At 36.5% G+C, this 115,343-nt stretch carries 103 protein-coding genes and 2 pseudogenes (1 of these 105 running past the window's edge); 77 read left to right on the plus strand and 28 right to left on the minus strand.

Going from position 1 to position 115,343, the window contains the following annotated elements:
- Positions 1-205: 205 nt before the first annotated feature.
- Entirely contained in the window at positions 206-1,075 is an 870-nt protein-coding gene (locus ACMZ42_RS10090; protein ID WP_415731367.1) for a cation diffusion facilitator family transporter, read from the minus strand.
- A 449-nt stretch (positions 1,076-1,524) separates the two neighbouring features.
- On the opposite strand from ACMZ42_RS10090, the gene ACMZ42_RS10095 reads away from it, so the two are divergent.
- Positions 1,525-2,277 (plus strand): GNAT family N-acetyltransferase, encoded by a 753-nt coding sequence (locus ACMZ42_RS10095; RefSeq protein WP_415731368.1) that lies wholly within the window; start codon positions 1,525-1,527, stop codon positions 2,275-2,277.
- A gap of 9 nt (positions 2,278-2,286) precedes the next feature.
- Here the strand turns inward: ACMZ42_RS10095 and ACMZ42_RS10100 are convergent, their stop codons facing one another.
- Entirely contained in the window at positions 2,287-2,448 is a 162-nt protein-coding gene (locus tag ACMZ42_RS10100) for a hypothetical protein (RefSeq protein ID WP_415731369.1), read from the minus strand.
- Between the two features lie 106 nt (positions 2,449-2,554).
- On the opposite strand from ACMZ42_RS10100, the gene ACMZ42_RS10105 reads away from it, so the two are divergent.
- The 3 genes from ACMZ42_RS10105 (at position 2,555) to ACMZ42_RS10115 (ending at position 4,902) form a co-directional block, all read left to right on the plus strand.
- The gene (locus ACMZ42_RS10105; protein WP_415731370.1) at positions 2,555-2,887 is read left to right on the plus strand and encodes a cupin domain-containing protein; all 333 of its coding nucleotides are present in this window, start codon (positions 2,555-2,557) and stop codon (positions 2,885-2,887) included.
- A 90-nt stretch (positions 2,888-2,977) separates the two neighbouring features.
- Positions 2,978-3,661 carry a VOC family protein gene (locus tag ACMZ42_RS10110; RefSeq protein ID WP_415731371.1) on the plus strand — a complete coding sequence of 228 codons (684 nt, stop codon included), beginning with the start codon at positions 2,978-2,980 and terminating at the stop codon, positions 3,659-3,661.
- 236 nt (positions 3,662-3,897) lie between these two features.
- Positions 3,898-4,902 carry a zinc-dependent alcohol dehydrogenase family protein gene (locus ACMZ42_RS10115; RefSeq protein WP_415731372.1) on the plus strand — a complete coding sequence of 335 codons (1,005 nt, stop codon included), beginning with the start codon at positions 3,898-3,900 and terminating at the stop codon, positions 4,900-4,902.
- A 70-nt stretch (positions 4,903-4,972) separates the two neighbouring features.
- Here the strand turns inward: ACMZ42_RS10115 and ACMZ42_RS10120 are convergent, their stop codons facing one another.
- Entirely contained in the window at positions 4,973-5,968 is a 996-nt protein-coding gene (locus tag ACMZ42_RS10120; protein ID WP_370079473.1) for a PLP-dependent cysteine synthase family protein, read from the minus strand.
- A gap of 438 nt (positions 5,969-6,406) precedes the next feature.
- On the opposite strand from ACMZ42_RS10120, the gene ACMZ42_RS10125 reads away from it, so the two are divergent.
- The 5 genes from ACMZ42_RS10125 (at position 6,407) to ACMZ42_RS10145 (ending at position 10,039) form a co-directional block, all read left to right on the plus strand.
- Complete coding sequence (locus ACMZ42_RS10125; protein ID WP_370079472.1) at positions 6,407-7,165, plus strand: formate/nitrite transporter family protein; 759 nt, start codon at positions 6,407-6,409, stop codon at positions 7,163-7,165.
- Between the two features lie 260 nt (positions 7,166-7,425).
- Entirely contained in the window at positions 7,426-7,695 is a 270-nt protein-coding gene (locus ACMZ42_RS10130; protein WP_370079471.1) for a hypothetical protein, read from the plus strand.
- A 171-nt stretch (positions 7,696-7,866) separates the two neighbouring features.
- Positions 7,867-8,292: a GatB/YqeY domain-containing protein gene (locus ACMZ42_RS10135; RefSeq protein WP_370079470.1), complete on the plus strand. Its 426-nt coding sequence runs from the start codon at positions 7,867-7,869 to the stop codon at positions 8,290-8,292.
- 148 nt (positions 8,293-8,440) lie between these two features.
- Complete coding sequence (locus tag ACMZ42_RS10140; RefSeq protein WP_370079469.1) at positions 8,441-9,031, plus strand: TetR/AcrR family transcriptional regulator; 591 nt, start codon at positions 8,441-8,443, stop codon at positions 9,029-9,031.
- 66 nt (positions 9,032-9,097) lie between these two features.
- Positions 9,098-10,039 (plus strand): SDR family NAD(P)-dependent oxidoreductase, encoded by a 942-nt coding sequence (locus ACMZ42_RS10145; RefSeq protein WP_370079468.1) that lies wholly within the window; start codon positions 9,098-9,100, stop codon positions 10,037-10,039.
- Positions 10,040-10,327: 288 nt separating this feature from the next.
- On the opposite strand, the gene ACMZ42_RS10150 is transcribed toward ACMZ42_RS10145, so the two are convergent.
- Positions 10,328-12,025, minus strand: coding sequence for a methyl-accepting chemotaxis protein (locus ACMZ42_RS10150; RefSeq protein ID WP_415731373.1), 1,698 nt, complete (start codon positions 12,023-12,025; stop codon positions 10,328-10,330).
- Entirely contained in the window at positions 12,003-13,652 is a 1,650-nt protein-coding gene (locus ACMZ42_RS10155; RefSeq protein ID WP_415731374.1) for a pyridoxal phosphate-dependent decarboxylase family protein, read from the minus strand. Before ACMZ42_RS10155 ends, ACMZ42_RS10150 begins: the two co-directional genes overlap by 23 nt.
- A gap of 562 nt (positions 13,653-14,214) precedes the next feature.
- Between ACMZ42_RS10155 and ACMZ42_RS10160 the strand changes: the two genes are divergently transcribed.
- The 3 genes from ACMZ42_RS10160 to chrA all read left to right on the plus strand — a co-directional run bounded on the left by ACMZ42_RS10160 (position 14,215) and on the right by chrA (position 18,338).
- On the plus strand, positions 14,215-15,405 hold the full coding sequence (locus ACMZ42_RS10160) for a DHH family phosphoesterase (protein ID WP_415731375.1): 1,191 nt from the start codon (positions 14,215-14,217) through the stop codon (positions 15,403-15,405).
- A gap of 825 nt (positions 15,406-16,230) precedes the next feature.
- Positions 16,231-17,073, plus strand: coding sequence for a DUF4179 domain-containing protein (locus ACMZ42_RS10165; RefSeq protein WP_370079464.1), 843 nt, complete (start codon positions 16,231-16,233; stop codon positions 17,071-17,073).
- A 104-nt stretch (positions 17,074-17,177) separates the two neighbouring features.
- On the plus strand, positions 17,178-18,338 hold the full coding sequence (gene chrA, locus ACMZ42_RS10170; RefSeq protein ID WP_415731376.1) for a chromate efflux transporter: 1,161 nt from the start codon (positions 17,178-17,180) through the stop codon (positions 18,336-18,338).
- Positions 18,339-18,695: 357 nt separating this feature from the next.
- Here the strand turns inward: chrA and rpoN are convergent, their stop codons facing one another.
- Positions 18,696-19,952 (minus strand): RNA polymerase factor sigma-54, encoded by a 1,257-nt coding sequence (gene rpoN / locus ACMZ42_RS10175; RefSeq protein WP_415731377.1) that lies wholly within the window; start codon positions 19,950-19,952, stop codon positions 18,696-18,698.
- 193 nt (positions 19,953-20,145) lie between these two features.
- Between rpoN and hemW the strand changes: the two genes are divergently transcribed.
- From hemW to deoC, 12 genes are all read left to right on the plus strand, one after another.
- Positions 20,146-21,291: a radical SAM family heme chaperone HemW gene (gene hemW, locus ACMZ42_RS10180; protein WP_415731473.1), complete on the plus strand. Its 1,146-nt coding sequence runs from the start codon at positions 20,146-20,148 to the stop codon at positions 21,289-21,291.
- Between the two features lie 89 nt (positions 21,292-21,380).
- Positions 21,381-22,409 (plus strand): heat-inducible transcriptional repressor HrcA, encoded by a 1,029-nt coding sequence (hrcA, locus tag ACMZ42_RS10185; protein WP_370079460.1) that lies wholly within the window; start codon positions 21,381-21,383, stop codon positions 22,407-22,409.
- Positions 22,410-22,411: 2 nt separating this feature from the next.
- Positions 22,412-22,993, plus strand: a complete 582-nt coding sequence (grpE, locus tag ACMZ42_RS10190; RefSeq protein WP_415731378.1) for a nucleotide exchange factor GrpE — start codon at positions 22,412-22,414, stop codon at positions 22,991-22,993.
- Between the two features lie 74 nt (positions 22,994-23,067).
- Positions 23,068-24,906, plus strand: a complete 1,839-nt coding sequence (gene dnaK / locus ACMZ42_RS10195) for a molecular chaperone DnaK (RefSeq protein WP_415731379.1) — start codon at positions 23,068-23,070, stop codon at positions 24,904-24,906.
- Positions 24,907-25,141: 235 nt separating this feature from the next.
- On the plus strand, positions 25,142-26,260 hold the full coding sequence (dnaJ, locus tag ACMZ42_RS10200; RefSeq protein ID WP_370079455.1) for a molecular chaperone DnaJ: 1,119 nt from the start codon (positions 25,142-25,144) through the stop codon (positions 26,258-26,260).
- A gap of 21 nt (positions 26,261-26,281) precedes the next feature.
- Complete coding sequence (gene prmA / locus ACMZ42_RS10205; RefSeq protein ID WP_370079453.1) at positions 26,282-27,223, plus strand: 50S ribosomal protein L11 methyltransferase; 942 nt, start codon at positions 26,282-26,284, stop codon at positions 27,221-27,223.
- An 82-nt stretch (positions 27,224-27,305) separates the two neighbouring features.
- Positions 27,306-28,043 carry a 16S rRNA (uracil(1498)-N(3))-methyltransferase gene (locus tag ACMZ42_RS10210; protein ID WP_370079451.1) on the plus strand — a complete coding sequence of 246 codons (738 nt, stop codon included), beginning with the start codon at positions 27,306-27,308 and terminating at the stop codon, positions 28,041-28,043.
- Between the two features lie 390 nt (positions 28,044-28,433).
- Positions 28,434-29,249, plus strand: coding sequence for a CsxC family protein (locus tag ACMZ42_RS10215; protein WP_415731380.1), 816 nt, complete (start codon positions 28,434-28,436; stop codon positions 29,247-29,249).
- 590 nt (positions 29,250-29,839) lie between these two features.
- Positions 29,840-31,141: a BC_2427 family protein gene (locus ACMZ42_RS10220; protein WP_415731382.1), complete on the plus strand. Its 1,302-nt coding sequence runs from the start codon at positions 29,840-29,842 to the stop codon at positions 31,139-31,141.
- 150 nt (positions 31,142-31,291) lie between these two features.
- Complete coding sequence (locus tag ACMZ42_RS10225) at positions 31,292-32,077, plus strand: CsxC family protein (RefSeq protein ID WP_415731384.1); 786 nt, start codon at positions 31,292-31,294, stop codon at positions 32,075-32,077.
- A 476-nt stretch (positions 32,078-32,553) separates the two neighbouring features.
- Positions 32,554-33,903 (plus strand): tRNA (N(6)-L-threonylcarbamoyladenosine(37)-C(2))-methylthiotransferase MtaB, encoded by a 1,350-nt coding sequence (gene mtaB / locus ACMZ42_RS10230; RefSeq protein ID WP_415731385.1) that lies wholly within the window; start codon positions 32,554-32,556, stop codon positions 33,901-33,903.
- Between the two features lie 183 nt (positions 33,904-34,086).
- Positions 34,087-34,758, plus strand: coding sequence for a deoxyribose-phosphate aldolase (gene deoC, locus ACMZ42_RS10235; RefSeq protein WP_370079439.1), 672 nt, complete (start codon positions 34,087-34,089; stop codon positions 34,756-34,758).
- 44 nt (positions 34,759-34,802) lie between these two features.
- Here deoC and ACMZ42_RS10240 read toward each other — a convergent pair.
- Positions 34,803-34,925, minus strand: a pseudogene (locus ACMZ42_RS10240) (DNA integration/recombination/inversion protein); the annotation flags it as partial.
- A gap of 726 nt (positions 34,926-35,651) precedes the next feature.
- On the opposite strand from ACMZ42_RS10240, the gene ACMZ42_RS10245 reads away from it, so the two are divergent.
- From ACMZ42_RS10245 to ACMZ42_RS10280, 8 genes are all read left to right on the plus strand, one after another.
- Complete coding sequence (locus ACMZ42_RS10245; protein ID WP_415731386.1) at positions 35,652-36,239, plus strand: TetR/AcrR family transcriptional regulator; 588 nt, start codon at positions 35,652-35,654, stop codon at positions 36,237-36,239.
- Between the two features lie 584 nt (positions 36,240-36,823).
- Positions 36,824-38,785, plus strand: a complete 1,962-nt coding sequence (locus tag ACMZ42_RS10250) for a serine hydrolase domain-containing protein (protein WP_415731387.1) — start codon at positions 36,824-36,826, stop codon at positions 38,783-38,785.
- 386 nt (positions 38,786-39,171) lie between these two features.
- Entirely contained in the window at positions 39,172-39,360 is a 189-nt protein-coding gene (locus ACMZ42_RS10255; protein ID WP_370079437.1) for a hypothetical protein, read from the plus strand.
- 83 nt (positions 39,361-39,443) lie between these two features.
- Entirely contained in the window at positions 39,444-39,638 is a 195-nt protein-coding gene (locus tag ACMZ42_RS10260; protein WP_415731388.1) for a hypothetical protein, read from the plus strand.
- Positions 39,639-40,529: 891 nt separating this feature from the next.
- Complete coding sequence (locus tag ACMZ42_RS10265; RefSeq protein WP_370079433.1) at positions 40,530-41,015, plus strand: DedA family protein; 486 nt, start codon at positions 40,530-40,532, stop codon at positions 41,013-41,015.
- Between the two features lie 195 nt (positions 41,016-41,210).
- Positions 41,211-41,438 (plus strand): spore coat associated protein CotJA, encoded by a 228-nt coding sequence (locus tag ACMZ42_RS10270; protein WP_370079431.1) that lies wholly within the window; start codon positions 41,211-41,213, stop codon positions 41,436-41,438.
- The gene (locus ACMZ42_RS10275; RefSeq protein WP_370079429.1) at positions 41,431-41,694 is read left to right on the plus strand and encodes a spore coat protein CotJB; all 264 of its coding nucleotides are present in this window, start codon (positions 41,431-41,433) and stop codon (positions 41,692-41,694) included. Before ACMZ42_RS10270 ends, ACMZ42_RS10275 begins: the two co-directional genes overlap by 8 nt.
- A gap of 118 nt (positions 41,695-41,812) precedes the next feature.
- Positions 41,813-42,382: a manganese catalase family protein gene (locus ACMZ42_RS10280; RefSeq protein WP_370079427.1), complete on the plus strand. Its 570-nt coding sequence runs from the start codon at positions 41,813-41,815 to the stop codon at positions 42,380-42,382.
- A 118-nt stretch (positions 42,383-42,500) separates the two neighbouring features.
- Here ACMZ42_RS10280 and ACMZ42_RS10285 read toward each other — a convergent pair whose 3' ends face one another.
- Complete coding sequence (locus tag ACMZ42_RS10285; RefSeq protein ID WP_370079425.1) at positions 42,501-43,157, minus strand: potassium channel family protein; 657 nt, start codon at positions 43,155-43,157, stop codon at positions 42,501-42,503.
- 25 nt (positions 43,158-43,182) lie between these two features.
- A complete protein-coding gene (locus ACMZ42_RS10290) occupies positions 43,183-44,520 on the minus strand; it encodes a TrkH family potassium uptake protein (RefSeq protein ID WP_415731389.1) in 1,338 nt (445 codons plus the stop codon).
- Between the two features lie 221 nt (positions 44,521-44,741).
- Here ACMZ42_RS10290 and rpsU point away from each other — a divergent pair, with 221 nt between their 5' ends.
- From rpsU to recO, 13 genes are all read left to right on the plus strand, one after another.
- Complete coding sequence (gene rpsU, locus ACMZ42_RS10295; RefSeq protein ID WP_004227078.1) at positions 44,742-44,915, plus strand: 30S ribosomal protein S21; 174 nt, start codon at positions 44,742-44,744, stop codon at positions 44,913-44,915.
- A gap of 310 nt (positions 44,916-45,225) precedes the next feature.
- Positions 45,226-46,554 (plus strand): NfeD family protein, encoded by a 1,329-nt coding sequence (locus ACMZ42_RS10300; protein ID WP_415731390.1) that lies wholly within the window; start codon positions 45,226-45,228, stop codon positions 46,552-46,554.
- Between the two features lie 3 nt (positions 46,555-46,557).
- On the plus strand, positions 46,558-47,562 hold the full coding sequence (floA, locus tag ACMZ42_RS10305) for a flotillin-like protein FloA (protein WP_415731391.1): 1,005 nt from the start codon (positions 46,558-46,560) through the stop codon (positions 47,560-47,562).
- A gap of 26 nt (positions 47,563-47,588) precedes the next feature.
- Complete coding sequence (locus tag ACMZ42_RS10310) at positions 47,589-48,077, plus strand: hypothetical protein (protein ID WP_415731392.1); 489 nt, start codon at positions 47,589-47,591, stop codon at positions 48,075-48,077.
- A 54-nt stretch (positions 48,078-48,131) separates the two neighbouring features.
- Positions 48,132-48,392, plus strand: a complete 261-nt coding sequence (locus ACMZ42_RS10315) for a hypothetical protein (RefSeq protein ID WP_370079415.1) — start codon at positions 48,132-48,134, stop codon at positions 48,390-48,392.
- Entirely contained in the window at positions 48,382-49,506 is a 1,125-nt protein-coding gene (locus ACMZ42_RS10320) for a sporulation protein YqfD (protein ID WP_415731393.1), read from the plus strand. The genes ACMZ42_RS10315 and ACMZ42_RS10320 overlap by 11 nt, the downstream gene beginning before the upstream one ends.
- A gap of 2 nt (positions 49,507-49,508) precedes the next feature.
- A complete protein-coding gene (locus ACMZ42_RS10325) occupies positions 49,509-50,465 on the plus strand; it encodes a PhoH family protein (protein ID WP_370079411.1) in 957 nt (318 codons plus the stop codon).
- Between the two features lie 348 nt (positions 50,466-50,813).
- On the plus strand, positions 50,814-52,934 hold the full coding sequence (locus ACMZ42_RS10330) for an HD family phosphohydrolase (RefSeq protein WP_415731394.1): 2,121 nt from the start codon (positions 50,814-50,816) through the stop codon (positions 52,932-52,934).
- 8 nt (positions 52,935-52,942) lie between these two features.
- Complete coding sequence (gene ybeY / locus ACMZ42_RS10335; protein ID WP_370079407.1) at positions 52,943-53,416, plus strand: rRNA maturation RNase YbeY; 474 nt, start codon at positions 52,943-52,945, stop codon at positions 53,414-53,416.
- Positions 53,417-53,767 carry a diacylglycerol kinase family protein gene (locus ACMZ42_RS10340; protein WP_370079405.1) on the plus strand — a complete coding sequence of 117 codons (351 nt, stop codon included), beginning with the start codon at positions 53,417-53,419 and terminating at the stop codon, positions 53,765-53,767.
- A gap of 291 nt (positions 53,768-54,058) precedes the next feature.
- On the plus strand, positions 54,059-54,472 hold the full coding sequence (locus tag ACMZ42_RS10345) for a cytidine deaminase (protein WP_142509859.1): 414 nt from the start codon (positions 54,059-54,061) through the stop codon (positions 54,470-54,472).
- Entirely contained in the window at positions 54,459-55,376 is a 918-nt protein-coding gene (gene era, locus ACMZ42_RS10350) for a GTPase Era (protein ID WP_370079403.1), read from the plus strand. The genes ACMZ42_RS10345 and era overlap by 14 nt, the downstream gene beginning before the upstream one ends.
- A gap of 541 nt (positions 55,377-55,917) precedes the next feature.
- A complete protein-coding gene (recO, locus tag ACMZ42_RS10355; protein ID WP_415731395.1) occupies positions 55,918-56,712 on the plus strand; it encodes a DNA repair protein RecO in 795 nt (264 codons plus the stop codon).
- A 24-nt stretch (positions 56,713-56,736) separates the two neighbouring features.
- Here the strand turns inward: recO and ACMZ42_RS10360 are convergent, their stop codons facing one another.
- Positions 56,737-58,158, minus strand: coding sequence for an S-layer homology domain-containing protein (locus tag ACMZ42_RS10360; RefSeq protein WP_415731396.1), 1,422 nt, complete (start codon positions 58,156-58,158; stop codon positions 56,737-56,739).
- A 1,126-nt stretch (positions 58,159-59,284) separates the two neighbouring features.
- On the opposite strand from ACMZ42_RS10360, the gene ACMZ42_RS10365 reads away from it, so the two are divergent.
- Positions 59,285-61,030 carry an HD-GYP domain-containing protein gene (locus ACMZ42_RS10365; protein ID WP_415731397.1) on the plus strand — a complete coding sequence of 582 codons (1,746 nt, stop codon included), beginning with the start codon at positions 59,285-59,287 and terminating at the stop codon, positions 61,028-61,030.
- Positions 61,031-61,082: 52 nt separating this feature from the next.
- Here the strand turns inward: ACMZ42_RS10365 and ACMZ42_RS10370 are convergent, their stop codons facing one another.
- Positions 61,083-62,468, minus strand: coding sequence for a glycine--tRNA ligase (locus ACMZ42_RS10370; RefSeq protein WP_370079395.1), 1,386 nt, complete (start codon positions 62,466-62,468; stop codon positions 61,083-61,085).
- 453 nt (positions 62,469-62,921) lie between these two features.
- Between ACMZ42_RS10370 and ACMZ42_RS10375 the strand changes: the two genes are divergently transcribed.
- The 12 genes from ACMZ42_RS10375 to ACMZ42_RS10430 all read left to right on the plus strand — a co-directional run bounded on the left by ACMZ42_RS10375 (position 62,922) and on the right by ACMZ42_RS10430 (position 74,186).
- Positions 62,922-63,554, plus strand: coding sequence for a helix-turn-helix transcriptional regulator (locus ACMZ42_RS10375; protein WP_370079393.1), 633 nt, complete (start codon positions 62,922-62,924; stop codon positions 63,552-63,554).
- A 19-nt stretch (positions 63,555-63,573) separates the two neighbouring features.
- Positions 63,574-64,386 (plus strand): pyruvate, water dikinase regulatory protein, encoded by an 813-nt coding sequence (locus tag ACMZ42_RS10380; protein WP_415731398.1) that lies wholly within the window; start codon positions 63,574-63,576, stop codon positions 64,384-64,386.
- Between the two features lie 204 nt (positions 64,387-64,590).
- On the plus strand, positions 64,591-66,423 hold the full coding sequence (gene dnaG / locus ACMZ42_RS10385; protein ID WP_370079389.1) for a DNA primase: 1,833 nt from the start codon (positions 64,591-64,593) through the stop codon (positions 66,421-66,423).
- Positions 66,424-66,455: 32 nt separating this feature from the next.
- A complete protein-coding gene (rpoD, locus tag ACMZ42_RS10390) occupies positions 66,456-67,583 on the plus strand; it encodes an RNA polymerase sigma factor RpoD (protein ID WP_049663796.1) in 1,128 nt (375 codons plus the stop codon).
- 303 nt (positions 67,584-67,886) lie between these two features.
- Complete coding sequence (locus tag ACMZ42_RS10395; RefSeq protein ID WP_415731399.1) at positions 67,887-68,450, plus strand: hypothetical protein; 564 nt, start codon at positions 67,887-67,889, stop codon at positions 68,448-68,450.
- Positions 68,451-69,040: 590 nt separating this feature from the next.
- Complete coding sequence (locus ACMZ42_RS10400) at positions 69,041-69,391, plus strand: c-type cytochrome (protein ID WP_415731400.1); 351 nt, start codon at positions 69,041-69,043, stop codon at positions 69,389-69,391.
- A gap of 182 nt (positions 69,392-69,573) precedes the next feature.
- Positions 69,574-70,266 (plus strand): tRNA (adenine(22)-N(1))-methyltransferase, encoded by a 693-nt coding sequence (locus tag ACMZ42_RS10405; RefSeq protein WP_370079383.1) that lies wholly within the window; start codon positions 69,574-69,576, stop codon positions 70,264-70,266.
- Position 70,267: 1 nt separating this feature from the next.
- The gene (locus tag ACMZ42_RS10410; protein ID WP_415731401.1) at positions 70,268-71,389 is read left to right on the plus strand and encodes a Nif3-like dinuclear metal center hexameric protein; all 1,122 of its coding nucleotides are present in this window, start codon (positions 70,268-70,270) and stop codon (positions 71,387-71,389) included.
- A gap of 15 nt (positions 71,390-71,404) precedes the next feature.
- Positions 71,405-71,629, plus strand: a complete 225-nt coding sequence (locus ACMZ42_RS10415) for a hypothetical protein (protein ID WP_370079379.1) — start codon at positions 71,405-71,407, stop codon at positions 71,627-71,629.
- Positions 71,630-72,506: 877 nt separating this feature from the next.
- On the plus strand, positions 72,507-72,833 hold the full coding sequence (locus ACMZ42_RS10420) for a hypothetical protein (protein WP_415731402.1): 327 nt from the start codon (positions 72,507-72,509) through the stop codon (positions 72,831-72,833).
- Positions 72,834-73,183: 350 nt separating this feature from the next.
- The gene (locus ACMZ42_RS10425) at positions 73,184-73,426 is read left to right on the plus strand and encodes a DUF2164 domain-containing protein (RefSeq protein ID WP_370079377.1); all 243 of its coding nucleotides are present in this window, start codon (positions 73,184-73,186) and stop codon (positions 73,424-73,426) included.
- A gap of 223 nt (positions 73,427-73,649) precedes the next feature.
- Entirely contained in the window at positions 73,650-74,186 is a 537-nt protein-coding gene (locus ACMZ42_RS10430) for an NADPH-dependent FMN reductase (RefSeq protein ID WP_415731403.1), read from the plus strand.
- 505 nt (positions 74,187-74,691) lie between these two features.
- Here ACMZ42_RS10430 and ACMZ42_RS10435 read toward each other — a convergent pair.
- Positions 74,692-75,060, minus strand: a complete 369-nt coding sequence (locus tag ACMZ42_RS10435) for a hypothetical protein (RefSeq protein WP_415731404.1) — start codon at positions 75,058-75,060, stop codon at positions 74,692-74,694.
- Between the two features lie 287 nt (positions 75,061-75,347).
- Here ACMZ42_RS10435 and ACMZ42_RS10440 point away from each other — a divergent pair.
- Positions 75,348-76,237, plus strand: a pseudogene (locus ACMZ42_RS10440) (PhzF family phenazine biosynthesis isomerase).
- Between the two features lie 69 nt (positions 76,238-76,306).
- On the opposite strand, the gene ACMZ42_RS10445 reads toward ACMZ42_RS10440, so the two are convergent.
- A complete protein-coding gene (locus ACMZ42_RS10445) occupies positions 76,307-76,486 on the minus strand; it encodes a hypothetical protein (protein WP_415731405.1) in 180 nt (59 codons plus the stop codon).
- 158 nt (positions 76,487-76,644) lie between these two features.
- Between ACMZ42_RS10445 and ACMZ42_RS10450 the strand changes: the two genes are divergently transcribed.
- A complete protein-coding gene (locus ACMZ42_RS10450) occupies positions 76,645-76,959 on the plus strand; it encodes a hypothetical protein (protein ID WP_415731406.1) in 315 nt (104 codons plus the stop codon).
- Positions 76,960-77,011: 52 nt separating this feature from the next.
- Here ACMZ42_RS10450 and ACMZ42_RS10455 read toward each other — a convergent pair whose 3' ends face one another.
- Positions 77,012-77,548, minus strand: coding sequence for a hypothetical protein (locus tag ACMZ42_RS10455; RefSeq protein ID WP_415731407.1), 537 nt, complete (start codon positions 77,546-77,548; stop codon positions 77,012-77,014).
- A gap of 359 nt (positions 77,549-77,907) precedes the next feature.
- Between ACMZ42_RS10455 and ACMZ42_RS10460 the strand changes: the two genes are divergently transcribed.
- Entirely contained in the window at positions 77,908-78,156 is a 249-nt protein-coding gene (locus tag ACMZ42_RS10460) for a LapA family protein (RefSeq protein ID WP_415731408.1), read from the plus strand.
- Between the two features lie 312 nt (positions 78,157-78,468).
- Here ACMZ42_RS10460 and ACMZ42_RS10465 read toward each other — a convergent pair whose 3' ends face one another.
- Entirely contained in the window at positions 78,469-79,734 is a 1,266-nt protein-coding gene (locus tag ACMZ42_RS10465; RefSeq protein ID WP_370081519.1) for a dicarboxylate/amino acid:cation symporter, read from the minus strand.
- A 289-nt stretch (positions 79,735-80,023) separates the two neighbouring features.
- Positions 80,024-81,073: a TRAP transporter substrate-binding protein gene (locus ACMZ42_RS10470; RefSeq protein WP_415731409.1), complete on the minus strand. Its 1,050-nt coding sequence runs from the start codon at positions 81,071-81,073 to the stop codon at positions 80,024-80,026.
- 151 nt (positions 81,074-81,224) lie between these two features.
- On the opposite strand from ACMZ42_RS10470, the gene ACMZ42_RS10475 reads away from it, so the two are divergent.
- Positions 81,225-82,766 carry an ATP-binding protein gene (locus ACMZ42_RS10475; RefSeq protein WP_370081622.1) on the plus strand — a complete coding sequence of 514 codons (1,542 nt, stop codon included), beginning with the start codon at positions 81,225-81,227 and terminating at the stop codon, positions 82,764-82,766.
- Positions 82,767-82,986: 220 nt separating this feature from the next.
- Positions 82,987-83,688, plus strand: coding sequence for a response regulator (locus ACMZ42_RS10480; RefSeq protein ID WP_370081523.1), 702 nt, complete (start codon positions 82,987-82,989; stop codon positions 83,686-83,688).
- Between the two features lie 194 nt (positions 83,689-83,882).
- Here the strand turns inward: ACMZ42_RS10480 and ACMZ42_RS10485 are convergent, their stop codons facing one another.
- On the minus strand, positions 83,883-84,851 hold the full coding sequence (locus tag ACMZ42_RS10485; protein ID WP_370081525.1) for a 4-hydroxy-3-methylbut-2-enyl diphosphate reductase: 969 nt from the start codon (positions 84,849-84,851) through the stop codon (positions 83,883-83,885).
- Between the two features lie 73 nt (positions 84,852-84,924).
- Entirely contained in the window at positions 84,925-85,464 is a 540-nt protein-coding gene (vrrA, locus tag ACMZ42_RS10490) for a VrrA/YqfQ family protein (RefSeq protein ID WP_415731410.1), read from the minus strand.
- Between the two features lie 371 nt (positions 85,465-85,835).
- On the opposite strand from vrrA, the gene ACMZ42_RS10495 reads away from it, so the two are divergent.
- A complete protein-coding gene (locus ACMZ42_RS10495) occupies positions 85,836-87,524 on the plus strand; it encodes a methyl-accepting chemotaxis protein (RefSeq protein ID WP_370081529.1) in 1,689 nt (562 codons plus the stop codon).
- Between the two features lie 406 nt (positions 87,525-87,930).
- Here the strand turns inward: ACMZ42_RS10495 and ACMZ42_RS10500 are convergent, their stop codons facing one another.
- From ACMZ42_RS10500 to ACMZ42_RS10520, 5 genes are all read right to left on the minus strand, one after another.
- Positions 87,931-88,110: a FeoB-associated Cys-rich membrane protein gene (locus ACMZ42_RS10500; RefSeq protein WP_370081531.1), complete on the minus strand. Its 180-nt coding sequence runs from the start codon at positions 88,108-88,110 to the stop codon at positions 87,931-87,933.
- 10 nt (positions 88,111-88,120) lie between these two features.
- Positions 88,121-90,100 (minus strand): ferrous iron transport protein B, encoded by a 1,980-nt coding sequence (gene feoB / locus ACMZ42_RS10505; RefSeq protein ID WP_415731411.1) that lies wholly within the window; start codon positions 90,098-90,100, stop codon positions 88,121-88,123.
- Complete coding sequence (locus ACMZ42_RS10510; RefSeq protein WP_049663835.1) at positions 90,097-90,324, minus strand: FeoA family protein; 228 nt, start codon at positions 90,322-90,324, stop codon at positions 90,097-90,099. The genes feoB and ACMZ42_RS10510 overlap by 4 nt, the downstream gene beginning before the upstream one ends.
- Before the next feature lie 131 nt (positions 90,325-90,455).
- Positions 90,456-91,160, minus strand: coding sequence for a response regulator transcription factor (locus ACMZ42_RS10515; protein WP_402869571.1), 705 nt, complete (start codon positions 91,158-91,160; stop codon positions 90,456-90,458).
- 157 nt (positions 91,161-91,317) lie between these two features.
- A complete protein-coding gene (locus tag ACMZ42_RS10520) occupies positions 91,318-94,035 on the minus strand; it encodes a DUF4118 domain-containing protein (RefSeq protein ID WP_415731412.1) in 2,718 nt (905 codons plus the stop codon).
- A 372-nt stretch (positions 94,036-94,407) separates the two neighbouring features.
- Between ACMZ42_RS10520 and kdpA the strand changes: the two genes are divergently transcribed.
- The 3 genes from kdpA to kdpC are packed head-to-tail and all read left to right on the plus strand — an operon-like array spanning position 94,408 to position 98,831.
- A complete protein-coding gene (gene kdpA / locus ACMZ42_RS10525) occupies positions 94,408-96,102 on the plus strand; it encodes a potassium-transporting ATPase subunit KdpA (protein WP_415731413.1) in 1,695 nt (564 codons plus the stop codon).
- Between the two features lie 16 nt (positions 96,103-96,118).
- Complete coding sequence (gene kdpB / locus ACMZ42_RS10530; RefSeq protein ID WP_415731415.1) at positions 96,119-98,182, plus strand: potassium-transporting ATPase subunit KdpB; 2,064 nt, start codon at positions 96,119-96,121, stop codon at positions 98,180-98,182.
- Between the two features lie 10 nt (positions 98,183-98,192).
- Positions 98,193-98,831, plus strand: coding sequence for a K(+)-transporting ATPase subunit C (gene kdpC, locus ACMZ42_RS10535; protein ID WP_370081543.1), 639 nt, complete (start codon positions 98,193-98,195; stop codon positions 98,829-98,831).
- Between the two features lie 349 nt (positions 98,832-99,180).
- Here kdpC and ACMZ42_RS10540 read toward each other — a convergent pair whose 3' ends face one another.
- Positions 99,181-100,236 (minus strand): 2,3-butanediol dehydrogenase, encoded by a 1,056-nt coding sequence (locus tag ACMZ42_RS10540; RefSeq protein ID WP_415731416.1) that lies wholly within the window; start codon positions 100,234-100,236, stop codon positions 99,181-99,183.
- 349 nt (positions 100,237-100,585) lie between these two features.
- Between ACMZ42_RS10540 and ACMZ42_RS10545 the strand changes: the two genes are divergently transcribed.
- Together ACMZ42_RS10545 and ACMZ42_RS10550 are read left to right on the plus strand one after the other, a co-directional pair.
- Complete coding sequence (locus ACMZ42_RS10545; protein ID WP_415731417.1) at positions 100,586-101,887, plus strand: DEAD/DEAH box helicase; 1,302 nt, start codon at positions 100,586-100,588, stop codon at positions 101,885-101,887.
- 12 nt (positions 101,888-101,899) lie between these two features.
- Positions 101,900-102,793, plus strand: coding sequence for a deoxyribonuclease IV (locus tag ACMZ42_RS10550; RefSeq protein WP_415731418.1), 894 nt, complete (start codon positions 101,900-101,902; stop codon positions 102,791-102,793).
- Positions 102,794-103,040: 247 nt separating this feature from the next.
- Here ACMZ42_RS10550 and ACMZ42_RS10555 read toward each other — a convergent pair whose 3' ends face one another.
- On the minus strand, positions 103,041-103,277 hold the full coding sequence (locus ACMZ42_RS10555; RefSeq protein ID WP_053484617.1) for a Nif11 family protein: 237 nt from the start codon (positions 103,275-103,277) through the stop codon (positions 103,041-103,043).
- Positions 103,278-103,510: 233 nt separating this feature from the next.
- On the opposite strand from ACMZ42_RS10555, the gene ACMZ42_RS10560 reads away from it, so the two are divergent.
- From ACMZ42_RS10560 to ACMZ42_RS10570, 3 genes are read left to right on the plus strand one after another with little or no spacing between them, the layout of a single operon-like run.
- Complete coding sequence (locus tag ACMZ42_RS10560) at positions 103,511-104,257, plus strand: metal ABC transporter ATP-binding protein (RefSeq protein ID WP_370081551.1); 747 nt, start codon at positions 103,511-103,513, stop codon at positions 104,255-104,257.
- Between the two features lie 14 nt (positions 104,258-104,271).
- Entirely contained in the window at positions 104,272-105,135 is an 864-nt protein-coding gene (locus ACMZ42_RS10565) for a metal ABC transporter permease (RefSeq protein WP_370081553.1), read from the plus strand.
- Positions 105,132-105,554, plus strand: coding sequence for a Fur family transcriptional regulator (locus ACMZ42_RS10570; protein ID WP_142509824.1), 423 nt, complete (start codon positions 105,132-105,134; stop codon positions 105,552-105,554). Before ACMZ42_RS10565 ends, ACMZ42_RS10570 begins: the two co-directional genes overlap by 4 nt.
- Before the next feature lie 281 nt (positions 105,555-105,835).
- On the opposite strand, the gene serC is transcribed toward ACMZ42_RS10570, so the two are convergent.
- On the minus strand, positions 105,836-106,924 hold the full coding sequence (serC, locus tag ACMZ42_RS10575; protein ID WP_415731419.1) for a 3-phosphoserine/phosphohydroxythreonine transaminase: 1,089 nt from the start codon (positions 106,922-106,924) through the stop codon (positions 105,836-105,838).
- A 681-nt stretch (positions 106,925-107,605) separates the two neighbouring features.
- Here serC and ACMZ42_RS10580 point away from each other — a divergent pair.
- Positions 107,606-108,145, plus strand: coding sequence for a hydrolase (locus ACMZ42_RS10580; protein ID WP_415731420.1), 540 nt, complete (start codon positions 107,606-107,608; stop codon positions 108,143-108,145).
- A 35-nt stretch (positions 108,146-108,180) separates the two neighbouring features.
- Here the strand turns inward: ACMZ42_RS10580 and ACMZ42_RS10585 are convergent, their stop codons facing one another.
- Positions 108,181-108,690 carry a PCYCGC motif-containing (lipo)protein gene (locus ACMZ42_RS10585; RefSeq protein WP_415731421.1) on the minus strand — a complete coding sequence of 170 codons (510 nt, stop codon included), beginning with the start codon at positions 108,688-108,690 and terminating at the stop codon, positions 108,181-108,183.
- A 79-nt stretch (positions 108,691-108,769) separates the two neighbouring features.
- Positions 108,770-111,082 carry a YhgE/Pip family protein gene (locus tag ACMZ42_RS10590; protein WP_415731422.1) on the minus strand — a complete coding sequence of 771 codons (2,313 nt, stop codon included), beginning with the start codon at positions 111,080-111,082 and terminating at the stop codon, positions 108,770-108,772.
- A gap of 192 nt (positions 111,083-111,274) precedes the next feature.
- Here ACMZ42_RS10590 and ACMZ42_RS10595 point away from each other — a divergent pair, with 192 nt between their 5' ends.
- The 4 genes from ACMZ42_RS10595 to ACMZ42_RS10610 all read left to right on the plus strand — a co-directional run.
- Positions 111,275-111,754, plus strand: coding sequence for a thioredoxin family protein (locus tag ACMZ42_RS10595; RefSeq protein WP_415731423.1), 480 nt, complete (start codon positions 111,275-111,277; stop codon positions 111,752-111,754).
- A gap of 149 nt (positions 111,755-111,903) precedes the next feature.
- Entirely contained in the window at positions 111,904-112,605 is a 702-nt protein-coding gene (locus ACMZ42_RS10600; protein WP_415731424.1) for a tetratricopeptide repeat protein, read from the plus strand.
- 300 nt (positions 112,606-112,905) lie between these two features.
- A complete protein-coding gene (locus ACMZ42_RS10605) occupies positions 112,906-115,086 on the plus strand; it encodes an EAL domain-containing protein (protein WP_415731425.1) in 2,181 nt (726 codons plus the stop codon).
- Positions 115,087-115,258: 172 nt separating this feature from the next.
- A protein-coding gene (locus ACMZ42_RS10610; RefSeq protein WP_370081569.1) for a hypothetical protein crosses the window boundary here: on the plus strand, positions 115,259-115,343 show its start. It continues 473 nt past the right edge of the window; only the first 85 of its 558 coding nucleotides appear in the window; it begins with the start codon at positions 115,259-115,261; its stop codon lies beyond the right edge, outside the window.

Raw genomic sequence — 115,343 nt, forward strand, 5'->3', positions numbered from 1 at the left:
GAAAGCGAGACAGACGAGACCCCGCACGAAGCGAAGCGTAGGAGGAGGCTCGGCGCTCGCCCGCGGAAAGCGAGCGGAATGCTTCGGAAAACAACGGTAGAGTCACAGTGCCAAATGAAAAAAGCGAGGTATTCAACGATTTAATCGTTGAATACCTCGCAATGTAAGAAGATATGGACTTTTTCAGTGCCCACGCATTTGCGAATCATTCATTTATTTTTTCATTCTCCGGTTCTAAGTGAATAAGAATATTGGCTTGAGGAAATAGGGTATTAATCTTTTCTTCAATACGATCACATAAATTATGAACGGTTTCAATGCTTTCATTTGATGCTACGACTAAATGGAAATCGATGTATTCTTCCGCCCCAGAACGTCTAGTTCGAAAATCGTGATACTCAATGTATTCATCTTTAAATGATTCAATAATTTGAATAATTTGTTCTTCCTCTTCCTTTGATAATCGGGCATCCATTAATGGAGGAAATGTTTCTTTCATTAGTTTGAAAGCTTCCATCATAATATAACATGCTAATATTATTCCGATGATTGGATCTAAAATGTACCAACCAGTTAAATGGACAATCAGTAAACTCAAGGCAACACCTAATGATGTATAGACATCTGTAAGTAGGTGTAGTGCATTTGATTTCATGGCAACGGAGTTGGTATTCTTTGCAGTCCTATAAACAATCCTTGAAACAAAAAAATTAATTAAGGCGCCTAATAACATGACCAGTATTCCTAGAACTGGGAGTTTGATTGGTGTAGGAGTGATAATTTTATGAATACATTCATAAATAATCCAAATTCCAGCAACAAAAATTAAAAGTGTTTCAATTGTCCCTGATATATTTTCAACCTTTCCATGTCCGTAGGGGTGCTCTTTATCCGCTGGTTTACTGGAAATTCGTACGGAGAGAAAGGCAATAAAAGAGGCGAGTAAGTCTAGAAGTGAATGGATTGCCTCCGATAAAATTGCAACTGATCCTGTGAACAATCCAACGATAATTTTTAATATGACCACAGTAGAATTACTTAAAACTGATAAAAATGCAATTTTTGATGAATTCACCTGAAATCACCTCCTGATAAATATAAACCTATGATACCAAGTAAACTTTGAGTGGGTCTATAGCAACGTTTTTTCCTAACTCCGATTAAATAACTAGTGTGAAAAAAAGTTGTATAAAGGAAAAAGACATAACCATCTTTTTTTATAAAAATCGTACAACCAAATGAGTGCACTAGCTAAGGTGTTTGGGTTAAAATCGTACGCTAATAAAGCGAGAGAAGAATAATGACTATATTATGTGTAGATGCGATAAGGTTTACTTAAGAAATTAAAGTGGTAAATTTATTTCTAAGGATTAAATATCAATATAGATTTTCAATTGTTCGCTTTTTTGTCGTGAAATCCAGATTATAGATAATAAAAAAGAAAAGGAATTGCTATCCATTTTCTACCTTCGATATAATAAAATAGTGGTACCAAATTGGGTTAGTAAAGAGGCGGTTAGTAAAGTGGATTATATTCAAATTACTAGAAACAATATTGAACAGGAGCATATATGTTGCGCTCTCGGTTCGAAGCAATACGAGGAAGCAGTAAAGGAAAAGAAAGAATGGCTGATGAACCGTATGGATGAGGGGCTAGTTTTTTATCGTTTAAACGACCGGGCAAAAGTGTTTATTGAATATTTGCCGGCAAATCAAGCTTGGGTTCCTATCGATGCACCGAATTATATGTATATTAATTGCCTATGGGTTTCAGGTAAATTCAAAAATCAAAACCATGCTAGACAACTGTTTGAAAAGTGTAAGGAAGATGCATTAGCGCAAGGGATGGATGGCATCGTACATATAATAGGGGAGAAAAAGCTTCCATTTTTAAGTGATAAGCGTTTTTTTGAACATTTGGGATTTGAAATTGTAGATCAAGTAGCACCTTATTTTCAGCTAGCTGTCTATAAATTTAACGATTGTGCCGACGATCCTTCCTTTAAACTGCAGGTGAAAAGTCCTTTATCTAATAATAATGGTATTGTGATATACTTCACTGCCCAATGTCCGTTTGCAGTAGGCGTTATAGATGATTTAAAAAAATTGGCAGAGAAAAGGGGCATTCCTTTTCATGCATATCAACTAAGGACGAAAGATGAAGCACAGAATGCACCTATCATATGGACTACCTTTGGACTGTTTTACAATGGTCATTTTATGACACATGAAATACTGAGTGCAAACAAGTTCGAAAAATTATTAAATACATTATGAAAAGGGGATTTATCTCCTTTTCATGAACATTAAAATTAGAGCAAATAAACAAATACCTACAATAGAACCTAGAGTAAACGACCAGGAAAAATAATCGAAAAAGATGTATGCAATTAATAATGCCAGCATATAGCCGAGAGCAGTGCCCAGCAATTGTTTTTTGATATTCAACGATCCCACTCCTTACTGCGTGATAGTTAATATACTTATTTATATTTTATAGAAATATTAGGTAAATATCCATAACAATCAAGATAAAAGGAAGGTGATATCAGTTTTGAAAATTAGCAAACAGAATGCAGAACATTATATATGGGGAGAACAATGTGATGGCTGGCATTTAGTGAAGAATAATAATCTCAGTATTATTCATGAGCGTATGCCTGCTAAAACAGTAGAGGTAAATCATTATCACCATCATGCACAACAATTTTTCTTTGTGCTATCTGGAACAGCAACAATCGATATCGACGGAGAACGAATTGTGTTACAAAAAAATGAAGGAATTGAAGTTCCACCCCTTAAACCGCACCAGATGCGTAATGATTCAGAGGAAGAGGTAGAGTTTTTGGTCATTTCACAACCAAATAGTAGAGGAGATCGTATCTAACTATAAAGTAATTTTCATTCTTTTGCATGAGGTATGTATTTATTTTAGTAAGTATAGTAAATGCTAACAATTGCAAAGGAGATGTTTTAGATGAAGATTACAAAGGTGAAACTATATGTGTATGATATACATAAAATGAAGGAGTTTTACTGCAATTATTTAGGATTTACATTAATAAAGAATGCAGATAATTTTTTTGATATAGCTGTTGGCGAAAGTATTATCACTTTTGAAAAAATACCGTATTCAGTTAAAAAGCAATATCATTTTGCGTTAAATATTCCATGCAATTTATTTAAACAAGCGAAAAGCTGGGTAAAAGAATATGCAGAATTATTATTTTCAGAGGGACAGGATGAAGTATATTTTGATACATTAAAGGCTCATTCTTGTTATTTTTATGATCCAGAAGGAAATATTATTGAGCTCATTTCAAGACAGGAAGTAAATCCAAAACAGGATGTAGAGTCTTTTTCACCCGAGCGTGTACTAAATATTGCCGAAATGAATTTAACGACGGATGCTATTTATTCAGTAGCCGATAGTTTAAAAGAATACGGTATAACGCCAATGAATCATAACGAAATTCGCTCAAATGCTCTCACGTTTATGGGGAATTATGAGGATGGAGCAAATTTACTTTTAGGACCAAGTGAACGTGTTTGGTATTTTTCTAACAAAAAAGCAATCGTTAGTCCTATTAAGATAGAAATCAATAGAAACCTACAACTATGTATGACCGAAGACGGTGAATTTACCATTTCACAGCTTTAAAAACACCATTCAGACTATTAAATCTCCTTTTAATTGTCATTGAATAAAAAAAGTAAAAGTGATTAAGGGAATATTTAATATTCGCGATAGCAAAGAAATTAAGCGGGAGAAAAACTGCTCATAAAATCTCGATTGGTGAAAATTAATAATCGGTGAGGATGAAGAAAGCCCTCTGAAGGTTTCATTTTGGAGTAGTTGTAAAAAATGTTATTAATCAATCATAAGGAGTTAATTTTTTGAAAGCAAAAAGCATTAAATTATATGAATTTGGAAGTCCACGAGAGGTTTTGAAATTTGAAAATAAAACGATTCAACCTCTTCAAGAACAGGAAATTCTTGTTCGAATGCTAGCACGACCTATTAACCCTTCTGATTTAATACCAATATGGGGGAGTTATGCTCATCGAATTTCTTTACCAACTATTCCTGGCTATGAAGGGGTCGGTATTGTAGAGGATGTAGGTCCGTATGTTTCTCAAAATCTTATTGGAAATCGTGTATTACCTTTACGAGGAGAAGGAACTTGGCAGGAGATTGTAAAAACAAACGCAGAATTTGCAGTACCTATTCCAGATTCTATAGATGATTTTACTGCAGCACAAATGTATATCAACCCAATGACAGCTTGGGTAACTTGTACTGACATATTACAATTGCAGTCAAATGATGTTTTATTAGTGAATGCCTGCGGGTCCGCAATTGGACACATATTTGCTCAGCTAGCAAAATTGTTAGGGTTTAAATTAATCGCGGTTACGAGAAATAATAGACATATTGACGATTTAATTCAGCTTGGCGCTTCCTATGTAATAGATACTTCAGTAGCACCGCTCTATGAGACAGTAATGGAACTAACAAATGGCAATGGGGCTGATGCCGCTATTGATTCTATTGGGGGGGCAGCAGGCAACGATCTTGCTTTCTGTCTGAAAGCTGGAGGGAATTTTTTAGCTATCGGTCTTTTATCAGGTGTACAAGTGAATTGGCAAAAAATCGTTAAAGAGGCGAATGTAAAGGCAAATATGTTCCATTTACGTCATTGGAACAAGCAAGTTTCGATAGAAAGATGGCGAGGTACATTTCATCACTTAATCAATCTAGTTAATAGTGGCAAGTTAAAAATGATGGCAATGGATTCTCATTATGATTTGTTAGACATTAAAAATGCGATAACGGCCGTTGAGTCGTCTAAAGCCTCAAAAGGAAAGATCTTTTTAACAAGTTATATGAACGAAGGGTAATTTATTTTATTTTACCCTTCGTTTTTTATAGGATGTCTAAGCGACCGCGTATCCTTCGATGCGCTTGTTTCTAAAATAAATCTGTAGATAAATATCGTAGACCAGTATCGGGTAGGATAACGACAATCCGTTTCCCTTTGTTCTCTGGACGTTTTGCAAGGGCTGTGGCTGCAAATAAAGCAGCACCTGATGAAGTGCCTACTAATAGACCATCTGACTTCGCAACAGCACGTGCCGCCTCATAAGCTTGTGCAGTTTCCACCTCAAGTACTTCATCAATTATTTCTAAATGAACATTCGATGGTACGCGAGCCTCGTCAGCATCAGAGAAGCGGTGAACACCTGTGATTTCAATAATATCTGGATTATCAACTGTTGCAATGGAATTAACAGCAGGCTCAACACCAATAATCTGAATATCTGGATTTTTAGATTTTAAATATGCACCAGCACCACTGATCGTACCACCTGTGCCAATTGCTGCTACAAAAATATCAATTTGTCCGTCTGTATCCTCCCAGACTTCAGGACCAGTTGTTAACTTATGAATATTTGGATTGGCATCATTATCAAGCTGATTTAAAAATACAACATTTTCTTCTTGTTCAACGACTGTTTCTCGAAATACTTTAATCGTTTCAACAAAGTCACCATCAGTTTCCTCAAAGGCAGCTACCATTTCTGGGACATCTGAAAAGGGTACAACCTCCGTTCCGTATGCCTTAACTACCTTTGTACGCTCTTCACTTACGCCATCCTGCATGTAAATTCGAAGCTTATAGCCTTTTGCTGCCGCAATTGCTGCTAGACCAATACCAGTATTGCCACTAGTTGTTTCAATTATTGTTTTATCCTTTGTCAATACACCACGTGCTTCAGCATCCTCAATCATCGCTTTAGCAACACGGTCTTTCACACTATTAGCAGGATTAAAATACTCCAGTTTTACAATAATTTCGGTTTCTAGCTGTTGCTCTTTTACATACTGATTTAATGCTAAAAGTGGTGTATGTCCGATTAATTCTGTAATAGATTGTTTAATCTTATTAGTTACAATTTGACCCATCCCAATCAACCCCTTTAATTTAACCTACTTAACAAACTTGTTTTGTAGGGATTGAGGGAATCATATCAATATATATCCATATAAGCAATAAAATCACTAATAGAAGTATTAAATGTAGCAATAGAAAAAAATAATTAATCGAATCTACAAAATAATTTTTTCTTGGTTTAGTAATGCGAGAAATACGGATTATTATTGACAATGCTTCTATGCAAAAGCGAGTAGCCCGAAACACAAATTGATGTCTTCTCAGAAAGTAAAAGTGCATGAATATATGTGAATTTGGAGGAATTTACTTTAAATTTGCTGATTAATAATATTTTGGAATAATATTTGCTAAAATGGAACCCTTGTATAAAAGTTGGTTAGAGTGGAAACTGAATGACTACTTGAGATCAACGTTAAAAATTAGCTTGATGTTGTTTGGGAGATGAAAGTATGAAAGAGACAATTTCTTCAGTTTGTATAACAGCTGAAACAAAAATTAACATGATGAAGCAAAAGCCTGCTAATTATTTATTGTTAGCTATTTTTGGCGGACTTTTTATCGGATTTGGAATTTTGCTCATCACTACTATTGGAGGCTTATTAAGTCCAGCTGGGGTACCGAGTATGAAGATCGTACAAGGATTAGCATTTGGTGTGGCACTTAGTATGGTCATGATGGCTGGGGCCAATTTATTTACCGGTGATAATCTAGTGCTAACGGTTAGTACACTATCAAAAAAATCATCACCATTAGAGATGTTGAGCATTTGGACGTTTAGTTACATAGGAAACTTCTTTGGTTCTCTTCTAGCAGCCGCATTATTTTTTTACTCAGGGCTAGCAGGTGGAGACATAGCAGCTTACATTGAAAAACTGGCTACAGCTAAGATGAGTGGTAGCTTCGTTGAACTTTTATGTCGAGGTATTTTATGTAATTTGCTTGTATGCTTGGCCGTATGGTGTACCTATAAATTAAAAACGGAGATTGGAAAATTAGTAATGATTTTCTGCTGTATTTTCCCGTTTGTTACAATTGGATTTGAGCATTGTATAGCAAATATGACATTGTTTTCACTTGCTCTTTTAGTACCTCATGGTGAACTCGTATCGTTTGCTGGAGCCATTTCAAATTTATTACCTGTAACACTAGGTAATATTATCGGTGGAGCCGTTATTGGTTTTGTATATTGGGTAAATGGTAGAGACTAATAAATTACATATTGCTATTGCAGTTAGTATCATTTCCTGGGTAATGGCAATTTGAAAGTGATTGTAAGGTCTCCTGCAATTAAATTAACGGATGAATACTTGACTTCATCTATTAATATTTTGACTTTGGAATAAATGATAGATAGAATGACAGGTAGAGTTGCTAATGTAACTCTACCTTTTTTATTTATGACAATGTGATTAATGCTGTGAAGTTAATAGATTATGGAATGAATATAAAAGAGGGGAGGAATTCAAAAATGGAACAAGAGGTAAACCAACATACGATTCTTCAAGCAATTTTAGAGCTTTCGAAGCAAATGCAAGACATGAAATCAGATCTTCAGCAACAGATTGAAGCGGCCGAAAAGAGATTAGATGTAAAAATTGAAGCAGTGGAAACAAGGTTAGAAAAAGTTGAACAAAATTTAAGTCGAAAAATTGATCTTGTAGATGCAAAATTTGAAATATTATCACTGGATTTATTAACGACAAAAGCTGAAGTATCTATGCTAAAACAGGTAAGATAGTAGCAAGTATATCTTGGCATAATTGCTTCCAGGATTGGCTCTGTGCTAGCACAATGAGTAACTTAAACCCACATTCAACTCACCACATAACTTCCTAAATTGGTTTACCGTATCCCTTAAGGTTACGGTATTTTTTTGTGTTATAATAAATGTCATGAAGGAGTGAAAACATTGTTAAAAACTGAGGTATTTGAACAATTAAAACAGGCAATGAGAGAAAAGAATGTATTAGCAAAAGGCGTATTATCAATTTTAAAATCCGCTCTAGATTTAGCTGAGAAGGAAAAGGGAGAAGCTTTATCATCTGAAGAGGAAATGGCTATTATAAATCGTGAAGTCAAGCAAACAAATCAGGCGTTAGAAGGTGCTCAAAATGCAGGGCGAGCTGATTTAATTGAAAAAGAAGAAGCGAAATTAGCACTTCTCAAATCATTTTTACCGAAGCAATTAACGGAAGAAGAAATTGCAGAAAAACTTGTGGCAGCTGGCATTGTAAAAGGGATGAACATGGGAGACGCTATGAAAATTGCAAAACCTTTGTTAACTGGTCAGGCTGAAGGCGCTGTTATTTCAAAAGTTGTAAAAGGTCTAATTTAAATTCGTTAGAAACAACCTCCTACTCTGAAGTAGTAAGAGGTTGTTTTTTAAGCTCCTGCATTTTTTGTTCCATGTTAGTGTCACTATTGCCAAAAAATGAAAACAACTATATACTATTAATTAACCACCGGTCAATAAGGAGGATAATATGTCGCCACGTAAGCCGTCAACAAAAGATTTGACGAAAGAAATGATTATAAATGAGGCTCATAAGCAATTTATCACGAAGGATTTTCACCAAGTATCAATGCGTAGTATTGCTAAAGAGCTTGGTTGTAGTCATGGGGCTATTTACTATCATTTTAAAAATAAAGCAGAAATATTTTATGCAATATTAAGTGACTATTTTTCTGAACTAAATAATACTCTAGATGAAAATATGAACGGTCCTGAAGATCATAACACTAAACTACTAAATGTTTTTGTAGGCTATATGGCGTTTGGTTTAAATCATCAAAGCCAGTATGAATTAATGTTTATCATGAGAGATCGTGAAATTGATGGGCTTTCGCAAGAGGCAGCGAACGTTAGTTATGAAAAATTTGCACAAGCTGTACAGTCCTTATCAATGACAGAACTGCTGATTTCAGATATACATTCTACATTCATTGCTCTTCATGGATTTGTTACACATTATCGTCATTATGTAAAAAATTATGAGGAAGCGAAAGAAGCAGTGGATATACATGCAAAATTTCTTATCAAAGCTTTAACACATAGTGAAAGTAGCTCTAGTTAAAAAATCTAGAGCTTTCATTTAATAGTTATTTGACCAGTGGTTAATTAATAGAGGAGGGAATTAATTTTGCAAACAGCATTAGTTATTGGAGCATCTGGTGGTATGGGATTTGCATTAGTAAATGAACTAGTAAGTCGCAATATACACGTGAAGGCATTTGCTAGAAATAAAGAAAAGTTAGTTGCACTTTTTCAGCATCACAAAAATGTAGAAATCATTTCGGGTGATGTATTTAATGAACAGGATTTGATGAGGGCCTCAAATGGTGTGGATATTATTTTTCATGCTATTAGTTTTCCGTATCAAGATTGGGAAAAACTCCATATGCGATGCGTAGACATGGTGATTAACATAGCAGAAAGGCGAGGAGCGAAGATTGCACTAGTAGATAATATTTATGCATATGGAAGACAATCAACAAACCCTGTAATAGAGCAAGCTAGAAAGGAACCGCAGACGAAAAAAGGGAAGATTCGTTTAACGATGGAAAATAAATTAATAAACAGTAATGTACCCTCGATAATTGTACATTTCCCGGATTTATACGGACCAAATGCAGAGAATACAATACTCTATGAAACGTTAAAAAATGTAGCACAAGATAAAAAAGCTAATTTTGTAGGGAATATGCAGGTGAAAAGGGAATTCCTTTATACAGTTGATGGTGCAAAGGCTATGGTTGAGCTTGCTTTACGTAACGACACATATAATCAGAATTGGAACGTGCCAGCCGTTCATCCAATTGCAGGGGAAGAACTAGTGAAAATTTTACGTGAAATTACAAGCTACAAAAAAGGTATTCGTACAGTTTCTAAAGGCATGATCCGATTAATTGGACTATTTAATCCTTCTATGAAAGAAGTAGTTGAAATATTGTATTTAACAGAAGAACCAGTCATTTTAAGTGGGGAAAAATACGAAAAGGAAATAGGCGCTTTACCACGTACTTCATATCGAGTAGGGCTAGAAGAAACGATTGCCTGGATGAACAAGAGAGCACTAAAATAAGAAAACTATTAACTTATTTCAGCAGACATCCACTGAAATAGAGGAACTCAATCTAAGAACACCACGTCCTGTGGCAATTTATCTGTGCGAAAGCGAAGCGACAGCAACAAGGTTTTATCTGTGCGAAAGCGAAGCGACAGCAACAAGGTTTTATCTGTGCGAAAGCGAAGCGACAGCAACAATTAGCCGAGGCATAATTGTTGAGTTAATGAAAAAAATCCGCTTAAACTTTTGTTGGTAGAAAACTTACCTACAAAAAGTATAGCGGATTTTTGTCATTAGTTATTTTTATAACTGGAATTTTTGTATGATATTACGAAGTTGCTGTGCCATCTCAGCTAAATTATTTGAAGACGCAGTAATTTCCTCAATACTAGCTGATTGTTCTTCAGAAGCAGCAGCCACATTTTGAATGTTTCCAGATGATTGAACGGCTATTACACCAACTGTCTCTACAGAAATGGCAATGCTGCTAACCCCATCGTTAATATTTGAAATGATATTATTGACATAACCCATTTCTTGAGTTAGTGAAGTAATATGCGAATATATTTCTTTAAAAGCTTCACCTGATTCATTAAAGGTAGTAGAGCTTTCTGCAAGATTACTACTACTAATTTCCATAGATTTTACAGCTTGCACAGACTCTTCTTTAATTGTTTCAATACGTGTTCGAATATTATTCGTCGCTGCTAAAGATTGGTCTGCAAGTTTACGCACTTCTTCAGCTACAACTGCAAAGCCTTTACCATGCTCACCAGCACGTGCTGCTTCAATAGATGCATTTAAAGCGAGTAAATTTGTTTGATCCGTAATCTCATTAATTAAGGTTACAATGTCGCCGATCTCATTTGAGTATGTGCTTAAACGTTTCACAACTTCCGAAGTCTCTTGAATAGCATTAGATGTTATGGCCATCTTTTCTGTAGCACTTTGAATCGTTGTATTGCCTTTTTCTGAAATAGAAGATGCACTAGATGCTTTAGCAGTGACATCATTAACGCTCGATACAACTTCTGACATTTTTGTGGAGATTGTCGTAATATGATTTTCTACTTCTTCAATAGAAGAAGTTTGTTTTTCTGATCCTGAAGCTACTTCTTGCATTGAAGATGTAATTTGTTGAATAGATGCACTTGTTTGCTCAGAGCCTGCCGATAACTCTTCAGACATAGCAGCTACTTGCTCAGCATTCTCAGCAATTTGCTGAATAAGAGAGCGTAAATCTGCTGTCATATTTTCAATGCCTGAAGAGAGCTGTGCAATTTCATTAGAACCCTTTATTTGAAGTGGTTCAACAGCTAAGTCTCCTTGTGCCACCTTACCAACATAGTTAGTCATATTTTTAATTGGTTTTATAATGCCTTTGCTAATGATATAAGCCACAATAATACCGAATATCAAAAACATCACAGTCATGATGATACAAATCCAAAGAGTCTCTGTTTGAAGTTTAGAAATGAAGGAAGCGTCCATATCTAAACCAAAAAGAATATCAGTATCTTTAAATGGTATAAAAATCGATTTATGAATACCGTATTCATCTTTATAAATATCACTAGATTGAATGGTTCCAGTATTTAGCGCTTCATTCATGTCTTTACTAAAAGCATAGTCCTCTTGATAATCGTCTTTATTACTTAATGCCACAATATGTTCTTTGCCATTTGCACGTGAAAGAACGTAAGCATTTTCAATTTCATACTCTTTAAGTGTTTCATTTAATTCATTTAATATTTCATCATATTTATCCTTATCGCCATCATCTGCAGCTTTGACGTCATTTTTGTCTATATCATCAAAAATTGTATGAGATATAACCTCTAATGATGACTCAAATTGTGTAATAACATTATTATCGATAATCCGATAAGATGTAACAAATAATACGATACTAAATATTACTGAAATAATAGCAATTGGAATAGTAAAACTCGCAATATATTTATAGAGTAAAGAGCTCTTAAATTTTTTGACTATACTCAACTTTAGCAGCCTCCAATACTTTTACCTTTTGTTGTAAGAAATGAACCATATCACTAATATGTTCTGTCTCTGTATAAGGAGAAATTGAGAAGAATTTTGCAGCAGCGACTGGAATTTGTTGTGTTGTATCGCTAGTATTGACAGTACAAACACGTGTCGTATCACCGAAAAATACTTCGTCGCGACCTTCTCCTATAATTTCAAATAATGAAGCGTTAAGACCATTAATATATTCAATCTGATCTTGCGTATAGCTACCTGATTGTTCAGATTTCCAATTAAAGCCTTCAGGATACAAACGGAAGGCTGTAACTGGTCCAATATTAGACGCATTGACTACTTGTAACATTGGAGTTTTCTCAGCTAACTGCGTACGGAACGCTAAGTTTACACGCACATAATTAGCTAATATTTGTTGGTAGCCTTCTTTACCAAACGCCTGTAATGCAGCATAAATAGCAATTGAACTACCCATACGAGAGCACTCTAGAGTATAGCCTGTATGATAAGAACCATAGCCTCGATTACCAACATAAGGTGTGTCGAAGTCCTCGATATCTAATAGCTGTAGATGTTTTCCTTCTTTTATTAAGAATAAGCTTGTTAAATAAGGTGTTTGACCAAGCTTTTGGAAGTCGAAGCAAAGACTATCTGCAATAGGTAGATATTGCATACGTTCTTTAATTTGTTCTAGTGCTTGTAAAACATTAGTCTCTAACTGAAGTGGATTTGCCTTAAAATCATAATCATTGAAGAATGCGTAAAAACCACCTAAAGCTGAATCAGCGTGAATATGTATAGGTTTTAAGGAATGTTTTTGTTCCAGGTCAGTTGTAACTTTTTTAATTGCTTGTACATCATCAATAGCAAATTGATCTGTAGCGCCTGTAGTAGCAACTACATACACTGGAATACCACCATTTTCGATAACCTCAGTCATACGCATACGTAAGTCTTCGATATCCATTGAATGGTCTTTGCCAGCTTTAATACGAATTAAATGTTTGCTACCGATGCCGACTGCTTCAATTGATTTTAATAAGCTGTAATGAGCATTTTCTGAAGCAAAGCAATATAAATTATTTGGTACGCCATCTTCTTTTGCGTTAGGGAATTGTTTAGCAATCGCAAGACGAAGCCCACTGAAAACAGCCCCTTGTCCACCCCACGTTGTGTAACCAAAGCTTTGAGTATAGTCGTAGCCAACTAACTTCGACATCATTGCTACTACCTTTACCTCACATTCTGCTGCAGCTGGTCCGTATACATCCCATAGATTGTTACCATTAAGCAGAGCATTCGTAAATTGACCTAATATACCGGGAATGCTAGCCATTGGTAAAACATTTGTTACAAAGTTACGTGTATGGTAAGGATGTCCTTGCATCAATTGCGTTAAATCATTCACAACCTGTTCAAGTCCGACACCTGAAGTTGGTACTCGATTTTCTTGCATTAACTCTTTATAGAAATTGTCAGAGCGCTCTTTCATTGGTCCAAGAGTTGTTGTTTGTGGGTTTTTTAAATCATCTAAAGATGAAACGATTTTCTCTAATAGGGATAAAAAATTCTCTCTTTGTTCGATATTACCATCTTCGCTTTGGAATAATTGCTGGATTTTTTTCATGTTCATCGTCCTTTTTAGTTCGTTTTTCCTCTATTTTCTTATTTAGCAAAAATAGGTCGTTTTACTAAAATTATAATAACATATTATAACAAAAAAATGAGTTTATATTTTATAGGATAATTAATTTCAGTCATTTCTAAATAATCTGATTTAATTTGAGGTGAAATATATGGGGAAATATTGTGATAGATTATGTTTGTAAACGTTGAATTTAAAGGATTTACGACCTCTTTTAATAATTTGTTGCAAAGCTAATGATGGGGAAGTGATATGAGGAGGTAAAAACATAAATACTATTCAGAAAATGATTTTAATTTATTTATAATTGGTGAACGTTTTAATGCTTTATGACTATCAACGGTGATATATGGTATTAATCTGCTTTTAGTCAAAGAATAATAATCTACATAAGTTTTTCATCTGTCTAGCTGATGGGGAGCATATCAAAATGTGAAAAGAGGTTCGTTGAAATTTTTAGTAAGTAAATTTTTTTCAATATAAACAGCCTTACAATACCGATAATTTTTTCAATGATAAACCATACTAATATTGAGGTGAAAAAATGTATAAATTGCTATCGCATAATGATTTAGATGGAGTAGGTTGCGGGATATTAGCCAAGCTTGCCTTTCAAGATCAAGTGAAGGTAAAGTACAATTCAATTTCAACGTTGGACCGCGAAATTGAGTTTTTTTTAGACAATAACGAACAAGATACATTTTTATTTATTACCGATTTATCTCCCAATGAGGAAAATGAAAGGAGATTAAATGATTATTATATCGCCACGGGTAATGTTCAATTACTTGATCATCATAAAACGGCTTTTCATTTGAACGATTATGAATGGGGTAAAGTATTAATAGAAGATGAAAAGGGCTATTTAACATCAGCAACGTCTTTATTTTATCAATATCTTGTTACACATGGATATTTAGAACAAAAGAATTCCATCACAGAATTTGTAGAGTTAGTCAGACAGTACGATACGTGGGAATGGGAAAAGAATGATAATCAACAAGCACGTAGACTCAATGCACTCTTTTTTTTAGTATCAATCGAAGAATTTGAAGAAAAAATGCTTGAACGTTTAAAGACTAGCGAACATTTTGACTTTGATGAATTTGAAAAGAAAATTTTAAAAATGGAAGAGGAGAAGATAGAACGGTACATCCGCCGGAAAAAAAGGGAGTTAGTGCAAACATCGATAGGAGAATATTTTACAGGTGTGGTTTATGCAGAATCGTATCATTCAGAGCTTGGTAATGAATTGGGAAAAGAAAATGTACACCTTGATTTTATAGCTATTTTAAATATGGGTGGCAAAAGAATTTCATTTCGTACGATTCATGATCATATAGATGTTTCGGCTATTGCAGCAGAATTCGGAGGGGGAGGGCATCAAAAAGCAGCTGGTTGCTCTTTAACTGATGAAGCTTATGAGCAGTATGTGGCACAAATATTTCATATAGCACCAATACCAGAGGATGCGAAACGAAATCGCTATAATTTAAGGTTCTCTTCTTTTGGGACAATGTATAAAAACCTTAAGGGAGAATTTTTCCTCCTATATTCAATAAGTGATTTTGATTGGATCATTGAAAAAAATAAAATCCCGTTAGATCAAATCTTTACAAGTTTTTATGAAGCAGAATGGTTTTTAAAAAGAAATTATCAAGCATGGTTAGTGAAAGATGAGTTATTTGTAGATTATTTAATGGAAGAAGCCAAAAAGGTTCGTCATCAAGAGTAAGGGATATATATTACTCCTTGTGAAAAGGTAAATAGTCAAGGGAATTTTGTGAATGTTGTGGTGTTGTAAATAAGGATGATTTCCGTTCCAAGCTACTCACTTTCGCTTAGATAAAACTCTTTTGCTAAAGTTGCGTTTTATCACTTAAATTAAACTGACATGTCAGAGAATACATGCTAAGTGAATTAGTTGATTGGATGGGCGACATAAAGAAAAGGATTCACGCACAGTTTTGTGTGTGAATCTTTTTTTGCTCTTTGGAAGGTAGATGTCGATAAAATTCAAAAGTTGGGTGATAAAACGTGAAAGTTAGGCGATAAAATTCAAAAGTTGGGCGATAAATCCTGAAAGTGTTCCGGTAAAACTAAAAAGTTGGATGACATTTTGTTAAAACGTACGTCATGTGAATCAGTTGATTGGAGTGGAGACTGGGTGACTCCTTGGGGATTAACAATAGAGGAGCGAAGGCTAAAACCATCACATAATGTGATAACGCCTTCGTGACATTGTGCTGTTGCCGCTGTCGCTTCGCTTTCGCGCAAAAAACATCTGATGGCCGGAGACTCTGCGGCGAAGCGAAGCGGCTCATCGGACGCCACCGGGAAAGTGCCCAGCCGGAACGGAAATCACCCCCCTCGTTTTGAAAAGCCATACTTTATATGACACCTTAATTTCATTCATACAATTGTTTCAACAACATCTAAAGATACATAGTGAAATCAGCCAAACCTTAACATTGTTAGAGGTTATATAATGTCCAATTGAAAACTACAATAAATAAAAAGCATTTGTGTAGACATACTTTCTTAAAATGAGGTGTACATGATGTCCAATGATATGCTTCTTGTCGAGAGTCAGCTTAAGGAAAATCGAGGGCGGAAAATATGGTTTATTGTATTATTGCTTTTATTGGTAGCTACTTGTGTAATTGTTTATTATTTTTTGTTTAAGAAGGATTTGAATTTTGAAGCCTACAAAACAGTGATCGATAAAACTACTGAAAATAGTCTCGGACGTTTAACGTTAAATGAAATAATAATTGATGATAACCAAATACTACTGAATGCTACCTTTAAGCCAGTAAAAGGCTTAAATTTCGACTACCAAATCTTTTTCTTTCCACAGGTTTTTGTGAATGGAAAAGAGTTCACGGTTAGAAATGGGGGACAGACTGTCCAACAATCTGATAAAACTTACACAATCTATAGTAGTGTGAAATTAAGTGAACTACCAGAGGATAAAATATTAAACTTAGATATTCGTTATAACGACTGGAACGGTGAAAAAAAGATTGACGAGCCGTGGGAATTTCAAGTGGAAGCTTCACAAGAGCATTTACAAGAAGATAGAAAGGTCTTCCCTGTTGAGAAAAAAGTAAAGCTTTTAGATGGTCAGGAAATAACAATAGAGGAGGTTGTTACTACACCAATATCAACAACGATATACTTTCATTCAGAGAAAAGCTTACTAAATGAAGCATTGCATTTTAAAATCCAATCAGTAACAGGGGAATCTTGGGCATTTAACGTAGCCTATCCTTTGAATGAAGAGTATACGAAGTGGGGTGTCCGCCTCGATGCATTATATTTAACGGGGAAGAGCTATGAGCTCATTCCGATAGCTGCAAATGGAAGTGAGCTTGGTTCTGCCATTAAAATTGGAGATTAAGAACGAAACCTGTTACCGTGAAAAAACTTTACAATATCTTAAACCAAAAGGACGATTACCCATTGTACTATGAATATATACGACATGGAAAGTAGTTGAAGATATTGCGAAGGTTATGGGAAATTTTTTTAGTTTCGCTTAAATTGGGTTGTACATCATTTGGAGGCCCTACTGCACATTTAGGGTATTTTCAAAATGAATATGTTCAGAAACGTAAATGGTTATCGGATCATGACTACAGTCAACTTGTTGCACTCAGTCAATTTTTACCTGGGCCAGCATCGAGCCAGGTAGGGATGGGTATTGGCTTATTAAGAGGCGGTTTATTTGGGAGTATTGTGTCATTTGTTGGTTTTACATTACCGTCAGTTTTTCTGCTTATGGCATTTGCGTATTTTTTTGCACATACACGGATGGATATGGGTTGGATTCATGGCTTAAAATTAGTGGCAGTTGCGATCATTGCGCAAGCTGTTTTTGAAATGTCAAAAAAATTGATTCCTAGTATTCACCATTTTATAATCGCTTTGTTGGCGCTTGTAGTAGTGCTTTTATGGGTCCATCCATTTGCTCAAGTAACTACTATTATTGTTGCTTCTTTTATAGGCTATCATTTTTTTAAGAAGACTAATCATAAAGATGAACCAAAAGAAACTGTTGTACCTATTTCAAAAACGACAGGTGTATGTTTTTTAGCGTTGTTTGTTATACTTCTTGTTGGTTTACCAATTGTTAGCCCACTTATACAATATGAATGGTTTACGATCATTGAAAAGTTCTATTTATCAGGTGCATTAGTGTTTGGTGGAGGTCATGTCGTATTACCTTTACTAGAGGCACAGTTTGTCCAAAGTGGATTAATGAGTTCTTCAGATTTTTTAGCAGGATACGGAATGACCCAGGCAGTCCCTGGTCCATTGTTTACGTTTGCTTCCTACATAGGTATGGTCATTGCTGGAGTACCTGGGACCATTATCGCTACGATAGCCATTTTTTTACCGGCATTTTTGCTAATAGTAGGGGCAATGCCTTTTTGGCTAGCTCTTAATCGTTTCGCTGGATTAAGAGGGGCGATGGCTGGTGCAAATGCAGCAGTTGTAGGAATATTAGCTGCAGCTTTTATTCATCCGATTGTTACACAGACAATTCAAAATGGTCTAGACATAGTAATTGCAGCCGTTTTTTTATGGTGCTTGATACGTTGGAAAATTCAACCTTATTTGCTTGTGTTAGTTGGTATTTGTGTAGGGATTGTATGTTATTAAGGACATATAAAAAATCAAAACCATTATTGCTTTGGTTTTGATTTTTTTGTGAAATGAATGGAATGCTTAGATAAACTCTTCTTTTCGAATGGCTAGTTTTTTCATATGATATTGCAGAGATTGGCGAGAAATATTTAATTGTTTAGAAGCGGACCGAAGCACTTGCTCATTATTTATTAAGTAGTAACGATATTTTAAGTATTAAATAAGACAAAATCTGGGTTATCCCTAATGAGAAAAAGTATGCTTGAAGATGTCTTTTAGCATACTTTTTTGTTACCAATATAATAGTCTCGAAGCTTATTATTCTCGCAATTAGAATTATTGCTAAAATATTGTAATGCAGGAAAATCGTTTTTATAATTCCTTACGTTTGCTTGCTGCTGGTATTCCTAACTCGTCTCGATATTTGCTAATAGTACGTCTAGCCAAATGGATTTGAAAAGAGCTGGCTAGGCTTTCAGCAATCTTTTGATCGGATAAAGGCTTTTGTTTATTTTCAAAGGTGATTATTTTTTTAATCATTTCTAAGATTGACGTTTGAGAATGCTCTGTTTGAGTGCTTTCAATTTTAGAAGAAAATAGATCCTTCCATAAATATGTTCCAACAGGTGTTAGTATTATTTTATTCCGAATTGCTCGACTTACTGTTGATTCGTGCATATCGATTTGTGTTGCGACATCCCTTAGTGATAAAGGTTTTAAATAAGGTAGCCCTTTGTAGAAAAATTGTTGTTGATGCTGTAGGACAACTGACATGATCCGAATAATTGTTTGACGGCGCCGCTGTAAACTATGGACGAGCCATTCATAATGCTTATAATGCTGTTTTACATATGGTTGTTCGGCTAAGGGCAGTATAGATGCGTAGCTATCATGAAGCCGAATAGATGGCATTGAGCGATCATTTAAACTGAATTGTAATGTGCTATCTTCGATCACAACAACAATATCTGGTGTGACATATTCTATATTATCTTCTGAGTTCAAAGTGCAAGGGATTGGTGTTAGTTGCTGTAGCTGATTAATTAGTGCTAATAACTGTTCCTTAGAAAGCTTAAGAGATTTCATCAATTCAGGAAATTTACGTTCAGCTAGTAGGAACAGCCCTTTTTGAATAAGTTGCTGTAAATCATAATTATTCTCTTCGATTTGCAGTAAAAGACATTCTTGCAGATTACGTGCACCAATTCCCGGCGGCCCGATTTGTTGTAAAAGCTGAATACCATAATAATGTTGTTCTTCTGCAACATTAGAAAGGTGGGCTGGAGAATAACCTTTGTTATCTAACTGTTCAATAAGAAACTGTACAATTTGTAAATCATCACCTGCAAAAGTGAGTGTAGCTAGTTGTAACAATTCCTCCCGGTAGTTTAGTTCTACAATTTTTGTATATAAATCATTCTCAGTTGTTCGAAAGGGAGAATAGAAATTTCCGTAAATACGTTCTTGAAATGATGGTGGTTGTAAGTCGATTAACGGATTCTCTAATTGCTGTTCATACAGAAATTGCTCAAGTTCAAGTGTTGTATATTGTAGTAATTCAATAGATTGCTGTAATTGAGGTGTCATCATCATTTTCTGTTGCTGTTGTTGTTTTAAAATTATGTCCATCATGATCACTCCGTTTCTTGCTTTTAATTAGCATAACATAAAGATGTGAATTTTCAGATAATAATTTGAGCAAATAATGTTAATGCAAAATAGTTTTGATTTAGTTATTTTACTAACTTGATTCATGGCGTTCCATGCCACTATTGTTTATAATGAGGAAATGGAAAAGACTAACGAGAAAGAAGGGATAGCTATGGCACGAGGTGTTTACATTCATATTCCTTTTTGTCACCAAATTTGTAACTATTGCGATTTCAATAAATTTTATTTTAAAAATCAACCAGTGGATGAATATATAGAAATACTTGGCAAGGAGATGGAACTTGCGACAAAAAAATATCCCGAGAGTTTTAAGCAAATCGAAACAATATTTCTTGGTGGCGGTACACCAACAGCACTATCATCTAAACAAATAGAGAGACTTCTTGAGCTTATTCGTACGTATATTCCGATGGACAATGTGACAGAATTTACATCAGAGGCTAATCCGGACGAGCTATCAGAAGCAAAAATGCAGGCATTATTTGATGGGGGTGTAAATCGCTTAAGTATGGGTGTACAATCCTTTGATCAAGAGTTGTTAAAGAACATTGGTCGTACACATAGCAATAATCACGTCTATGAAACAATTGCCATGGCGAAAAAGGTAGGTTTCAGAAATATTAGTCTGGATTTAATGTACGGTTTGCCGGGGCAGACGATGGCACAATGGAAAGATACCTTAGAAAAAGCGTTCGCTCTTGATATACCACATTATTCTGCCTATTCACTAATAGTGGAGCCAAAAACGATTTTTTATAATCAATACACAAAAGGTAAGCTCCATTTACCAACTGAAGATCTTGAAGCGGATATGTACGATGTGCTAATGAGCCAGATGGAGGCGCATGGACTTCGACAATACGAAATTAGCAATTTTGCTCTATCTGGTTTCAGTTCTAAACATAATAAAATATACTGGGAAAACGATGAATATGCAGGATTTGGTGCTGGTGCTCATGGGTATCTAGCTGGTGTGCGCTATTCAAATCATGGACCATTGAAAAAGTATATGGATGCAGTAAATGCAGGGGAACTACCAATTGTTTATGAACATGTTGTAACAGAGAATGAGAAACGCGAAGAGCAAATGTTTTTAGGTTTGCGTAAAACGGAAGGAATTCCACACTCTATATATGAAGAAAAATTTAAAGAATCGATGCAGAGGGATTACTCACAAGTCATTGAAAAGTTAGTTTCAGAAGGTCTTTTGGAACATGATACTAAAGGAATTCGTCTTACGCGAAAAGGTCGCTTTGTAGGTAATGAAGTATTTCAACAATTTTTACTAGAAGATTGAGCGATATCGTTGACATAAAATGTAGGATTTGATAACTTAATAATAGTATTAGCACTCCTCTTAGTTGAGTGCTAACAGAGGTGATGATCATGCTAACAAATCGGCAATTACAAATATTGCAAGCTATTGTAGATGACTTTATTATGTTTGCACAGCCGGTAGGTTCTCGCCAAATCTCCAAAAAGAAAGAGATTACATTTAGTCCAGCCACAATTCGAAATGAAATGGCGGATTTAGAGGAATTAGGCTTCTTAGAAAAAACGCACACTTCCTCTGGTCGAGTGCCTTCGGAAAAGGGTTATAGATTTTATGTAGATCATTTGTTGAACCCACAAGGCATTAATTCAAGGGATATTCAGCAAATCCAATCAATTTTTAATGATCGTTTGGTAGAAGTAGAGCATATTATCCGAAAGTCAGCCAATATTTTATCAGAGCTGACATCGTATACATCGATTCTTTTAGGACCAGATGTTCAAAGACATCGAGTAAAACGATTTTCAATTGTGCCACTCTCTAGCGATTCAGCAGTAGCGATTATCGTAACGGATAACGGGCATGTTGAAAATCGCATGTTTAGTTTACCGCCTAATTTTACCGCTTCTGATTTAGAGAAAATGGTTAATATCTTAAATGAACGTCTCGTTGGTGTTTCATTAGAGGATATTCATAAAAAACTCGAAGCTGAAGTGCTAACAGTATTACAACAGCATGTTCGATCAGCGGATGATTTTATCCACGGTCTCGTTACAGCGACGATGCATAATTCGGAAAGTAAAATTTTCTATGGTGGTAAAACAAATATGTTCAACCAACCGGAATTCCACGATTTAAATAAAGTCCGTATGATTTTGGACTTAATGGAAACGACTAGCCAAGTGCAGTCACTCTTCCATCCTAATGAATCGGGCATTCAAATTCGTATTGGTTCAGAAAATAAACAACTAGAAATGGAAAACTGTAGTGTCATTACGACCACTTATTCTATTGGTGAAGATCAGCAAGGGGCTATAGCAATTATTGGTCCAACACGTATGGATTATAAGCGTGTCGTTGCTTTACTAGACGTAATGCGCATGGATTTATCACAGGCCTTTACGAAGAATCGTAGTGATTGATAATGAGGAGGATTAAAGTGACTGAAACAACTGAAAACAAAGACCTTGTGCAGGATGTACAAGCTGAAAATGAAGTAGAAGAAACAGAAGTAGTAGAAGAACAAAAAGCTGAATTAACACTCGAAGAACAGTATGAAGCAAAGCTAGCTGAGTTACAAGCAAAGTTAGACGACGAGGAAAGTCGTCATCTACGCTTACGTGCTGACTTCGATAATATTCGCCGCCGCAATCAGCTTGATCGTGAGGCTGCTGAAAAGTATCGCGCTCAGAGCTTACTGTCTGATTTACTGCCAGTAATCGATAATTTCGAGCGTGCCTTACAAGTTGAAGCGACTTCTGAAGAAACTGCTTCCATCGTGAAAGGTATTGAAATGGTGTACCGTTCTCTTATAGAAGCTACTGAGAAGGAAGGCTTACAGATTATTAAAGCTGAAGGTGAGCAATTTGATCCTAATGTTCACCAAGCTGTCATGCAGGAGCAAGATAGTGAAAAAGAGACGGGTGTTGTCTTACGTGAGCTTCAAAAAGGCTATATGTTAAAGGATCGCGTATTACGCCCAACAATGGTATCTGTAAACGAATAGACTTAGTACTATTTAATTAATTACATTAGTTAGAAAACGCGTCATTTGCGTTTAAATAATAGGAGGAAATTTTTATGAGCAAAATTATCGGTATTGACTTAGGAACAACAAACTCTTGTGTTTCTGTACTTGAAGGCGGAGAACCAAAAGTAATTCCAAATCCAGAAGGAAACCGTACAACACCATCTGTTGTTGCGTTTAAAAATGGCGAACGTCAAGTTGGTGAAGTAGCAAAACGTCAATCAGTAACAAATCCTAACACAATTATTTCTATTAAATCTAAAATAGGTACATCTGAAAAAGTTAAAGTGGAAGATAAAGAATATACGCCACAAGAAGTTTCTGCAATGATTCTTCAATACTTAAAAGGCTATGCTGAAGACTACTTAGGTGAAAAAGTAACTAAAGCAGTAATTACTGTACCTGCTTACTTCAACGACGCTCAACGCCAAGCTACTAAAGATGCTGGTAAAATCGCAGGTTTAGAAGTAGAGCGTATTATCAACGAACCAACAGCTGCTGCACTTGCTTATGGTTTAGACAAACAAGACACAGACCAAAAAGTATTAGTATTTGACCTTGGTGGCGGTACATTTGACGTATCTATTCTTGAATTAGGTGACGGTGTATTTGAAGTATTAGCAACAGCTGGTGATAACAAACTAGGTGGGGACGATTTCGACGATGCTATCATCGAATATCTTGTTGCAGAATTCAAAAAAGAAAACGGCATTGACCTTTCTAAAGATAAAATGGCTATGCAACGTCTAAAAGATGCGGCTGAAAAAGCGAAAAAAGACTTATCAGGTGTAACATCTACTCAAATTTCTTTACCATTCATCACTGCTGGTGAAGCGGGTCCATTACACTTAGAAATTTCTTTAACTCGTGCAAAATTTGACGAAATTACATTACCATTAGTAAACCGTACAGTAGGTCCAGTACGTCAAGCATTATCTGATGCAGGTCTTTCAACATCTGAACTTGACCAAGTAATCTTAGTTGGTGGTTCTACTCGTATTCCAGCTGTACAAGAAGCTGTACGTAAAGAAACTAATAAAGAGCCACACCGCGGTGTAAACCCTGATGAAGTTGTAGCAATGGGTGCTGCTGTTCAAGGTGGCGTATTAACTGGTGATGTAAAAGACGTAGTTTTACTTGACGTAACTCCACTTTCATTAGGTATCGAAACAATGGGTGGCGTATTCACAAAATTAATCGACCGTAACACTACGATCCCAACATCTAAATCACAAGTATTCTCAACTGCAGCTGACAACCAACCAGCAGTAGATATTCACGTGCTACAAGGTGAACGCTCAATGGCAGCAGACAACAAAACATTAGGTCGCTTCCAATTATCAGATATCCCACCAGCACCACGTGGTGTACCACAAATCGAAGTAACATTCGATATTGACAAAAATGGTATCGTATCTGTTAAAGCGAAAGACCTTGGTACAAACAAAGAACAAACAATTGTTATCCAATCTGATTCTGGTCTGTCTGAGGAAGAAATCGAACGTATGGTAAAAGATGCAGAGGCAAATGCTGAAGCGGATACTAAACGTAAAGAAGAAGCAGATCTTCGCAACGAAGCTGACCAATTAGTGTTCCAAGTTGACAAAACAATTGCTGACTTAGGCGAGCAAATTACAGAAGACGAGAAAAAATCTGTTGAAGATGCTCGTGATGAACTGAAAAAAGCGCTTGAAGCTGGCGAATTAGAAGGCATTAAATCTGCTAAAGAAAAACTAGAAGGCGTATTACAGCCATTAGTTATGAAAGTATATGAACAAGCTGCAGCAGCTGCTCAAGCAGCTCAAGGTGGCGATGCTGGTGCAGATGTTGGCGCTGGTAAAAAAGATGATATCGTAGACGCTGATTTTGAAGAAGTAAAAGACGATAAATAATAGTAAGAACACAGTTAAGTGAAGAAGCCAAAGACCGCTTGCGGCTTTGGCTTTTCTCTTTATAGTTAGCTATAACCTACGCACATTTATTCGTCTAGGTGCATAGGTTAACTGCGAGAAATGTGAAGAAACATATGTGCAACATTTTTAATGAATATTTAATAATAAAAATAGAGGCAGTTTTTTTAACTGCGTGATACAATAGATTTTATGCAAAAAGAGCGGAGTGTGAATGATGGAGAAACGCGATTACTACGAGGTGCTTGGTTTAACGAAATCAGCTTCTAAAGATGAAATTAAAAAAGCATACCGTAAATTATCAAAACAATACCATCCTGACCTTAATAAAGAGCCAGGTGCAGATGAAAAATTCAAAGAAATCGCTGAAGCTTATGAAGTGTTAAGTGATGATCAGAAAAAAGCACGCTATGATCAATTTGGCCACGAGGATCCAAATGCAGGCTTTGGTGGTGGCTTCGGAGGCGGCGGCTTTGGCGGCTTCGAGGATATTTTCAGCTCATTCTTTGGTGGTGGCGGTCGCCGTCAGGACCCGAATGCACCGCGCAAGGGTGATGACCTTCAATATCGTATGAATATTACATTCGAAGAAGCGATTTTCGGGAAAGAAACAGAAATCGAAATTCCAAAAGATGAATTATGTGATACTTGCCACGGTTCAGGTGCAAAACCAGGTACTAACCCCGAAGTATGTTCAACATGTCAAGGTGCAGGTCAAGTAAATCAAGCTGTAGATACACCTTTTGGCCGTGTGATGAATCGTCGTACTTGTTCTACATGTCATGGCGCAGGTAAAATCATTAAAGAAAAATGTTCAACTTGTCGTGGTGAAGGAAAAGTTCAACAACGTAAGAAAATCAAAGTTAACATTCCAGCAGGTGTGGATGATGGTCAGCAAATTCGTGTGTCTGGTCAAGGTGAGCCAGGTATAAATGGAGGCCCAGCGGGGGATTTATATATTATGTTCCGCGTTCAAGGACATAATGAGTTTGAACGTGATGGCGATGATATTTATTACGAACTAAAACTGACATTCCCACAAGCAGCTCTTGGTGATGAAATTGAAGTTCCGACTGTTCATGGAAAAGTAAAACTACGTATTCCAGCGGGCACACAGTCAGGTGCGCAATTCCGTCTAAAAGACAAAGGTGTCAAAAATGTACATGGCTATGGTACAGGGAATCAATATGTAACAGTAAAAGTTGTAACGCCAGAAAAATTAACAGAAAAACAAAAACAATTACTACGTGAATTTGCGGAAATCAGTGGTGATATTCCTGAAGAGCAAGGAAGCTCGCTATTCGATAAAATTAAGAAAAAATTCCAAGGTGAATAATTAGAGGAGCTGAAGAGCTACGTGAAGTGGTCAGAATTATCCATTCATACAAAAAATGAAGCGGTAGAAGCAATTTCGAATATTTTGCATGAAGCAGGGGCAAGTGGTGTGGTTATTGAGGATTCTGCAGAATTTGCGAAGCCACGAGAGGATCAGTATGGTGAAATTTATGCGCTAAATGAAGCGGATTTTCCGAGAGATGGTGTTATTGTTAAGGCTTACTTATCGGAGTCTAGTTTTTTAAATGAAACAGTCGAAGAAATTAAGGCGGCTATAACAAATCTAACGAACTTCAACATCGATATTGGTGAAAATGTTGTATCGATTGTGGAAGTGAACGAGGAAGACTGGGCAACAGCATGGAAGCAATACTATCATCCTGTAAAAATTTCTGAACGCTTTACAATTGTGCCAACATGGGAAGAATATGTACCAGTATCAACAGATGAATTAATTATTGAATTAGATCCTGGTATGGCTTTCGGTACAGGAACACACCCTACAACTGTTATGTGCTTACAAGGGCTTGAGAAGGTCGTAAAAGAGGGCGATACAGTTATCGATATCGGGACGGGTTCAGGCGTTCTATCAATTGGTGCAGCCTTACTAGGAGCTAAGAGCGTACATGCACTTGATTTAGACGAAGTAGCTGTACGTTCAGCACAAGAAAATGCTGCATTAAACAAAGTAGATGATAAAGTATCTGTATTCCATGGAAATCTATTGGATACAGTTAAGGAACCAGCTGATGTCGTTGTGGCTAATATTTTAGCAGAAATTATTATGTCCTTTACTGACGATGCATTTTCAGTTGTTAAACCGGGTGGATTATATGTCACTTCAGGCATCATTGGCGCGAAACGTGATGATGTAAAAGTAGCACTAGAAGCTTCAGGATTTGTAATCGAAGAAGTATTACTAATGGAAGATTGGGTAGCGATCATTGCCCGTCGACCACAATAAATTGATTGAGGAAGCGCCAAATCGTGAGCCGAGTGCTGGCGATTTGGCGTTTTCTCTTCTTGCTATAAAGGAGTATGGTAACATGCAACGCTATTTTATTGAGACGACCATTGAGGAAGCACGTATTAGCGGAGAGGATGCGCGACATATTGAACGAGTAATGCGTATGAAAGAAGGCGACAAAATCGTTGTAGTTGCACAAAATACCGCCCATATATGTGAAATTGAAGCCTTCGAAGCAGATGAAGTATACGTTCAAACTACAGGTGAAATTATTCCTTCTCCGGAGTTACCTGTAAATGTAACAGTGGCATGTGGTTTGCCAAAGGGCGATAAATTAGAACTTATTACACAAAAGGCAACAGAGCTTGGAATGTTTGCCTTGTTGCCTTTTGAAGCGGAGCGTTCCATCGTTAAATGGGATAAAAAGAAGGGTGCCAAAAAGCAAGAGCGTCTACAAAAAATTGCTAAAGAAGCAGCTGAGCAATCCCATCGTACACATATCCCGGAAATTTATGAACCAATCTCTTTTAAACAGCTAGTAGAACAAGTTGGCAAATTCGACGCCGTTTTTATAGCAGATGAAGAGGATGCAAAAGCAGAACGACGCACAAGATTTTCGGAGAAGTTAAAAAATGTGTATGACAAGAAGTCGAAATCAATTCTTATTATCTTTGGTCCAGAAGGAGGCATTGCTAGAAAAGAAGCAGATGCCCTGCTTCAAGCCGGTGCCCAAACGATGTCATTAGGACCTCGAATTTTACGAGCAGAAACGGCACCACTCTATGCACTGTCTGCAATCTCTTATGAATTTGAATGAAATAAGATTTAGCCTTGTCAAAAGAGGCTTTTCACGCAATAGCTGTGCATGGGTAAACTGCAATATAATTACGTGTAAGTGCAGTCGTGGCAAGGTTTGAAGGAATAAGCGAAAATCACAATCAATGACTTAATCCTAACAAAAAGAGCTGATTCAAAAAAAATTGAATCGGCTCTTTTGCATTGTAGACCAAATAAACTCGTTAGAATAGGTTCGATTTTTAAAAGAAAAGCTTTAAAACACAAGTAAGATAAAACAATGCTCAACTAAAAAAATCTCATTTCGATTATAAGTAAAAAACTAGTATACAAGTCCATGTATAGTTTTCAGTGCTTCATATTCTAATATTGAGCGCTCCTTAATACTAAAAAATGAAAAGAGGGAATTTCTTTGAGTGATCAATCAGATATTCAAGTAAATCAAGTCGAACCTTGTCCAGTAACATCAACAGAACAAATACCATTAAATACTGCTACTACTCCAGTAGTCGCTACACCGTTAACGACTCCAACTATTAAAATTCCAGTTGTACTTGCAGAACCAACATTGCAAATTGCTGTGGAGGCAGATATTACGCTTACACCTGCAGCAACTGAAATCAAAAGAGTGAAAAAAAATGTATTCCTGAATCAAGTAAAACTAGTACCAGTTGCTTTTGCACGTATTGCTGGCACTGACTTTTTTAGGGTAACAAGAGCTAAATTATTTGTAGCGGGAAATATTCGCAAAAATATAGAATATGCTACAGCAGCATGTAACGCGGCACTCCAAGATAGAATTGCCGATGTTCCTTTTTCTGGTTTTACAGACCTTACTTTCCCACAAACACTTGGAGGTCCTACTCCGATTTTAGGGATTTCTGAGTTTGCAGAAGCGAACTTCCTTAATGAAACTACGCAAATGGATGCTCGATTGGATAAAGCATTCTTCCAAAATCTAGTTAAATACAATGAACAACCATTTGGCGAGTTAGTAGCTGCAAACTTCTTTGAACTTGATTTTTCACCGGTTATGGCAGCACCAGAAGGCACTTTCGACACATTACGTGAAAAAATCGTGCTAGAGCTTACTGTAAAAGTATTGCAAGTTCAACAAATTCGCCTTGGAGCTGGCACTAATGTTATAACTCCTATTCTTACAGGGCTTACTCCTCCAGTTAGTCCGGTTATTACTCCACCTACTCCTCCTTCTAATCCTAGTTGTTAATCTCAGTTTTTAGGGGAGTATAACAGAGAAAGGGAATTTCGAGGGCACTGAAAAAATCTAAAATTTGAGTTGGCAGTTGAAAGTTCGGTTAAATCGAACTTTCAACTGCTTTTTGTATTAAAAGAATGCTATTAAATAATTGAGTTGAAAACAAAATAGTGGATAGATAAAATTTTGGGTGCTATCGTCTCTCAAACACATGGGATCTTAATTGCTACCTGAGATTTGGAAAGTACTCTGTGACAAAAGTGAAAATAAAGCATAATATGGATTGTAATTATAAGTGCAACACTTAGATCAAAATAAAAGTAGCTCATAGTGATGTTGTTTGACAATATTCGAAAAAAGGGGCATTCATTAAAAGCTAAACACATCTATCATATATTCGAGCAAAAATAGAAAAAAAGTGTTTAGTTGTTATCAAATATTAGCCAATCCCTATTCATCATGGCAACGTAAGTAAATGAAAACGGGTTACTTCGTGAGTTTCGCCTGAAGAAAACGATTTTGAACATGTTTCTCTTATCGTAGGATTTTACGGATCAAATGTTGCACAATATTTATCAAAAACATTATTTGGGAGTGAACTAATGCAAACTCCGTGGATTAACTATAAAGTGATGAAAGAGATAAGTTCCGAACAAAAATATAATTGTCAAATTGAACCCAGCGAAATGGATCAAGCATCGCAACAAAATTCTCCTTATTCCGATTTTATAAATGATCTCCTTGATATAGAAAAAGAAAATGAAACCAGCCTTGCATCACATTTAAATTCCGATTGTGAACTACTCATTCCTTGTGAAACTAATGTAGGGGATGAAATGAATGATCCTCTTGATACAGCCGATGTAGATGAAACCAAGCCTGTGGAAGAACAAAACTCTGTAGCCCATTTAGATTCTCGTGAACGACTTATTCCTTGTGAAACTAATGTAGGGGATAAAATGAATGATCTCCTTAATATAGAAGCTGCAGAAGGAACCAAGCCTGTAGAGGAACAGGATTTTGCAACCCAACTAGACTCTAAACGTGAAATTTGCAGTCCTTCTGAATCCAATGTAGGGAAGAAAATAATATGTCTTATTGATACAGAAGAGATGGAGAATAACAATTTTACAGATCGTGTTAATGCATTTCCTGAGTCAGTACAATGGGAAGTATATTCTAAAACCAAAAAAAGCCCATTCTCTACTCACGTAGAAATTGATAATTTTCTTCATGCTCCTATCTGTGGTGAGGTTGTTAAAAATACATTTGATTTTCTTGATCCAGACAATCATCTTACTCCGCAATTTGAAACCAAATTATTTAGTACTACAACGGATTATCCTGAACAACCTGATTGTCGGTTGGTTCACTCAAAAATTAATCAAATTGTATTTTTAACGAAAACTGATACTTATGATAAAAATAATCAGAAGAGTAATCCGTCTAAATCAGTTGTAGTTCCCTTACATAACACACAATCAATTAATAAAGGAGAAACCAATCATCACTCTTACGGTTCCGATGACTTTATGCACATTAGAGCTCCAGTTGTAGTAGGGGAATATAAAATAGAAATAGGCCTTGAAGAGAATATCGTATTTGAAAAAGACATTGTGGAAGTTAAGGATATCTCGAATGAGGTAGTATTAACCAATTGTAGATTCGTTCCTACTCAGTTTTCTCAATCATTAGGTAATGGGACATGTTCAGCATTGAGGGGGAATTTATTTATTGAAGGTTATATTCATCAGAGTATTGAATATACAGCATCTCACACTGGGAATGCAGTACCTGCACAAAATGGGTCATTAATTCATTCAAATCAAATGTGTCAAAACATAGTATTAGAAATAATCATTCATTTGCTACAAGCACAGAAAATTCGAGTGCCAAAGTTCTAAAGGATATTTGAACTTATATCTCTGCTCAAAAAACACTTTTAAAAAAACTCTTTTTAAAAAAACTAGTGTATATGTCCATGTATGGATTAAATACCTACATATTCTAGCGATATGAGTACTCTCATAAAAAAAATGAAAAGAGGGAACATTTTGAGTGAACAATTAGATAGTCAAGTGAATCACGTTAGTAAAGCTGAACCTTGTCCGGTGGCATCAACTGAACAAATGCCATTAACTAGTGCTACTACCCCAGTAGTCGCTACACCGATTACGGCTCCAACTATTAAAGTTCCAGTGGTACTTTCAGAACCAACACTTCAAATCGTTGTGGAGTCGGATATTACGCTCACTCCTGCAGCAACTGAAATCAAAAGAGTGAAAAAAAATGTATTCTTAAATCAAGTTAAATTAGTACCGGTTGCTTTTACACGTGTTGACAACACTGACTTTTTTGCGGTAACAAGAGCTAAGTTATTTGTAGCGGGACATATTCGCAAAAATATAGAATATGCTTCATCAGCATGTAATGGGGCGCTTCGTGATAGAATTGCCGATGTTCCGTTTTCTGGTTTTACAGACCTTACTTTCCCACAAACACCTGGAGGCCCTACTCCAATCTTAGGAATTTCCGAGTTTGCCGAAGCGAACTTCCTTAATGAAAAAACGCAAATGGATGCTCGATTGGATAAGGCTTTCTTCCAAAATCTTGTTAAATACAATGAGCAACCATTTGGCGAGTTAGTAGCTGCAAACTTCTTTGAACTTGATTTCTCACCAAAAATGGCAGCACCAGAAGGCACTTTCAGCACATTACGTGAAAAAATTGTGCTGGAGCTTACTGTAAAAGTACTGCAAGTTCAACAAGTCCGCCTTGGAGCTGGCACTAATGTAATAACTCCTAATCTTTTCGGACTTACTCCTCCTACTAGTCTTTGATAAACTCTAGTTTTTAGAGGAGCAGAACAAATAAAAAAGGCAGTTTACTGCAAAAAAATGTAATCGAAAAATTAACCATGTAATATTAATTTGGCACTAATAAAAATCCTATATTTGAGTAGGCAGTTGAAAGTTAGATTGAATCTAATTTTCGACTGCCTTTTTACAATTTTATAACCAAAGGAATTGATTTCTTTTGAGGGTTTATTGGGAGGAGCTAGAGGGTTGTAAAAAGATGTGGGGAATAGCAGGTGTCTTAATTAAAATAGATGGATCAAGAAAGATAAAATGGCTGTTTTTGGTTTTAGTGGAACAGCCTATGAACAAGCAGGTACTCAATACTATGGTACCTGTTTTTTCGTTCAAAAAAATAAGCTTAGCCAAAAAGCTAGGCTCATTATCTTTATTTGTGCTATTATAAGACACGTTAATAATTTTATTTATTGTAGTGTACTCTTGAAAGGATGATATATATTATGAGTAACGAGCGACCGAAAATCGTGAGTTTCCATACTCTAGGTTGTAAAGTAAATCATTATGAAACAGAAGCAATTTGGCAACTATTTAAAGAAGAAGGCTATGAACGTACGGAATTTGATCGTCAAGCAGACGTTTATGTCATTAATACATGTACAGTAACAAATACAGGGGATAAAAAATCCCGTCAAGTTATCCGTCGAGCTATTCGTCAAAACCCAGACGCTGTCATTTGTGTAACGGGATGTTACGCTCAAACATCTCCAGCTGAAATTATGGCGATTCCTGGTGTTGACATTGTTGTAGGGACACAGGATCGTACAAAATTACTTGGCTACATAGACCAATATCTTACTGAACGCCAACCGATTAATGCTGTACGCAACATTATGAAAAATCGTGTTTATGAAGAATTAGATGTGCCTGCATTTACAGACCGTACACGCGCATCTTTAAAAATACAAGAAGGCTGTAATAACTTCTGTACGTTTTGTATTATTCCATGGGCACGTGGGTTAATGCGCTCTCGTGATCCTCAAGAAGTATTGAACCAAGCCCAACAACTAGTGGATGCGGGGTATCTTGAAATTGTTCTAACTGGTATTCATACAGGTGGCTATGGACAAGACTTAAAAGATTACAATTTAGCTCAGCTACTACGTGATTTAGAGGCAAATGTGAAAGGCTTAAAACGTCTTCGTATTTCTTCGATTGAGGCAAGTCAATTAACAGATGAAGTGATTGAAGTTTTACGTGAATCAAAAATCGTTGTTAATCACTTACACATTCCAATCCAATCTGGCTCTGATACAGTTTTAAAACGTATGCGTCGTAAGTATACAATGGAGTTCTTCGGTGAACGCTTAACTAAACTACATGAAGCGTTACCAGACTTAGCTGTCACTTCTGACGTAATCGTAGGTTTCCCAGGAGAAACTGAGGAAGAGTTCATGGAAACATATAACTTTATACGTGATCATAAGTTTTCTGAATTACACGTATTCCCGTTCTCTCCACGTACAGGTACACCAGCAGCGCGCATGGAGGACCAAATTGACGAAGACATTAAAAATGAACGTGTTCACCGATTAATCGCATTAAATGACCAATTAGCAAAGGAATATGCTTCTCGCTTTGAAGATCAAGTACTAGAAGTAATTCCTGAAGAATTCGTGCATGATGGAAGCGATGAAGAAGGGCTTTTAACGGGTTATACAGATAATTACTTAAAAGTAGTCTTTGAAGGTCCTGAAAGCCTAATCGGTCAGCTTGTGAAGGTGAAAATTACTCAAGCTGGGTATCCACATTCTAAAGGGCAATTTGTTCGTGTATTAGAAACTGTAAAATAAAATAGGTAACTATGAAAAGAAACACCGTTCGAACTTTGGACGGTGTTTTACTTTATTTTTGATTAATGATATCACTCTTATAGAAATCGCCTAACTATAAAAGAAATTAGACGGCAACGTTAAAAAATGTTATGATGCCAAAGAGGTACGTACAACTTGTTGATAGAGGAGAGTTTAATAAAAATGGAACAAAATTTCGCGCGTATGATTGATCACACATTATTAAAGGCTGAAGCAACAAAAGAGCAAATCGAAAAACTGTGTGCAGAGGCAAAACAATTTAACTTTGCTTCTGTTTGTGTAAATCCAACTTGGGTAAATTATAGCAGCGAGCTTTTACAAGGCTCAGAGGTCTTAGTTTGCACAGTAATTGGCTTCCCTTTAGGCGCTAACACGCCAGCTGTTAAAGCATTCGAGGCGAAAGATGCGATTGCTAACGGTGCTAAAGAGGTAGACATGGTTATAAATATCGGTGCTTTAAAGGATCAAAACTATGACCTTGTGCAAGCAGATATCGCTGCAGTTGTTGAAGCGGCTGAAGGCAATGCACTTGTAAAAGTAATTATTGAATCTTGCCTTTTAACTGACGAAGAAAAAGTAAAAGCATGTGAGCTAGCTGTGGCAGCGGGTGCTGATTATGTGAAAACATCAACTGGTTTTTCTACTGGGGGCGCAACAGCAGAAGATATTGCATTAATGCGTAAAACAGTTGGCCCAGATTTAGGTGTAAAAGCCTCTGGTGGTGTACGAAGCTTAGAGGATATGAAAAAGATGATTGAGGCTGGAGCAACTCGTATTGGAGCAAGCTCTGGTGTTGCTATTATGAACGGATTAATTGCAGATTCTAATTATTAATAGTAATGAAAATCCTTATATAGTAAGTGTTACGGGGCTGTTCGTTAGGAACTAGCCCCACTTTTAGCCCCAATTTCATTTAAAGTTTGACTAAATGCCGCTACGGATGCCTCTTCCATTTCTTTTAGAACATGACCATATATTTCATAAATCATTTTAGGAGTGTTATGTTAGATTGAATTTCGATATGCTCCCAACGTTGTATTTAAATTTGTTTTTGATAAAGCCTTTTGAAAATTGTGCATCCCCAATGACGACTAATCATTTAATTGGGTTGTATATTACGATTCAACAAAGACGAGTTAAATAGAAATGTTCAGTTTTTGTTGAGGATAATGTAGTGATCAATCAATTCCATTGTAAACAAACAAATGAACACGCATATACCAATGACAAAGCCCAGGTACTCAATTAATTTTGAGCCGGGGCTTTTTTTATGCGTATCGATTATATAATCGTTTAAAAACTAATATCTGGCTTAAAGTACTTACCACATCTGTAAAAGTTTTAAGACAAGTATTGAGACTTGAAAATACTACAATATGGGTAAGTTATTATAAATTTAGGTAATAAATCGTAGCATCTGTACCGGGAAAGGTGACTGTATCACCCGAATTAGCACTCACCTTTTGATCTGGATGAGCCAATATATCATCTGGACTAGCATTTCCAGTATCATGATCTTTTACATCCCCATAAAAAACGAATGTATTATTAGGTGCATAGAATTCCTAAGTATCCCAGTTATATAAGGCGCATATCTATTTTTTAAGAATTATGTTAATTATTATCAAATGAAATATATAAAGTTGACAGCCAATACAAGAGAGAGTAATATTTATTATGAATTAAAAAATAAATTAATTCATAATAAAGTAAGGGGGGTGTAATGGATGGCAAAAGGACCGAAAGGCTTTTCTGATGAAGAAAAAGTTGAGCTAAGAACAAAGCTTTGTGCTGAATGTGAGAGGAGTTGGGCATTACATGGATACAAGAAAACAAGTATTGGTGAATTAACAGCAAAAATAGGAATATCAACAGGTTCTTTTTATTTATTGTATTCGGCTAAAGAGGATTTGTTTTGCGACACTTTAGAGCGCGTGCAAAATAGATTAAAAAGCAAATTGCAAGAAATTATTAATAGTGAAAAGGGCAAAACTGGTTTTATTAGTGCCATGAAATGGCATTTTAAAGAATTTGATAAATCACCATTTCTATATGATCTGGGAACTCCAGATTTCTTGGCCTTTTTAAACAAATTACCTAAAGAGCGTATCGAAAAACTACACTTTGATAGCACAACTTTTTTCTACGATACCATTAATCTTGCAGGACTCAGACTGAAAGTTGAAAAAGAAAAAGCATATGCTGTAATAAGTTCGATGCTATTTATAGTGACAATGAAAGATAAACTTACTTATGACCGTTTTGAAGTATTTGAATTTCTATTAAATAGTACGATAGATACAATTTTTGAATAAAGAGAGAAAAATTAATGAAGGAAAAGAAGATGGCTGATAATTTTTTGAAGGAATTTTCCGGATTTTCAAAAAACATTAGCACCACTATTCATTATTTTAAATATTGCTGTCAGCATAATTTTGCTTGTGATTGGAGTTGTCTTACTTTAAAAAGTGGATAAAACAAGAAAGCAAGAATTTGCGGACAAATTTTAGGATCTATATCTAACTGGGTGTTTCTTTTTTCACATTTTGGAGCATTCCTGTTAGAAGGATTTTTGTGGGCTTAAAAAAAAGCCCTCTTGTATGATCATGAGTGTCAACGCCTAAATTGATCCACCATCACACAGGAGAACTCCATTAATGAATTCTAATACGAACCAAAAGATTAATCAAGGCTCTGAAAAAATCTCGTCATCGGTATCGATATTACCAAGTGTACATATTACGCATACGCGGTTGATGAAGAGGGGCTAATGATGGCACGAATAGAAATCCGTATTAGGCACTGCAAGCAGTGTAGTAACAGGTATACAAACAAAGTGATAAAACTTGTGTTTCTAAAAATATATTAAGATTACGTAATGGAAATAAGGAGACTTTAAATGAGAAAAACAAATAGGCTAGTTGCTTTTGTAACGACCGTAATTACAATTTTTAGTTGCTTTTTCTACCTTCCTATGTCAGCATTTGCAAGTGCTGAAGTAACCCCATCAGGTGTGGATATTTCAAAAATCGAAACAATAGTTGATGATATTATGGAAGGTGAAATAGGGGTTACCGTACCGGGAGCGGCAGTTACTATTGTTAAAGACGGAAAGCTAATTTTCAGCAAAGGGTATGGGGTAGCAAACATAGAGGAGGATATTCCTGTTAATCCCACATCTACTGTATTTGAAATTGGATCGGTCAGCAAACTTTTTACATGGACAGCAATAATGCAGTTAGTTGAAGAAGGAAAGATTGATCTGCATACAGATATACGAGAATATATCGGGTATGAGCGCCTTAATCTGGTTTATGATAAACCAATTACGATATTAGATTTAATGAACCATACCGCAGGATTTGAAGAAAATGCAAGCGAAATGCTTACTTTTGATAAAGAAAAAGTTATTCCTCTTGAAAAATGGGTGAGTGCAAAACATCAACCCAAGCAAATATATGAACCGGGAACGGTTATCGCATATTCGAACTTCGGTACAGACATTGCCGGATATATAGTGGAAGTTACCTCTGGGGAGCTATTTGAAGAATATGTAAAAAACCATATCTTTGATCCTTTGCATATGCAAAGAAGTACTGCCTATGCAAATTACTATCACCTGCCTGAGTTTGTAGAAAATAAAAGCAAGGGTTATGGCAGTGCGTCAGAAGGATTTGAGCTGCTACCAGAAAACTTTTTAAATGAGGCACCTGCTGGAGCGATTATCTCAACCGCAGAAGACATGGCAAAGTTTATGATTGCCCAAATGGATTATAAGGGTGCTTTAGATAACTCATTATTTAACTCGCCTCAAACGCTTAAAGAAATGCATACCGATTCCCTTTCTGTTTCTGCCGGTATGCCTTCTAATGACCATGGGTTTTGGATGCGTCAGGAAAATGGAGTTCGTTTGCTGGAACATGGAGGAAATACAACCAATTTTTCTGCATTTTTAAGTCTCGTCCCAGAAGAGAATTTCGGTGTTAGTGTGCTTACCAACGTAGCTGGAGAATCGGGTGGTGTACGGACTAAAATTGTAGATAAGCTTTCTAGCCAGTTTTCTCATCAAGCAACGGTTACTGTGCCAAATATCCACACCCAAAATCTTAGTGGAACTTATTATTCGGGCCGAATGATACATAGTAACTTCCTGTCTAGTTTTTATTTGCTTTCTGCTGATAGTATTGTGGTAAAGGACATGGGGAACGGGGAAATTGAAGTACGGCCTTCCATCGATCCGAATCGAGAAACACTTCACTTTGCAGAGGTCGCCCCCTTGGTTTTTGAACGAATGGATTCCAATCCATCTATATTGGAACGAAGCGGAGGGTCTCTCGCTTTTTTATCCTTTGAGTTAGATGAAAACGGTCAGGTTGATAAAGTTCGCACAGGAAATATTCGGGACTATTTAAAAATACCGCTATACAAAAACATCCAAATCAATCAGATTGCTTTTGTTTTTTGTACAATAATTTTTGTTATTGGCTCCATCGCTGCGCTCGTATCTGTCATTTTATTGATAAAACGTAAAAAGAAGGGTATCTCTCTTAATATACCGGCATATAAACAAACAAATCTATTACCGGTTATCGGTCTATTATGTATAGTTAACATGGTAGTGACTATAATGAGGTTTATGTCGGCTATGACCTCTCCAATTGGAGATTTTAGGATACACCTAATAATCAATGCTATTTTTTCTATTGGCATGGTAATTTTAACTATCCCTATTTTAAGATCATTTAGGGATAAGCAAGTTAGCCGAAAAAGAAAAATATGGAATGCTATATTGGTAGCAACTATCTGTATGTTTATTTTATTGATAATTCAGTACCGCTTTCTGTTGTTTTGGACTATATAAATAGTCACCAAATTTGCTACTGCTACTTTTAATGTCAGTATAAGAATCTACCAAACTCCACTCTGGGTAACGTTTAAATACCATATAGATTTTAATAAAAACAGGCAAAGTTATTCACTTTGCCTGTTTTTTTGAGTTTCTGTCAGAAGTGGTAGAAAAAATAATTGGAAGAAGAACAAAAACGTAAAGAAATGGAATCCCAGCAAAATGCGAATAAAGATGAATAATAAAATAAGCACTTGCTACGGCAGGTGTTTTTTTGTGGATGCCCAAATAAAAAATGGCTGTTAAAAAATTGTTTAATAATACAAAAATTAGCTAATTAATGTATAATTAAGTCGGTATATTTTGACTTAGTATCGTGTGAAAGAGAAAGTGGTGGAAAGATGAAAAATAAAAAAGGGATAGTTATTGCTAGCATTATATTATTATACTGTGTAATTGATGTTATCTATACGCTTTTAGTAGTTGGAAAAATCAATTGGTCTATATTATTTTTAGCAATATGTATGATTGGTTTAATAGAAGTTGCTATCTCCAATAATAAATTACTTAAAAAGAACTTGAATAAGTAAATATAAGGGCATATTCTAAAACTCAAATTTGCATTTTATACCTTACGTAATGGTGAAATTAACATAAGAAGGGAGGTATTCTATTGTATAAAGATGTTTCAAAGTTTCAATTGGTGCTATCCTTTTGGATGATTTTTGTCGGTTTTTCGCAAGCGTTTAACAACTGGGGAGAAAAGAGAGCTTTATCTTTATTCTTTTTGACTTCTAGTATTTTAGTTTTAATTCTTGCGATTAATGCTTTGATTGTTTATAGGAAACGGCAAATAACTAAAGACTGAAGAGTTGTTTCACCTATTCCTGTACATACGCTCGCCGTATTTTATTAGCCCACTACTTAATACATTATTTTGCATTATTAAAAAATACATATAGAAGGTGTAAAGCTTTGAAATAAAGGAATTACACCCCATTATCTATTGAGTTTGCATTAAACCAAAACTACAGATTCTAATTATTAATAGTAATGAAAAATACTTATAAGTAAGTTACGGGGCTGTTCGTTATGGACTAGCCCCATATACATTTAGAATTTAAAAACCCCTTTTACCCCCACAATTAAAATCCCCCTAATACTTGAGCAAGTTCATCAATTTCCTTAAGTGATTTATGACAAATATTTAATCAATCGATCTATTGTCATTGTTTCATTCACAATAACCCTCTTTTTAACTTAAAATAGATGATGTATTATTGAGAGTAATCGCAAAAATGTATAGGAAGGAATATGATAATTTTTATGGTTTTATAATCAAGCTTTTTATATGTAAAATTTATTATTGGACTAATAAATTTTTTCTTTATAAGAACATTGTATAGGTACGAACCGACTTCTTACATAACTTAATAACATCGATCACATAAAATATCGTAAAATTAACAGGTCAATCATTCGTTAACTATTATATTTTAATCTGAATGACCTCTCATTTTTTAAACTTCTTTCAACAAGTGTTTTGGTAGCGAAAGCGAAGACTCAGCTACAAAAGTCTCCCGCCTCTATAGGTGGTGAGATAATGCGGGATTAAGTTACTTTTCAGCGGGTGTACTAACATCTGCAATTGTGCCGAGGTATAATTGATTAATCATTCCGCTGTTCAATTAGCAAAAATGGGGTAATATATGATATTTGAAAAAAGTAACGAATTGTATTGAAAAAGGAGAAACTATCCGTGGAATTCATAAGCAGTTTTATAAGTCAATATGGATATCTTGCTATATTTTTACTTTTATCTTTAGGGATAATTGGTTTACCCGTTCCCGATGAAATCTTGATGACGTTTGTGGGATTTATGTGTCAAGAGGGGCATTTAAACTATCTATTGAGTATACTTTTAAGTTTTCTTGGCTCATCTACTGGTATGATCATTAGCTATTTAATTGGTAATAAATTAGGGAAACCTATAATATTAAAATATGGAAAATGGATTGGTCTCAATGATAAACGGTTCATTAAAGTTGAACGATGGTTTCATCGTTTTGGACCATGGACAATAATTATAGGATATTATGTTCCAGGTATTAGACATGTAACAAGTTACATGTCTGGAATAACCCAGATGAAGTTTAGGACTTATCTTGCTTTCGCTTGTTTTGGAGCTTTGACATGGGTAATTATTTTTATTTCTATAGGATATTTTCTTGGTGTAACTTTATAAAAATGCATAATAATATGTACAAAATACAGCTCGCGTTTTTCGAAATGCGAGCTACTTTTGTGTTCTTGGTACGCGAAGGATTACCAATCTTGTTTGGTAATGTGACTTCCTCCGGATTATAACACCACTCTGAATAAAAATTTCATCTACCTCATATACTCCACTGATGTAATTGAATACAGAAGGGAGGATACAATGTTCACTCAATATAAATATTGGAAGCCTTTTATTAGCCCATTCGATCCATGTCCACCTATAAGGGTTAAAAGTTTTTCTACACCGCCCCAATTGTATATGAGTTTTCAACCGCCTGGGCTACCACAATATCAAACCCCTCAAGAAGCTCTCAAATCAGGCACATTATGGCCTCAATTATTTAGCCCCTATCCAAATCCCCAAGAAGGAGGGATGAAGAATGAGTAAAGAAATGCCACCAGAATTTTATAAGCTACTTGAAGAAATACAAGCCATTGATTTTGTAATAGTGGAATTAAATCTTTATTTAGATACTCATCCTCACGATTATGATGCTATTCAGCAATTTAACGAAAACACTGAAATAAGCATGCGACTTAAGGTTGCATTTGAGCAAAAATTTGGTCCGCTTATGAATTTTGGGAGAAGTTATTCAAATTATCCTTTTAATTGGGTAGATACACCTTGGCCATGGCAAGTTTAACTTTATCAGCAAATATGTTTGGTAGCGAAAGCGGAGCGTCAGCTATAAATGTTTTGGTAGGGTTCCGGATGCAATTATGCCTGGCATAATTGATTATAAGTAACTAGGAGGAATTTTTTTGTGGTATTACGAAAAGAAGCTCCAGTATCCAGTAAGGGTGAGTACATGTAACCCAATGCTAGCTAAGTATTTAATTGAGCAGTATGGAGGTGCAGATGGAGAATTAGCAGCGGCACTTCGATATATGAATCAGCGCTATACTATTCCTGATAAAGTAGTGGGTTTGTTGACAGATATAGCTACAGAGGAATTTTCTCACTTGGAAATGATTGCCACGATGGTTTATAAACTTACGAAGGATGCCACTCCAGAGATGCTTAAAGAGGCAGGTCTTGGAGAACATTATGCCAATCATGACAGGGCATTATTTTATCAGAATGCAGCTGGAGCACCGTTTACGGCAACTTATATTCAGGCCAAAGGGGATCCGATTGCTGATTTGTATGAGGATATTGCAGCTGAAGAAAAGGCACGAGCGACATATCAATGGATTATTGATTTATCAGATGACACAGATTTGAATGATAGCCTAAAATTTTTACGCGAACGAGAAATCGTCCATTCTCTACGTTTCAGAGAGGCGGTAGAGATTTTAAAAGACGATATGGATAGCAAGAAAGTCTTTTAATTTTTTCAGCCATTGTTTTCTGTAGCGTCAGCGCAATTATGCCGAAGCAAAATTGATAAAATATAACAGGCTGTTTCAAGGGGAAGCCTTTTGACGCAGCCTCTTTTGATCCCTTTTTCTATTCAATATTTGAAAATACAGTGAGATCCTTTCTATGCCCAATCATAACTAATATATCTTTTTCCTTAATAGTCTCATCAGGAGAGGGTAAAATGGTAATATTACCGTCTCGAACTATGGCAATAACACTGACATTATATTTAGCTCGAATGTCTAAATCTCGTAGATTATGGCCAGCCATTTTTGAAGGAATCATAATTTCCTCTATACTGTATTCTTTTGACAATTCAATGTAATTTAGCATATTCGGTGAAAGTAGCTGATTGGCTACACGTTCCCCCATATCTCTCTCAGGGTAAATAACCCATTCAGCACCCACCTTATCTAAAACTTGTCCATGTCTTTTTCCGAGAGCCTTTGCAATTATTTTTTTGATACCTAGCTCCTTTAATAAGGAGACCGTTAAAATACTTGATTGCATATCAATACCTATAGCAACAATGACACAATCGAAATTTCTTATCCCAATGGAGTTAAGAGCTTTTTCTTCTGTCGTATCAGCAACTACTGCATGCGTAACATATTGTTCGGCATCTTCGACTCTTTCCTCGTTAATATCGATTCCTAAAACTTCATGTCCAGCTTCATACAACTTGCGTGCTACGCTTACTCCAAACCGTCCAAGACCTATAACAGCATATTGTTTGATAGACATTGTACTCATCGCTCCTTTATCATGGTTACCCGATCATTATATTTCCTTTTGGATGACGGAAAGCCTCTTTTTTTCGTCGATTTGTAATAGCAAAAGCAATTGTTAAAGGGCCTAATCTTCCGATAAACATAGTTAATATGATAAGAAGGCGGCCACCAGTTGATAGCTCGGGAGTTAGCCCCATTGAAAGTCCAGCTGTTCCAAATGCAGAAGTAGCCTCAAATAAATACATCATAAAACTATGACGTTGTTCAATAATACTTAAGACAATGGTAACAAGTACGACAATCATCATCCCACACATTGTGACTGTTAAAGCTTTTAAAATCGTTTCATGAATGATTCTACGTCTAAAAAGCACAACATCTTCTTGCCCTTTTAATTGAGACCACATCGTAGCAACTAAAACAGCGAAGGTCGTTATTTTAATACCTCCAGCAGTTGAACCAGAACCGCCTCCGATGAACATTAGCCAAATGATTAAAAATAAAGTTGAATGTGTTAAATCACCAATAGGAAGGGTATTAGAGCCAGCAGTTCTAGGTGTAACTGCTTGGTATAATGAACCAAGAATTTTGCCCCATTCAGATAGTTGCCCAAGGGTTTTACTATTACCGTATTCAAATAAGAAAATTAAAATCGTTGAGCCGACTGTTAAAATAAGCGTTGTTGTTAATACAATTTTTGTGTGCCCTGAAAGTCGTTTCGTTCCGCGGTATTCATATAGTTCATTTATAACAATAAACCCTAAGCCTCCAATCAAAATAAGTGCACAAATAGTAATTACGACGAAAGGATCGTCTACGTACTCTGTTAAGCTCTTATAGCCACCCATTAAATCAAATCCAGCATTATTAAAATTCGATATCGCATGGAAAAATCCGAAATAAAAGGCTTTACCTACAGGCATATCGAATGAAAAACGAATAGATAAAATGAAGCCACCTATAAATTCAATCAGTGCTGTAAATAACAGTATCCGTTTAACTAATTTAACTAGACCAGCAATTGTAACGTTATTAAATGCCTCCTTTAACAAAAGCCTTTCTTTTAAAGAAATCTTTTTTCCTAATAGCAAAAATAAAAACGTCGCGAACGTCATAAAGCCCAGCCCGCCAATTTGGATAAGAAAAAGAATAATTAATTCTCCAAATATCGAAAATGTATCACCGGTATCTACAACAACCAGTCCTGTTACACACGTAGCTGAGGTAGCAGTAAATAAAGCATTTAAAAATGAAAGACCTTTATCATCGACCGTTGCAATGGGGAGCATTAACAAAAATGTTCCGATTGAAATGATGACGACAAAGCCTAGCACAAGTATTTTTGGAGGATTTAATTTATTTTTAAATGTTTTCATTTTTATCTCCCCATTGAACCTTTAATTTAAAACTTTGTATGTTTATGGTGTCCAAAAGCAAGCTGAAAATTCTTAAGGTAAAAAAACCAAAAATTCATCAGATTAATTCGTACACTTTCTATTGACCATTTTTAGACAATACGTTATAATTCTTTAGTACACAGCAAATGGTTATTTGCCTATTTGTGTATTGACGTGTGTTCGGAGGGAGGGAAAGAGAGATGTCAAAAACTGTCGTTCGCAAAAACGAATCGCTTGAAGATGCTCTTCGCCGCTTCAAACGTACTGTATCAAAAAGTGGTACAATTCAAGAAGTTAGAAAGCGCGAGTTCTACGAAAAACCTAGCGTAAAACGTAAAAAGAAATCAGAAGCTGCACGTAAACGTAAGTGGTAATTTAATTTCCCATTAAAAATCCCTACGTTCATAACACGCAATTGTATGATTCACTGAGCAGACAAAGATATACCTGAAATTAATCGCGTGTCGGTTAATTTCAGGTATTTTACTTTAAGCTCTCAAATTACGTACATATTGAAGAAGCCGAATGTGATCCATGAGATTCATTCGGCTTTTATGTTATATACTGATTGTATAAACATAAATTAAAAATTCACGGTATAATAAAATTATTAGGATTTATGAAACTTTTTAGTTAGTCAGTCGTATATACAGGAGAGAAGCATGTTAGAAGGGAGGGAAAAAGATGCGGAGACGAAGAATCCTCAGTTATTTATTAGTTATTTGGATGACATTTTTGTTAGCGTTTCCATTAACATCTGCTTTTGCAAGTAGTAAGGTCTACCACATACCTATTCATGATGAAGTAGAGCGAGGACTTCACGCATTTTTAGAACGAGCTTTTAAAGAGGCGGAAGAAAACTATGCAGAGGCGATTATTTTAGACATTCATACGCCGGGCGGTTTCGTGAATTCAGCTGGTGATATTGCTATGCTAATGGATGCAACGGATATACGTAAAATTGCGTATATTAACAAAGATGCGCATTCAGCAGGTGCCTTTTTAGCCTTACATGCGGATGAAATCTATATGGTGCCAAGTGGAACGATCGGGGCGGCTGCAGTTATTGATTCAGCAGGAAATGCAGCAGACTTAAAGGCTCATAGTGCATGGGTTGCTCAAATGGAAGCAGCTGCAGAATCGAAAGGTCGCAATCCAATCTATGCACGAGCAATGGCTGATGTATCTGTTGATTTACCAAAATTTCGAGCGGAAGAAGGAAATTTATTAACTTTATCTGCCTCGGAGGCAAAAAAAGTTAAATATTCTAATGGGACGGTTTCGAATTTCCAAGATCTTTTAGAAAAAACGCAATTAAATGGTAGTGATATCGTTCCAATTGAACCTACTTTTGCTGAAAAACTTGCTCGTTTTATTACGAATCCGATTATAGTTCCGATTTTATTGTCGATTGCAAGTTTGGGACTTGTAGTTGAGCTATATTCGCCAGGTTTTGGTGTTCCAGGTATAATGGGATTGTCAGCACTTGGATTATTTTTCTTCGGTCATATGGTGGCAGGCTTGGCAGGTTATGAAGCATTACTTTTATTTATTGTAGGCTTAGCGCTTGTTGTAGCGGAATTTTTTGTCCCGGGAGGTATTGTTGGTATTTTCGGCGGTGTGCTAATATTACTAAGTCTAATACTGGCAGGTGCAAACATGATGCAAATGATTATAGCGATTTTCATTGCGCTTGTTGTAGCGATAATAGGAATGGTGATCCTGATGAAATTTTTTGGTAAAAAAATGCATGTTTTAAACAAGCTAGTCTTGATGGATGCGACAACAACGGAAGAGGGCTATGTATCTAACGTGAATCGCACAGAGCTGCTCGGAAAAGTAGGTACAACGGTTACACCACTTCGTCCGGCAGGTACAATGCTATTTGGTAGTGAACGCATTGACGTAGTATCGGAAGGTGGCTATGTTGATGCTGGGAAACATGTAGAAGTTATTAAAGTAGAGGGCTCACGTATTGTTGTGAGACGAACAGAAGAAGAGATGGAGGAATAGTAAATGGATTTTGATTTAGCTTTAATAGGTCCAATTGCAGGGCTAGTCTTATTATTCATTGTTGTCGTGGTATTCTTTACCTTTGTACCAGTGGCGCTGTGGATTTCTGCACTTGCTGCAGGTGTCCGAGTTAGTATATTTACATTAATCGGTATGCGTTTACGTCGTGTAATCCCATCACGAATTGTGAACCCATTAATTAAAGCACATAAAGCAGGTTTACCTGTGACGATTAATCAACTTGAAAGTCACTATTTAGCAGGTGGTAATGTAGACCGTGTTGTAAATGCGTTAATCGCGGCGCACCGTGCAAATATTGAATTATCATTTGAACGCTGTGCAGCTATTGACTTAGCGGGTCGTGATGTATTAGAAGCGGTACAAATGTCTGTTAATCCGAAAGTCATTGAAACACCATTTATTGCAGGTGTAGCGATGAACGGGATTGAAGTAAAAGCAAAGGCACGTATTACTGTGCGTGCTAACATCGAACGTTTAGTCGGTGGTGCGGGTGAAGAAACAGTTATTGCCCGTGTAGGTGAAGGGATCGTTTCTACAATTGGTAGCGCTACTAGTCATACGGATGTTCTTGAACATCCAGATATGATTTCTCAAACTGTATTAGCAAAAGGCTTAGATTCTGGAACAGCATTTGAAATCTTATCGATTGATATTGCGGACGTTGATATCGGCAAAAACATTGGTGCTGAATTACAAATTGAACAAGCACAAGCTGATAAAAACATTGCCCAAGCGAAAGCTGAAGAACGTCGTGCAATGGCTGTAGCGAACGAGCAAGAAATGATTGCACGCGTACAAGAGATGAAGGCAAAAGTAGTAGAAGCAGAAGCTGAAGTACCACAGGCAATGGCAGAAGCTTTACGTTCGGGTAATCTTGGTATTATGGACTATATGAATTACCACAACATTCAAGCAGATACAGCTATGAGAGACTCCATTTCTAAAGTAAGCTCAGATAAATCAGAAACAAATGGACCTAACGAATAAAAAACTGAAAGGAGCAGTACTAATAAATGGAACAATTAATTATATTTGTGATAATTGCCATAGTCAGCTCTATTTTCGGTAAAGCAAAAAAGAAAGAACAAAAACCAATGCCTCCTTTTAATAAGGATTCTCATGTTGATCCACCTATTATAGAAAAAGCAGAGATGTCTTCAGAGCAACGTCCTGCTTCTAAATCACAGAGCTTTGAAGATTTTGCACGTGAATTTTTAGGTGAATGGAAAAATGAGCAATCTAAAGTGGAAGAGCCGAAAAAATTTGTCGAAGAAACAGTGAGTAAGGAAGTTCCAAACTATGCAGCTCCACCGTTAATCCCGACTGAGAAAGTAAGTCGTACTACGAATAGAGAAAGTATCGGTCGTTTGGCAGCTGAGAAAAAAGTTGTGGGAGTAGCTGAATCTCAATCTGCTTTTCAATTGCCAAAATCAAAAAAATCATTAATGCAGGCTGTTGTAATGGCAGAAGTTTTAGGTCCTCCAAAAGCAAAAAGAAAATAACTAGCATGTCCTCCTTTTTCGATGCATATATTGCCGAAGAAGGAGGCATTTTTTATGAGAAAACTATTTCAATTAACGCCACTACTTGAATTATTACAATATGAAACATTAAAAATCATTGGCCCATATCGTTTTCTACATGCTGATGCTTCATCATGCTCTTTTATTTATGCAGACTATCATATTACTGTGCGTGGGAAATCGGTGGAAATTAATGCTCTTAAAGAAGAAATGCTTCATCTTTCTGTAGAGGATTTGCAGGAGCTTCATCTGAAAATGACAAAGGATATGGGTGTGAGCGATAATGTGGAATAATCGGCCAATTATCATACGTATAAAGCGCCATGAAAATGTTCATCCTTTTATTCAAGCATTGCATGCACAACATGTGCCATTAAAGCGGATTGTCTTTCGTGAGCAAGAGGTTGCTTTTGAAACAACGATGCATTATCTACCAAAGATACGCCGTGTACGTAGACGTTACCGACTTAAAATGGCTGTCTATTATTCAGATGAGCTTCAAGTTTTACGAGCGCAGCTTTGGACTTTGCTTGGCCTAGCGTTGATGATATTAATACCATTGCTATGTGCACAGGTTATTTGGCGTATTGATATTAAAGCGGCAACGCCAGAGTTAGAGGTACGTCTAGGAAAGACCTTTCAAGATACATTTCAACTAGAAACACCCATTTCTAAAAAAGACTTACCCTCAGATGCTGTCATTCGACAGAAGCTATTAGAAGGGCATCGAGATCTTTCTTGGGTGCATATTGAAAAGCATGGTGGACGTGTAACTTTACGACCTCAGGAATCCCCGAAACAAACTAAACAAACGAATGAGAAACTAGCGACGCATTTAGTGGCAACAAAAGGTGGCGTTATTACCCACTTTAATATTCAAAATGGTGAACGTAAAATTACAGTCAACGATACTGCTTACGAAGGTGATGTTCTCGTAAGTGGCGTAATTGAAAGTGGTGAAGATCAAGTCTTTGTTGGGGCAAAGGGAGAGGTCTACGCTGATTATTGGCTCGAATGTTCATTTAAAATTCCGAAAAAGCTAACGATGGAAACGCTACAACAGAAGCAGTGGCGTGTATTAGTGAAAGGCATTCATCAAGAAAAAGAAAAAGAAAAAGTTGACTATGTACAAAAGAAAGATTTACCAAGCTGGCTCGATCCGTATGTTTCAATTGTTGAAGAGCAGAACACTAAAAAAGTGCAAGTAGAGCTTGATGAATCCAAAATAGATTCATTGCTCATACCATTACTTCATGAAAAGGTAATACGTTCATTACCTGCTAAAACGGTTATAAAAAAAGAAAACCTTTTACAGGTAAAGTGGGGGGATGGTACAGTTGAAGGGAAAGTTCTATTTTTAGTCAATGAAAACATTGCCAGTCCAATACAAGGCCCACAAGGAGAATGATTATGTCAGAACATTTAACTGTATTACAAGTGGATAATCCAAACGAAGCGGTTATGCTACTCGGAATTTCCGATGCAAATATGAAGTTAATCGAAGAGGCACTACAAGTCCACATTATTACACGTGGTGAACAAATTCAGCTTGCTGGTGAAGAGGATGCAAAGGAACAAGCGACATTCCTTTTACATGCTCTTCTAAAGGTCATTCGTAAAGGAATTAATATTGATCAGCGTGATGTTGCAACTGCTATTGAAATGACACAAAAAGGAACGATTGAATATTTTGCAGAACTTTATGATGAAGAAATTGCACGCACGACGAAAGGAAAGCCTATTCGTGCAAAAACAATCGGTCAACGAGAATACATACAAGCAATCCGTCATAAAGACGTTGTTTTTGGTATCGGTCCAGCTGGTACTGGGAAAACGTATTTAGCGGTAGTCATGGCAACGCAGGCGCTAAAAAATGGGCACGTTAAGCGTATTATTTTAACACGCCCTGCAGTAGAGGCAGGAGAGTCTCTAGGCTTTCTTCCGGGGGATTTGAAGGAAAAGGTAGATCCTTATTTACGACCTCTTTATGACGCTTTAAACGATATTTACGGGACAGAACAAACTCAAAGACTTATTGAACGAGGAACAATTGAAATTGCACCTTTAGCGTATATGCGTGGCCGTACATTAGACGACGCCTTTGTTATTTTAGATGAAGCTCAAAATACGACACATCAGCAAATGAAGATGTTTTTAACGCGTCTAGGCTTTGGCTCAAAAATGGTCATTACAGGCGACAAAACACAAATGGACCTACCGAAAAATACGGAATCTGGGTTAATCGTAGCAGAACGCACACTAAAGTATGTAAAATCAATACATTTCCAAATTTTAGAACAAGGCGATGTAGTACGCCACCCAATCGTAGCAAAAATCATCAAAGCCTACGAAGAACAGCAACTTTAGAATTGCGCTATGCGCAATTCTAAAGTCTGCACCGAAAGTGGAGTGAAACGGAACGACAGGTGCAACGGTTTTAAAAAGTCTGCACCGAAAGCGTAGTGAAACGAAGCGACATGTGCAACGGTTTTAAAAAGTCTGCACCGAAAGCGAAGCGAAACGTAGCGACAGGTGCAACAGAGTTAGAGTAAATGCGACGGGTATAAAAATTAACAAACGTGAAAATACTTGGAAAATGGAAAAATTTGTGACAGCTATACAATTTGTATAGCTGTTTTTTTGCTTTCTTATACATTTTTCGGGAAAAATGTTTTTTGAATTGGTATGATAGTAGATAGATAGAGGAGGTGCCGGATGGAGAAACAATTAAAAAAATTTACAGAACTTATTGGCTTCCGCTACTTTTTAATTGTCGTTCTCATCTTAACAGGAGCCCTACAATTTACTTTTATGTATGGCAATGTTAAAGGTGTTACATATGATTTTAAACCATTACAACTAGCGCCTGAAACAGTACGATCTACTAAAACGATAGAAGATACTTATAAAACACAACAGGAACGAGAAAAAGCAGCGAATGCGGTTGAGCCAGTCTATCAATTTTCTGCGGATGTTGCTAAGCAGCGAGCTGCGATTGTAACGTCTTTATTTGACTATGTTCTCGACGTAAAGGCGGATGTTGAGAGTAGCAAAGAACCTATTCCGATTGCCGACCAAGTGGCGAAGCTGCGCAAAAAGTTTGAATCCATTGATTCAGAGCAAATGCCAATTATCTTTACTGATTCACAGCTAGAGGGTTTGTTAGTACAAAGTGAAGCAGATTTAAAAAGAACAAGTACGCAACTATCAAAATCCGTGCAGGAATATTTGCAAAAATCTATTCGATCAGAAAATGTGTTTGCGGGTCAAAATGATTTTGAGACAAAAATTCGTGGACAACGAGGATATCCAGATAAAATATTTAATACGGTAGTTTTAATTGGACGTACTAGTATTATCGAAAATGAGACGATAAATGAAGAACAAACGAAAATTCGAAAGGATCAAGCGAAGGAATCGGTTGAACCAACTCGAATTCTTCAAGGTCAAATCATCGTACAGGAAGGTCAAATTATTGATAATGAGGCGTTTCGTCAATTAGAACTTCTAGGTATGGTGAGTAATAAAGCATCGATGAAACCGATTGCAGGGCTGATTATTTTAATACTTTTGGAAATGACGTTCATGTTTGTTTTATTTGAACGTTTGGATACAGATGAGCACAAGAAACGTAATGCGTTGTTGGTGACAGTAATTGTTTATGGTTTATCCATCTTGCTGATGAAATTTATAAGCCTAGTTTCTAGTGGCTTCGATGTTACGGTTGCCTTCCTTTTCCCAACAGCTTTGGCAACAATGCTTGTAAGGCTATTAGTGGATGACCGTGCTGCGGTACTTATTACGGTTATGACAGCGGCATCTGCGGGTGTTATTTTTCAGGAGGGTTATTCATCTGTTATGCAGATGGAAATTACACTGTATATAATTTTTGGAGGCTTTGCGAGCTTATTCTTTTTGGGGAGTATGGAAAAGCGTTCGCATATTCTACATGCTGTAGGTGTTATCGGGCTAGTAAATATGTCGTTTATCGCATTTTATTTACTGATGACACAATCTACTTACGGTTTGTCAGAGTTGGTGTATTACTTTATAGCGGCATTGATATCGGCTCTATTATCAGGTGCTCTTACAATGGGTCTTTTACCATTCTTTGAATCAGCGTTTCGTTTATTGTCGTCGCTGCGTTTAATTGAATTATCGAACCCAAATCATCCGTTGCTGAAAAAATTACTAATGGAGGCTCCAGGAACATATCATCATAGTGTAATGGTGGCGAACTTAGCGGAGGCGGCATGTGAGGAAATTGGAGCGGATGGATTACTGGCTCGTGTAGGATGCTATTATCATGATATTGGCAAAACGAAGCGTCCTGCCTTTTTCATCGAGAATCAAATGTCTGGTATTAACCCACATGATTCATTGCCTCCAGAAAAAAGCGCGGAAATTATCATCGCACATACAACTGATGGAGCTGAAATGCTGAAACGTTATAAGATGCCACAGGAAATTATCGATATTGCCTTGCAGCATCACGGATCTAGTCTGTTAAAGTTCTTCTACTTTAAAGCGAAGGAAGAAGGAAAATGTTTAGATGATACAAAGTACAGATATCCAGGTCCGAAGCCACAAACGAAGGAAGCGGCAGTTATTAGTGTTGCAGATAGTGTTGAGGCAGCGGTTCGATCGATGAAAGAACCGAATGCAGAGAAAATTCAAAAGTTGGTACGAGCAATTATTGATGATCGAGTACAAGACAATCAATTTGATGAATGCGATATTTCGATAAAAGAGTTAAAATGTATAGAGCGAGTACTTTGTGAAACGTTGAATGGAATTTTCCACTCACGAATTGAATATCCAAAGGCAGATAAGTAGGAGGATCTATGATTTTAACAATTGATTTTACAGATGAAACAAATGAAGTAGCTGCTGAGCATATGGAGCTTGTTGAAAAGCTTTTACAGCATGCTGCGAAAGTAGAGAATATTGAGCCGGAAACAGAAGTGTCAGTGACGTTTGTTACAAATGAAGCGATTCAAGAAATAAACCGAGAATATCGTGACAAGGATCAGCCGACAGATGTTATCTCGTTTGCCCTTGAGGAGTTAGGTGAGGGAGAAATAGAAGTAACATTTGAAGGGATGCCCCGTGTGTTAGGAGATATTATTATTTCAACGGATCGTACAAAAGAACAAGCTGAGGAATATGGGCATACATTTGAACGAGAACTAGGCTTTTTAGCGGTTCACGGTTTCTTACATCTACTTGGCTATGATCATATGGTGCCAGAAGATGAAAAGGTGATGTTCGGTAAGCAGGATGAGATTTTACAATCTTTCGGCTTAGGACGAGAATAAATGAATGTTCGCAAATTCGTACGCTCTTTTGGGTATGCCTTTAAAGGTATTCTTACAGCCTGTGCTGAGCAAAATTTTATATCCCACTTGCTAAGTGCGGGAATAGTTTTGATTGCTGGCTATTTTACGGAGTTATCACGTATGGAATGGTATATTGTGTTGCTATTAATAGCACTAATGTTTGCACTTGAAATGATTAATACTGCAATTGAACGAGTAGTAGATTTAGCTTCACCTACTATCCATCCACTTGCTAAGCAGGCAAAAGATCTTGCAGCAGGCGCAGTACTTGTATTTGCGATATTCAGTGCTATAATCGGATTACTCATATTTATACCGAAATGGTTTTAAAAATATTACTCGGTCATGAAGTAGTAGCTATTGTGCTGGAGAATTATGATTATTAGGTTCGTCACCAAAAGTTAAGTGATGACATTTGTTAATCCATGCTATAAGTTGATTGTAGTGGAGGCTGGGCGACTCCTTGGGGATCAGCAATAGAGGAACGAAGGCTACCAACATCGTGTTGGCCGCAAGCGAAGCGGCTCATCGGACGCGCCCAGGAAAGCGCCCAGCCGGAACGGAATTCAACCCACGTTATGGTGATGAGCTATTTTTTATTTTATGTAGAGGAGAACATTAATGACAATTGATATGCATGCATTACTAGAAGAATCAAAAAAAGCGCGTGAAAAGGCTTATGTACCTTATTCAAAATTTAAAGTTGGCGCGGCGATTTTAACGAAAAATGGAGAGGTTATTCATGGCTGCAACATTGAAAATGCTGGCTATAGTATGACCAATTGTGCTGAACGTACAGCATTTTTCAAAGCCGTGTCAGAAGGTATTTATGATTTTGAGGCGATCGCTATTGTAGCTGATACGGATGGACCATGTGCGCCATGCGGAGCTTGTCGTCAAGTGATGATGGAATTTTGCAAACCATCTATGCCTGTATATTTAACAAACTTAAAAGGTGATGTCACGGTAACGTCTGTAGGCGAATTACTACCGTTTGCATTTACAACGGAGGATTTAGAGAATGCTGGAAAATAACAATGGCTATAAGTCAGGTTTTATCTCCATAATCGGGCGACCAAATGTAGGAAAATCAACATTTTTAAACCGTGTCATTGGTCAAAAAATTGCGATTATGAGTGATAAACCACAAACAACACGAAATAAAGTACAAGGTGTACTAACAACAAATGATAGCCAAATGATTTTTATAGATACACCAGGAATCCACAAGCCGAAACATAAGCTAGGGGATTTTATGCTAAAGGTTTCTAAAAATACTTTGCGTGAAGTGGATGTTATTATGTTCATGGTAAATGCAGAGCAGAAACTTGGAAAGGGTGACGAATTCATCCTTGAAATGCTGGCGGGTAATCCAACGCCTGTCTTCCTAGTGATTAATAAAATCGATCAAATTCATCCTGATGAATTAATAGGGATTATTGAAAGCTACAAAGAGCGTTATGACTTTGCGGAAATAGTTCCGATTTCAGCGTTACAAGGGAATAATGTAGAAAATTTATTAACTACATTAACGAAATATTTACCAGAGGGGCCACAATATTACCCAGCAGATCAAGTAACAGATCATCCTGAGCGTTTTATTATTTCAGAGTTAATTCGTGAAAAAGTGTTACATTTAACGCGTGAAGAAATACCTCATTCCATTGCTGTTGTTATTGATAAAATTCGCCGTGATGAAGAAAACGAAGATAAAATTCGTGTAGCAGCAACGATTATTGTGGAAAGGGATTCTCAAAAAGGGATCGTCATTGGTAAACGTGGAGCGCTACTAAAAGAAGTAGGGATACGTGCAAGAAAAGATATTGAAATGCTTCTTGGTTCAAAAGTGTATTTAGAGCTTTGGGTTAAGGTGCAAAAGGATTGGCGAAATAAATCAACACATTTACGTGACTTCGGTTTCCGTGATGATGAATATTAACTTATTTCAGCGGCTGTACTAACATCAGCTGAAATAGAGGAACTCAGTCTAAGAACGTCACGTCCCGTGGCAACGACTGAGTGACCAACATCATATTGGCCTAAAGCCTCTGGCAGATGTCACGGAATTATGCCGAGGCATAATTGATGAGATATGCTGTAAACACAAAACAACTTTACAACATTCCTATCTGTCGCTGTAGTTTTAAATGGAGCTGTCCAATAATTTATTGGACAGCTCTATTTTCACTTCTATTTGGACACCCGCTGATAGAAGTGAAAGCCTCCGGCGGATGTCACGGAATCGGAAAGGAGTTAATAAAGGGGTTAGCCTAAAATCATCGCATCCATGCGATAACGGCTAACTGACCTGCATCGGTAAAAACGCCACGTCCTGTGGCATTACCGAAATGACCGACATCGTGTCGGCCCTCACGCAGGCCAAAGCACAAAGCCGATTCCGGACGCATTGTTTATCTGCGCGACAGCGGCAATTATGCCGAGGCATAATTGATTGCAAAGGTTGAAAAGGAGGGGAATCGATGCTTCATAAATGGGAAGGAATTGTCCTAAAGGTGCGTGCCTATGGAGAATCAAATAAAATTGTAACATTACTAACAAGAGAAGCAGGAAAGGTTGCAACGATGGCTCGTGGAGCGAAGAAGCCTTCCAGTAGGTTAGCATCTGTGACACAGCCATTTACGTATGGCATGTTTATGGTACAGCATCATACCGGTATGGGGACATTGCAACAAGGAGAGCATCTAAATTCAATGCGTCATATTCGTGAGGATATAATGGCAACGGCCTATGCAAGTTATATAATGGAACTTGTTGAGCGTGTAGTAGAAGAGGGAAAACCTGAGCCACTTGCATTTGATGTGCTCCTTCAAGCATTACAAGCAATTGAGGAAGGTTACGACCCGGAGGCTATTACATTGTTCGTTGAATGGAAAATGCTGCCCTATACTGGCGTACAGCCTATTTTACATGCTTGTGCTGCTTGTGGTGCAGTAGACGGAGAATTTGCATTTTCTTTTGTCCAGGGAGGTTTTTTGTGTCATCGTTGTTATCATCATGATCCTTATATCATTCGATTAACACCGACTCAGCTTAAGCTTATCCGAATGTTCTATACTGTACCGATTGACCAGATTGGGAAATTAGAATTAAAAAAGGAAACAAAATATTTTATTAAAAAAATAATTACAACAATTTACGAGGAACAAACAGGAATTCGTTTTAAGACTAAAAAATTTATTGAACAGCTTGAAAGAACGCCTGAATTTCAGTTGAGAACGAGTACTGATCAAGAAAAAACGCCAGAAGATCATTAATATTGATCTTCTGGCATTTTTACATTAATAATCTTCTGAATCATCCATGAAATCGAAAGAAGTAGCCCATTTATTAGCGATTTTTAGAAATTCAATATATAGGTAAGCAGTTTCACCATTTTTACCTGTAATATGTAAAATAGATGTACCTTCTGTTAATGGTGTAACATTTACTGTCTTATCCTTTATTGAAGCTTTCACAGCTGCTGGCTCAGAATTAAATTTTTCTAAGGCAACATGTGTTGGCTCGAACGATAGATCGCTACTTGAAAACGTTAACTCATCTGTAACTTGATACAAATCAATACTACGCACGAAATCATATGTATCGACAATAGCAGCCATCGTTTGTTGTTGAGTACCATTAGTGAAAGTAATCATATATTGCCCATTTTTAAAGATAGAAAGTGTAGCTGAATTATTCGTTGATTTAAAATTATATAATTCAGGAGATAAGGCTTGACCATCTGCAGTTTGAATACTTACATTAGTAGGAACAAATTTTAAATTACTTTCCTTTAAGTTGAGTGGTAAGTTATCTGCATAATCCTCTTCTTTTACTTTTTGAAGTGTTGTTTGTAGCTTCCCGTTTACATTCTTCACATTTACTAAGTAAAAGACATCCAAAAATTCTTCAGTATCTTCTTTAAAGCCCGTAATAACTAATTTTCCCGTGCCTTCTTTTAGCGGTTTAATTGTAATGGACTCTGTCATATAATCTTCTTCATCTTCAACCCATGTAAAGATATCCTCTGCAGGCTTAATGCCGCCATAAGAAGCATAGATATAGTCTTGCTTAAATTGACTAGCAAAAACTGTGACGTTGCCTTGAGCTTTTTCAGCACGTACAACAAAAAGTGCTAATTGGGAGCGCTTTACATTAGTTTGTGGTCCAAAGGTAGTAGGGGTTGTACCTTTTGTGATGGTGTTGGCAAAAAGCGTTTTTATATATGGTTCGTATTCACTACCTTCATTGACATCATAGAAAGGAATGTTAATGCCGTTTGTAATTGGTAATTTAAAACCTTTCACAATCATTTTTGACATTTGTCCACGTGTAATATTTTTAGTTGGGTTGAAATAGCCATTGGTTCCGCTAATAATACCTGCATTTGCTAAAGCAGCAATCGCACCATAATTTGCATCGCCAGGTTTTATATCCTTAAAATTAGGATTTTTCACATGAACCGTATCAAGCTTTAAAATACCAGCTAAAATTTTTGCAGCTTGTGTACGAGTAATTGAATTCTCAGGTTTAAATGTGCCATCAGGGTAGCCTGATATAATACCGCGTTGAGCTAAGTTAATAATAGCTTGACCTTCCTCACTTGACACATTTTTTACATCAGAGAATCCCGATGCAGCATGTGCTGGGGGTGCAATGACAATAGCGCTTGTTGCTAGTGCTGATGCCATAGCGATGTGATAAAAACGATTGCTCTTCAAATAAATTTCCTCCAAAGTACATAAAAAAATTTTATAGCTAGGACCTACCTATTACAACGGGCTGAATGTAATAGGTTGGAATCTCCATGAATTGTTAAATTATTGTTATTTAACATTTAGGATTAACTACAATACTTTATTTATATCAAAATGACGAAGATGAGAATAGAGGGAATTTTATGATGTTAAAAATTAACATGGATAAAATACTTGTTCATCAACATGAATGAATAGTATTTCTGACTCGACTGGTGTGCTTTTAAGGCCGAACAATGAGCTGTTTAGGGATAGGGGATTTGTCTCTGATCTATCGTACCAATCAGTATTAACAAATGTCATCTCCGACTTTTGGTGGTGAGATAAAAGTTGAGTGAAATATATATAAATGATTAATTTTCAATATGCCCTAATGTGAAAATGAGTAGTTATTTTCCTAAATGGTAATATTTATCTGTTAGTGTTGGATTTTTGTTAATAGTATTAGGAGAAATTGAGTAATCCTTTATGATTTACAGAAATATTATTTAATGAGATAAATTTAACTATAAAATATAAATATACGCTTTTAAGTCCTTTGTATAGGACTTTATATCTTTTTTTTATTAAAAATTAATAGTTGTTGTTAAAGGGATTCTTTGGATATAAATTACTAATTTTATAATAGTTTTTAACGTAAATATAGTAGTAACTATCCATGTAAATTCCATAAACTAGTTGAAAAGGTGTTTTAATCTATGATATTGTAAATGATATAGTTGAATTTTAACTTCTTTCAGCGTGGGTCCAAACGTCTGTACCTGTCGTTACGCTTTTGGTACAAAAGACATCCGCTGAAATAGAGTAACTCAGTCTAAAAAGGCCGCGTCCTGTGGCAACAACTGAGTGACTAATATCGTGTTGTAGCTGCCGCTACGTTGACACTACGCTTTCGCACAGACAAAACACGTTGCTGCCGCTACGTTGACACTACGCTTTCGCACAGACAAAACACGTTGCTGTCGCTACGTTGGCACTACGCTTTCGCGCAAAAATTATTTGTTGCCCTAAAGCCTCCGGACGCAATTATGCCGAGGCATAATTGATGAACAACGCAGTCTTATCGAAGAAGGAGGGAGTCACATAATGCTTGGACATTGCGTATGTGGCAGAAAATATGCTAAGAAAAGTGACGTTAAGTATTGATGAAGTTGAAGCCAATGATATTTTAGCTGAAGATATTTTTTCTGATTATCGTTTATTAGCTAAAAAAGATCTAGTTTTAACGGAGCGGATTATTGTCTTACTTAAACTTAGAAAAGTAGACGAACTATCTGTATATTTACCAACTGATTCAGTCCGAATTGTTCATGATTTGAGTGTTCAGCGTACAAGGGATTACGAGGATGTATTTGCACCTCTGATGGATAAAAAGGATGAGGTAGATGAGTATAAAGATACGGTAAAAAATCTTTTTATGACTACATTAGAGAATGTTGTGCATGAATTGCGCTATGGTCAAATTTTAAAAAGCACCCAAGATACTGCTTATGTACGAGGTATTTTTGAACAAATTTTTGAAAAAAAACATCGCTATGAATTACTCATGAGATTAAAAGAATGGGATGAGTATTCTTTTGTTCATTCATTTGATGTTTTCGTTTTAGGTACAATTTTTGCGCGTTATTTAGGTTTAACCGATATTGAAACGCTAGCAAGGGGCTATTTGTTCCACGATATTGGGAAGGTATTTATCCCGCAAGACATATTAAATTTAAAACGAAAATTATCAGAAGATGAGTTTGACATTGTTAAAACTCATACGACTAAAGGTTATGAGTTGCTCATAGAAAATGGGGAAGACGATATTGCCTATTTAGCACGTGATCATCATGAACGTTTTGCCGGTAAAGGTTATCCAAATCAGCTTTGTGAGGATGATATGTGTGAGGGGGTTCAATTACTGCAAATTATAGATGTTTATTCCGCTATGACATCAAAGCGTGTATATCATTCGGGATATGCTGCAACAGATGCATTAGCTGTTTTATATCGTGATCGACATTTATATAACGAGAAATTTATGCATAAATTTGTAGAGTGCCTAGGGATTTATCCTGTCAACTCAGTCGTTCAATTATCGGATAATCGAAGTGCACAAGTAGAACTTGTCTATGATTTATTCCCAACGTTACCTAAAGTTAAATTGCTGGATGAACAAAAGTCAATGATTTTACCTTTAAATTATAGTGTGAAAATTGCGAAAATGATTGATTACCGTGCTAACAGCTTTGAAGAAATTTTTAACTTATTTATAGAACAATTAATTCGCTGTGACGAAAATAGCTTAAGAGTCTATTTTAATAAATTAATAGATCATTTACATCCTAAAGAAATTATTTTAAAAATATTTTTACCTGCCTTTCGAATTCTACGTTTATTAACAAGAGAAATTCAAACGGACATGACAAAATACAGGAATTCTATTAATATATTAAAGAAACTATTAGAAGATCAATTACATGTATTGTATATGGATTATCAGCATGAGAAAACAACTATATTAGTTGTGGAAACTTCACTTCGTGAAAATTTCTTCATAAAACTTGTGCAAAGTATTTTGTATATTGATAAAATTGTGCCGTTTTTTATTAATCCAGATGATGAACGGCGCATTACGCAATTAATGGAACATTGTAACGTAAATATAGCTTACTTTATTGGAGATGAGCTTACAGTCGATAAGAGAGTTCGCCCAATGGGAGAAGGAACATTCCTTTTTTATTCGCTTGTAGATATTGAAGAATTACTTATTAGCTTAGTAGGTATGGAAATGAAAAGGTTTTCATTTGAGGAGAAGATGCAAGAGCGTTTGTTTGCATTGTTAAAAACATAAAATAAGAGGGAGTCGCTTAAAATGCGACTCCCTCTTTATATACTGATGAATTTTAGAATTGAAGATGTTTTTCGATGTATGCTTTAACATCTGTAATTGGCATACGAACTTGAGACATTGAATCGCGATGACGCACTGTAACTTGACCATCTTCTTTTGAGTCGAAGTCATACGTGATACAGAATGGTGTACCAATTTCATCTTGACGACGGTAACGTTTACCAATTGATTGTGACTCGTCAAAATCAACTGGGAATGATTTACGAAGCTCTGCCCAAACATCAGTAGCTTCATCCGAAAGCTTTTTAGAAAGTGGTAGGACTGCAGCTTTAAATGGTGCTAGAGCAGGGTGGAAGCGTAAAACTGTACGCTTATCATCGCCTTCAAGCTCTTCCTCGTCATAAGCATCGCAAAGGAATGCTAATGTTACACGGTCTGCACCTAAAGAAGGCTCGATACAATATGGAACATAACGTTCGTTTGATACTGGGTCAATGTAAGTGAAATCTTCACCAGAATGCTCCATATGCTGTTTTAAATCGAAATCCGTGCGATCTGCTACGCCCCATAGTTCGCCCCAACCGAATGGGAATTTAAATTCAATATCAGTTGTAGCATTTGAGTAGTGAGACAATTCGTCGTCCTCGTGATCACGAAGACGCATAGAATCTTCTTTCATGCCTAAATTTAACAACCAATTTTTACAAAACTCTTTCCAGTATGCGTGCCATTCAAGGTCCTCGCCAGGCTTACAGAAAAATTCAAGTTCCATTTGTTCAAATTCACGCGTACGGAAAGTGAAGTTACCTGGTGTAATTTCGTTACGGAATGATTTACCGATTTGTGCAATACCGAATGGTGTACGTTTACGCATTGAACGTTGTACGTTTTTAAAGTTCACAAAAATACCTTGTGCTGTTTCTGGGCGTAAATAAATTTCATTAGTAGAAGATTCTGTTACACCTTGGAATGTTTTAAACATTAAATTAAATTGACGAATATCTGTGAAATCAGCTTTACCACAATCCGGGCACACTACGTCATACTTAATCATCGTTTCTTTCATTTGATCAAATGTCATACCATCGACAATGATTTCATCGCCTTTTGCTAGCGCAGCGTCCTCGATGATTTTGTCAGCACGATGGCGCGCTTTACATGCCTTACAATCAATCATTGGGTCATTAAAGTTGCCAACGTGACCAGAAGCAACCCAAGCTTTTGGGTTCATTAAAATTGCAGCATCTATCCCAACATTGTGCTCTGATTCTTGGACAAACTTTTGCCACCATGCTTTTTTAACATTGTTTTTTAATTCAACACCTAATGGACCATAATCCCAAGTGTTTGCTAAGCCTCCGTAGATTTCAGAACCAGGGAAGACAAAGCCGCGATGCTTCGCTAAAGATACGATTGTTTCCATTGATTTGTTTGCCATAAAAATAGCCTCCTTCATAGTTTTCACAGAGTGAACATTAATTTTGTTTAAGCGAATTTATACAATTCGCTAGAGATATTTTTTAATTTAGGTAGGACTAAATTAAAAAATAGCACCCGTCTCCGGGCACAATGAATGCCCAGGGACGAGTGCTAAAACCCGCGGTTCCACCCTGATTGTTTTAAACGCGTTGTTTAAAACCTCTTTTCAAAAAGTTAGCTCAAGGAGTGCCTTTTCTCTGTTGCTATGTAGACTTTCACCATCTTCTACTCGCTTTAAAGTGGAACAGATACTTTTTTTCCCATCATCGCCTATATAACGCAAATCGCTCGAAAATACATTTAGAGCAAGCGTATGTGTCAATATTGTAGCATGTAGTTCTTTTCTTCGCAATAATTATTAAAATAGTATATAATAATTGAGCATAAGTATAACACTATTAGATTTGAGGCGGTGAGTCCAATCGAACTCAATAAACGTCAGGAAAACATTTTACAAATTGTGAAAGAAAACGGCCCAATCACAGGCGAACATATTGCAGAACATCTCAATCTGACAAGAGCAACTTTAAGACCAGATTTAGCAATACTCACAATGGCGGGCTTTTTAGATGCTAGACCTCGTGTTGGCTATTTCTATTCAGGTAAAAAAGCATCCGTTACATTGACGGATAGTATTAACAATTTAAAGGTGAAAGATTTTCATTCAGGACCAGTTGTTGTACCGGAAACAATGACTGTTTATGATGCGATTTGCTTCATGTTTTCAGAGGATGTTGGAACACTCTTTGTCGTAGATAAAAATGAATTTTTGACAGGGGTACTTTCTCGTAAAGATTTACTACGTACAAGTATTGGCACGCAGGATTTAAACAAAATTCCTGTACATATAATTATGACACGTATGCCAAATATTTCGTACTGTGAGAGATCAGATTCTTTAGTTGTTGCTGCGAATAAACTAATTGAACGGGAAGTTGATTCGCTACCAGTAGTAGAGCCACAAGAAGGTGGTTTGAAAATCGTTGGTCGTCTTACAAAAACGACGATTACACGAGCTTTCTTATCACTTGTACAGAATGTCTAAATATTTGAAGGAGAGCAGCATGAAAAGACTACGGGTTTTTGTTGTATCTGATTCAGTCGGTGAAACTGGTGATCAAGTAGCGAAAGCGGTTATTAGCCAGTTTCGACCTAGTTTGGAAAACACGGTTATTCGCCGTTTTCCTCATATACAATCAGAGGAGCTCATTCGGAAAATTGTATGCCTTGCAGCGAAACAGAATGCATTTATTGTGTATACGCTTGTTCGCCAGGAGATGCGATCGTTATTACATGAACTGTGTGAGCAAGAAAATGTCTATGCTGTCGACATCTTAGGGCCTGCTTTAAAAACAATGACAACATTTGTGGAAGAATTCCCATTAGAAGCACCAGGAATTGTGCACCAGCTAGATGATGATTATTTTAAAAAAATAGAGGCTATCGAATTTGCGGTAAAATATGATGATGGTAGAGATCCACGTGGTCTATTACAGGCTGATATTGTGTTAGTCGGTGTTTCACGTACCTCTAAAACACCGTTATCACAATATTTAGCACATAAACGCTATAAGGTGGCGAACGTACCTTTAGTACCAGAAGTGGAGCCACCAGAAGAACTATTACAAATAGATCCGAAAAAATGTATTGGTTTAATTATTTCTCCTGATAAATTAAACTCAATTAGAAAAGAGCGATTAAAGTCTCTTGGATTGAATGATGATGCTATCTATGCGCAGCATAATCGAATATTAGAAGAAATCCAGCATTTTGAAAAAATTGTCGCTAAAATCGGTTGTAAGGTTATTGATGTGACAAACAAAGCTGTTGAAGAAACAGCGAACGTCATTATTGAGCATATCTCGAACTGTAAATAAGAAACGAATGATGATAAACCACCTCATGTAAGAGGCGGTTTTTTTGAGTCGGTTTTGAAAATAGTATAGATAAAAACTAATTTTTGTTTTATAATAATAAAATTGTGGTAAAAATATTTATTAAGAGAAAAATCCTGTTTTTTTGTCGAGAAATAAAGGATTTTTAAATCGGATAGCGAATTGTGTTTTAGAACGTAATTAAAGATGGTGATGAATGTGGCAGGGAAGATTCCTGAAGAAGTGATTGAACAGATTCGCTCACAATCGGAGATTGTTGATGTCATAAGCGAATACATGCAGCTTACAAAGCGTGGGCGCAATTGGTTTGGGCTCTGTCCATTTCATGGAGAACAAACGCCATCTTTTTCTGTGTCATCAGACAAACAAATTTTTCATTGCTTTGGTTGTGGTGCAGGCGGTAATGCTATTACTTTTGTTATGGATATAGAAGGTATTTCTTTTCCTGACGCTGTCGTGAAACTTGGTGAACGTGTTGGCATACAGTTAGATATTGGGCCAAGTTTACCTGAAGTAACGAAAAAGGTATCTAAAGCGGAAGAAAGGATGAAAGAAGCTCACGCTTTTGCAGCAGATTTTTTTCATCATTTACTGTTAAATACTGAAGATGGTGAAGAACCTTTAAATTATTTGCTAGAAAGAGGATTTACAAGGGAACTTATAGAATCTAATAGCATTGGATGGTCTCTTCCAAGCTTTGATGCATTAACGATATTGCTTGAAAGAAAAGGTTATAACTTACAAGAAATCGCGGAAAGTGGTTTAGTAATCAAGCGTGAAGGGGAAGAACGCTATTTTGATCGTTTTAGAGGGCGTATTATGTTTCCCATTCGTGATGAGAACGGGAAGATTATAGCGTTCTCAGGACGAATCCTTGCATCAACTGGTGAAGAGGCAAAATATTTAAATAGTCCAGAATCACCAATTTTTCAAAAGAGTGAAGTGCTATATAACCTAGATAAAGCACGAACCTCGATTAGAAAAAATCGTCAAGTAGTATTGATGGAAGGATTTATGGATGTTTTAGCAGCAACTTCTGTGGGTGTAACGAATGCTGTAGCAACAATGGGCACTTCGCTTACGAATCAGCATATCACAAAGCTAAAGCGCTTAGTAGAGCAGATTACGATTTGCTATGACGGTGATAATGCTGGGTTTGATGCGGCGAAAAGAGCGGCACAGTTACTTCAAACGGAACGTATGAAAGTCAATATTGCGGTGTTACCAGATAAGCTAGATCCCGATGAATACATTCAAAGTTTAGGTGGACAAGCATTTAAAGAACAAATTTTGGAAAACCCTCATGCGTATATTGCTTTTATGATGATGCATGCTAGACGAAATAAGAACTTTCAGTTTGAAAATGATACGCTTCAATATATTCAAGAAGTTCTTGAGCAACTGGTAGGTAGATCATCACCAGTTGAACGAGATTTGTATATAAGACAGCTATCGAATGAAACAAACATCTCGGAAGAAGCGATTTATGCTCAATTCCGAAAGCTAGAGGCAAGTCAGGTTCGTTCTGCAAAAGTAGAAATGCCTGTTCAAACGCCTTCGATGCCGGTCACTCAGCAACATAAGCCTATGGACGCAGCTGAACGTGCCGAACGTTTATTACTGGCTCATATGCTTCATAATATAGATGTAGTGGACAGGGTATTACGTAGTGAGCAAAAAGATCCATTTGTACGAGATGCCTATATGGCAGTTTTTGTTCGCTTAGTAGGATTTTATGAGGAATATGGTCATCCTGATTATCAGCGTTTTGTTGAGATATTAGATGACTCTGAATTACGCAAGATTGTAATGGAAGCGGCTTTAGCGGAACGAGATCCCGACCAAGCAGATGCAGAGGTCGCAGACTCAATTCGTCAGTTGCAAAAATATAGAATTGAGCAAGAAATTCAACAAAAGATGCATGAGTCAAAGGAAGCGGAGAAGATGCATGAGTATGCACGTGCACTTGAAATCGCCCAACAGATTATTCATTTAAGAAAATCGTTATCGGCGATTTAACCCGATTCGGTTGTTTAGAAGGAGGAAGGTTTATGGCGGACAAGTCAGAACGTTCAAAAGAGGTAGAAGTAGAAATTACATTAGATGAAGCAAAAAAAATACTACAAGAAAAAGCAAAAACAGAAGGTGAAATTTCTATGAAAGAAATTTCAGAGAAACTAGCGCCTTATGAATTGGAGAACGAAGAGATTTTCCACTTTGCTGAGGACCTTGAAAAGGCTAAAGACATTCAAATCATTGGGAAAGAAGAGTTTGAAGAAGAAAGCTTAATGAAAGAAGAAGCAAACGAAGAGACTTTCGATTTAAATGATTTGAGTGTACCACCAGGTGTTAAAATAAATGACCCTGTACGTATGTATTTAAAAGAAATTGGTCGAGTTGATTTACTTTCTGCCGAGCAAGAAATTGCATTAGCTGAGCGTATTGAGCAAGGTGACGAAGAAGCACGTAAACGCCTAGCTGAAGCGAACTTACGTCTTGTTGTATCGATTGCAAAGCGATATGTTGGCCGTGGAATGCTATTCCTTGATTTAATTCAAGAGGGGAATATGGGGCTTATCAAGGCTGTTGAGAAATTTGACTACCGTAAAGGTTTTAAATTCTCCACTTATGCAACATGGTGGATTCGCCAAGCGATTACACGTGCAATTGCGGACCAAGCACGTACAATTCGTATTCCAGTGCATATGGTAGAAACAATTAATAAATTAATTCGTGTACAACGCCAATTATTACAAGACTTAGGTCGTGAGCCTTCACCAGAAGAAATTGGCGAAGAAATGGATTTAACACCTGAAAAAGTACGTGAAATTTTAAAAATTGCACAAGAACCAGTATCTCTTGAAACACCAATTGGAGAAGAAGATGATTCACATTTAGGAGACTTTATTGAGGATTCTGAAGCTCAATCTCCATCTGACCATGCAGCTTATGAATTGTTAAAAGAGCAATTAGAGGATGTGTTAGATACATTAACTGACCGTGAAGAAAATGTCCTTCGCTTACGTTTCGGTTTAGATGATGGTCGCACACGTACATTAGAAGAGGTAGGGAAAGTATTTGGTGTAACGCGTGAACGTATTCGCCAAATTGAAGCTAAGGCTCTTAGAAAGTTACGTCACCCTTCTCGCAGCAAACGTTTAAAAGACTTCTTAGAATAAAGATAAAAAGTTGGGCTATCTAATTAGTAATGACTAATTGGATAGCCCTTTTTTAGGCTACTATTATATTTGCATGAAATAGGAGAATACCTGTGAATGTGAAGTAAATAGCCGCGCAAAATTTTCATAATTTTTCCCTAGAACATACTAAACATAATAGATATTTTTTCGATAAATGTTATAGCGAGTAATTAGAATGAAACAGTCTTATTATTTTTGCTACTTTATACAGATGTGTTATTAAAGGTATTAAGATAAAATTGTAATAATAACCATTATTAAGCAATGTTTGGAGTATAAACTATGACAAATCCTCGAAAAAAAATAATCTTGAATGAGATTTTGTTTTGGAAGCAGAATAAGCTATTACCAGAACATTACTGTGATTTTTTAGCGGCTCTATATGCAGAGGGGGCAGATGTAGAGGAGTTAGAACCAGTACATCATAAACAGGCTATATTGCCTTCAGAAAAGAGAAGGCTATTATTTATTATTGCAGGTATATGTATTGCCATGATTACACTGTTGTCTATTTATTTTACAATAGCATCCTTAATGATAATTTTAACGGTTGTTGTTGGAATAGCTGCTGTGATATTATTTCTGACAGCATTTAGAATGGCACGTAAAAATGATTTATTAGCCCCTGTTTTCCATTTGTTGGGTGCTGTTTTATTGTTTAGTATGTCTATTCGAATTTACACTACATATTTTAATGGGAATAATATTGCTTTGTTTTGCTTGATTGCAGCAAACTGCGGGGTTTGGCTTTGGTCAGGTTTAAAAATGAAGCTACTTTATTTCACGGTCTCAGGTGTCCTAGGTTTACTGGCACTGATTAGCTATTATACCATAAACTTATTATAAGAACTCATTTTGTAAAATAGTTTCGCTGACAATGACAAGAATCTGTTTGCTTTCAAATAGCTAACAGATTCTTTTTTTATCAAAATGTGATCTCGAAATTTATCCCATGTAAATTGCTGACGAATAAAAAAAACAATAATCTGAGTATTGTGTTGCTGATATTGGAAAATATAGAATATTAATGGGGTTCATTACCGAAAGTTGTGGATGACTTTTATTTTAATGTATGCAATATATAAGTTGATTGGAGTGAAGGCATGAGCCATGATAATAGGACTTATTGCTATGGCTTATTCTATTAGCAATATCAATAAGTTATTTTGATTTTCTTGGTATATGATGCGTAAAGAGAGGAAAGATAACAACATGTAAGGAAGAAAATATAATTGCTAAAAAGGTAATAGATAGTCCAAATATTGGTGATTTCAAGACATATTTTATCCAATAGATACAGAAATGTCGAAATTGTTACAAACAAAGGAAAACTTAGCGAATAGGCTTTTCGTTTCATGGTTAATGAAGTACAATATTAGATGTTGACTGATTCTATATTATCATAGAAGTAGATTTACAATGAGGAGGGGAAACATATGAAAAACAATCCAGTCGTTCCTTACATCTTAATTTTAGCATTTGGTATTGGTCTTATTTTCTTTATGTCTTTAATGGGCGCAGAGAACAAAAAGGAAATCGCTGCAGAAAAAGAAGGTGGAGGCGAAAAAACAGAAGCTACTGATGACGGCTCAGCTTTAGTACAATCTTGTATTAGTTGTCATGGTGATGACCTAAGTGGTGGTTTTGGTCCAAGCTTACATGGGAAAGATGAAGCTCGTATCGTAGATGTTTTAACAAACGGAATCCCAGGAACTCCAATGACGCCTGGTATGAAAAACGAAGCGGAAGCGAAAGAAATCGCTAAGTACATTTCAACTCTAAAATAGTCTAAAAAATGTAGCTGTACTGAAAGCGTTTAATCGTAATCAGTACAGCTACAATTTATTTATCTTCATTTCAGTTAATGAAAAATGGAGTTGCTCAAAATTTGAGTCAACTCCATTTGTTTTTTTTCACGACATCATACATACTAAGAGTGGACACTATTTAAGACAGGCGGTAAAAAAAAATGAATGCAAAAAATTTATCAAAGCGATTAGAAACAGTAGCAAAATATGTACCCTCTGGTGCGGTTGTAGCTGATATTGGCAGCGACCATGCATATTTGCCATGCTACTTAATTCATAAAGGTATTGCTTCTTATGCAATAGCAGGGGAAGTTGTGAAAGGACCATTTGAATCAGCAGTTGGACAAGTACAAAAGGAAGGCTTAACAGAAAAAATTACAGTACGACTTGCGAATGGTTTAGCGGCCGTTGAAGAAGCCGACCATGTAGATACAGTTACTATTGCTGGGATGGGTGGACCTCTAATTGTCTCCATTTTGGAGAAGCATCCTGAAAAATTGCAAGGGGTAACAAGGCTTATTTTGCAACCAAATATTCATGCTAAAGTGATTCGCGAATGGGCATTAGCAAATAATTGGGCAATTCAGGACGAAGAGATTTTAGAGGAAGACGAAAAAATTTATGAAATTCTCGTTTTGCAAAGAAGCACAATGACGTTAACGGAACCGGAAATTTTATTTGGGCCGAAATTAATGCAACGAAAATCACCATCATTTATAAAAAAATGGTCACGTGAAAAAGAAAATTGGCAGCGTGTATTAAAGTCCATTGAAGGGGCAGATCAAACACCTGAAATTGAAGAAAAACGTGCAGAGTTAGAAGCTCTACTCAATTTAGTGGAAGGGGTTCTATGAGATGAAAACAGTTAACGGTCAGGAAATTATACAATTGTTCGAATCATGGTCGCCTAAAAAACTAGCCTGTATGGAAAATGACCCAATTGGTCTTGCAATCGGTACATTAAATAAACCTGTAAGTAAAGTATTAGTCACATTAGATGTTAATGAAGCAGTAGCAGATGAGGCTATTGCCCAAGGATGCGAGCTAATAATAGCGCATCATCCACCGATTTTTAGACGTCTTTCAAATATTCGTACGGACAATCCTGCCGGGCGTTTATATGAAAAACTTATAAAAAATGATATTGCCGTTTATGCAGCACACACGAATCTAGATGTGGCTGAAGGCGGTGTTAACGATTTACTAGCAGATGCTCTACAGCTTGAAAACCGTTCTATTTTAGAAGAAACATATGCGGAAAATATGTTGAAGCTTGCAGTTTTTATACCGACTGCAAATGCCAATGATTTACGTGAGGCATTAGCAAAGGCAGGAGCAGGTCGTATTGGAGATTATGAAGCGTGTAGCTATACTACCTTAGGAGAAGGGCGATTCCGTGCACTAGAGGGTGCAGCTCCACATGTAGGTTCTATTGGAGAATTACATGTTGAAGAAGAAGTGAAGGTAGAAGTTGTATTTCCGGAATCTATAAAAAATCGTGTATTAAAGGCAATGTTAAACGCACATCCATATGAAGAACCTGCTTATGATATCATTCGCTTAGATCAGCAAACGAATGTAATGGGCTTAGGACGAGTTGGTTATTTACCACAAGAAATGACTCTTCATGAATTTACGCAATTCGTCAAACAGCAGCTAGACGTACCCGCTGTCCGCGTTGTTGGTGATTTACAGTCGAAGGTGAAAAAAGTTGCGCTTGTCGGTGGCGACGGCAATAAATATATCTATTCTGCAAAACGTGCTGGGGCAGATGTATTTTTAACAGGAGATATGTATTTCCATACTGCCCAGGACGCTCAAGCAATTGGTCTACAAATCGTAGATCCAGGACATCATGTGGAGAAAGTGATGATTGCAGGAGTAGCTAAAAAGATGGCAAGAATGTGTGAGGATAAAAAGTACTCTGTTGAATTTGTCCAATCTACTATTCATACAGAACCGTTTTTATTCGTGTAAGAGAGGGGAATATCTATGGCGAATGAAAAACCTGTCGGCAATAAGGCCGGCAAGTTATGGATGATGATTGGTTTGCTGATTGCTGTGTTTGGGGTAGGTATGACATTGATGACGAATACGATGAATGCCAAAAAAATTGATACTATGACCGAGCAATGTGAAAAAGATGGTGGAGAAGCCATCGTCTCAAAGGAAAAAAGTTTTCTATCAACAAACTATTCATTTAAATGTAACCAGTAATAATAACAAGACTGAATTATAGAATTAGATATAATTCAGTCTTTTCATGTTGTTGAAAAACTATTGTGTCAAAGAAATTAAGGTCTAATAAATAAAGTATGGCTCTTCGACAAAACGAGGGGCTGATTTCCGTTCCGGCTGGGCGCTTTGTTGCTGCCGCTTCGCTTTCGCACAGATAAAACATTTGCCGCTGACGCTTCGCTTTCGCGCAGAGCAGAGCTTCCTGGGGGCGTCCGATGAGCCGCTTCGCTTCGCAGCAGGGTCTCGGGCCAACACGATGTTGGTCACGAAGGCGTTATCACAGGATGTGATGCTTTTAGCCTTCGTTCCTCTATCGCTGATCCCCAAGGAGTCGCACAGCCTCCACTCCAATCAGCCACTTCACATAACATATATTTTTTAGCGTGGCACTCTAATTTATAGTTATAAAAAAATGAGTGAAATTTATAAAAGTTCTACGCTATCGTTGGGGTAGTAAATGTCCAATACGACTTGACCTTGAGCAAAACTAAATCTAAGCAAACGGCTATATGCATATCCGTTTCTAATACCTGGGATGTGAACTTTTTTCTCCCTATAAAGATTAATGTCAATAATATTCCCTTTGACCACATTAACACTCCTCTTTTTTTATCTCTAGCCACCATTTCCGCTTTTAAACAACCATTTATTCCGAAGATCCAAATTACATAGTTGGTACTTCCATTATCAAAGAACGCCCCCGGAACTAGAGTTTTTACATAACCAGATTCAAATAAGATATACACCACAATTAAAAGTACTATCCATAGCACATTATTATATAAATTCTGGGGAAAATAAAAAAACATCCTTTTTTCAGAAGAAATGTTATTATTTCTAAAAAGGAGGTATGACTTTGAAGTATTCCTTTTATTTTTGTTGTTTTTTGTTAATTTTCTTGATAATAGGATGCAATTCTTCAACTTCTTGGGCATTTCAATTCGTAAATTACAATAATACACATTACATTGTGACTGAAGAAGTTTTAGAAAATAACCAACTTGGTGAAAAGTTAGGCGAAGTAAAATACCACCTCAACAAAGAGCAAGATAGTAAAGAATTGTCTTCAAATGTATATCCAGTTGGAACAAAAATTTATGCTATTAATAACATGGATATTTCGAAAGCGATTGCCGTAGTTAATGAAGATGGAGAAATAATAAAACTTGTAGTGGAGGAATAAGTTGTATATTTTGGTATGTAAACACTGAATTAGTTATAAGGTCTGTTGCTTGAATTCCACTGGTGTTAAATAGCCTAGTTCTGTGGATTTGAAAGTTATGGAACCAATGAACGTATTCATCAAGTTAAAGAGCGAGCTGTTCAAGAGAAGAGAAATGAGCTCTGTAAGTGAATTCCGTGTTAAATACCTTAAACATCGCTTCAGCCACAGCGTTGTTATAAGGACATCCTTTCATGCTCAGTGATCGTTGGATACCGAATGTTTCAAGACTCTCTGAAAATGTTACCAAACTCTTTCCCTTAGAGTGTATGATAGATGAGTATAAATGGCAATGAGAGGAGAGTTATGAATTGTTTATTCGATTAACAAAAGAACAACAAGAAACAATAATAGCTGATATTCAACGATTTTTCTATAATAATCGTGATGAGGATATTACAGAATTTGAAGCAGAAAGAGTATTAGACTTTATAAAGGAAAATATTGCTCCACATATTTATAATGCGGCTATCTCGGATGCAAAATATGTTGTAGAAAGACAATATGCATCGATTGAGGATGAACTTGCAGCATTAGAAAGACCATTAAAATAAAATAATTTAATCCGAATTAAATAACTGGAAATTTTTATAAATATATGGTATTTTTATCTTGAATTAAAGATAATTTAATTCGAAGTAAAAAACAATGGTTTCATTAGCCATCAATGTATTGAATAAAGAAATGGATTCCTGTACAACATGGCTAAGAGAACCGTTTTTAGTTTTAAATGAATTATTCGGTCACAATTTGAGGGATGAATAAAGGAGGAACAACATGTTGAAAATAGGGGTAATTTTAGGGAGTACGCGTGAAGGTCGTTTAAGTCCACAAGTGGGCGAATGGGTAAAGGAAGTTGCTGGAAGACGTGGTGATGCGGAATATGAAATTATTGATATTGCAGATTATAAACTACCACTTCTAGGTGAGCCAGGTGGAGATGCTTCAGGAGCAGCTACATGGTCACAAAAAGTTGCTGCATGTGATGGTTTTGTATTTATCGTTGCAGAGTATAACCATTCCATTACTGGGGCATTAAAAAATGCATTAGACTACTTACGTGTGGAATGGAATAATAAAGCGGCAGGTATTGTTTCTTACGGTTCTGTTGGCGGTGCAAGAGCTGCTGAACATTTACGTGGAATTCTTGGTGAATTATTAGTTGCAGATGTTCGCGTCCATCCTGCTTTATCATTATTTACAGATTTCGAAAACGGCACGGTATTTAAACCAAAGGAAGTGCAAGCAGATTCAGTAAATCAAATGCTAGATCAACTTATCCCTTGGGCAACAGCTTTAAAAACAATTCGATAATTACCTTTAGCAGTATGCATAGTAATAAATGCATATTGCTTTTTTATGCGCAGCACGAGCGCAATCTATAGGTGATTAAACCTGGGTTATGAAGACATAAGTAGTGGTGAGCCAATCGAAAGGGTGTGCATAGTGACGTGGAATATTGAATCATTACTTGATCGAATGATTTGGTTATTTTACACTAGCAGACACGAAACCAATCTTGATATCGCTAACAGATTGGTTAGGAGAATATTTAGTATGTACTTATGGAAGGTTTGGAAGAAACCTAGGACAAGAATAAGAAAGCTTATTCGATAAGGTATCCCTTATTAAGCCTATGAATGGGAAAATGCTTGCAAAGGGTATTAGAGAATACGAAAAGCCTAAATTAAGTAAAGCCCTTAACAACACCTACTGGAATCATCAAGGGCTCAAAAGTCTACAAGCTTGAAATAAAACCGCCGTATACGGAACCGTACTACAAGTAGTCGGGGGTGAGTCACCCCGGACTACTAGATACTTAGTAATTAGATATTACACCCATACCAGAACAGCTAGTTCCTGAGAAACAAGTTAGCTCTAAAGTATATTTAGCATTTTTAGTCATTGGAACTTGATAATTAGTAGAAGCTCCTGCAGCTAAACCTATAACCGGACCAATGTTCACGCCATCTTTCTTAAGAACATAACCAATACCAACTTTACCTGTATTTACAACACTAATACTACCTTGTCCGTTCGCTGTTATAGCTCTAGTTTGGTTTGATGAAAGACCATCAATATTTACTACAGCATTTTCGAAAGTGGCTGCATGCGCAGTATTACCACCTAAACCAAATACTCCTAATGACAAAGTAGCTGCTAAAACCAAATGTCCTAATTTTTTCATAACTATCACCTCCTATGTATTTAATAGCTATATTACATCAATATGGTTATAAAGTAAATATATTACTTGTAAAAATTATCTATTTATGAAAAAAAAGGTTTTTGTGCTGCGAGGATTTTATTTACTAAGCTATTATGTAGCCATAAAACCTAGATATAAAGAATAAAGTGGAATATAGTAAATTAAATTGAGTAAATGGTAGTATAAAGGTGAAAAAGCAAGTCGCTAGTTGAAATTAGCCTTTATGTACCTGGCTTCCAGACTTTATAAAAGGAAGGGAAAAGAAAATGAAAATGGTTACTGTCCATCATTATGATGCGTTTAGCACGATACCTAATATGGGGAACCCAGCAGGTGTCGTCGTAGAGGGAGATCAGTATAGTGAAATAGAAATGCAGGCTATTGCTAAGCAAGTAGGCTTTAATGAAACAGCCTTTGCGTTAAATCGGATAAAGCAGATTTACGTATACGTTATTTCACGCCAGGGCATGAGATGAATTTATGTGGACATGCAACAATGGCAACGATATATGCACTGAAAACACAAGGTTTACTAGAAGATAAGTCAAAACTAACTATTGAAACGAAAGCAGGAATTCTCCCAATTGAGATAAAAGAACAAAAAGGGAAAATTCATATCACTATGCAACATGCAGCACCTCAATTTAAAGCCTTTAACGGTTCAAAAACTAAGCTTGCACAATCTATTGGACTAACAGAAGAAGCAATACATCCTGAATTACCGATAGTCTATGGAAGTACAGGAATTTGGACATTGCTAGTACCTATAAAAAATTTATCATACTTTGAAAAAATGACTCCGCAAACTGCAGATTTTCCGGATGTCCTTGAAGAAATGCCAAAAGCATCCGTGCATCCTTTTTGCTTAGAGGCATTTGATAAGTATGCAGATATGCACGCACGACATTTTTCATCACCTTATTCTGGAACAATTGAAGATATAACTACAGGTACTGCCTCTGGTGTTATGGGAGTATATTTTGCAGAGTATATTGATCGACAAGCACAATTGCCGAAGACACTAATCATTGAACAAGGTCAGGAGCTTGGGAAGGATGGAAGTGTGCATGTTCATGTGAAAAGTGATGATGGCAAATTGTCTATCTCGATTTCAGGAACCGCTGTACATGTGAAGGAGCTAAAGGTGCAAATATAAAAAAGAGGGCTGCTTTAAGTAAATTCATTACTTTAGAAGCGGCTCCTTTTTGAAATGCGATCCATTCCATTAATGTTTTATTTCTTCAATGACCTTTTCTTTTAAATCTGCATCCATTGAGGAAAGCTTAACGTTATTTGTAAGACGTTCTTTTAATTCTCGATCTGTCATAATACCGCGTTCCTCTAAAATTTGAACAAGTAGATCTAACGTCATTAAATTTTTAATTTCTGCTGCTTTTGTATCCATGTTATAAACCTCCGAAAGTATAGTATTTCTACCTCTTTAGTGTACTCCTTTTTTAGAAGGGCTGCGTAAAATGGTCAAAACAAAGCGAAAATATTTCGCGTCCCGGAATATATTGAATGATTCTAGCAGTAGTGGAATACATATAATAGCTGGTTTTTATGAGAAATCAGCGACAAGTAGGTTTAAATGCAAAAAAATTAATTTATAATTTCTATATCAAAAAAACTCCTAACAATAGGAGTTTATTTTTTATTATCTATTTAAACTGGTATGTATTTATGTTGATTAGGAGCTTACTTTCCGTTGATAGAACTTTGTTTTCCGCTGCTAAAGCTGTCCGCTTCGCCGCTAAAACTGCTTATTCCGCCGCTAAAGCTGTCCGCTTCGCCGCTAAAACTGCTTATTCCGCCGCTAAAGCCGTCCACTTCGCCGCTAAAATTACTTTTTCCGCCGCTAAAGCCGAACACCCCTAGGAAAGCGCCAAGTCGGAACGGAAATCAAGCCCACTCTATGGTGATAAGCCTCCTAATTACTCATTGAGAATAAAGCCTGATACAATGCTGCTAGCAAAGCAACAAAGAGCGTATCGTCAGAGTTAAAAAGTTTAAAAGATATACCAGTACGCACAAGTTCAGTTTCTACATTACTAGCGCTAGCTATTTTTTCATCATTACAATATAAATAGGCGGTTGAAGTAAAATCCTTTTCAAAGCGAAAAGCTAGTCCATCCATTGTAAAAGAGTAGGAGGATTCAAGTAATTGAACCGTCTTTCGTTGTATCGGTAAAATGGATCCATCTGGCATAATAAGCTGATGGCTAACACCCTTTGTTAATAGTGTAGATTGCACTTGAAAAAGTGGTGCCCCTAAAGTAGTGCGTGATTCATAGCGATGCGGTAATGACTGTTGTGCAGCAACTAGCATAACAGCATTGATTATTTTTCCAACGGATGAACGTTCAACCTTTTGTAGCACGCAAACCGTCTCATTTTGTTCATTCACAATAGGGATATTTGAAAAGCTTTCGAAAGCTTTTGGGTAGGTAAGGGTAAATGTAGTCATAAAAAGCCTCCAATCTACTTACTATACGGAGAAGCTTAACCTCAGGTTTCACCTTCAACAAAAATTTTAACTTCTTTCAGCAAATGTTTTGTGTAGCGAAAGCAAAGCGGCAGCTACAAATGTTTTGTGTAGCGAAAGCAAAGCGGCAGCTACAAATGTTTTGTGTAGCGAAAGCAAAGCGGCAGCTACAAATGTTTCTGTACCGAAAGCGTAGCGACAGGTACAGAAGTCTCCCACAACTATAGGTGGTGAGCTGAATAGCAAGGGTATACCCTTGCTGCGAAATAGTGATTGTCCTAAGCTAATTCTGATTCTATAATAGTGAATGTAATAGTTTATTAACAATAATGAGGTGGCTTATGAAAAAGCAATGGAACTTAATATTAACACTAATTGTGGTCTTAATTATCGCAGTTTTTTCAGTTATCAATGTTGACATGGTAACGGTTAATTATTTATTTGGAAAAGCTGAGTGGCCATTGATCCTCGTCATTATTGGATCAGTCCTATTGGGAGCCCTATTAACTGGATTAATTAGTATGATGAAAATTTATCAACTTCAAAGAGCTTTGAAAAAGGCTGGTGGTGAAATAGATCAACATTCTTAAAAGTTGATCTATTTCAATCAGAACGGAGCCCTTTATTATTTTTAATTTAGTACCGTCCTCAAAATCAGGAAGGGTTATGCAGGCAGAAGCACAAAGCCGATTCCGGACGCATTGTTTATCTGTAGCGACAGCGGCAAATGTTTTCTGCGCGACAGCGGTAATTAAGCCGAGGCATAATTGATTCAATAGGCGATAAAGTTCGATTGATTTTTTATGCAAGCAACAAATGGAAGTACATTTGGATATGAAGTTTAATAATGAAAAAGGCTGGCCGATAATGTGAATTTCTTCACTACCGGACAGCCTTTCATTTTATTGTTGAGTTGTGACTTCTCCTGCAAGAGCACGTTTTTCCTGCTCTGGATCGAATTCTTTTTCCATTTTTGAAACGACAACTGTTGCTACACCGTTACCAATTAAGTTTGTAACGGCGCGGGCTTCTGACATAAAGCGATCGACCCCGATTAAAAGTGCAATCCCTTCTACTGGAATCATAGGGAATGCTGCTAATGTTGCTGCGAGTGTAATAAAGCCAGAGCCTGTTACACCGGCTGCACCTTTAGATGTTAGCATTAAAATAGCAAGTAATGTAATTTGATGCCAAACATCTAAATCAACTCCATAAGCTTGTGCGATAAAAATAGCTGCCATAGATAAGTAAATGGACGTACCATCTAAGTTAAAGGAGTACCCTGTTGGAATGACAAGACCAACGACTTGTTTAGAGCAACCATAGTTTTCTAATTTGCGCATCATCGAAGGAAGGGCAGATTCTGATGATGATGTTCCAATAACGATAAAAATTTCATCTTTAATATATTTAATAAACTTAAAGATACTGAATCCGAAGTAACGTGTAATAAGACCAATGATGAATACGATAAAGATAAACATTGTAATATAAACGGAAAGCATTAAAAACCCTAAGTTTCCTAGTGATTTAAGACCGAAGTTTCCGATTGTGTAGCTCATAGCGCCGAATGCACCAATCGGGGAAACTTTCATGACCATATTAACAATTTTAAAGAATATATCTGCTACTTGTTCAAAAAATTTAATAACTGGTTTAGCTGGTTCACCAATAGCTGCAGCAGCTATGCCGAATAAAACAGCTGAGAATAAAACAGGTAATAACTCTCCATTTGCAAGTGCTCCGACAACATTATCAGGTATAATTTGCATAATAAATGCACCAATACCATGCTCTGTAGCGGCTGCTGCCTCTGTATATTGGGATACATCTGCACCGTTTGCAGCTGCTGTATTAAAGCCTTTACCAGGTTTTACAATATTGACTACGATTAAGCCGATTGCTAGTGCGAAAGTAGAGACAATTTCAAAATAGATTAATGCCTTCCCGCCAATTTTACCAACTTTTTTTACATCGCCCATACTACCAATTCCAATAACAACTGTTAAGAAAATGATAGGAGCTATTAACATCTTAATTAATTTAATAAAAATATCTGCTAATATTTTCAACTTCGCTCCGAATTCTGGGAACGTAGCACCTACAATAATACCTAGCACAATGGCAATCAGTACTTGTACAGTTAAGTTTTTAAAATTTATACGCATGAAGTTCTCCCCTAACACTGTTTATGAATATTATGTGAACGCTTTCATGAGGTTATCTTAGCTGAAATTTTCCGACAATAGTTTTTATGACCGTAAAGTTTCTATTGTTCATTTTGTTCATTTTTTCGTTGGGAAATCAATAAAACTAGTGATATCAAGGGTTCGTGGCTGTTTTATAGTAGTTTTGTAATTTTGGAATCTATTATAATACACAAGAAAAAAATCCCCACTCTAGTGAGGATTTTATCATTAATGAACAAAAGTATTGTTCCCGCAGTGATGAAATACTTTAAGGAGAAACAATTTTTTCAATTTCCGATAAAACATCGTTTTCTTGTACATTGTTTCTATAAAAATCATAAACAGGCGCTAGTTTTTCCTTAAAGCGTTGGCGTTCCTTATTACTCATCGTATAGATTTCAAAGTTATCTTGCTGCTTAAGTTTTTGCAAATTTTCTTCGTTCATTTCTACAGCTTGTTCAAATTGCCAATCTGTTGTTTCTTTCATAGCCTCCATAATCTGTTTTTGGATTTCCGGAGGTAGAGATTTCCAAAACTTGTCGTTTATTAAAACGGCGTAGCCTAAAATGCCATGCTTAGTTAATGTCATATGTTTCTGCACTTTATAGAAACCTTTAGAATAAATATTTGACGCTGTGTTTTCTTGAGCATCGATGGCATTCGATTCTAAATCAGTAAAAACCTCGCTGAATGGAGTTGGGATTGGTGTAGCCCCAACAGCCTCGAATTGCTTTTCAAGGGTTTTACTTGGCATTGTACGAACACGTAAGCCTTTTAAATCTTCAAAAGTATGAATAGGGTGATCGACAGAGGTTAAATGTTTAAAGCCATTATGCCAAAAGCCTAGTCCTTTTATATGAAAAGGCTTAAGCTCATTTAACAATTGTTCACCAATCGAACCTGTAAGTACCTCATGCACTTCATCATCCGTATTAAAAAGGTAAGGTAAATCAAGAACCTGCCAATTTGGTATATAGGATGTCATCTTTGAGAAAGTAGGGATAATCATTTCTACTTGTCCATTTTGCAATGCCTGAAACTCGTTTTCATCATTAAACAAGGAGGAGTTTGGGTAGACGTGTACCTTCACTTTGCCATTTGTTTTTTCCTCTACAAGCTCGGCGAATTTACTTGCCGCCTGTCCTTTTGGCGTATTCTCAGCAACAACATGACTTAAATGAATCGTAATTTGCGTATTCAAACCTTTTTGCTCATGGTCATAGGGAAGAGGCTTTGCGAATAGTAAGCCTTGTTGAACACCAAACGCTATCGTTAACAATAAAACAGTTGCTATTGTTCCAATAATAAATTTTTTCATCTATTACACCTAATTTATTCGTATTTTCTGATGTTTTTGTTATTCTAACATATGGAGTAAGTTAAAATATAGTAAGAGGGAGGCGTACATCTTGAAATTTCAAAAAATATCGATGAAGAGAAAAATTATGTCTCTGACTTTTTTTATTCTCATGCTCTCCTTTAGTATAGGTGGAACATTTTTGCTAGGGTTCGTCATGACTGTGCAAAAGGATAAGCTTGGAGATCAGGCTTTACTTGTGGCAAAAACAGTATCACAGCTTCCCGAGCTGAAAACTTACATATCAAATAATAATTTTAACGAGGCTACCAAACACATAAATCCTGTAGTGGAGGAAATACGTGATATAAATGGCGCACAGTATATTGTTGTACTGGATATGCAAAGGCGCAAGTACTCACATCCAAATACAGAGGAGATTGGGCAAATCTCGGAGTCAGGAGATCTAAACGCTGCGTTTTCTGAGCATTATTATACATCCATCGCACATGGTGAACATGGAGATATGGTACGAGCATTCGTCCCAATCATGAGTAAAGAAGGTAAACAAATAGGCGTAGTAGTAGTAGGCTATAGTGTTTTAACTGTGGCAGAGTTGCTACAATCTATTCAAACAGAATTAATGATTACTATTTTATTATCTCTTTTCTTTAGTGCATGGGGGGCTCATACATTAGGGCTTCATATGAAAAAGCAAATGTTTGGGCTAGAGCCCCACGAAATTGCTAAAATGTATGTAGAACGAACGGAAACATTTAACGCGATGCATGAAGGGATTATTGCCATTGATAATGATTTGACAATCACAATATTTAATGAAAAAGCATGTGACATATTGGGGGTTCACAAAAAACCTTCAACATTAATAGGGAAGAAAATTTTTGACGTTTTACCTGATACACGATTACCGGAAATATTGGAGCTAGATCAGCCCATTTTTAATCGTGAGCTTTATATTAATGATAACAATATTATGAGTAATCGTATTCCTATACAAGTTAATGGAAAAACGGTTGGAGCTGTGGCCATGTTTAAGGATCGTACAGAAGTGAAAAAGCTTGCAGAGGAATTAACGGGTGTTAAGGCATTTGTACAAGCATTACGCGTACAAACACATGAGCATAAAAATAAATTGCACACAATTGCTGGTCTTTTACAACTTGGACATCATGAACAAGCACTTTCTTACTTAACACAAGTAAAAGAAGAACACGATGAAATTACAAACTTTCTAAATGAACGGATTAAAAATGAAAATATTTCTGGGCTATTGCTTAGTAAAATCTCCTATGCAAAAGAACAGGGAATTCTACTGGAGATTGACAGAGAAAGCCGTTTGACAACATTTCCTAACAATTTAGATCATCATGATTTCGTTATTTTATTTGGTAACTTAATTGAAAATGCTTTTGATGCATTAAGGGATGTACAAATTGAAGAAAAAATAATCCATGTTTCTGTTGATGAAGATGAGGATGTTCTGGCAATATTAGTAACGGATAATGGTAAAGGCATGACAAATGAAGTCAAGGCACATATTTTTGATAATGGCTATTCGACAAAAGAGAAAAAAGGTCGAGGCATTGGACTTTTTTTAATAAAAGAAATTGTACAAAAAGGAAAGGGAGAAATCGAAGTCATAAGTGAACCGAATAAAGGGACAAGCTTTTTAATAACTTTTTACCATACTTAATAGGCCCATCATCAAATGCTGGGCGACTCTTTGGGGTTCATTTGACATCCCTAAGAAAGCGCTTGGTTGTCATGAAAATCAATCCTATGAGTAATGCAATATGAATAGTTGAAATAGAAGCGAGAAATTCTATGGGAACAGTGTGGCGCTCTCGTAGATATCTTCCTTAAGTGAAAATTTGCACATATAGAGATAGAACAGAGTGTATGGAGGACTAACAGTGACACAAACAAAGGTTTTATTAATAGAGGACGATCCAATGGTGCGAGAGGTTAATCGCCAATTTATTGAAAAGATAGCTGGATTTGAAGTAATTGGACAAGCCTCAAATGGAGTTGAAGGGATTGCTCAAATTCAAAAACTGAAACCAGATTTAGTATTTATGGATATTTTTATGCCAGAGCAGGATGGAGTGACAAGTTTACGGAAAATTCGTGAACTCAAGTTACCGGTAGATGTCATTACGGTAACCGCTGCTAATGATATGGAAACTGTAAAACAGGTCCTGCATCTTGGCGTCTTTGATTATATTATGAAACCTTTTTCATTTGAACGAGTGCAAGGAACGCTTGAAAATTATTTGCGCTTCAAAAAGCAAATGCAAACAGAGCGTGAATTAACACAAGGAGAGCTTGATCAGTTATTCCATTATCATGGAGGGGATAATGAGGTTCAGCAATCCAATGTCTTACGGTCAGAAAAAAGTTTACCTAAAGGTTTTAATCGTGCAACACTAGAGAAAGTTGTGCACTATTTGCAATCTGTAGAAGGAGCATCAGCAGAGGAAGTAGCCAGTGGTGTAGGTATTGCGCGCGTAACAGCAAGAAGATACTTAGATTATTTAGAGAAGCAAGAGGAAATTACGATGGATGTGCATTATGGTGGCATTGGTCGTCCAGTCAATTATTATTTTAGTAAATAATGAGAAATCCTGATTGTCAAAATAGACAATCAGGATTTTTTACTACTATAGATTTTTAAGTTGTGGATAACCAAAGTCATAGTTATGGTCTAAGCTAAAGCGCTACATCCTCGAGGTCGCTTCGATCCCTCGGGCAAAAGTGGTGGAGCGTTTACTTTTGCTTCGGGCTCTTCAAAGCTTTAGCGCATTTGTTCTTAGTAAGGCATAATTTTATCAACAGGCTTTGGCGTTTTAATTTTAGGTAAAATTTTATCTAATGTAACTGTACGCTCAATGATATGTGTTGATTCATCATTTTCATCGAAATGATCAAGGAATGAAATAACCTCTTTTACAATTGGTGTTGGCGTAGAAGCACCTGCTGTAACAGCGACAGAATTAATTCCTTTTAACCATTCAACTTTAAGCTCAGAAACGTCTGCAATTCGATAAGATGGCGTCCCTGCTATTTCAACAGAAACCTGCGTTAAACGATTCGAGTTATTGGATTTTGGGTCACCAACAACAATAAGTAAATCTGCCTCCCCAGCTTGCTGTGCAACTGCCTCTTGGCGGACCTGGGTTGCCAAACAAATCTCCTTATGCACTTCAATATGTGGGAATTTCTCTTTTAAACTATCCATTAAATGAGCGACATCCCATTGACTCATCGTCGTTTGATTTGTTACTAGTAATTTATCATTCGTTAAATTTAATGCATCAATATCCGTGGATGATTGCACTAAATGTACATGATCTGGTGCAACCCCAATTGCTCCCTCTGGCTCGGGATGGCCTTTTTTACCGATATATATAATATCATAGCCATTTGCTGATTTTTCACGAATTAAATCGTGCGTAACTGTTACGTCAGGACATGTAGCATCAATGGATACTAAGCCTTTTCGCTTCGCAATTTCACGAATTTCAGGTGAAACACCATGTGCTGTGAAAATAACAGTGCCAGTTTCAACTTGTTCAATAATTTCTAAACGATTCTCGCCATCTAATGTGATGATGCCATCTGCTTCAAAGGCATCCGTGACATGTTTATTATGCACAATCATACCTAAAATGTAGATAGGTCTTGGTAATGTTTTATCGAGTGCGGCGTTTCGAGCGATGACCATCGCATCAACAACACCGTAGCAATAGCCACGTGGATTAACTTTTAATACTTGCATGGTTGTGACTCCTTTCAAGCTTACCTACCTACATTATAACGGACAGGGACGGCGAATACAAAGAAACCTTCATCTACATAGGCGGCTGGAATATACGGGGCTTAGATGGAAGTGGTTCAGCAGGAGTAAATGATCCATTTTGTCGAGACGCTTTTCGACTTTTAGTTGAACCTGCTCCTGCACTAGCCGCTGCTCCAGCTGCTACTGCTCCAGCCCCTGCGGCAGCTCCTGCAGCAGGAAGACCTTGAAATCCTTTATACAATTTTAAAAGTGACGGAATATTTTTTACCATTGGCATTGCTTGCTGAATGTAAGGTGTATATGTTTTCGCTGAGTTAAATAAGCTATTCGCTTGCTGCAAAAATGAACCGATTTTTGAAGGTTCCTGCATTGGCATTTGTCCTCCAAATGCTCCTATTCCACTAGACATAGGAAAGCCACCGGGAATTCGTGGTTGATTCGGGAAGCCTCCAGGCGGGAAAAAGGACTGCGGTGACATTTGTGGAGGTGTTGGCATTTGCATCGGCATTTGCATCGGCATTTGTTGCATTGGCATTTGCATGGGCATTCTCATGCCACCAGGATACATCGGGAACTGTGGTCTAAATACCATAACGATCTCCTTTCGATAGTGATTTGACATTGATGACATACCTGATTATAAATATGATATGCAGAAGGGTAAGTTAGCGTTCGACACGCACAAAATAAATAACTAGGGCGATTATAAATGTATCTCACTATATCAGTAAGGTTTACTTATTATAGATGTAGACAGTAAGTGGTAAAAAATTCTTAAAAACTACACAGTTTTTCTCTATTCCGGTCGATAAGAAAGGTATAATGTTTTGTTGGTAAATCATCAAGTTAGAAAAAGATGATTTTAAAGTTAGTTCTGTGAAATATGTTACATTAATGTAAATAAATTGTTAAAATATTTTTTACTAGACTAAAATAGCAGAGGTTAAAAATAGGAGGTATTTTGTGTCAATTAAAGTAAGAAGTATAGTGTCGTTTGGCCTAATCGTAGTATTAGTTTTAGTTATGGGAATTTTTCAGCAACAAAATGCTAAATCCCAACTGGAGCAAGTACATTTGATGAAAGAAAAAACACTTCAAACGACGTTATTAGCAGATGAGATGAAGTTAGCAGTTGTACAGGTTCAGCAGTATTTGACTGATATTAGTGCCACAAGAGCACTCGATAATTTAGATGATGGATTTGAGCAAGCAGAAAAATATAGTAAAATCTTTAATAAAGATTTGGAACAAGTGAAAAAAATGCATCAGGAAGACCAGGAAAGATTAGATGCGATTAAAGTAGCGTTTGATGAGTATTATAGTACTGGTCAGAAAATGGCTCATAGTTATATTCAAGGCGGGCCTGAGCAAGGGAATAAACTGATGCTTGAATTTGATACTACTTCAGTTGAGATTAATGACAAAGTAGATTTGTTTCAACAAGAAAACATTACAGACATGCAAAATTCTTTAGCACATGTTGAAAAGCTTATTGATGATAATAAACAATGGTTCTTATGGATGTTCTGTATTATTTTAATGATTTGTGTAGTAGTTGGAATTATATTTGTACGTTCCATCGTTGTTCCTGTAAATAAGCTAACTTCTGCAGCAAGGGTAATTGCTAAAGGAGATTTATGTCAAAAGGATATCGAAGTTAGAACGAAGGATGAAATTAAAGATTTGGCTGATTCTTTTAATTTGATGAAGTCTAATTTACATTCACTAATACATAGCATGACGGCAAATGTTGAGCATACATCATCAGCTGCTGAAGAACTAGCAGCAAGTACAGAAGAAATTTCAAATTCCTCTCATGATATTGCAAACCTTGTAGAGAGAATGGCGATTAGTGATAATCAAGCAGCTGTTACAGGTCGTGAAAGTTCGATAGCAATGGATGAAACCGCTCAAGGTGTTCAACGTATTGCTGAAGCTACTCAAATGCTTCATTCTAAAGCAGTAGACACACAATCTATTGCAAATGATGGTGAAAAAACGTTGTATATTGCAGAAAACCAAATGTCAATTATCCAACAATCTTCAAATACAACAAATGAACGTATTAAGAAGCTAAGCACGCAATCAGCTGAAATCGTTCATATTACGAAAGTAATTACTGACATTACTGAGCAAACAAATCTTTTAGCTTTAAATGCTGCGATTGAGGCCGCTCGTGCGGGAGAGCATGGTAAAGGCTTCGCAGTCGTGGCAGATGAAGTGCGCAAATTAGCTGAGGAATCCAAAGCTTCTGCCAATCAAATAGTGGATGTAATAGCACTTATTCAGCAAGAAACGAAAGAAGTAGAAAAGGCCGTAAATGTAACAGTATTGAATGTAGATGAAGGTGTCACATTTATTCAGAATGCCCAAAATGCCTTCGATGGAATTTTAAAAGCGATTGGTGAAATGACATCTCAAATCGAGGATGTATCTGCTTCTACGCAACAAATTTCTGCAAGTACTGAAGAAGTGGCAGCATCGGTCAATGAAATGTCCTCTTCTTCCAAGCATGCTGCACAGCAATCTGAAACAATAGCATCGACAATAGAAGAGCAAGTTGCGACCATTCAAGAAATAAATACTGTTGCTAAGGCATTAAGTGAAGAAGCGGTGACTGTGAAGGAAGAAATCAATAAATTTAAAATTTAAGAGGCTTATCAGCAAAGCGAGTGGTTGATTTCCGTTTCGACTGGGCGCTTTGTTGTTGCTGTCGCTACGCTTTCGCACAGATAAAACAATTGCTGACGCTACGCTTTCGCACAGAGCAAAGGCTTCCTGGGGGCGTCCGATGAGCCGCTTCGCTGCGCTGCAGGGTCTCGGGCCAACACGATGTTGGTCACGAAGGCGTTATCACAGGACGTGATGGTTTTAGCCTTCGTTCCTCTGAATCGCTAATCCCCAAGGAGTCGCCCAATCTCCACTCCAATCAACTTATCCAATGGTATACGTTTTAGCAAAATGTCATTTCAAAATTCCTACCCTCCATGTATAAAAGTGCAAAAAAAAAGCGAGATAATTTCCAACGAATTAACAGTTTGGAAATACCTCGCTCTATTTATTTAGTAGTAAAATCTTTCAGTTGAGAAGGGGGAACGCAAGTGTTAGAAGAACAACTTTTCTGTAATGAGCATGATGCGCATTTGCCCTTCTTCTGCTTCTTAATGCTCTTATATAAAGTAATACCAGCATAGCCAAAAATAATACAACCGATTAAGATATTAATCAATAAACTCATTCTTTACACCTCACATGAATAAATTCCCAATGCCATAAATCATAAGTGCAATAAGATAAGCTACAACAAATGGATAAATGGTTGCAAATAAAGTCCATTTCACAGACTGTGTTTCCCTTTTTATTGCGCCTACTGTGGCTAAACAAGGCATATAAAGTAAAACAAAGGCCAAGAATGTATAAGCACTTAAAGCAGTAAAATGAGTTGTCATTGTAGAGGATAAGACACCTTCACTTACGCTATAAATAATCGCCATTGTCGAAACAATTACTTCTTTTGCCAGGAATCCAGCAATAAGGGATGCACCGGCTTGCCATGTTCCAAAGCCTAGTGGGATAAACAACACACCAAAAGCGCCACCGATCATTGCTAAAAAGCTGTCATCCATATTGACATTAGCGCCATGTGGTCCTAAATAAGAAAGAAGCCAAATAATAACGGAGCCGGCAAAGATAATAGTACCAGCTTTGCGGAAAAATCCTTTTCCTTTTTCCCAAGTAGAACGCCAAAGTGTTTTAAGCTGTGGTACATGATAGGCTGGTAATTCAACAATAAAAACTGAAGTTTCATTTTTCAAAATCGTCATTGATAATATTTTTGTCACAATAAGCGCTACCACTATACCCATTACATATAGGGAGAATACCACTAACGATTGATGTTGAGTAAAGAATGCTGCACCGAACAAAGCATATACAGGTAACCTTGCTGAGCAGCTCATAAACGGCGCAACAAGAATTGTTAATAATCGTTCTTTCGGCTGTTCAATTGTTCTCGCCGCCATTACACCTGGAACATTACATCCAAAGCTTACAATCATCGGAATAAACGCTTTGCCGTTTAAACCGAAAAATTCCATAAGGCGATCCATGACAACGGCAATTCTCGCCATATAACCTGAATCTTCTAATAGTGAAATAAAGAAAAATAGTACAAAGATTTGTGGAATGAAAACTAAAACACCGCCAACACCCGCAATGATCCCATCACATATTAAATGAACAATAAAAGGAGCTGCACCAATAGCTTCTAAGCCCTGAGTAACAGCATCTGTAAGAGGGCCTCCTACAATGCCATCCAGGAAATCAGAAAGTGGGGTTCCGATCCATGCAAACGTTGCTTGAAACATTAAAAACATAAGCGCTAAGAAAATCGGAACACCCAAAATTGGATGTGTTAGAATTTTATCAACTTTCTCTGACCATTGTGTTTCACTTTTCTCTTGTATAATTACTTTGCTGTTGATGTTATAAATATATAAATCACGTTTTTTAGCAATAGCTTTATTTAATGGTTCACCAATTTGCTTTTCTAAAGCATCGCGCATTGCATCTAGCTTTTCAAAGTATTCCTTTTCTTTCAAATAAGCGTCAACGGCTTCATTTCCTATTAAAAATTGAATCGTACACCATCTTCTTTGTTCTTCAGGAACATGCTGTAACAATGCTTCAATTTTTGAGATGCCTTCTTCAATTAAGTCATCATAGGTTAATGTAAAACGTTGTTGAGTACGATCTGAGGCTTGAATAGCAGTATAAATACCTTCGACACCTTTACCAGTACGAGCGCTTATTGGAATAACAGGTACTCCTAAAGAACTCTGTAATTTTTCGACATCAATTGAAATGCCTTTCTTTTTCGCTACGTCAATCATATTTAAACAGATGAAAACAGGCTTTCTAAGTTCAAGTATATCTACTGTTAATTGCATATTTCGTTCGAAATTAGAAGCATCGATAATATTTAAAATTCCATCTACCTGATCTTCAAGTAAAAATGAAGTAACAACACTTTCATCTCTTGAAATCGGATTAAGCGTATATACACCAGGTAAATCAATTATTTCTTTTTGTAGTTTTTTTACTTGTCCTACTTTTTTTTCAACGGTTACACCACTCCAATTGCCAACGTATTCATATGAATTTGTCAACGTATTGAACAATGATGTTTTACCGATATTAGGGTTTCCTATTAAAGCTAATCTACTCATACTTGTTCGACCTTTATATCCATTAAATCTTTTTTTCTAAGCCCGATTTTTTGTCCTTGACATTCCAATATACAAGCTCCAGAAAACCATCCTTTTTGGACCATACAAACTTGACAGCCTTCTTTTATACCAAAAGCATTTAATCGTTTACATAAAAGAGAGTCAATTTGCTGTAGATCTTTCACTTTAACTTTTTCCCCCAATTGAACCGCGTGAAGGTTCATAAGATCTACCTACTTTCTTGTGAGTGATAATCATTATCAAAAAAATCTTATCATTTTTTATCTAGTGTATCAATATTAAGTTTGCTGTAGAAAGTAATATTGGAATAGCAAAGTTAAAGTAAGATTAAACATTATTCTTCATCGTGACAACGAAGCATTCTGTAACCAACGCGGACATGTGTCTGGATGAACTTTGGGTTAGCTGGATTATCCTCTATTTTCTTTCGAAGAGTAGCCATAAAAACTCTTAGACTTGGGACATCCGATTGAAGTGCATTATGCCAAACTTCCTTTAAAATAAAATTATGCGTTAAAACTTTGCCGACATGCTTTGATAAAATAACCAAGAGCTTATATTCAATAGGCGTCAAATGTACTTCTTTGTCATTTACAAACACTGTATTTGCCAAGTAGTTTATTTGTAAATGACCATTTACAAAGACAGAGGGTTCACTTTCTAGCTGATGCTCAAATGACATTCTTCTCAAAGCTACTCGAATTCGGGCTAATAGCTCTTCAACACTGAAAGGCTTTGTAACATAATCGTCTGCACCGGCATCTAAAGCATTGATTTTATCGTGCTCTTCGCCGCGTGCACTAACTACGATAATAGGTGTTTGAGTCCAGCTTCTAATTTTCGTTATAAGCTCTACCCCGTCTATGTCGGGTAGTCCTAAATCCAAAATAATCACGTCTGGATTCATAGCAAGAGCCTTTTGTAAAGCACTATGACCATCTCGTGCAATGTCAAATTCATACTGCTGAGTAGCTAATGTCATTTTAATTAAATTGCCAATGGCTATATCATCTTCTACTACTAGAATTCGTTTATTCATCGAATTTCATTACTCCTTTTTAGCTCATCACCATAAACGTGTGGTTGATTTCATTGTCGACTTGAGCTTTCCTGGGAGCGCCCGCTTCGGATCTTCCCTGTGGCACTGATCCCAAGAAGTCATCTGGCTTCTACTCCAATCAACTTATACGAACGTTTTAATAAATGTTATCTCTAACATTTGATAAAGGGCTTTTTTTTAGTGAAAAATTAAAAATCGTTCCTTTTGGTTTATTATCCGAAACTGTTATTTCACTACCATGTAATTTTAAAATAGTTTGACATAGAGCCAAGCCTAATCCTAAGCCTCTTCGGCTATCGCTACGCTGTACTTTTCCGGTAGTAAATGGCTCAAAAAGGCTGGTTTTTATAGCATCATCAATGCCAGGTCCATCATCAGAAATACTAAAGTGTACGAAACGTTCAGATTCTTTGATATTTATAGTAATAACACTGCCTGACGGTGTATAGGTCAATGCATTATCAATAATATTAATTAGAACTTGAATAATCAGTCGCGCATCCATTACAGCAAATAAAAATTCCGGTTCAATATGATAGGATATTTCATGTGTATTGTTTAGGCGAACGACATGTGTTAGTGCCTCCTGAATAATATCTTCTACAAGTTCCAATTGCATTTCTATAGCAAATTGTCCATCTTCTAACTTAGACACAGCAAGTAAGTTTTCAACCATTTGTACAAGCCATTTTGAATTTTTATAAATATCCTCATATATTTTGCTTTTTTCATCCTCTCGAATTAAAGGTGCATTAGATAGTAATATATCTGCATTACCGGAAATAGCAGTTAGTGGTGTTCTTAAATCATGAGAAACGGCGCGCAAAAGGTTTGCTCGCATTTGTTCCATTTCAGCTTCTCTAGCTACTTCTGCATTGAGTTTTTGTAAATACCATTTATCAAGTGCGAATGAAAAATCATTAATAATGGCATGCAAAATATTACGCTCAAATGCAGGTAAGGGTGATTGCTTTGACAGGGCAATACCGATAACACCTTTAACACTCCCATTTGAAATAACCGGTAAACAGTAGGCATTCACTTCAGGAAATATATCAGTGGAAACGCCTGCTACATGCTTATTATTGATAACCCAGCTTACTACACCATGCTCATTCGGATTCTCAAATTGGGAAGCTATCTTCTTATTTTCAATACTAGATATGCTCTCGGTACGGAAAAAAATAGAGTTCACAATTAAGTTATTTTCTATCTCAAAAAATTGTACTGGCTTTTCTACTAATTTAACGATTTGTGACATGCCTTCAGTAATAATTTCTTCTATAGACTTAGCATGTTGAAGTCTTCGATTTGTATCAAGGAGCACCTCCATTCGATAAGATTTACGAACAGCGACAATGGTTTGCTCCTTTATTTTTTTCGTTAAGCTACTTGTAATCACTCCTGAAAGGAACATGATCACAAAGGTTATCGGATAGTCGCGATGATAGGCGTTAAATGAAAATCGTGGTTCTGTAAACAAATAATTAAAAAGCAGTACCGCCATAATGGAGCTAATAATGCTCATCATCCATCCTGATGACCAAATGGCAAGTATTAAGACACCTAAAATGTAGATAGTGATAATGTTCGAGTCGCTGACACCAATTGTGTAAAAATATAGCCCAACAACTGATACTATGCCAAATACTACAGCCATTTTTAATAAGTCAAGCCATTCAAATGACAGCTTATTTTTTACAGTAGGGAAGTAGAACTGTTCGTTTTCCTGATCTGGCACTATATGTATGGCTAAATTCGGCACAAATTCATTGAGTCGATCACTAATTTTGGTGTTTGGTCGCCACCATTTTTTTCTCATGCTAGTTCTACCGATGACTAATTTAGTGACACCACTAATTTGTGCATAGTTGGCAAGGGCAACAGCTACATCATCTTCCTGAACAATTACGACATGGCCGCCAAGCTGTTCAACAAGCTTTATATGTTGCTGAAGTCGTTCAGAATTTGCGTTACTCCTGTCATGCTCCTGTACGTTTTGAACGTAAAGAGCCGTAAATTTCCCGTGTAATGCCTGTGCTAGTCGCGCAGTAGTTCGAATAACCTTGGCATTCGTAGGAGAGCTACTAATACCAACAAGTAAATGCTCTTCGATTTGTACATGATGATTTATAGATTCGTCGCTATTTACCTGCTTATAGTTAATCGTATCTGCAGCTCTTCGTAGTGCAATTTCTCGAAGTGATACTAGGTTTTGTTTACGAAAAAAAGATTGCAATGCTTTTTCGGCTTGTTGTTTTACATAAATTTTGCCTTCTTGTAGGCGTTGGATTAACTCATCTGGTTCAATATCGACAATTTTTATTTGTGCAGCTTGATCAATTAAATAATCTGGAATACGCTCTCGTACTTTTATTCCGGTTATTTCTTCTACTATATCGTGTAGGCTTTCAATATGTTGAATATTTACGGTTGTATAGACATGAATGCCCTTTGCAAGTAATTCCTCTACATCTCCAAAACGTTTCTTGTGACGCATCGTTGGAACATTGCTATGTGCCAATTCATCAATAATGACAATTTCCGGTTTGCGCTTTAGTACTTCATCAATATCTAATTCCTGAAAAGGTTTCCCTTTATAAATTATTTTTTTCGTAGGAATTTGCTCAAGTCCCTCGAGTAAAGCTAACGTATCTGGACGAGGATGTGGTTCTACATAGCCAACTACCACATCTTTACCAAGTTTTCGTGCTTGATGTGCTGCATCTAGCATTGCATAAGTTTTACCTACTCCAGCAGCATAACCAAGAAAGATCTTTAGCTTCCCTACAAATTGTTCTTCCTGTTGAAGCCTCGCTAAAAACGTCTCTGGAGTTGGACGTGTATTTTCCATCCTCTTTCACCTCATTTGTATTATAGCGTTATCTTCCATTAAGAAAGTATTAAGATTTTCCCTCTTTATAGTTTCTTAATAGGAAAAGCGATTTCCTAACACTACATTAATTTGAAAGTCAGTATGATGAGAGCATCCAAATAAAGGAGGGTGCTCGATTGATGGACTTTTATATGATTGGCTTACTCATCATAAGCTTTGCAAGTCTATATGCATTAACCGCTTGGTGCTTCAAGTTAGTCGATGAAAAGTAAGGGGGAATAAAAAATGTGGATTGTTATGGGGATTGTACTTGTATTCCTTTTCGGTTATCTAGGGCATGCATTACTTTATCCTGAAAACTATTAATAGGCTTGTAGGAGGTATTGCGGTATGTGGCAAATCGCCATCGTATTAATTATTTCTTTACCAATCGTTATTCTAACTGGTCACTATTTATTTCGGGTGACAATGCAACAAAAAACATGGCTTGATCCAATAATGGACAGATTTGATGCCGTTATATATAAATTATGTGGCATTAAGCAAGTAGATATGACGGGAAAACAGTATGTACTTTCATTAATTTTGTCGAACGCCTTTATGGTGTTTACTGGATACGTTCTTTTACGAATTCAAGCTATGTTGTTTTTAAACCCAAATGAGATTGACAATATGGAAGCAACACTTTCATTTAATACCATAATTTCATTTATGACGAATACAAATCTTCAGCACTATAGTAGCGAATCAGGACTAAGTTATTTATCACAAATGCTAATCATTATCTTTATGATGTTTACATCTGCAGCTACTGGTTATGCGGCTTGTATGGCGTTCTGCCGTCGTCTTGTTGCTAAAACCGACACTATTGGTAATTTCTTTGTGGATTTTGTGCGTGTTATCACACGTGTGTTAATGCCTATATCTATTGTTGTGGCCATTATTTTAGTATCTCAAGGTACACCACAAACCTTGAGTGCGAATAAAACTGTACAATCAATAGAAGGTAAATTACAAGATATTGCACTTGGACCTGTAGCTTCTCTTGAATCTATCAAGCATGTAGGAACAAATGGTGGTGGCTTTAATGGGGCGAATTCAACAACACCTTTTGAGAATCCAACGGTCATTTCTAATATTGTGGAAATGCTATCTATGATGCTATTACCAGGTGCTTGTGTAGTTGCCTTTAGTTTAATGGTTGCATATGGAAAAAGAAAAACGATCTTTGGAAAGCAAGGGCTAGCCATTTTTGTGGCAATGAGTGCGCTATTCCTAGTCGGATTGGTAACTGTGTATGTTGCGGAGAGAGCGGGTAATCCGATCATTAATGAGCTCGGAGTTGCACAGGAGCTTGGCAGTATGGAAGGAAAAGAGATTCGCTTTGGGGTGGCACAATCAGCGTTATTTACGACAGTGACCACTGCTTTTACAACGGGGTCTGTCAACAATATGCATGATACATTAACGCCGCTTGGTGGTCTTGTACCGATGTTTAATATGATGCTAAATGTTGTCTTTGGAGGCAAGGGAGTCGGCCTAATGAACATGATGATGTATGTGTTACTAACAATTTTTATCGCCTGTTTGATGATTGGTCGAACACCTCAGTTTTTAGGCAAGAAAATTGAGGAGAAGGAAATGAAGCTAATTGCTCTTTGTATTTTAATCCATCCTGCTATTATTCTATTATTTTCAGCACTTGCAGTTGCAACAACAGCAGGTGTAGCAGGCATAACGAATCCAGGGGCACATGGTTTATCTCAAGTACTATATGAATTTGCGTCTGCCTCAGCAAATAATGGCTCAGGTTTTGAAGGATTAGTTGACAACTCAACATTTTGGAATGTAACGACAGGGCTCGCCATGTTCTTCGGACGTTATTTGACGATCATTATTCAACTCGCAATAGCGTCTCTATTAGCGAAAAAAATGTTTCACAGTGACTCGGTAGGAACATTGAGAACAGATAATACTATTTTCACATTTTTACTTGTTGCTATCGTTTTAATGATTGGTGCTCTTACATTTTTACCAGCATTAGCACTCGGGCCAATTACAGAACATTTACAACTTTATTCATAAATAAGGAGAGACACCTATGGAAACAGCAAGAAAAGGTTTGCTTACGGGCAATATGCTAAAAAGCTCGATTATAGACGCTTTAAAGAAATTTAGTCCACTATATATGCTGAAAAATCCAGTTATGTTTGTAGTAGAAGTTGGGTTTATGTTTGTGCTGTTATTAACCCTCTTTCCGAATATGTTTGGTAGCGGAGGAGGAGAACATGATCGATTGTATAATGCGATCGTCGCGGTCATTCTTTTTGTAACCATTCTATTTGCAAACTTTGCTGAGTCGATTGCTGAAGGCCGAGGAAAGGCACAAGTTCAAACGTTAAAAAATACTAAAACAGTTACACAGGCTCGTGTCTTACTTAGTGATGGTTCTGAAATACTTAAACAGGCACATGAATTAAAAAAGGGTGATATTGTTTTAGTTCAGGCAGGAGAGGTTATTCCAAATGATGGAGAAGTTATTGAGGGAATTGCTACTGTGGATGAATCGGCGATAACAGGTGAGTCTGCCCCTGTTGTAAAAGAGCGGGGTGGAGACTTTTCATCAGTTACAGGTGGTACGACGGTTACGAGTGATTGGCTGATGATCGAAATTACTTCGATGCCTGGGGAATCATTTTTAGACAAAATGATCACGCTCATTGAAGGAGCCAGTCGTAAAAAAACGCCAAATGAGATAGCACTCAATACACTTTTAGTAAGCTTAACGATTATTTTCTTATTAGTTGTTGTGACGCTCTATCCAATGACAACTTATTTAAATGTACCGATTTCTATCGCAACGTTAATTGCTCTTACAGTTTGTTTAATTCCTACAACCATTGGTGGATTATTGTCGGCAATCGGTATTGCAGGAATGGATAGAGTTACTCAGTTTAATGTTATTGCGATGTCTGGAAGAGCAGTAGAGGCATGTGGAGATGTAGATACATTAATTTTAGATAAAACTGGAACTATCACTTATGGAAATCGCATGGCAGCTGAATTTCTCCCAGTAAAAGGTGTGGACAGTAAAGATTTAATGCAAGCTGCATGGCTTAGTTCTTTAACAGATGATACACCTGAAGGAAAGTCTATTTTGTCACTTGCTTGTGAATTAGGAGTGAATACTAAGGATGAAGAAAACATTATCAGATCAAGTGAACATATTCCCTTTACCGCACAGACTCGTATGAGTGGTTTGGATATGAAGGATGGCACAAAAATTCGAAAAGGAGCCTATGATACGATAAAAAAAGAGAGCTTAAAAACAGATCATAGCATTCCTACAAATTTGGAACAGCTGATTCAACAAGTATCTTCTGTTGGCGGAACACCACTAGTAGTAGCGTTAAACGATAAAATTTTAGGTGTCATTTACTTAAAGGATGTCGTAAAGGCCGGACTCAAGGAACGCTTTGATCAGCTTCGAGCAATGGGTATTAAAACGATCATGTGTACAGGAGATAATCCATTAACCGCAGCAGCTATTGCAAAGGAAGCAGGGGTGGACAGTTTTATTGCAGAAAGTAAGCCAGAAGACAAAATTCAAGTTATTAAAGATGAGCAGGCACAAGGGAAAGTAGTAGCTATGACTGGTGACGGGACGAACGATGCCCCTGCATTAGCACAAGCTAACGTAGGTCTTGCCATGAATTCAGGAACAAATGCAGCAAAGGAAGCTGCGAACATGGTCGATTTAGATTCAAATCCTACTAAAATTATTGAAGTTGTAGAAATAGGGAAGCAGTTGCTCATGACTCGAGGTGCGTTAACAACGTTCAGTATTGCAAATGATATCGCAAAGTATTTTGCAATTATTCCAGCTATGCTTATGGTCGCAGTACCAGAGATGGGGACATTAAACATTATGCATCTCAATTCTCCATCAAGTGCGATAATTTCTGCTTTAATTTTTAACGCAGTGATTATACCACTATTAATACCTATTGCAATGAGGGGTGTTAAGTATAAGCCGATGAGTGCTGAAAAATTATTAAATAAAAACTTACTTGTTTATGGCGTAGGCGGTATTATCGCTCCTTTTATCGGCATTAAGTTGATTGATTTACTAGTTGGACCACTATTCCATACGTTTGGGTTATAGGAGGAAGGACATGCGAAAACTTTTTGAGAATTCAAAGCAAGCATTTTTAATCACAATGACAATGTTCGTTTTATGTGGTTTTATATACCCATTTGCAGTAACTGCATTAGCTCAAGGGTTATTTCATCATAAAGCAAATGGTAGTTTAATAGAAGCAGATGGTGAAGCTGTTGGTTCAGAATTAATCGGTCAAGCTTTTACTGCACCGGAATATTTTTGGGGGCGTGTCTCCTCTGTTAATTATAATGTCTATACGAAAGAGGATACGATACCAGACGAAAATGGCCAGGTGAACTATAGTGGTGTTAGCTCTGGAACGTTTAACTATGCACCATCCAATCCAGAATTAAAGAAACGGATAGAAGCAGATATCGAGAAGTTTTTACTAGCAAACCCATCCGTAAAACGACAAGACATACCCGCTGATTTAATGACCGCTTCAGGCTCAGGTTTGGATCCGCATATTAGTGTGAAGGCTGCAGAATTACAAGTCGATCGAATTGCCCAAGCAAGTGGGCTTGCGAAGGATGAGATTGAAAAAATTATAGCAGCAAATACGGAAAAACGGACGTTGGGAACTTTTGGAGAAAATAAGGTAAACTACCTAATGGCCAATCTAGATATTATAAAAAAAATGGATGAGAAATAGGTTCATCACCAAAAGTTAGGGATGACATTTGTTAATAAGTTTACCATGTATATAAGTTGATTGGAGTGGAGGCTGGGCGACTCCTCGGGGATCAGCGTCACAGATGAGACCCTGCAGCGAAGCGAAGCGGCTCATCGGACGCCCCAGGAAGCTCTGCTCTGTGCGAAAGCGAAGCGTCAGCAATTGTTTTATCTGTGCGAAAGCGTAGCGACAGCAACAACAAAGCGCCCAGTCGGAACGGAAATCAACCCTACGTTATGATGATGAGCAATAGAGGGATAAAAATTTAACAAATAAAAACAGGTAGAGAAAAGCTTCTTAGTTTTCTCTACCTGTCGCTATAAATAAATTAAGCTTGTGAATTTACAAGGATTTTAATATGATTTTTTTCTTTCATTAGTGCCTCGAAGCCTTCTGTTACGACTTCATCAAGAGTAATTCGTTTCGTTACAAGTTTTTCAGCAGGGAAGTAACCTTGTTTCATTAATTCCATAACGGCTGGGAAAATATCGCGATAAGCAATAATCCCTTTTACAGAACGCTCTGTCAGTACGATATTGTTTGGCAGAATAGAAGCTTCAGTTTCCCAAATAGAAACGATAATTGTTTCTCCTTCAAATGTTGTAGAATCAATAGCTTGCTGTAATACTACAGGAACACCTGTTACTTCAAATGCAACATCTACGCCACCATTTGTTAATTCATGTAGACGAGCTACTGCATCCTCATCTTTAGGATTAATAACGGCCGTAGCGCCAAGTTCTAATGCTTTAGCAGCACGCTCTGCGGAAAGCTCTACCGCATAAATTTCGGCTGCTCCAGCTGCACGTAATGCCTCGATTACAAGAAGACCGATTGGCCCAGTACCAAAGACAGCTGCTGTATCGCCAGCTTTTAGTTTGCTTTGACGAACTGCATGTAATGCTACTGCCGCTGGTTCAACAAGTGCACCTTGTTCATAGGAAAGCCCCTTAGGCATTTTATGTACCATTTTTTCATCTACCATTGTATATTCAGAGAAACCTCCGCCACCGCCAGAAAGACCGTGGAATCCTAGGTGCTTACAAATATTATATTTCCCTTTTTTACAAGCAGCACATTCGCCACATGCAAGAATAGGTTCTACAACGACAGGATCTCCAACTTGTACCTTTGTAACGCCTTCGCCAACTTCTACTACTTCACCAGAGAACTCATGTCCCATAACAATTGGCGCAATATCTTTACTGACATAGTGAGGTTGTTCCACAGGAATGAATATTGGGCCAGCTGCGTATTCATGTAAATCACTACCACAAATCCCTGTCCAATGTACTTTAATTTTTACCTTTCCAGGTGAAATTACTGGTTCTTCAATGTTCTCTACACGGATATCTTTTGCTTTATACCATCTTGCTGCTTTCATAATAAGTCAACCTCCTCTAGTATCTTACATTTTTATCGTAACATATGGTAATTCTTCAAAGCATTAGTTAACAATAAATTGACATAAAAAATACTAATTCTTGGATTTTTCCAATAGCATTATAGTGCTATCCGCTTGTCGACAAAATAATAAATATAAAGTGTATCAAAAAACAAAGGTTAGCGCTTTTTTTATTGCATATTCACAGTATTTCGAGTAACTTTGATAAGGGCTTCGCTACAGCTATGATAAAAATATACAATTATGTTCATGCTTTAGATAATAGGACGTTAATATACCTAAAAGTTGAATCATGATACAATGAGAAAGATGTTAGGAGGAACGAATTATGTCAAAATATACTGATTATAATTTTCAGCCATTTTTGCAGGACGCAATTGCAAAACTTGGCTTTACAGAACCAACGCCGATTCAAAAGGAAATCATTCCGCTACTATTAAAAGGAAAGAGTGCAATCGGACAAGCGCATACAGGGACGGGAAAAACACATAGTTTTTTAATTCCTATTGTGCAACGAATTAATGCTGACAAGCAGGAAGTACAAGCTGTTATTACGTCACCTACACGTGAGCTTGCACAACAAATTTTTGATGCATTAAATCAATTAATTGAAGGAACAACTATTCAAGCGAAACTATTTATTGGAGGTACGGACAAGCAACGCTCCATTGATAAGTTAAAAACGCAACCACAAATTGTTGTCGGAACGCCAGGACGTATTCGTGATCTCGTTTCAGCGCAAGCGTTATTTGTGCATACGGCACCAATTTTAGTTGTCGATGAGGCAGATTTAGCCTTCGATATGGGCTTTATAGAGGAAATCGATGGTTTTGCTTCCCAAATGCCAGAAAACCTTGAAATGTTTGTATTCTCAGCAACAATTCCAGAAAAGCTTCAGCCTTTCTTAAAAAAATATATGGAAGCACCTGTTCATGTCCATATGAACGATAAACGCCCTGTCGCAGAAGGACTTGACTTTGTGCTTGTACCAGTGCGTTCTAAATCACGTAACAAACGTTTGTTGGAAGTTATTGAAGGAATCAATCCATTTTTAGCTGTAATTTTCACCAACACACGTAAAACAGCAGAGCACGTTGCTGGCTACTTAAATGAAAACGGGATTCGCTGTGGTCAAATACATGGTGACTTAAGTCCACGTGATCGTAAGAAGATGATGAAGCAAATTCGAGAATTGGACTATCAATATATCGTTGCAACAGATCTTGCGGCACGTGGTATCGATATTCAAGGAATTTCACATGTCATTAACTACGAAATTCCAGAGGACTTAGAATTCTTTATTCATCGTGTGGGACGTACAGCGCGTGCAGGGAATAAAGGAACTGCTATCACGTTGTTTGAGCCATCAGATGAGGATGCAGTAGTACGTGTTGAGAAAATGGGTATTCCATTTGTTCAAAAAGATGTAAAAGATGGCGAATGGACTGAACTAAAAGATCGCCATGCACGTAAAAATCGTGTGAAGCATGAAAATGAAATCGATGCGAAAGCAAAAGCATTAGTGCGTAAGCCGAAAAAAGTAAAACCAGGATACAAGCGTAATATGAAATGGGAAATGGAAAAAGTTAAAAAACGTGAACGTCGTTTAAAAGCTCGCGGTAAAAAATAAGGAGGCATTTAAATGCTACTTGGATCACATGTTTCAATGAGTGGAAAAGAAATGCTGCTCGGATCAAGTAAAGAGGCTCTCTCATATGGGGCAAATACCTTTATGATTTATACAGGAGCTCCGCAAAATACTCGTCGTAAAGCAATTGCTGATCTTAATATTATGAATGGTTTACTACACATGAAAGAGCATGGCATGACAAATATTGTTGTCCATGCTCCATACATTATTAATATTGCGAACACAGAAAAACCTGAAACTTTCCGTCTAGGTGTAGATTTTTTACAAACTGAAATCGAACGAACAGCAGCGTTGGAAGCAACACAAATTGTATTGCATCCAGGTGCCCATGTCGGTGCGGGAGCAGACGCAGGTATTGCCAAGATTATTGAAGGTTTAAATGAAGTACTGTCACAGGATTACCCTGTACAAATCGCATTAGAGACAATGGCGGGAAAGGGAACTGAATGTGGTCGTTCCTTTGAAGAACTTGCTAAAATTATAGATGGCGTAACACATAATGAGCGTCTTTCAGTATGCTTTGATACATGTCATACGCATGACGCTGGTTATAATATTGTAGAAGATTTTGATGGCGTCTTAAATGAGTTTGATAAATTAATAGGTGTTGATCGTATCAAAGTCCTGCATATCAATGATTCAAAAAATGTTCGTGGTGCAGGAAAAGACCGTCACGAAAATATTGGCTTTGGTCATATTGGCTTTGATGCATTAAAAAATATTGTGCATCATCCACAATTAATGGAGGTTCCTAAAATCTTAGAAACACCATTTGTTGCTTTAAATAGTGATGCCAAATCAAAATCGGCTCCTTATAAACATGAAATTGAAATGCTTCGTAATGAAGAGTTTAAACCAGAGTTAATCGATGCTCTAAGAGGATAGAATAAAAAGCCCGAAATCAGCGGTATAGTTGCTGATTTTCGGGCTTTTTTTATTTTCATGGTGATGAGATGAATGCTGATGCGATCCTTTATTTCAATGGGTGTCTAAACACATACTAAAATAGAGGAACTCAGTCTAAGAACGCCACGTCCTGTGGCAATTTATCTGTGCGAAAGCGAAGCGACAGCGGCAATGTTTACTGTAGCGAAAGCACAGCGTCAGCTACAATTACGCCTGGAGAAATTGATTATTTCGTAAACAATGCAATTAGTTGTCTGGAACGCTTTCTACCTAAAACAGCTTCTACCTCTACAAGAATATCTTTTGGAATACCTAAAAAGAGCCACGTAAATGAGAATTGCTCCAAATAAGGCCGGAGTTTTCTTACTTCAGAAGTAGTAATTTCAAATCCTTCAGCACGTGCAATCGCAACAACTTCCTTATCACTACTTTGTGTTAATTGCTGTAAAAATTGAATACTCAAAGCTAATCCTCCTTTTAAAGTTGTTTAGTTTCTTGAAACAAAAATCATTCTTGTGAACGTCGTGCTAGCTATGAAAAAGCTTCACATTAATGTATTAGAATCAATGTCTATACCAACTCGAAATCGAAAACAGTAGAATAGCAATCTTATTTTCTTTACAAAAACTGTACTTTCATATATACTTACAACTTGTTAAATCGTAATGATTATGAATTAGAAAGAAGAGAACATACATGAAAAAATCATTAATTGACATTGAAAATGTGTCTTTTCAATATGACTATACGCAAGTATTAAAAAATATCTCTTTCCGTGTAGAAGAGGGAGATTTTTTAGCACTTCTTGGTCCGAATGGTTCAGGGAAATCTACATTATTAAAAATTATTTTAGGATTACTAAAACCAATGTCTGGAGAAATAAAGCTATTTGGTGAACCAAGTTCAACTTTTAAGCATCGTGAATGGATAGGGTATGTGTCACAAAAATCTAATGCCTTCAATTCGGGTTTTCCAGCAACTGTCCAAGAAGTAGTGAAAAGTGGATTATCGAAAAAATTAGGATTATTTAAAAGACCTGGACGAGATGCAAAGGAAAAAGTATTGGAAGCATTAAAAGCTGTTGGGATGGAAGCATTTATCAATCGTAATATTGGTGAGCTATCTGGTGGGCAACAGCAACGTGTCTTTATTGCAAGAGCATTAGTTAGTGAACCGAGGCTACTAATATTGGATGAACCAACTGTCGGCATTGATCATGAGAATGTGCAGTCATTTTATGATATGCTGGCGAAATTAAATCGGGAACAGGGAATTACAATGATTCTTGTTACACACGATGTTGATACAGTGTCGAATCGTATCAGTCATGTAGCATGTTTAAATCAAACTATACATTTCCACGGTTACAAAAATGAATTTGATACAATTTCTCATGATGCGCTTGATGCTTGGTATGGCCATTCAGTGAGAAAGATTCACTAGAAGGAGAAGGTATAATGATTGAAGCAATTTTTAACTATGAATTTTTACAAAATGCCTTTTTCTCTGGGCTATTAATTGGCATATTGGCACCGCTATTAGGTGTTTTTATTGTCGTTCGCAGGCTTTCGCTTATTGCTGATGCCTTGTCACATGTGACACTCGCGGGAATAGCGGGAAGCTTATATATCAGTCAATCTGTTACAGCTTTAGCAATGCTAAATCCGATTTACTTAGGCATATTGGCATCTGTCAGCGGTTCGGTTTTAATTGAGCGTCTTAGACGTTTATATAAGCACTATGAAGAGCTTGCTATTCCAATTATTATGTCAGGTGGGATAGGTATTAGTGCTATATTTATCTCGCTTGCGAGTGGCTTTAGCACGGATTTAATGAGCTATTTATTTGGTTCAGTGTCAGCTGTATCACGTCAGGATTTATGGGTAGTGGTAGGAATTGCTGCCGTTGTCATTATCTTTTTATTTATATTTTTTAAGGAACTTTTTGTTTTATCTTTCGACGAGGAATATGCTAAAGCTAGCGGTCTGCCTGCACGTTGGATTCATCTCTTATTTATGATCGTTACAGCGCTTGTTATTGCTGCAAGTATGCGCATCGTCGGTATTTTACTTGTATCATCACTTATGACGTTACCTGTGGCTGCTGCAATGCGACTTGCAAAGGGCTTTAAGCAAACAATCATTTATGCAATTGTCTTTGGCGAAACGGCTGTGTTAATCGGTTTAGTCAGTGCTTTTTATTTAGATTTAGCACCCGGTGGTACAATTGTCGTTACTTCTATCTTAATTTTGTTACTTGTAATACTAGTGAAGAAAATAGTTTTTAAAATGGCTACAAAACGGGAGGAGGTAGCGCAGTGAATGTTTCAAGAGCGTGGGAAATTTTAAAAGAAAACGGCTTTAAAAAAACAGATAAACGGGAGTTAATATTAGATATGTTTGCAGCAACAGATAAATATTTAACTGCTCGAGATTTATTAGATGTTTTGAAAAAAGATTTTCCAGGTATGAGTTTTGATACGATTTATCGCAACCTTTCAACGTTTGTGAAGCTAGGAATACTGGAGGAAACTGAGTTATCTGGGGAACGAAATTTCCGTATGCATTGTGAATCTGAACATCATCACCATCATTTTATTTGTATGGATTGCGGCAATGTTAAGGAGCTAAATCTCTGCCCTATGGAAATGCTTGGAGAAAAGCTGCCAGACTATGAAATTGAAAATCATAAATTTGAGATCTATGGTAAATGTCCAGAGTGTAAGCATGAAACTTTGTAAAATCTGACATGACAATATTTGAAGAAAGGGGTAGTTCCAAGTGAGGTTTCATTTGGAACCACCCCTTTTTTGTACAAAGGTCTTTCCCGACTATTATTGCGCATCGCTCTAATAATCTATGATTTTTGAGTGAAAGGAGATTGGTAATATGTCCGCTAGGCATTTAAAAAGATGTATTTTCTTTAATATTGAATAGAAGGTATTTGCTGCTATACGGGTATATGGCTTCTTTCTGTAAATAGTAAAAAGACGAATGATTTATCATTCGTCTTTTTATTATATTATTGATGTTTTTGTTGGAATTCTACCATGAAGTCACGTAATGCTTCACAAGCCTCTAATGGTACAGCATTGTAAGTAGAAGCACGGCAGCCGCCTACAGAACGGTGTCCATTAAGTCCAACAAATCCTGCTGCTTTTGCTTCTGCAAGGAATTGTTTTTCAAGCTCTTCATCAGCAACACGGAAAGTGATGTTCATTAAAGAACGGCTTTCAGGTGTTGCATGACCAGTATAGAATCCATTGCTATTGTCAATAGCATCATAAATTACTTTTGCTTTTAATTCATTATGCTTGGCAATTTCAGCAACGCCACCTTTTGATTCTACCCATTTTAATACTTCACCTAACATATAGATACCAAAAGTTGGTGGTGTATTGTATAAAGAGTTGCTGTCAGCGTGCGTTGAGTATTTTAGCATCGTAGGAATATTTTTATTCGCTTTCTCTAACAAATCTTTGCGAATAATGACTACTGTTACACCAGATGGACCAAGATTTTTTTGAGCACCTGCATAAATAAGACCAAATTTACTTATATCAACTGGCTTAGAAAGAATATCACTAGACATATCCGCAATTAATTGTACATTACCTGTTTCAGGGAATTCCTTCCATTGTGTACCGTAAATCGTATTGTTTGAAGTGATATGCAAATAGGCATCCTCTTCATTGAATTGAATGTCTGCTAAAGTTGGGATATTGCGGTATTTATTTTCTTTTGTGCTAGCAGCTTCTACGGGCGTACCAAATAATTTAGCCTCTTTGAAAGCTTTTTCAGACCATGATCCTGATAATACGTAGCTTGCTTTTTGATCTGCTTGTAGGAAGTTCATCGGTATCATAGTAAATTGAAGACTAGCTCCACCTTGTAGGAAAAGGATTTCATAGTTTTCTGGGATAGCATAAAGCTTTTTCAATAAAGCAATTGCTTCATTATGTACTTCGTCGAAAATGGCACTACGGTGGCTCATTTCCATAATTGACATGCCTGAGTCACGGAAGTTTACTAATTGTTGTTGGGCTTTTTCTAATACTTCTAGTGGTAGGGCAGAAGGGCCTGCGTTAAAATTGTATGCTCGTTGTGTCAAAGTGGTACACTCCTTGTTTGTTTTATAAGGTTAAACCTTAATCATAGGGTTTTTAGTCCCTACTAATTTGAATCTATCGGGCTTTTACAATCAGTTCATAGTCATCTAGCAACTTTATATATATAGGTATTAGATTAAGCGGAATACTGACCGTTAAAAGCACTTTACTGGATTATAACTTAATTTTCAAGAGAAAAAATAAAATTCTCACTATTCGAGCAGAATAATGACAGGCTCGCAACAAAATATACACAATTGAGTTAAAATTCATAATAGCGTTTTGGCTTTAAATACGAACAAACTGAAAATGGATGTGTATATATGAGTTGATGTTTCGTGATTTACACGTTGCTAAAACGGTAGAATTATAAAATGTTCGTGTTTGTTTAAATGAAATCTCTTTTGCTAAATAAGTACTCGTTTGCACATTCCACTCCAGAAGGACGCTTTCCGTAGGTGTAGTCTAGGGATAGTTAGGTAGAGAGATAGGAACAAAAAAAGCAGCCAACATTGACTGATTTCTAGCACTGATTCAGTTTTAAATATGGTTTATATTAAAAATAATATTGGTTTACATAAAAACTAATCAAATTTCGGGCGGGGAATTATTCTAACCTACAACATAAACCAAGTAACTTTCGGTATAATGAATTGTGAATACGGATAGAAGGGGTGTTTTAAATGTTTACAATAGAAGAAGCGTGTTTAGTTGTCGTCGATGTCCAAGGGAAGTTAGCGACAATTGTTGACGAAAGTGAAGCGGTGATTGAAAATGTGGCCAAGCTGGTACAAGCTATGCAAGCTTTGGAGGTACCTATTTTATGGCTCGAACAAAATCCTAGCCGTTTAGGTGGGACAGCATTAGATATTGCTCAGCATATTCAAGGTCAACAACCTATAGCTAAAATGGCTTTTAGTGCATGCCAGGAGCAAGAGTTTGTCGATGCAATGAAGGCAAGTGGTCGTTCTCAATTTATTGTGACAGGTATCGAAACACATATTTGTGTCTACCAAACAGCTCGACAGCTAAAAGAACAAGGGTTTGAGGTTGAAGTTGTTGCAGATGCCGTGTCCTCTCGTACAAAGGCCAACAAAGAGATTGGGCTTGAGAAGATGAAGGCACTTGGAATTTTACCAACAAGCGTGGAAATGATTTTATACGAGTTACTACAACGTGCAGATCATCCACATTTTAAAACGGTGTTACGACTCGTTAAATAACAAAAAAACTCATCAGAACGATGAGTTTTTTGTTATTATGCAGGCATATCAGTCGGTGTTGGTTTTGCATAGCCTTCTTTATATGTGTTATCAATTGTTTGGCGAATTTCTTTCAGGCTCATACCATCTTTATGCATTTTTGCAGACTGTACAGCAATTTCTAGGCAAACGAGACAACGAGTACCGTGATCATCCCAAACAATTGTGCCATCCTTACGTTTTTCCTCAATAAAGCAGTTTAAATTGCTTTTATGTCCGGCTGATTCGCCACATCCACAATAACATGGCATCCATTCTAAAATTTCTGTAGACTGACCAGCAATTTGATACACTAAACGAATATCTTCTGATTTATTATCTAAAAACGATGGTAAAACATCAGCAGAAGCAGTTTCCTCCTGAATATCTCCAGAAGCATGTCCATGTTCTTCATGTGAAGCTTCTTTTTGCGCGGCATTCTGATTTTTTTCAACAGCCTGCTGATCTTCACCACAAGCACTTAACACTAATAACGACAAAGTAAAAATAGATAGTAGTTTTTTCAACGAAAGCGCCTCCTACATGTTTACAATACTTCCATTATAACATTGTTCGTCGAAACATTTACAAGGAGGCAAGTGAAAATCAATGAAATATATCTAATCCGCGTGTTTTGTTCATTAAAAGTTCCATTTTCTCACTCAGTAATTTTTTCATGAAGAAACCAAATAGAATGAAAATGAGCCAGAAGAAAGATAAAAAGGCAAGATCAATCCAGACCTTTGACCAAATAATACCACCAACTGCCTCTCGCATCATTCCAATCGCATAAGTGAACGGAAGAAATGGATTTATCATTTGGAAAAACTTTGGTAGTAATTCTACAGGATATGTGCCACCGGAACCGGCAATTTGCAACACTAACATAACAATGGCTAACGCTTTTCCAACATTTCCGAATACGGATACTAGCGTATAGACAACCGTAATGAACACTAAACTAATAAATAGCCCAAATGGAATAAAGAAGTAAGGAGCACTAATTGACCCATCTAAAATAACAATATCTCCTATTGTAATAATGAGCGTTTGAATAAATGAAAAAGTTGCAAATGTTAATAAACGTCCAAAGTATATTTGGCGAATACTATATTGATTATTGTCGTGAATATCTACAGATAAAAGAGAAATTAATAATAAACAACCAACCCAAATGGAAAGCACAGTGTAAAAAGGTGTCATAGCTGTTCCATAATTAGCAATTGGAAACATTCTATGTTCCTCAAGCTTAATAGGCTCCTCAAAGAAATCTCGCTCGGCGTTAACGTCGTTTTTCAATAATTGAACGATTTCAGAAATATCAGCTTCGCTTTCTAATTTTCTTAGTTTGTCTGCAAGATCTTTAATTTTTGTACTTAAAGCAGGAAAATCTGATTGTACTGTACCAATTGTCTTATTAGCTGTTGCTAACATATTTTTAGCATTTGTTAAACGATCTGTAGCCTGAGGCAGTACACTTTTTACTTTTGTTAGCATGGTTGATGCATTTGTTAACGTATTTTTTGCAGAAGTCAAGGTCGTATGAATTTGTGGTTCTAGATGATCGTTATAATTAGTAAGAAATTGATGAAGATTGTTAGAAGCATTTTGTGCAACATTTTGAACATCGGCAAGATCTTTTTTGATTGTTTCGACATCAATATTATTTAATTGCTGTACTTTATTTGAGGCGTCCGTTAATAAAGTATTCAGCTGATTTAATGCTGTTAAAGAGCTTAAAGAATAATCAGTAAAACTAGGATTTGCCTGTAAATCTCCACGGATAGCTTCAAGCTGTTCAATAATTTTATTATTTGTTAGCAAAGTCTTAACATCTTCAGAATTGTTTTGCTGTAGGGCCGTCAGGATGTTTTGCACCTTGTTTTCAAGCTGTTTACGAGTCGAAGCATCAGCTTGTGTTAATTTTTGAAGTGCTTCGAGTGTTTGGATGCTAGAGTTTACTTTATCACGGGATGCATCCAGTTGATTTTTAATCGTATCCTTTATTTGTGCAATGGTAGCTGAATCCACATTAGCATTTTGTATTTTCCCTATTATATCTGTAAATCGTTGGGCAATATTTTGTACAGTTTCTAGATCTTTTTTTATGATAGGGGACAACTGGTTGAACAATGTATCAGCTTCATTAATCAATTTTAAGCCTGAGTTGATAGTTGTTAGACCATCATTTGTTAATTTTTCAACCTCAGGAACTTGGGTAATCGTGTGGTTCAGTAAAGTCTCAGCTTCTTTTCCGCCTTTAGCAGTTTTTGCTAAAAACGTTCCGATATCAGGAAGGTTATGTTCGATTGTAAAAATGTAATTTTCGAATTTCTTAAAATCTGGAATTTCCTTTTCCATCTCCACACCGACCGTATTAAAAATAGAAAAAAGTGTTCCGCTGACAGTTGAGATAAACTCACTAGAAACCTGTTGCGTCAGTCCACTTGCACCTTTACTTGTAATTTTAGGTGCGATTGGATTTATTTTTTCATTTACATAATAATCGATATGCGCTTTAGTAGGCACATTTGATAATATGGAGGTCAGTTTTTGAGAAAAATCACTGGGGACAACAATAACCGCAAAATAGTTTCCATTTTTTAAATGATCAATGGCTTGTTCATGAGAAGTAAATTCCCAAGTAAAGTTTTGATTGGTACTTAAATTGTCTACTACCTCGTTACCGACATTAATATCTTCTCCTCTAACATTCGCTCCTGTGTCTTCATTGACAATAGCAATTTTCATGTTGGCTGTATGTGCATAGGGATCCATAGATGCATAAATATTGAGCCACGCATAAAGAGAAGGTAAAAAAATGAGTCCACCAATAATGACAGCAACTACCCAGTTTGTTAAGATATTATGGATATCACTTTTATAAATTTGAAAAATATTTCGGATAGTGTGTTTCATATTAACCACTCCATATTCGTATTGAGCATTCTATATGTATGTTCCCAAATTTGGGCCAGATTATGTTTGAATTATGGAAAAACTTATTTCCGAAGACTTATTAGTTTACTAGGTTTTAAAAACACTTTATAATCAATCGCGGATACACTAAAACTAGGATTTTTTGGTGTAAAAAAGGAGGAACACATTCCCATGAAAAAACTACTAATTATTGGCTCAGTAATTGTTTTGTTATTTGCAGTAATTATTGTGCTAACAAAAGTCTCGAACAATAGCAAATTAGAAAACGCAGAGAAACTTTATGGCGACAAAGAACTAAAACAAGAAACAATTGATCAATTGGATGATAAAAATTACCAAAATATTATGTTGCCTGACGAGCTTGAAAAAAAAATAAAAGCTGGTGAAGATGTAAATGCTTATTTCTTCAGTCCAACTTGTATGCACTGTAAAGCTTTTACACCTGAGTTAATGCCTATTGCCAAGGAGCTTGGTGTTGATATTGCCCAAATAAATGTTTATGAATACGGAGAATTAGGGGATAAATATAACATTGAATACACACCAACATTCATTCACTTTGAAGGTGGTAAAGAGGTTAAACGTTTTGTAGGTGCCTTATCAGAAGAAGATTTACGCACATTTTTAAATAAAGAAGTATTAAAAAAATAAGTAAAGCAGAGACTGGATCAAAAGTTATTTTTGAACAGTCTTTTTTTAACTTCTAGTTAGAGCCTCCGGACGCAATTATGCCGAGGCATAATTGAATTTTGTAGTGTATACTAAATATACTGAAGAGTTGTACATTGGAGGAATATTGAATGACAATGGATGATTATTTTTATAATGGTGAGCTAATGAAGTGTTATGAGGCGGCTAAACAAGTTACAGATGAAAATGAGAAAGTGTTAGCTGATAAATATATTAAATTATTAGAAGAGTACGATTTTGCTAGCTATCCAAAGCCTGCACTGGTTGTTGAAACTCAACATGCAGAACGAGCGGATGAAAGTTATCCTGAATCGGATACCGTAGTCGAAATTCGTGCGATAAAAGATGAAACAGAGTTTTCAAAGCGTATTAAAGAACTTGAGGATGTAGCAACAACAGGTACTTCAAATGAAAAGGCACAATCATATTTTACACAAGGTGAACTGTTTTTGTTTGCACATCATTACAATGAGAGTGTCCATTGTTTTAGACAAGCAGTAAAAGAAAACCCTAACAAGGCGTTATATTGGGGCATCACAGGTCAAACGATGCATCGCTTTGGGTGGTTGCCATTTGATGCACTTGGCTACTTAGAGCAAGCTATTAACTTGGATCCAAAAAATGCGCGTTGGAAATGGAATAAAGCACTTGTTCTTATTCAATTAGCGAAAGATTTGCAAATGGCACCGTTTATGGCAAATGCTGCGATTACATTAGAAGAGGCAATAGCTGATTGTGGCGAACATCAGCGTTCCTTAAAAGATGCGATCCAAAATACGATAGATAATATGGATAGCTATGTATTTTCATAAAAATTATTAGATGTCTCAATAAGTTGAGGCATCTTTTTTATTTTCATTCAGCACATGTTTTTTGTAGTGATACTTTTTATCTCGAAAAAGCCTGATAAGTGAAGATTAATATTCAGTGTAGGATGAAGAACCCCTCCTACTGATTGAAGCTTCACTTTATTTTAATATTTAGTCCTAAATTTTTATTTTTATTTAGTTGAAAAGTTGGTTTTTAGTGATAGTTTTATAGTATAATTATCCTAAATGCATCAATAAAACAGTATATGGAAGGAGATTATTTAGAGATTAAGAAGGGGTGTTATGATGTGGAAATTTAATGAAGATTTTTCATTTGTGAAGCAGGGCATTCAATTTATCCTATTATCACTGGTGTTATTAATCGTAATTGATTTGGGTAGTGATAAATTTTATTGGATATTTGGAGAGAACAATTATGTAACGCTTCATTTAATGATGGAAATGCTTATTACTGTAGTGACAATGTCTATTTCGATTCAGGCATGGTTAATTACGCCTTATATTTTATCGAATAAAGTCCTCTATGCTGGGTCATTATTTTTAACGATTAGCTTATTAGAAATGGCTCACGCACTTTCCTATAAAGGAATGCCATTTTTTATTACTGAAAGTACGCCGTATGCATCAACATGGTTTTACATGTTTTGTCGATTACTATTATCGATTGGTTTTCTCATTATTTTTTTTATAAAGGAAAAGGAAATAAAATCGATTTATCGTTGGTTTATTTATAGCTTACCGTTTGTAATAATCACGGGTTGTTTTGTCGTTATCTATGCCCCAACGCCTATATTGCCACCACTTTTGATAGAAAGTGAAGGTCCCACTGTTTTAAAAAATACTTTGCAATATATAGCTGTAGCTTTCCATTTGGTGATTATGGCTCTATTACTTCTAAAGTTTAAAAAAGCACCTAAAATTATATTTTTATTATTATGTAGTTCGATTTATTTAATAATGAGTGATTTTCTTTATACCATGTATCAAGATGTTTCTGATATTAAAAACTTCATAGGACATATGTTTGAGTTAGGTGCATCTTATCTTTTATTTAGAGCTATTTATTTTTCATCTATCGAAAAACCTTTTCAGCAGTTAGTTGATACACAAGAGCATTTAGAAAAATCTCGTGAAAAGATGCATCATATGGCTTACCATAATGAGATTACGAATTTACCAAATGAACGTTTTTTAATGGAATCATTAAAGAGAGAGTTATACATATCTAAATCCCAAAAGGCAATTCTTGCTATCGGTATAGAAAGAATTGCTGCTATTAAAGCGTCTTTAGGTAGTACATATGCAGACCAAATGATAAGTCTAATCGCGCAAAGATTGAAAAATGTTTTACCAGAAAAGTATTTACTATGCTTACTAAGAGAAGATTATTTTGTCGTTTATATTGATCAGGTGAATGATACCCATCAATTGACGCAGCTAAGTCAAAAGCTCCAACTTGTCATGGAAGAATCATTTCAAGTACAACATTTTTCTCTCAATAGTCAATTAAATATTGGTATTGCTTTATTTCCAACTGATTCTTATAGGGAAGAGGAACTTATTAGATTTGCATTTTATGCCATGCACGAAGCACAGAAAACGCCAACACGCATTAGGTTCTATGAGTCTTCAATATCTAATGAAACGACAGAACGACTTTTATTAGAAACTGATTTACATGATGCATTAGCGAAGCAAGAGCTTTTTTTAGAATATCAACCACAACTAGATTTACATACGGGTCAAATTAAGTCAGTAGAGGCTTTAGTTAGATGGCAGCATCCAAAAAAGGGGTGGATTTCGCCGGGAGTCTTCATTCCAATTGCTGAGGAATCGGGATTAATTATACCTATAGGACAATGGGTACTAGAAACAGCATGTAAACAAGTAAAGAGTTGGGAAGCAGCTGGATTGCCACCGATTAAAGTGGCAGTTAATCTGTCATTAGGTCAACTTTTTCAGCAAAATTTAGTTGAAATAATTCACGATGTTCTTGAGGAAACGCAATTAGAGCCAAAATATTTACAGCTAGAGATAACAGAAAGTATGACCATCAATATTGATCATATGACGACGATTTTACACAAATTGAAGGCGCTTGGGATTACGATCGCTGTAGATGATTTTGGAACGGGCTATTCGTCATTATCTTATTTGAAGGATTTTCCTATAGATTGTTTAAAAATCGATCGGTCTTTCGTTCAGAAAATACAATCGGACTCTACAGATAAGGCACTAGTTGACATGATTCTCTCTATGGCAAAGCATCTACAGTTAAAGGTAGTTGCAGAAGGAATAGAAGAGATAGAACAGCTATCATATCTAATAGACAGCAAATGTGATACTGTACAGGGCTTCTTATTCAGCAAACCTGTACCTCCGCATATTTTACAGGAGAACTATCAATCGCTTCACAATGATGCAAAGTCTATTTTAGATTCAATTACTACATCTGAAGTATAAAGTGTTCATGCAACATCCTTGTTTCATCTTATAACAAGGATGTTTTTTTGTTTGCTATGTAAAACTATGAAAGCCTACATTGTAGACCTAAACGTCAACCGTTTCTTTCTTTTCTACAATCATGGTATGATAGTGGGGAAATGATTTGTAGATATAAAGGACGGGTTTTTTGATGGCACAAGAAGTCGCAAATAAATTTATTGAAAATGTATGTAATCATTTAGTGCGCAATATGAATATTACGAAGATTGAGGAGC

The sequence above is a fragment of the Lysinibacillus sp. NPDC056185 genome (assembly GCF_047737915.1).
Classification (GTDB): domain Bacteria; phylum Bacillota; class Bacilli; order Bacillales_A; family Planococcaceae; genus Lysinibacillus.

Excerpts from the sequence above, each read along its gene's own strand:
- ACMZ42_RS10395 (WP_415731399.1), top strand. The coding sequence starts at position 67,887 with ATGACAAATCCTCGAAAAAAAATAATCTTGAATGAGATTTTGTTTTGG.
- ACMZ42_RS10290 (WP_415731389.1), bottom strand. The coding sequence starts at position 44,520 with ATGAAAACATTTAAAAATAAATTAAATCCTCCAAAAATACTTGTGCTA.
- ACMZ42_RS10515 (WP_402869571.1), bottom strand. The coding sequence starts at position 91,160 with ATGAATAAACGAATTCTAGTAGTAGAAGATGATATAGCCATTGGCAAT.
- dnaJ (WP_370079455.1), top strand. The coding sequence starts at position 25,142 with ATGGAGAAACGCGATTACTACGAGGTGCTTGGTTTAACGAAATCAGCT.
- ACMZ42_RS10405 (WP_370079383.1), top strand. The coding sequence starts at position 69,574 with ATGAATGCAAAAAATTTATCAAAGCGATTAGAAACAGTAGCAAAATAT.
- ACMZ42_RS10435 (WP_415731404.1), bottom strand. The coding sequence starts at position 75,060 with ATGAAAAAATTAGGACATTTGGTTTTAGCAGCTACTTTGTCATTAGGA.
- ACMZ42_RS10275 (WP_370079429.1), top strand. The coding sequence starts at position 41,431 with ATGAGTAAAGAAATGCCACCAGAATTTTATAAGCTACTTGAAGAAATA.
- feoB (WP_415731411.1), bottom strand. The coding sequence starts at position 90,100 with ATGAGTAGATTAGCTTTAATAGGAAACCCTAATATCGGTAAAACATCA.
- ACMZ42_RS10400 (WP_415731400.1), top strand. The coding sequence starts at position 69,041 with ATGAAAAACAATCCAGTCGTTCCTTACATCTTAATTTTAGCATTTGGT.
- ACMZ42_RS10520 (WP_415731412.1), bottom strand. The coding sequence starts at position 94,035 with ATGGAAAATACACGTCCAACTCCAGAGACGTTTTTAGCGAGGCTTCAA.
- rpoN (WP_415731377.1), bottom strand. The coding sequence starts at position 19,952 with ATGGACATAATTTTAAAACAACAACAGCAACAGAAAATGATGATGACA.
- mtaB (WP_415731385.1), top strand. The coding sequence starts at position 32,554 with ATGAGTAACGAGCGACCGAAAATCGTGAGTTTCCATACTCTAGGTTGT.
- ACMZ42_RS10155 (WP_415731374.1), bottom strand. The coding sequence starts at position 13,652 with ATGAAAAAAATCCAGCAATTATTCCAAAGCGAAGATGGTAATATCGAA.
- ACMZ42_RS10315 (WP_370079415.1), top strand. The coding sequence starts at position 48,132 with ATGAGAAAACTATTTCAATTAACGCCACTACTTGAATTATTACAATAT.
- ACMZ42_RS10580 (WP_415731420.1), top strand. The coding sequence starts at position 107,606 with ATGTTTACAATAGAAGAAGCGTGTTTAGTTGTCGTCGATGTCCAAGGG.
- ACMZ42_RS10250 (WP_415731387.1), top strand. The coding sequence starts at position 36,824 with ATGAGAAAAACAAATAGGCTAGTTGCTTTTGTAACGACCGTAATTACA.
- vrrA (WP_415731410.1), bottom strand. The coding sequence starts at position 85,464 with ATGGTATTTAGACCACAGTTCCCGATGTATCCTGGTGGCATGAGAATG.
- kdpA (WP_415731413.1), top strand. The coding sequence starts at position 94,408 with ATGTGGCAAATCGCCATCGTATTAATTATTTCTTTACCAATCGTTATT.
- ACMZ42_RS10130 (WP_370079471.1), top strand. The coding sequence starts at position 7,426 with ATGGAACAAGAGGTAAACCAACATACGATTCTTCAAGCAATTTTAGAG.
- ACMZ42_RS10595 (WP_415731423.1), top strand. The coding sequence starts at position 111,275 with ATGAAAAAACTACTAATTATTGGCTCAGTAATTGTTTTGTTATTTGCA.
- ACMZ42_RS10210 (WP_370079451.1), top strand. The coding sequence starts at position 27,306 with ATGCAACGCTATTTTATTGAGACGACCATTGAGGAAGCACGTATTAGC.
- kdpB (WP_415731415.1), top strand. The coding sequence starts at position 96,119 with ATGGAAACAGCAAGAAAAGGTTTGCTTACGGGCAATATGCTAAAAAGC.
- dnaG (WP_370079389.1), top strand. The coding sequence starts at position 64,591 with ATGGTGATGAATGTGGCAGGGAAGATTCCTGAAGAAGTGATTGAACAG.
- kdpC (WP_370081543.1), top strand. The coding sequence starts at position 98,193 with ATGCGAAAACTTTTTGAGAATTCAAAGCAAGCATTTTTAATCACAATG.
- ACMZ42_RS10410 (WP_415731401.1), top strand. The coding sequence starts at position 70,268 with ATGAAAACAGTTAACGGTCAGGAAATTATACAATTGTTCGAATCATGG.
- era (WP_370079403.1), top strand. The coding sequence starts at position 54,459 with ATGCTGGAAAATAACAATGGCTATAAGTCAGGTTTTATCTCCATAATC.
- ACMZ42_RS10325 (WP_370079411.1), top strand. The coding sequence starts at position 49,509 with ATGTCAGAACATTTAACTGTATTACAAGTGGATAATCCAAACGAAGCG.
- ACMZ42_RS10165 (WP_370079464.1), top strand. The coding sequence starts at position 16,231 with ATGTCCAATGATATGCTTCTTGTCGAGAGTCAGCTTAAGGAAAATCGA.
- hrcA (WP_370079460.1), top strand. The coding sequence starts at position 21,381 with ATGCTAACAAATCGGCAATTACAAATATTGCAAGCTATTGTAGATGAC.
- ACMZ42_RS10160 (WP_415731375.1), top strand. The coding sequence starts at position 14,215 with ATGTATAAATTGCTATCGCATAATGATTTAGATGGAGTAGGTTGCGGG.
- ACMZ42_RS10545 (WP_415731417.1), top strand. The coding sequence starts at position 100,586 with ATGTCAAAATATACTGATTATAATTTTCAGCCATTTTTGCAGGACGCA.
- ACMZ42_RS10380 (WP_415731398.1), top strand. The coding sequence starts at position 63,574 with ATGAAAAGACTACGGGTTTTTGTTGTATCTGATTCAGTCGGTGAAACT.
- ACMZ42_RS10110 (WP_415731371.1), top strand. The coding sequence starts at position 2,978 with ATGAAGATTACAAAGGTGAAACTATATGTGTATGATATACATAAAATG.
- ACMZ42_RS10450 (WP_415731406.1), top strand. The coding sequence starts at position 76,645 with ATGAGAAATCAGCGACAAGTAGGTTTAAATGCAAAAAAATTAATTTAT.
- ACMZ42_RS10340 (WP_370079405.1), top strand. The coding sequence starts at position 53,417 with ATGAATGTTCGCAAATTCGTACGCTCTTTTGGGTATGCCTTTAAAGGT.
- ACMZ42_RS10370 (WP_370079395.1), bottom strand. The coding sequence starts at position 62,468 with ATGGCAAACAAATCAATGGAAACAATCGTATCTTTAGCGAAGCATCGC.
- ACMZ42_RS10245 (WP_415731386.1), top strand. The coding sequence starts at position 35,652 with ATGGCAAAAGGACCGAAAGGCTTTTCTGATGAAGAAAAAGTTGAGCTA.
- ACMZ42_RS10500 (WP_370081531.1), bottom strand. The coding sequence starts at position 88,110 with ATGAGTTTATTGATTAATATCTTAATCGGTTGTATTATTTTTGGCTAT.
- ACMZ42_RS10455 (WP_415731407.1), bottom strand. The coding sequence starts at position 77,548 with ATGACTACATTTACCCTTACCTACCCAAAAGCTTTCGAAAGCTTTTCA.
- dnaK (WP_415731379.1), top strand. The coding sequence starts at position 23,068 with ATGAGCAAAATTATCGGTATTGACTTAGGAACAACAAACTCTTGTGTT.
- ACMZ42_RS10300 (WP_415731390.1), top strand. The coding sequence starts at position 45,226 with ATGCGGAGACGAAGAATCCTCAGTTATTTATTAGTTATTTGGATGACA.
- ACMZ42_RS10330 (WP_415731394.1), top strand. The coding sequence starts at position 50,814 with ATGGAGAAACAATTAAAAAAATTTACAGAACTTATTGGCTTCCGCTAC.
- ACMZ42_RS10270 (WP_370079431.1), top strand. The coding sequence starts at position 41,211 with ATGTTCACTCAATATAAATATTGGAAGCCTTTTATTAGCCCATTCGAT.
- ACMZ42_RS10140 (WP_370079469.1), top strand. The coding sequence starts at position 8,441 with ATGTCGCCACGTAAGCCGTCAACAAAAGATTTGACGAAAGAAATGATT.
- ACMZ42_RS10460 (WP_415731408.1), top strand. The coding sequence starts at position 77,908 with ATGAAAAAGCAATGGAACTTAATATTAACACTAATTGTGGTCTTAATT.
- ybeY (WP_370079407.1), top strand. The coding sequence starts at position 52,943 with ATGATTTTAACAATTGATTTTACAGATGAAACAAATGAAGTAGCTGCT.
- ACMZ42_RS10600 (WP_415731424.1), top strand. The coding sequence starts at position 111,904 with ATGACAATGGATGATTATTTTTATAATGGTGAGCTAATGAAGTGTTAT.
- recO (WP_415731395.1), top strand. The coding sequence starts at position 55,918 with ATGCTTCATAAATGGGAAGGAATTGTCCTAAAGGTGCGTGCCTATGGA.
- ACMZ42_RS10320 (WP_415731393.1), top strand. The coding sequence starts at position 48,382 with ATGTGGAATAATCGGCCAATTATCATACGTATAAAGCGCCATGAAAAT.
- ACMZ42_RS10475 (WP_370081622.1), top strand. The coding sequence starts at position 81,225 with ATGCTCTCCTTTAGTATAGGTGGAACATTTTTGCTAGGGTTCGTCATG.
- ACMZ42_RS10485 (WP_370081525.1), bottom strand. The coding sequence starts at position 84,851 with ATGCAAGTATTAAAAGTTAATCCACGTGGCTATTGCTACGGTGTTGTT.
- ACMZ42_RS10285 (WP_370079425.1), bottom strand. The coding sequence starts at position 43,157 with ATGTCTATCAAACAATATGCTGTTATAGGTCTTGGACGGTTTGGAGTA.
- ACMZ42_RS10445 (WP_415731405.1), bottom strand. The coding sequence starts at position 76,486 with ATGGATACAAAAGCAGCAGAAATTAAAAATTTAATGACGTTAGATCTA.
- ACMZ42_RS10605 (WP_415731425.1), top strand. The coding sequence starts at position 112,906 with ATGATGTGGAAATTTAATGAAGATTTTTCATTTGTGAAGCAGGGCATT.
- ACMZ42_RS10550 (WP_415731418.1), top strand. The coding sequence starts at position 101,900 with ATGCTACTTGGATCACATGTTTCAATGAGTGGAAAAGAAATGCTGCTC.
- ACMZ42_RS10565 (WP_370081553.1), top strand. The coding sequence starts at position 104,272 with ATGATTGAAGCAATTTTTAACTATGAATTTTTACAAAATGCCTTTTTC.
- rpsU (WP_004227078.1), top strand. The coding sequence starts at position 44,742 with ATGTCAAAAACTGTCGTTCGCAAAAACGAATCGCTTGAAGATGCTCTT.
- deoC (WP_370079439.1), top strand. The coding sequence starts at position 34,087 with ATGGAACAAAATTTCGCGCGTATGATTGATCACACATTATTAAAGGCT.
- ACMZ42_RS10510 (WP_049663835.1), bottom strand. The coding sequence starts at position 90,324 with ATGAACCTTCACGCGGTTCAATTGGGGGAAAAAGTTAAAGTGAAAGAT.
- ACMZ42_RS10590 (WP_415731422.1), bottom strand. The coding sequence starts at position 111,082 with ATGAAACACACTATCCGAAATATTTTTCAAATTTATAAAAGTGATATC.
- ACMZ42_RS10310 (WP_415731392.1), top strand. The coding sequence starts at position 47,589 with ATGGAACAATTAATTATATTTGTGATAATTGCCATAGTCAGCTCTATT.
- ACMZ42_RS10540 (WP_415731416.1), bottom strand. The coding sequence starts at position 100,236 with ATGAAAGCAGCAAGATGGTATAAAGCAAAAGATATCCGTGTAGAGAAC.
- rpoD (WP_049663796.1), top strand. The coding sequence starts at position 66,456 with ATGGCGGACAAGTCAGAACGTTCAAAAGAGGTAGAAGTAGAAATTACA.
- ACMZ42_RS10415 (WP_370079379.1), top strand. The coding sequence starts at position 71,405 with ATGGCGAATGAAAAACCTGTCGGCAATAAGGCCGGCAAGTTATGGATG.
- grpE (WP_415731378.1), top strand. The coding sequence starts at position 22,412 with ATGAGGAGGATTAAAGTGACTGAAACAACTGAAAACAAAGACCTTGTG.
- ACMZ42_RS10470 (WP_415731409.1), bottom strand. The coding sequence starts at position 81,073 with ATGAAAAAATTTATTATTGGAACAATAGCAACTGTTTTATTGTTAACG.
- ACMZ42_RS10120 (WP_370079473.1), bottom strand. The coding sequence starts at position 5,968 with ATGGGTCAAATTGTAACTAATAAGATTAAACAATCTATTACAGAATTA.
- ACMZ42_RS10345 (WP_142509859.1), top strand. The coding sequence starts at position 54,059 with ATGACAATTGATATGCATGCATTACTAGAAGAATCAAAAAAAGCGCGT.
- ACMZ42_RS10465 (WP_370081519.1), bottom strand. The coding sequence starts at position 79,734 with ATGCGTATAAATTTTAAAAACTTAACTGTACAAGTACTGATTGCCATT.
- floA (WP_415731391.1), top strand. The coding sequence starts at position 46,558 with ATGGATTTTGATTTAGCTTTAATAGGTCCAATTGCAGGGCTAGTCTTA.
- ACMZ42_RS10430 (WP_415731403.1), top strand. The coding sequence starts at position 73,650 with ATGTTGAAAATAGGGGTAATTTTAGGGAGTACGCGTGAAGGTCGTTTA.
- ACMZ42_RS10220 (WP_415731382.1), top strand. The coding sequence starts at position 29,840 with ATGCAAACTCCGTGGATTAACTATAAAGTGATGAAAGAGATAAGTTCC.
- ACMZ42_RS10255 (WP_370079437.1), top strand. The coding sequence starts at position 39,172 with ATGAAAAATAAAAAAGGGATAGTTATTGCTAGCATTATATTATTATAC.
- ACMZ42_RS10560 (WP_370081551.1), top strand. The coding sequence starts at position 103,511 with ATGAAAAAATCATTAATTGACATTGAAAATGTGTCTTTTCAATATGAC.
- ACMZ42_RS10125 (WP_370079472.1), top strand. The coding sequence starts at position 6,407 with ATGAAAGAGACAATTTCTTCAGTTTGTATAACAGCTGAAACAAAAATT.
- hemW (WP_415731473.1), top strand. The coding sequence starts at position 20,146 with ATGGCACGAGGTGTTTACATTCATATTCCTTTTTGTCACCAAATTTGT.